The 112,062-nt window shown below is 71.5% G+C and carries 116 protein-coding genes (2 of these 116 only partly in view); 35 read left to right on the top strand and 81 right to left on the bottom strand.

Going from position 1 to position 112,062, the window contains the following annotated elements:
• The 6 genes from truB to rimP form a co-directional block, all read right to left on the bottom strand.
• On the bottom strand, positions 1-685 hold the 5' portion of the coding sequence (gene truB / locus EUA06_RS01680; protein ID WP_129473265.1) for a tRNA pseudouridine(55) synthase TruB. Its footprint begins 176 nt before the window's first position; 685 of the gene's 861 nt are visible here — the first part of the coding sequence; the start codon lies at positions 683-685; its stop codon lies off the left edge, out of view.
• Complete coding sequence (rbfA, locus tag EUA06_RS01675) at positions 685-1,200, bottom strand: 30S ribosome-binding factor RbfA (RefSeq protein WP_242497952.1); 516 nt, start codon at positions 1,198-1,200, stop codon at positions 685-687. The genes truB and rbfA overlap by 1 nt, the downstream gene beginning before the upstream one ends.
• Positions 1,201-1,344: 144 nt before the next feature.
• A complete protein-coding gene (infB, locus tag EUA06_RS01670; protein ID WP_129473263.1) occupies positions 1,345-4,113 on the bottom strand; it encodes a translation initiation factor IF-2 in 2,769 nt (922 codons plus the stop codon).
• 99 nt (positions 4,114-4,212) lie between these two features.
• Positions 4,213-4,557, bottom strand: a complete 345-nt coding sequence (locus tag EUA06_RS01665; protein ID WP_242497905.1) for a YlxR family protein — start codon at positions 4,555-4,557, stop codon at positions 4,213-4,215.
• 80 nt (positions 4,558-4,637) lie between these two features.
• Entirely contained in the window at positions 4,638-5,615 is a 978-nt protein-coding gene (gene nusA, locus EUA06_RS01660) for a transcription termination factor NusA (RefSeq protein WP_129473261.1), read from the bottom strand.
• Entirely contained in the window at positions 5,615-6,124 is a 510-nt protein-coding gene (gene rimP / locus EUA06_RS01655) for a ribosome maturation factor RimP (protein WP_129473260.1), read from the bottom strand. Before rimP ends, nusA begins: the two co-directional genes overlap by 1 nt.
• A 114-nt stretch (positions 6,125-6,238) precedes the next feature.
• On the opposite strand from rimP, the gene EUA06_RS01650 reads away from it, so the two are divergent.
• On the top strand, positions 6,239-6,742 hold the full coding sequence (locus tag EUA06_RS01650) for a hypothetical protein (RefSeq protein ID WP_129473259.1): 504 nt from the start codon (positions 6,239-6,241) through the stop codon (positions 6,740-6,742).
• Entirely contained in the window at positions 6,739-7,167 is a 429-nt protein-coding gene (locus EUA06_RS01645; protein WP_129473258.1) for a DUF4439 domain-containing protein, read from the top strand. The genes EUA06_RS01650 and EUA06_RS01645 overlap by 4 nt, the downstream gene beginning before the upstream one ends.
• Before the next feature lie 239 nt (positions 7,168-7,406).
• Here the strand turns inward: EUA06_RS01645 and EUA06_RS01640 are convergent, their stop codons facing one another.
• Positions 7,407-8,123 (bottom strand): HAD family hydrolase, encoded by a 717-nt coding sequence (locus EUA06_RS01640; RefSeq protein WP_129473257.1) that lies wholly within the window; start codon positions 8,121-8,123, stop codon positions 7,407-7,409.
• A 2-nt stretch (positions 8,124-8,125) separates the two neighbouring features.
• On the bottom strand, positions 8,126-9,901 hold the full coding sequence (locus EUA06_RS01635; protein ID WP_242497904.1) for a proline--tRNA ligase: 1,776 nt from the start codon (positions 9,899-9,901) through the stop codon (positions 8,126-8,128).
• Positions 9,902-10,024: 123 nt separating this feature from the next.
• On the opposite strand from EUA06_RS01635, the gene EUA06_RS01630 reads away from it, so the two are divergent.
• Complete coding sequence (locus EUA06_RS01630) at positions 10,025-10,990, top strand: hypothetical protein (RefSeq protein WP_129473256.1); 966 nt, start codon at positions 10,025-10,027, stop codon at positions 10,988-10,990.
• Positions 10,991-10,995: 5 nt separating this feature from the next.
• Here the strand turns inward: EUA06_RS01630 and EUA06_RS01625 are convergent, their stop codons facing one another.
• On the bottom strand, positions 10,996-13,581 hold the full coding sequence (locus tag EUA06_RS01625; RefSeq protein WP_129473255.1) for a CHAT domain-containing protein: 2,586 nt from the start codon (positions 13,579-13,581) through the stop codon (positions 10,996-10,998).
• An 81-nt stretch (positions 13,582-13,662) separates the two neighbouring features.
• Here EUA06_RS01625 and EUA06_RS01620 point away from each other — a divergent pair, with 81 nt between their 5' ends.
• Positions 13,663-14,940 carry a S8 family peptidase gene (locus EUA06_RS01620; protein WP_129473254.1) on the top strand — a complete coding sequence of 426 codons (1,278 nt, stop codon included), beginning with the start codon at positions 13,663-13,665 and terminating at the stop codon, positions 14,938-14,940.
• A gap of 16 nt (positions 14,941-14,956) precedes the next feature.
• Here EUA06_RS01620 and EUA06_RS01615 read toward each other — a convergent pair whose 3' ends face one another.
• The 6 genes from EUA06_RS01615 to EUA06_RS01590 form a co-directional block, all read right to left on the bottom strand.
• Positions 14,957-15,427, bottom strand: coding sequence for a hypothetical protein (locus EUA06_RS01615; protein ID WP_129473253.1), 471 nt, complete (start codon positions 15,425-15,427; stop codon positions 14,957-14,959).
• Positions 15,424-16,017: an RNA polymerase sigma factor gene (locus tag EUA06_RS01610; protein ID WP_207208160.1), complete on the bottom strand. Its 594-nt coding sequence runs from the start codon at positions 16,015-16,017 to the stop codon at positions 15,424-15,426. The genes EUA06_RS01615 and EUA06_RS01610 overlap by 4 nt, the downstream gene beginning before the upstream one ends.
• 90 nt (positions 16,018-16,107) lie before the next feature.
• Complete coding sequence (locus EUA06_RS01605; protein ID WP_129473251.1) at positions 16,108-16,965, bottom strand: GNAT family N-acetyltransferase; 858 nt, start codon at positions 16,963-16,965, stop codon at positions 16,108-16,110.
• A 29-nt stretch (positions 16,966-16,994) separates the two neighbouring features.
• On the bottom strand, positions 16,995-18,146 hold the full coding sequence (ispG, locus tag EUA06_RS01600; RefSeq protein WP_129473250.1) for a flavodoxin-dependent (E)-4-hydroxy-3-methylbut-2-enyl-diphosphate synthase: 1,152 nt from the start codon (positions 18,144-18,146) through the stop codon (positions 16,995-16,997).
• Between the two features lie 58 nt (positions 18,147-18,204).
• Positions 18,205-19,551: a M50 family metallopeptidase gene (locus tag EUA06_RS01595; protein WP_129473249.1), complete on the bottom strand. Its 1,347-nt coding sequence runs from the start codon at positions 19,549-19,551 to the stop codon at positions 18,205-18,207.
• Positions 19,548-20,666, bottom strand: coding sequence for a 1-deoxy-D-xylulose-5-phosphate reductoisomerase (locus tag EUA06_RS01590; RefSeq protein WP_129473248.1), 1,119 nt, complete (start codon positions 20,664-20,666; stop codon positions 19,548-19,550). The genes EUA06_RS01595 and EUA06_RS01590 overlap by 4 nt, the downstream gene beginning before the upstream one ends.
• A 17-nt stretch (positions 20,667-20,683) precedes the next feature.
• On the opposite strand from EUA06_RS01590, the gene EUA06_RS01585 reads away from it, so the two are divergent.
• Together EUA06_RS01585 and EUA06_RS01580 are read left to right on the top strand one after the other, a co-directional pair.
• Complete coding sequence (locus EUA06_RS01585; RefSeq protein ID WP_129473247.1) at positions 20,684-21,748, top strand: tetratricopeptide repeat protein; 1,065 nt, start codon at positions 20,684-20,686, stop codon at positions 21,746-21,748.
• A 20-nt stretch (positions 21,749-21,768) separates the two neighbouring features.
• Positions 21,769-23,019 carry an AAA family ATPase gene (locus EUA06_RS01580; protein WP_207208159.1) on the top strand — a complete coding sequence of 417 codons (1,251 nt, stop codon included), beginning with the start codon at positions 21,769-21,771 and terminating at the stop codon, positions 23,017-23,019.
• Positions 23,020-23,041: 22 nt separating this feature from the next.
• On the opposite strand, the gene EUA06_RS22270 is transcribed toward EUA06_RS01580, so the two are convergent.
• Together EUA06_RS22270 and EUA06_RS01570 are read right to left on the bottom strand one after the other, a co-directional pair.
• Positions 23,042-23,620, bottom strand: coding sequence for a propionyl-CoA synthetase (locus EUA06_RS22270; protein ID WP_165354216.1), 579 nt, complete (start codon positions 23,618-23,620; stop codon positions 23,042-23,044).
• Between the two features lie 4 nt (positions 23,621-23,624).
• Positions 23,625-25,064: a M1 family metallopeptidase gene (locus EUA06_RS01570; protein WP_129473246.1), complete on the bottom strand. Its 1,440-nt coding sequence runs from the start codon at positions 25,062-25,064 to the stop codon at positions 23,625-23,627.
• 175 nt (positions 25,065-25,239) lie between these two features.
• Here EUA06_RS01570 and EUA06_RS01565 point away from each other — a divergent pair, with 175 nt between their 5' ends.
• A complete protein-coding gene (locus EUA06_RS01565; protein ID WP_129473245.1) occupies positions 25,240-26,145 on the top strand; it encodes a serine protein kinase RIO in 906 nt (301 codons plus the stop codon).
• A 115-nt stretch (positions 26,146-26,260) separates the two neighbouring features.
• Positions 26,261-27,331 (top strand): LOG family protein, encoded by a 1,071-nt coding sequence (locus EUA06_RS01560; protein ID WP_129473244.1) that lies wholly within the window; start codon positions 26,261-26,263, stop codon positions 27,329-27,331.
• Between the two features lie 4 nt (positions 27,332-27,335).
• On the opposite strand, the gene EUA06_RS01555 is transcribed toward EUA06_RS01560, so the two are convergent.
• From EUA06_RS01555 to rpsB, 8 genes are all read right to left on the bottom strand, one after another.
• Positions 27,336-28,553: a glycosyltransferase family 4 protein gene (locus EUA06_RS01555; protein ID WP_129473243.1), complete on the bottom strand. Its 1,218-nt coding sequence runs from the start codon at positions 28,551-28,553 to the stop codon at positions 27,336-27,338.
• Positions 28,554-28,650: 97 nt separating this feature from the next.
• Positions 28,651-29,784 carry a dual-specificity RNA methyltransferase RlmN gene (gene rlmN / locus EUA06_RS01550; protein WP_129473242.1) on the bottom strand — a complete coding sequence of 378 codons (1,134 nt, stop codon included), beginning with the start codon at positions 29,782-29,784 and terminating at the stop codon, positions 28,651-28,653.
• 45 nt (positions 29,785-29,829) lie between these two features.
• Complete coding sequence (locus EUA06_RS01545; protein ID WP_242497903.1) at positions 29,830-30,183, bottom strand: hypothetical protein; 354 nt, start codon at positions 30,181-30,183, stop codon at positions 29,830-29,832.
• A gap of 73 nt (positions 30,184-30,256) precedes the next feature.
• Entirely contained in the window at positions 30,257-31,150 is an 894-nt protein-coding gene (locus EUA06_RS01540) for a phosphatidate cytidylyltransferase (RefSeq protein ID WP_129473241.1), read from the bottom strand.
• Positions 31,151-31,158: 8 nt separating this feature from the next.
• Entirely contained in the window at positions 31,159-31,713 is a 555-nt protein-coding gene (gene frr, locus EUA06_RS01535; RefSeq protein ID WP_207208191.1) for a ribosome recycling factor, read from the bottom strand.
• A 53-nt stretch (positions 31,714-31,766) separates the two neighbouring features.
• Entirely contained in the window at positions 31,767-32,480 is a 714-nt protein-coding gene (pyrH, locus tag EUA06_RS01530; protein ID WP_129473239.1) for a UMP kinase, read from the bottom strand.
• Between the two features lie 172 nt (positions 32,481-32,652).
• A complete protein-coding gene (tsf, locus tag EUA06_RS01525; protein WP_129473238.1) occupies positions 32,653-33,465 on the bottom strand; it encodes a translation elongation factor Ts in 813 nt (270 codons plus the stop codon).
• Between the two features lie 96 nt (positions 33,466-33,561).
• The gene (gene rpsB, locus EUA06_RS01520; protein WP_129473237.1) at positions 33,562-34,617 is read right to left on the bottom strand and encodes a 30S ribosomal protein S2; all 1,056 of its coding nucleotides are present in this window, start codon (positions 34,615-34,617) and stop codon (positions 33,562-33,564) included.
• A 438-nt stretch (positions 34,618-35,055) separates the two neighbouring features.
• On the opposite strand from rpsB, the gene EUA06_RS01515 reads away from it, so the two are divergent.
• Positions 35,056-35,634, top strand: a complete 579-nt coding sequence (locus tag EUA06_RS01515) for a peptidoglycan DD-metalloendopeptidase family protein (RefSeq protein ID WP_129473236.1) — start codon at positions 35,056-35,058, stop codon at positions 35,632-35,634.
• Positions 35,635-35,654: 20 nt separating this feature from the next.
• Here the strand turns inward: EUA06_RS01515 and EUA06_RS01510 are convergent, their stop codons facing one another.
• The 16 genes from EUA06_RS01510 to EUA06_RS01435 all read right to left on the bottom strand — a co-directional run bounded on the left by EUA06_RS01510 (position 35,655) and on the right by EUA06_RS01435 (position 47,875).
• A complete protein-coding gene (locus EUA06_RS01510) occupies positions 35,655-36,605 on the bottom strand; it encodes a tyrosine recombinase XerC (RefSeq protein WP_129473235.1) in 951 nt (316 codons plus the stop codon).
• Between the two features lie 28 nt (positions 36,606-36,633).
• Entirely contained in the window at positions 36,634-37,755 is a 1,122-nt protein-coding gene (gene dprA, locus EUA06_RS01505) for a DNA-processing protein DprA (RefSeq protein WP_165354215.1), read from the bottom strand.
• A 59-nt stretch (positions 37,756-37,814) separates the two neighbouring features.
• Positions 37,815-39,419 carry a YifB family Mg chelatase-like AAA ATPase gene (locus EUA06_RS01500; protein ID WP_129473233.1) on the bottom strand — a complete coding sequence of 535 codons (1,605 nt, stop codon included), beginning with the start codon at positions 39,417-39,419 and terminating at the stop codon, positions 37,815-37,817.
• Positions 39,419-39,820, bottom strand: a complete 402-nt coding sequence (locus EUA06_RS01495; RefSeq protein WP_129473232.1) for a YraN family protein — start codon at positions 39,818-39,820, stop codon at positions 39,419-39,421. Before EUA06_RS01495 ends, EUA06_RS01500 begins: the two co-directional genes overlap by 1 nt.
• Positions 39,821-39,974: 154 nt before the next feature.
• Complete coding sequence (locus tag EUA06_RS01490; RefSeq protein WP_056602535.1) at positions 39,975-40,283, bottom strand: DUF2469 domain-containing protein; 309 nt, start codon at positions 40,281-40,283, stop codon at positions 39,975-39,977.
• Positions 40,280-41,026: a ribonuclease HII gene (locus EUA06_RS01485; protein WP_129473231.1), complete on the bottom strand. Its 747-nt coding sequence runs from the start codon at positions 41,024-41,026 to the stop codon at positions 40,280-40,282. Before EUA06_RS01485 ends, EUA06_RS01490 begins: the two co-directional genes overlap by 4 nt.
• Positions 41,027-41,037: 11 nt before the next feature.
• Positions 41,038-41,847: a signal peptidase I gene (gene lepB / locus EUA06_RS01480; RefSeq protein ID WP_129473230.1), complete on the bottom strand. Its 810-nt coding sequence runs from the start codon at positions 41,845-41,847 to the stop codon at positions 41,038-41,040.
• Between the two features lie 30 nt (positions 41,848-41,877).
• Entirely contained in the window at positions 41,878-42,228 is a 351-nt protein-coding gene (gene rplS / locus EUA06_RS01475; protein ID WP_129473229.1) for a 50S ribosomal protein L19, read from the bottom strand.
• Between the two features lie 211 nt (positions 42,229-42,439).
• On the bottom strand, positions 42,440-43,618 hold the full coding sequence (trmD, locus tag EUA06_RS01470; RefSeq protein WP_129473228.1) for a tRNA (guanosine(37)-N1)-methyltransferase TrmD: 1,179 nt from the start codon (positions 43,616-43,618) through the stop codon (positions 42,440-42,442).
• Positions 43,615-44,193, bottom strand: a complete 579-nt coding sequence (rimM, locus tag EUA06_RS01465; RefSeq protein ID WP_242497901.1) for a ribosome maturation factor RimM — start codon at positions 44,191-44,193, stop codon at positions 43,615-43,617. Before rimM ends, trmD begins: the two co-directional genes overlap by 4 nt.
• An 83-nt stretch (positions 44,194-44,276) precedes the next feature.
• Positions 44,277-44,519, bottom strand: a complete 243-nt coding sequence (locus EUA06_RS01460; protein ID WP_129473724.1) for an RNA-binding protein — start codon at positions 44,517-44,519, stop codon at positions 44,277-44,279.
• 5 nt (positions 44,520-44,524) lie between these two features.
• The gene (gene rpsP, locus EUA06_RS01455; protein WP_129473227.1) at positions 44,525-45,076 is read right to left on the bottom strand and encodes a 30S ribosomal protein S16; all 552 of its coding nucleotides are present in this window, start codon (positions 45,074-45,076) and stop codon (positions 44,525-44,527) included.
• Positions 45,077-45,245: 169 nt separating this feature from the next.
• The gene (locus EUA06_RS01450; protein WP_129473226.1) at positions 45,246-45,905 is read right to left on the bottom strand and encodes a hypothetical protein; all 660 of its coding nucleotides are present in this window, start codon (positions 45,903-45,905) and stop codon (positions 45,246-45,248) included.
• Between the two features lie 86 nt (positions 45,906-45,991).
• Positions 45,992-46,633 carry a hypothetical protein gene (locus tag EUA06_RS01445; RefSeq protein ID WP_129473225.1) on the bottom strand — a complete coding sequence of 214 codons (642 nt, stop codon included), beginning with the start codon at positions 46,631-46,633 and terminating at the stop codon, positions 45,992-45,994.
• Complete coding sequence (locus tag EUA06_RS01440; RefSeq protein WP_129473224.1) at positions 46,623-47,114, bottom strand: RNA polymerase sigma factor; 492 nt, start codon at positions 47,112-47,114, stop codon at positions 46,623-46,625. Before EUA06_RS01440 ends, EUA06_RS01445 begins: the two co-directional genes overlap by 11 nt.
• 110 nt (positions 47,115-47,224) lie before the next feature.
• A complete protein-coding gene (locus tag EUA06_RS01435) occupies positions 47,225-47,875 on the bottom strand; it encodes a GNAT family N-acetyltransferase (RefSeq protein WP_129473223.1) in 651 nt (216 codons plus the stop codon).
• Positions 47,876-47,924: 49 nt separating this feature from the next.
• Here EUA06_RS01435 and EUA06_RS01430 point away from each other — a divergent pair, with 49 nt between their 5' ends.
• Positions 47,925-48,881: a VanW family protein gene (locus EUA06_RS01430; RefSeq protein WP_129473222.1), complete on the top strand. Its 957-nt coding sequence runs from the start codon at positions 47,925-47,927 to the stop codon at positions 48,879-48,881.
• On the opposite strand, the gene EUA06_RS01425 is transcribed toward EUA06_RS01430, so the two are convergent.
• Positions 48,841-49,920, bottom strand: a complete 1,080-nt coding sequence (locus tag EUA06_RS01425) for an amidohydrolase family protein (RefSeq protein ID WP_129473221.1) — start codon at positions 49,918-49,920, stop codon at positions 48,841-48,843. The two genes, EUA06_RS01430 and EUA06_RS01425, sit on opposite strands and share 41 nt — an antisense overlap.
• Before the next feature lie 201 nt (positions 49,921-50,121).
• Here EUA06_RS01425 and EUA06_RS01420 point away from each other — a divergent pair, with 201 nt between their 5' ends.
• Positions 50,122-50,730, top strand: coding sequence for an ABC transporter substrate-binding protein (locus tag EUA06_RS01420; protein WP_129473220.1), 609 nt, complete (start codon positions 50,122-50,124; stop codon positions 50,728-50,730).
• A 75-nt stretch (positions 50,731-50,805) separates the two neighbouring features.
• Here the strand turns inward: EUA06_RS01420 and EUA06_RS01415 are convergent, their stop codons facing one another.
• From EUA06_RS01415 to EUA06_RS01390, 6 genes are all read right to left on the bottom strand, one after another.
• On the bottom strand, positions 50,806-51,168 hold the full coding sequence (locus tag EUA06_RS01415; protein ID WP_129473219.1) for a hypothetical protein: 363 nt from the start codon (positions 51,166-51,168) through the stop codon (positions 50,806-50,808).
• 15 nt (positions 51,169-51,183) lie between these two features.
• Positions 51,184-52,413 (bottom strand): aminopeptidase, encoded by a 1,230-nt coding sequence (locus tag EUA06_RS01410; RefSeq protein ID WP_165354214.1) that lies wholly within the window; start codon positions 52,411-52,413, stop codon positions 51,184-51,186.
• A gap of 174 nt (positions 52,414-52,587) precedes the next feature.
• Positions 52,588-54,156 carry a signal recognition particle protein gene (gene ffh, locus EUA06_RS01405; protein WP_129473217.1) on the bottom strand — a complete coding sequence of 523 codons (1,569 nt, stop codon included), beginning with the start codon at positions 54,154-54,156 and terminating at the stop codon, positions 52,588-52,590.
• A gap of 70 nt (positions 54,157-54,226) precedes the next feature.
• The gene (locus tag EUA06_RS01400) at positions 54,227-56,449 is read right to left on the bottom strand and encodes a [protein-PII] uridylyltransferase (protein WP_129473216.1); all 2,223 of its coding nucleotides are present in this window, start codon (positions 56,447-56,449) and stop codon (positions 54,227-54,229) included.
• Positions 56,450-56,477: 28 nt separating this feature from the next.
• Positions 56,478-56,816: a P-II family nitrogen regulator gene (locus tag EUA06_RS01395; protein ID WP_129425866.1), complete on the bottom strand. Its 339-nt coding sequence runs from the start codon at positions 56,814-56,816 to the stop codon at positions 56,478-56,480.
• Positions 56,813-58,117 (bottom strand): ammonium transporter, encoded by a 1,305-nt coding sequence (locus EUA06_RS01390; protein ID WP_129473215.1) that lies wholly within the window; start codon positions 58,115-58,117, stop codon positions 56,813-56,815. Before EUA06_RS01390 ends, EUA06_RS01395 begins: the two co-directional genes overlap by 4 nt.
• Positions 58,118-58,357: 240 nt before the next feature.
• On the opposite strand from EUA06_RS01390, the gene EUA06_RS01385 reads away from it, so the two are divergent.
• Both EUA06_RS01385 and EUA06_RS01380 read left to right on the top strand, forming a co-directional pair.
• Positions 58,358-59,302, top strand: coding sequence for a rhamnan synthesis F family protein (locus EUA06_RS01385; protein WP_129473214.1), 945 nt, complete (start codon positions 58,358-58,360; stop codon positions 59,300-59,302).
• Entirely contained in the window at positions 59,292-62,267 is a 2,976-nt protein-coding gene (locus EUA06_RS01380) for a glycosyltransferase family protein (RefSeq protein WP_129473213.1), read from the top strand. The genes EUA06_RS01385 and EUA06_RS01380 overlap by 11 nt, the downstream gene beginning before the upstream one ends.
• Before the next feature lie 180 nt (positions 62,268-62,447).
• Here the strand turns inward: EUA06_RS01380 and ftsY are convergent, their stop codons facing one another.
• The 5 genes from ftsY to smc all read right to left on the bottom strand — a co-directional run bounded on the left by ftsY (position 62,448) and on the right by smc (position 68,866).
• On the bottom strand, positions 62,448-63,584 hold the full coding sequence (ftsY, locus tag EUA06_RS01375; RefSeq protein WP_129473212.1) for a signal recognition particle-docking protein FtsY: 1,137 nt from the start codon (positions 63,582-63,584) through the stop codon (positions 62,448-62,450).
• A 13-nt stretch (positions 63,585-63,597) separates the two neighbouring features.
• On the bottom strand, positions 63,598-64,524 hold the full coding sequence (locus EUA06_RS01370; protein WP_165354213.1) for a class I SAM-dependent methyltransferase: 927 nt from the start codon (positions 64,522-64,524) through the stop codon (positions 63,598-63,600).
• 63 nt (positions 64,525-64,587) lie between these two features.
• Positions 64,588-64,764, bottom strand: coding sequence for a hypothetical protein (locus EUA06_RS22265; RefSeq protein ID WP_165354212.1), 177 nt, complete (start codon positions 64,762-64,764; stop codon positions 64,588-64,590).
• Positions 64,765-64,865: 101 nt separating this feature from the next.
• Entirely contained in the window at positions 64,866-65,315 is a 450-nt protein-coding gene (locus EUA06_RS01365) for an acyl-CoA thioesterase (protein WP_129473210.1), read from the bottom strand.
• Entirely contained in the window at positions 65,312-68,866 is a 3,555-nt protein-coding gene (smc, locus tag EUA06_RS01360; RefSeq protein WP_129473209.1) for a chromosome segregation protein SMC, read from the bottom strand. Before smc ends, EUA06_RS01365 begins: the two co-directional genes overlap by 4 nt.
• A 124-nt stretch (positions 68,867-68,990) precedes the next feature.
• Here smc and EUA06_RS01355 point away from each other — a divergent pair, with 124 nt between their 5' ends.
• Positions 68,991-69,623: a hypothetical protein gene (locus EUA06_RS01355; RefSeq protein ID WP_129473208.1), complete on the top strand. Its 633-nt coding sequence runs from the start codon at positions 68,991-68,993 to the stop codon at positions 69,621-69,623.
• 1 nt (position 69,624) lies between these two features.
• On the opposite strand, the gene EUA06_RS01350 is transcribed toward EUA06_RS01355, so the two are convergent.
• The 14 genes from EUA06_RS01350 to EUA06_RS01285 form a co-directional block, all read right to left on the bottom strand.
• Positions 69,625-70,107 carry a GNAT family N-acetyltransferase gene (locus tag EUA06_RS01350; RefSeq protein WP_129473207.1) on the bottom strand — a complete coding sequence of 161 codons (483 nt, stop codon included), beginning with the start codon at positions 70,105-70,107 and terminating at the stop codon, positions 69,625-69,627.
• Entirely contained in the window at positions 70,100-71,194 is a 1,095-nt protein-coding gene (locus tag EUA06_RS01345) for a pyridoxal-phosphate-dependent aminotransferase family protein (RefSeq protein ID WP_129473206.1), read from the bottom strand. Before EUA06_RS01345 ends, EUA06_RS01350 begins: the two co-directional genes overlap by 8 nt.
• Positions 71,195-71,311: 117 nt before the next feature.
• Positions 71,312-71,797, bottom strand: a complete 486-nt coding sequence (locus EUA06_RS01340) for a DUF1707 SHOCT-like domain-containing protein (protein WP_129473205.1) — start codon at positions 71,795-71,797, stop codon at positions 71,312-71,314.
• A gap of 103 nt (positions 71,798-71,900) precedes the next feature.
• Positions 71,901-73,262, bottom strand: coding sequence for an FAD-binding oxidoreductase (locus EUA06_RS01335; protein WP_129473204.1), 1,362 nt, complete (start codon positions 73,260-73,262; stop codon positions 71,901-71,903).
• 31 nt (positions 73,263-73,293) lie between these two features.
• The gene (locus tag EUA06_RS01330) at positions 73,294-74,538 is read right to left on the bottom strand and encodes an MFS transporter (RefSeq protein ID WP_129473203.1); all 1,245 of its coding nucleotides are present in this window, start codon (positions 74,536-74,538) and stop codon (positions 73,294-73,296) included.
• A gap of 46 nt (positions 74,539-74,584) precedes the next feature.
• On the bottom strand, positions 74,585-74,788 hold the full coding sequence (locus EUA06_RS01325) for a hypothetical protein (protein ID WP_129473202.1): 204 nt from the start codon (positions 74,786-74,788) through the stop codon (positions 74,585-74,587).
• 87 nt (positions 74,789-74,875) lie between these two features.
• Positions 74,876-75,739 (bottom strand): bifunctional DNA-formamidopyrimidine glycosylase/DNA-(apurinic or apyrimidinic site) lyase, encoded by an 864-nt coding sequence (gene mutM / locus EUA06_RS01320; protein WP_129473201.1) that lies wholly within the window; start codon positions 75,737-75,739, stop codon positions 74,876-74,878.
• A 3-nt stretch (positions 75,740-75,742) separates the two neighbouring features.
• The gene (rnc, locus tag EUA06_RS01315; RefSeq protein ID WP_129473200.1) at positions 75,743-76,513 is read right to left on the bottom strand and encodes a ribonuclease III; all 771 of its coding nucleotides are present in this window, start codon (positions 76,511-76,513) and stop codon (positions 75,743-75,745) included.
• Positions 76,468-76,653, bottom strand: coding sequence for a 50S ribosomal protein L32 (gene rpmF, locus EUA06_RS01310; RefSeq protein WP_129473199.1), 186 nt, complete (start codon positions 76,651-76,653; stop codon positions 76,468-76,470). Before rpmF ends, rnc begins: the two co-directional genes overlap by 46 nt.
• Before the next feature lie 67 nt (positions 76,654-76,720).
• Complete coding sequence (locus EUA06_RS01305) at positions 76,721-77,287, bottom strand: YceD family protein (RefSeq protein ID WP_129473198.1); 567 nt, start codon at positions 77,285-77,287, stop codon at positions 76,721-76,723.
• 100 nt (positions 77,288-77,387) lie between these two features.
• The gene (gene coaD / locus EUA06_RS01300; protein WP_129473197.1) at positions 77,388-77,873 is read right to left on the bottom strand and encodes a pantetheine-phosphate adenylyltransferase; all 486 of its coding nucleotides are present in this window, start codon (positions 77,871-77,873) and stop codon (positions 77,388-77,390) included.
• A gap of 20 nt (positions 77,874-77,893) precedes the next feature.
• Entirely contained in the window at positions 77,894-78,463 is a 570-nt protein-coding gene (gene rsmD, locus EUA06_RS01295) for a 16S rRNA (guanine(966)-N(2))-methyltransferase RsmD (protein ID WP_129473196.1), read from the bottom strand.
• Between the two features lie 24 nt (positions 78,464-78,487).
• Positions 78,488-80,695, bottom strand: a complete 2,208-nt coding sequence (locus EUA06_RS01290) for an ATP-dependent DNA helicase RecG (RefSeq protein ID WP_129473195.1) — start codon at positions 80,693-80,695, stop codon at positions 78,488-78,490.
• A gap of 22 nt (positions 80,696-80,717) precedes the next feature.
• The gene (locus EUA06_RS01285; RefSeq protein ID WP_129473194.1) at positions 80,718-82,385 is read right to left on the bottom strand and encodes a DAK2 domain-containing protein; all 1,668 of its coding nucleotides are present in this window, start codon (positions 82,383-82,385) and stop codon (positions 80,718-80,720) included.
• A gap of 207 nt (positions 82,386-82,592) precedes the next feature.
• Here EUA06_RS01285 and rpmB point away from each other — a divergent pair, with 207 nt between their 5' ends.
• Entirely contained in the window at positions 82,593-82,778 is a 186-nt protein-coding gene (rpmB, locus tag EUA06_RS01280) for a 50S ribosomal protein L28 (RefSeq protein WP_129473193.1), read from the top strand.
• A gap of 72 nt (positions 82,779-82,850) precedes the next feature.
• On the opposite strand, the gene EUA06_RS01275 is transcribed toward rpmB, so the two are convergent.
• On the bottom strand, positions 82,851-83,837 hold the full coding sequence (locus EUA06_RS01275) for a thiamine-phosphate kinase (protein WP_207208157.1): 987 nt from the start codon (positions 83,835-83,837) through the stop codon (positions 82,851-82,853).
• A 117-nt stretch (positions 83,838-83,954) separates the two neighbouring features.
• On the opposite strand from EUA06_RS01275, the gene EUA06_RS01270 reads away from it, so the two are divergent.
• Both EUA06_RS01270 and EUA06_RS01265 read left to right on the top strand, forming a co-directional pair.
• The gene (locus EUA06_RS01270) at positions 83,955-84,191 is read left to right on the top strand and encodes an Lrp/AsnC family transcriptional regulator (RefSeq protein WP_129473722.1); all 237 of its coding nucleotides are present in this window, start codon (positions 83,955-83,957) and stop codon (positions 84,189-84,191) included.
• 17 nt (positions 84,192-84,208) lie between these two features.
• A complete protein-coding gene (locus EUA06_RS01265) occupies positions 84,209-84,724 on the top strand; it encodes a DUF3515 domain-containing protein (RefSeq protein WP_165354211.1) in 516 nt (171 codons plus the stop codon).
• Positions 84,725-84,726: 2 nt separating this feature from the next.
• Here the strand turns inward: EUA06_RS01265 and EUA06_RS01260 are convergent, their stop codons facing one another.
• Complete coding sequence (locus EUA06_RS01260; protein WP_129473191.1) at positions 84,727-85,857, bottom strand: D-alanine--D-alanine ligase family protein; 1,131 nt, start codon at positions 85,855-85,857, stop codon at positions 84,727-84,729.
• Positions 85,858-85,889: 32 nt separating this feature from the next.
• Here EUA06_RS01260 and EUA06_RS01255 point away from each other — a divergent pair, with 32 nt between their 5' ends.
• Positions 85,890-86,972, top strand: coding sequence for a trans-sulfuration enzyme family protein (locus EUA06_RS01255; RefSeq protein WP_129473190.1), 1,083 nt, complete (start codon positions 85,890-85,892; stop codon positions 86,970-86,972).
• Positions 86,973-86,991: 19 nt separating this feature from the next.
• Here EUA06_RS01255 and EUA06_RS01250 read toward each other — a convergent pair whose 3' ends face one another.
• Together EUA06_RS01250 and EUA06_RS01245 are read right to left on the bottom strand one after the other, a co-directional pair.
• Complete coding sequence (locus EUA06_RS01250) at positions 86,992-88,005, bottom strand: NAD(P)H-dependent glycerol-3-phosphate dehydrogenase (RefSeq protein ID WP_129473189.1); 1,014 nt, start codon at positions 88,003-88,005, stop codon at positions 86,992-86,994.
• Positions 88,002-88,793, bottom strand: a complete 792-nt coding sequence (locus EUA06_RS01245; RefSeq protein WP_129473188.1) for a lysophospholipid acyltransferase family protein — start codon at positions 88,791-88,793, stop codon at positions 88,002-88,004. Before EUA06_RS01245 ends, EUA06_RS01250 begins: the two co-directional genes overlap by 4 nt.
• A 105-nt stretch (positions 88,794-88,898) precedes the next feature.
• Between EUA06_RS01245 and cofC the strand changes: the two genes are divergently transcribed.
• Positions 88,899-89,585: a 2-phospho-L-lactate guanylyltransferase gene (gene cofC, locus EUA06_RS01240; protein WP_129473187.1), complete on the top strand. Its 687-nt coding sequence runs from the start codon at positions 88,899-88,901 to the stop codon at positions 89,583-89,585.
• Between the two features lie 22 nt (positions 89,586-89,607).
• Here the strand turns inward: cofC and EUA06_RS01235 are convergent, their stop codons facing one another.
• The 3 genes from EUA06_RS01235 to leuC form a co-directional block, all read right to left on the bottom strand.
• Positions 89,608-90,297, bottom strand: a complete 690-nt coding sequence (locus EUA06_RS01235; protein WP_129473186.1) for an HU family DNA-binding protein — start codon at positions 90,295-90,297, stop codon at positions 89,608-89,610.
• A 114-nt stretch (positions 90,298-90,411) separates the two neighbouring features.
• Complete coding sequence (gene leuD / locus EUA06_RS01230; protein ID WP_129473185.1) at positions 90,412-91,011, bottom strand: 3-isopropylmalate dehydratase small subunit; 600 nt, start codon at positions 91,009-91,011, stop codon at positions 90,412-90,414.
• A gap of 3 nt (positions 91,012-91,014) precedes the next feature.
• The gene (leuC, locus tag EUA06_RS01225; RefSeq protein WP_129473184.1) at positions 91,015-92,421 is read right to left on the bottom strand and encodes a 3-isopropylmalate dehydratase large subunit; all 1,407 of its coding nucleotides are present in this window, start codon (positions 92,419-92,421) and stop codon (positions 91,015-91,017) included.
• 80 nt (positions 92,422-92,501) lie between these two features.
• Here leuC and EUA06_RS01220 point away from each other — a divergent pair, with 80 nt between their 5' ends.
• Both EUA06_RS01220 and EUA06_RS01215 read left to right on the top strand, forming a co-directional pair.
• Positions 92,502-93,224: an IclR family transcriptional regulator gene (locus EUA06_RS01220; RefSeq protein ID WP_129473183.1), complete on the top strand. Its 723-nt coding sequence runs from the start codon at positions 92,502-92,504 to the stop codon at positions 93,222-93,224.
• Positions 93,225-93,289: 65 nt separating this feature from the next.
• Complete coding sequence (locus EUA06_RS01215; protein ID WP_129473182.1) at positions 93,290-93,709, top strand: hypothetical protein; 420 nt, start codon at positions 93,290-93,292, stop codon at positions 93,707-93,709.
• A gap of 12 nt (positions 93,710-93,721) precedes the next feature.
• Here EUA06_RS01215 and EUA06_RS01210 read toward each other — a convergent pair whose 3' ends face one another.
• Both EUA06_RS01210 and EUA06_RS01205 read right to left on the bottom strand, forming a co-directional pair.
• The gene (locus EUA06_RS01210; RefSeq protein WP_129473181.1) at positions 93,722-94,204 is read right to left on the bottom strand and encodes a methylated-DNA--[protein]-cysteine S-methyltransferase; all 483 of its coding nucleotides are present in this window, start codon (positions 94,202-94,204) and stop codon (positions 93,722-93,724) included.
• Positions 94,192-95,727: an AlkA N-terminal domain-containing protein gene (locus EUA06_RS01205; protein ID WP_129473180.1), complete on the bottom strand. Its 1,536-nt coding sequence runs from the start codon at positions 95,725-95,727 to the stop codon at positions 94,192-94,194. Before EUA06_RS01205 ends, EUA06_RS01210 begins: the two co-directional genes overlap by 13 nt.
• 124 nt (positions 95,728-95,851) lie before the next feature.
• On the opposite strand from EUA06_RS01205, the gene EUA06_RS01200 reads away from it, so the two are divergent.
• The 3 genes from EUA06_RS01200 to EUA06_RS01190 are packed head-to-tail and all read left to right on the top strand — an operon-like array spanning position 95,852 to position 98,468.
• Positions 95,852-96,376 carry a PadR family transcriptional regulator gene (locus EUA06_RS01200; protein ID WP_129473179.1) on the top strand — a complete coding sequence of 175 codons (525 nt, stop codon included), beginning with the start codon at positions 95,852-95,854 and terminating at the stop codon, positions 96,374-96,376.
• Positions 96,373-97,056 carry an ABC transporter ATP-binding protein gene (locus EUA06_RS01195; RefSeq protein WP_129473178.1) on the top strand — a complete coding sequence of 228 codons (684 nt, stop codon included), beginning with the start codon at positions 96,373-96,375 and terminating at the stop codon, positions 97,054-97,056. The genes EUA06_RS01200 and EUA06_RS01195 overlap by 4 nt, the downstream gene beginning before the upstream one ends.
• Positions 97,053-98,468 carry an FtsX-like permease family protein gene (locus EUA06_RS01190; RefSeq protein WP_129473177.1) on the top strand — a complete coding sequence of 472 codons (1,416 nt, stop codon included), beginning with the start codon at positions 97,053-97,055 and terminating at the stop codon, positions 98,466-98,468. The genes EUA06_RS01195 and EUA06_RS01190 overlap by 4 nt, the downstream gene beginning before the upstream one ends.
• Positions 98,469-98,492: 24 nt before the next feature.
• On the opposite strand, the gene EUA06_RS01185 is transcribed toward EUA06_RS01190, so the two are convergent.
• Entirely contained in the window at positions 98,493-99,173 is a 681-nt protein-coding gene (locus EUA06_RS01185; RefSeq protein ID WP_242497900.1) for a response regulator, read from the bottom strand.
• Positions 99,170-100,804 (bottom strand): sensor histidine kinase, encoded by a 1,635-nt coding sequence (locus EUA06_RS01180; RefSeq protein ID WP_129473176.1) that lies wholly within the window; start codon positions 100,802-100,804, stop codon positions 99,170-99,172. The genes EUA06_RS01185 and EUA06_RS01180 overlap by 4 nt, the downstream gene beginning before the upstream one ends.
• A 153-nt stretch (positions 100,805-100,957) precedes the next feature.
• On the opposite strand from EUA06_RS01180, the gene EUA06_RS01175 reads away from it, so the two are divergent.
• The 10 genes from EUA06_RS01175 to EUA06_RS01130 all read left to right on the top strand — a co-directional run bounded on the left by EUA06_RS01175 (position 100,958) and on the right by EUA06_RS01130 (position 108,504).
• Entirely contained in the window at positions 100,958-101,935 is a 978-nt protein-coding gene (locus EUA06_RS01175) for a Bug family tripartite tricarboxylate transporter substrate binding protein (protein WP_207208156.1), read from the top strand.
• A complete protein-coding gene (locus EUA06_RS01170) occupies positions 101,932-102,465 on the top strand; it encodes a tripartite tricarboxylate transporter TctB family protein (RefSeq protein ID WP_129473174.1) in 534 nt (177 codons plus the stop codon). Before EUA06_RS01175 ends, EUA06_RS01170 begins: the two co-directional genes overlap by 4 nt.
• Complete coding sequence (locus EUA06_RS01165; protein WP_129473173.1) at positions 102,465-104,018, top strand: tripartite tricarboxylate transporter permease; 1,554 nt, start codon at positions 102,465-102,467, stop codon at positions 104,016-104,018. The genes EUA06_RS01170 and EUA06_RS01165 overlap by 1 nt, the downstream gene beginning before the upstream one ends.
• Entirely contained in the window at positions 104,015-104,410 is a 396-nt protein-coding gene (locus EUA06_RS01160; protein WP_129473172.1) for a universal stress protein, read from the top strand. Before EUA06_RS01165 ends, EUA06_RS01160 begins: the two co-directional genes overlap by 4 nt.
• 290 nt (positions 104,411-104,700) lie before the next feature.
• Positions 104,701-105,219, top strand: coding sequence for a helix-turn-helix domain-containing protein (locus EUA06_RS01155; protein WP_242497899.1), 519 nt, complete (start codon positions 104,701-104,703; stop codon positions 105,217-105,219).
• Between the two features lies 1 nt (position 105,220).
• Complete coding sequence (locus tag EUA06_RS01150; protein ID WP_129473171.1) at positions 105,221-105,799, top strand: DUF6036 family nucleotidyltransferase; 579 nt, start codon at positions 105,221-105,223, stop codon at positions 105,797-105,799.
• 179 nt (positions 105,800-105,978) lie between these two features.
• Entirely contained in the window at positions 105,979-106,422 is a 444-nt protein-coding gene (locus tag EUA06_RS01145) for a hypothetical protein (RefSeq protein WP_129473170.1), read from the top strand.
• A gap of 96 nt (positions 106,423-106,518) precedes the next feature.
• Complete coding sequence (locus EUA06_RS01140; protein ID WP_129473169.1) at positions 106,519-107,205, top strand: UPF0158 family protein; 687 nt, start codon at positions 106,519-106,521, stop codon at positions 107,203-107,205.
• A 136-nt stretch (positions 107,206-107,341) separates the two neighbouring features.
• On the top strand, positions 107,342-107,830 hold the full coding sequence (locus tag EUA06_RS01135) for a SigE family RNA polymerase sigma factor (RefSeq protein ID WP_129473168.1): 489 nt from the start codon (positions 107,342-107,344) through the stop codon (positions 107,828-107,830).
• Positions 107,827-108,504 (top strand): hypothetical protein, encoded by a 678-nt coding sequence (locus tag EUA06_RS01130; protein WP_129473167.1) that lies wholly within the window; start codon positions 107,827-107,829, stop codon positions 108,502-108,504. The genes EUA06_RS01135 and EUA06_RS01130 overlap by 4 nt, the downstream gene beginning before the upstream one ends.
• A gap of 67 nt (positions 108,505-108,571) precedes the next feature.
• Here EUA06_RS01130 and EUA06_RS01125 read toward each other — a convergent pair whose 3' ends face one another.
• On the bottom strand, positions 108,572-109,069 hold the full coding sequence (locus EUA06_RS01125; RefSeq protein WP_129473166.1) for a SigE family RNA polymerase sigma factor: 498 nt from the start codon (positions 109,067-109,069) through the stop codon (positions 108,572-108,574).
• Complete coding sequence (locus EUA06_RS01120) at positions 109,066-109,650, bottom strand: hypothetical protein (RefSeq protein WP_129473165.1); 585 nt, start codon at positions 109,648-109,650, stop codon at positions 109,066-109,068. The genes EUA06_RS01125 and EUA06_RS01120 overlap by 4 nt, the downstream gene beginning before the upstream one ends.
• Positions 109,651-109,884: 234 nt before the next feature.
• Between EUA06_RS01120 and EUA06_RS01115 the strand changes: the two genes are divergently transcribed.
• Positions 109,885-110,703: an HAD family hydrolase gene (locus tag EUA06_RS01115; protein ID WP_207208155.1), complete on the top strand. Its 819-nt coding sequence runs from the start codon at positions 109,885-109,887 to the stop codon at positions 110,701-110,703.
• 228 nt (positions 110,704-110,931) lie between these two features.
• Here EUA06_RS01115 and EUA06_RS01110 read toward each other — a convergent pair whose 3' ends face one another.
• Positions 110,932-112,062, bottom strand: the 3' portion of a protein-coding gene (locus EUA06_RS01110; protein ID WP_129473164.1) for an ABC transporter permease. It continues 1,650 nt past the right edge of the window; 1,131 of the gene's 2,781 nt are visible here — the last part of the coding sequence; its start codon lies beyond the right edge, outside the window; the stop codon is at positions 110,932-110,934.

The following is a 112,062-nucleotide window of genomic DNA, read 5'->3' as shown; positions in this document are numbered from 1 at the left end:
AGGTCGACCGCGCGGCGTCGGCGATCGGCAGCACGGCGAAGTGGTCCGCGAGCTCGTCGAGCGTGCGGGCGACGGAGAGGTCGAAGGGGCCGACGGCCGTGCGCCGCAGTGCCGTGAGGTGCCCGCCCACGCCGAGTGCCGCCCCGAGGTCGCGGGCGATCGCCCGGATGTAGGTGCCCGACGAGCAGCGCACCGAGATCCGCACCTCCGGAAGGGCGACGTCGTGCACCACCAGGTCGTGGATCGTGACCGGACGGGCCTTCAGCTCCACCTGCTCGCCGGCGCGCACGCGGGCATACGCGCGCTGTCCGTCCACCTTGATGGCAGACACGGCGGTCGGCACCTGCTCGATGTCGCCGACGAACCGTGCCAGCTCGGTGCGTACGTCGTCCTCGCGGACGCCGCTCGTGTCGTGGGTCGAGACGACCTCACCCTCGGCGTCGTCGGTGGTCGTGACCACCCCGAGCCGGATCGTGGCGTCGTAGGACTTCTCGGTGAGCATGAGGTGGCCGAGCAGCCGGGTGGCGCGGTCCACGCCGAGCACCAGCACGCCGGTGGCCATCGGGTCCAGCGTGCCGGCGTGGCCGACCTTGCGGGTGCCGGCGAGCCGGCGTACCCGGGCCACGACGTCGTGCGAGGTCATGCCCGGGGACTTGTCGACGACGACCAGACCGGCGTCGACCATCAGGCGCGGTCGTCCTCGTCGGGCTCGTCGTCCAGCCCGTCCCCGAAGGACAGATCGGAGCCGTCGTCGAGGGCGTCCTCGTCGTCGTCCTCGATCACGCGCGGCTTCTTGTAGGGGTCGGCCTCGCCGGCGTAGGCCTCCACGCGGCGCGCGGCGACCTCCTCGTCCTGCCTGCGGGCGCGCTCGAGCACCTCGTCGAGGGCGCGGGCGTTCTCGGGGAGCGCGTCGGGGATGAAGGTCAGCGACGGCACGATGCGCATGCCGAGCTGCTTGGCGACCTCGGAGCGGATGACGCCCTTGGCCGACTCGAGCGCCGCGGCCGTGCTGGCGAGCTCGTCCTCGGTGCCGAGCACCGTGTAGAAGATCGACGCCTGCTGCGAGTCGCCCGTGACGCGTACGTCGGTCACGGTGACGAACCCGAGCCGCGGGTCCTTGATCCGGCGCTCGAGCATCTCGGCGACGATCACCTGGATGCGGTCGGCGATCTTGCGGACGCGGGGGTTTGCCATGGTCATCACTCTCTCAGAAGCGTCTTCAGCGATCCCCGGCTGACCGGGGATCGCTGAAGTTGTCAGGCTTTGCACGGGCCGACCTGTTCAGTGATCCCCGGCTGACCGGGGATCACCGAACACGAGCGGAGTCCGTTCGGGGGTGGTGCGTCAGGCGCGCGCGATCTCGCGCATCTCGAAGGACTCGACGATGTCGCCGATCTCGATGTTCTGGTAGTTCTTGAGCACCAGACCGCACTCGAAGCCCTCGCGGACCTCGGAGGCGTCGTCCTTCTCGCGGCGGAGCGAGGCCAGGTCGAGGTTGTCCGCCACCACGGCGCCGTCGCGCAGGATGCGCACCTTGGCGTTGCGGCGGATGAGACCCGACGTGACCATGCAGCCCGCGATGTTGCCGGCCTTGGACGAACGGAAGATCTCGCGGATCTCCGCCTGGCCGAGGGTCGACTCCTCGTAGATCGGCTTGAGCATGCCCTTGAGCGCCGCCTCGATCTCCTCGATCGCCTGGTAGATGACCGAGTAGTAGCGGATCTCGACACCTTCCTTGTCGGCCATCTGGCTCGCCTTGCCCTGCGGGCGGACGTTGAAGCCGATGATGATGGCGTCGGAGGCGGCGGCGAGGTCGACGTTGGTCTCGGTGATCGCACCGACACCGCGGTCGATGACGCGCAGCGACACCTCGTCACCGACGTCGATCTGCGACAGCGCGTCCTCGAGGGCCTCGACCGAACCGGACACGTCGCCCTTGAGGATGAGGTTGAGCTCCTGGCTCTCGCCCTTCTCCATGGAGGCCATGAAGTCCTCGAGGCTGCGACGGACGCGACGCTTGGCCTGCATGGCCGCACGCTCGCGCGCCTCGCGCTTCTCGGCGATCTGGCGGGCCATGCGGTCGTCCTCGACCACGATGAAGTTCTGGCCCGCACCCGGGACGGCGCTCAGGCCGAGCACCATCGCGGGACGCGACGGGTCTGCCTGGGTGATCTCGTTGCCGTGCTCGTCGAGCATCGCGCGGACACGACCGTGGGCCGGACCGGCGACGATCGAGTCGCCGACGCGGAGGGTTCCGCGCTGGACCAGCACCGTGGCGACCGGACCGCGACCGCGGTCGAGGTGCGCCTCGACCACGAGGCCCTGGGCGTCCTGCGTGGGGTTGGCCCGCAGGTCGAGCGACGCGTCGGCAGTCAGGACGACGGCCTCGAGCAGCTTGTCGAGGTTGAGCCCCGACTTGGCCGAGACGTCGACGAACATCGCGTCGCCGCCGTACTCCTCGGGGATCAGGCCGTACTCGGTCAGCTGGCCGCGCACCTTGGTGGAGTCGGCCTCCGGCTTGTCGATCTTGTTGACCGCGACCACGATCGGTACGCCGGCGGCCTTGGCGTGGTTGAGCGCCTCGACCGTCTGCGGCATGACACCGTCGTCGGCCGCCACCACGAGGATGGCGATGTCGGTGGCCTGGGCACCACGGGCACGCATGGCGGTGAACGCCTCGTGACCGGGGGTGTCGATGAGGGTGATGCGACGGTCGTTGCCGTCGACCTCGGTGTGGACCTGGTAGGCACCGATGTGCTGGGTGATGCCACCGGCCTCCTTGTCGACCACGTTGGCGTCACGCAGCGCGTCGAGGAGCTTGGTCTTTCCGTGGTCGACGTGACCCATGACGGTGACGACCGGGGGACGGATGACCAGGTCGGACTCGTCGCCCTCGTCGGCGCCGAACTCGAGGTCGAACGTCTCGAGCAGCTCACGGTCCTCGTCCTCGGGCGAGACGATCACGACGACGTAGTTGAGCTCCTCGGCGAGCAGCTCGAACGTCTCGTCACCGACCGACTGGGTCGAGGTCACCATCTCGCCGAGCGAGAACAGCATCTGCACGAGGGCAGCGGCGTCGACGTTGATGCGCTCGGCGAAGTCGGTCAGCGAGGCGCCACGCGGGAGACGTACGGTCTCGCCGTTGCCCTTGCGGACCCGCACGCCACCGATCGTCGGGGCCTCCATGGCCTCGAACTCCATGCGACGCGCACGCTTCGACTTCCGTCCACGACGTGACGGACCACCGGCGCGACCGAACGCACCCTGGGTCTGGCCGCGCTGGCCGGGACGACCACCGCCGGGACGACCGCCGCCCGAGGGGCCGAAGCCACCGGGACGACCGGGCGCACCACCGGGCGCGCCGCCGGGAGCACCGGCGCGACCCGGAGCACCGCGACCGGGGGCACCCGGACGACCGGGGCCGCCGGGACCGCCACCGGGGCCACCGCGAGCGGGACGGCCACCGGGACCGTTGCCGAAGGCGGCCGGGGACTTGGGCATCATCGCCGGGTTGGGGCGCGGCATTCCGGGACGTGCGTCGCCGCCGGCGGGCGGGCGCGGCGGACGGTTGTCGTCGCTGCTCGGCGTGCGCGGGGCGGGACGCGAGCCCATGCCCTGGCTGGGTGCGAACGGGTTGTTGCCCGGACGCGGGGCGCCGGGGCGACCGACCGGGCGGGGAGCCGGGGACGGCGCCTTCGCCGCGGGTGCGGCAGGAGCCTCGGGCTCGGCCGGCGGAGCCTCGGGCTCGGCGACGGGTGCCTGGGGACCGGGCTTGGGGCCGGGCTTGGTGGCAGGAGCGGACTCCTCGACCACGGTGGCCTCGGCGGGGGCCTCGGGCTCTGCGGCGGCAGGCTTCGGGCCGGGGCGCGGGCCGGGCTTCTTGGCGGCGGGCTTGTCAGCCGGCGCCTCGGCCGCGTTGTCGGCGGCGGGAGCGGAGGCCGCAGCGGCCTTCAGCTCGTCGCCGTACTGCTTCTTGAAGCGCATCTCGACGGGGGGCTCGACGGTCGACGATGCCGACTTGACGAACTCACCCATCTCCTTGAGCTTCTCGAGAACGAACTTGCTCTCGACTCCGAACTCCTTGGCGAGTTCGTGGACTCGGGTCTTGGCCACGGTGCGTTACTTCTCCTTGTGATCCGTGACCCCACAAGGAGAGGGGAAACGGAACAGCTAGTGGGTGAACAGACTCATTGCGAGTTACTCATCGAGTGCTCATGAGCTGCGTGCTCCAGTTTCTGGTCGGTGCTGAGGTGGTGTGGACGGGGCGAGCGCGGTGTTGAGGTGGTCGGCCAGCAATGTGTCGGCGAGCGGGACGCCCGAGCGGAGTGCCCGGGGAAATGCTCGGCGACGCACCGCGAGCTCCCAGCACTCGGTCGTGGGGTGCAGGTGCGCCCCGCGGCCGGGTGCCCGGTGGTCCGGATCGGGCACCAGGGCTGGTCGGCCCTCGGCGTCCGAGCCTGCGACCACCCGCAGCAGCTCGCTCGCAGCGGCCTTGGCCCGGCAACCCACGCAGGTCCGGACAGGTCCGGGCGCAGGGGTGTCAGACGTGGTGGCCACTGACATCCACTCTACTGCGTGGGGCCACTGCTTTACGAACTGGGAGGCGCGCCCCACGTCACACCCGCCCCACCGGTCACTCAGTCGTCGGCAGGGGCCTCGTCGGAGCGGATGTCGATGCGCCATCCGGTGAGCCGCGCGGCGAGCCGGGCGTTCTGGCCCTCCTTGCCGATCGCGAGGGAGAGCTGGAAGTCGGGTACGACGACGCGCGCCGAGCGGGTCGCGAGGTCGACGATCTCCACCGAGGTCACCCGCGCCGGCGACAGCGCGTGGGCGACGAGCTCGGCCGGGTCCTCGGCCCAGTCGACGATGTCGATCTTCTCGCCGTGCAGCTCGCTCATCACGTTGCGCACGCGCTGGCCCATCGGACCGATGCAGGCACCCTTGGCGTTGACGCCGGGGACCTGGGACCAGACCGCGATCTTGGTGCGGTGGCCGGCCTCGCGGGCGATGCCGGCGATCTCGACGGTGCCGTCGGCGATCTCGGGCACCTCGAGCGCGAAGAGCTTCTTGACCAGCGTCGGGTGCGACCGCGAGAGGGTGATCTGCGGACCACGCATGCCCTTGCGCACCGAGGTGACCAGGCACTTGATCCGCTCGCCGTGGACGTACTTCTCCCCCGGCACCCGCTCGCTGATCGGCAGGATGGCCTCGAGCTTGCCGAGGTCGACCATCACGTCGTCGGGGTTGCGACCCTGCTGGATGACGCCCGAGATGATGTCGCCCTCCTTGCCGGAGAACTCCCCGAAGCGGATCTCGTCCTCGGCGTCGCGCAGCCGCTGCAGCATGACCTGCTTGGCGGTGGTGGCGGCGATGCGACCGAAGCCGGCTGGGGTGTCGTCGTACTCCGGGCCGGCGTTGCCCTCCTCGTCGACCTCGCGCGCCCAGACGGTCACGTGCCCGCTCTGGCGGTCGAGCTCGACACGCGCGGGGTGCTGGGACTCGGTGGCGCGCTGGTAGGCGGTGAGGAGGGCCTGCTCGATGGCCTCGGCGAGGACCTCGAACGAGATCTCCTTCTCGCGCTCCAGCATCCGCAGGATGCTCAGGTCGATGTCCATCAGTCGTCCTCGCTCGTGTCGCTCGTGTCGCTCGTGCCGCTCTTGCGGTTGAACTCGATCTGCACCAACGCCTTGGCGACGTCGGCGTACGCCACCTCGCGACGATCACCGTCGACGTCGAGCGTCGCGGCGGTCTCGTCGGAGCCGATGATCCGGCCGGTGACCTCACCGCCGTCGGCGAGCGTGGCCTTGACCAGGCGGTCCTGGTTGCGGCGCCAGTGGCGCGGCAGGGTGAGCGGGCGGTCCACGCCCCGCGAGGTGACCTCGAGGGTGTAGGGCATCTCGCCCATCACGTCGGAGTCGTCGAGCACCCGGGAGACCTCACGGGTCGCGTCGGCGACGTCGTCGAGGGTCACTCCCCCGTCCTTGTCGACGGCGACGCGCAGAACGCGGCGCTTGCCGGCCGGGGTGACCTCGACGGCCTCGACGTCGAGGCCCATCTCCTTCAAGGGGTCGACCAGCTCCGCTTCGATGCGGTCCCGGGTGGCGTCCTGGCGGGCGGTGCTCATGGGGCTGCGACCTCCTGTGAAGTTGTTGAGGGGCCACGATAGCGGCCGGGCGGCAGGGCCGGTCATCGGCCGCCGACTGGTCCGGTCCGGTGGGCGGTCACCTAAGGTCGGGGGGTGCCCGGACGCCCGCTCTCACGTCGTACGACGCTGGGCTCGGCGCTCGCCGCACCGCTGGCCCTCGCGGCCTGCGACATCGACCCGCCGCCGCGCACCGACGGCACCTCGACCCCCACGCCCGAGCCGCCCGAGGACTCCGAGCTCGTTGCGACCGTGGTGGCCGCGCTGGTGAGTGCGCAGGGCGTGCTGGCGGCGGCCACGGCCGCCGCGCCCGACCTCGCCGTCCGGCTCGACCCGATCGCCGCTGCGCACGCCGCGCACCTCGACGTACTGGTCGGCGCGGTGCCGGAGTCCGAGGTCCCGACCGCCACTCCCCCGTCGCTCGCGACGCGGCCCCCCGCGGTGCTGGCCGCCGTCGGGCGCTCCGAGCAGCGGCTGCTCCGCACGGTGCGCGCGGGCTGCCTCGAGGCCGGCAGCGGCGACCTGGCCCGCGTGCTCGCCAGCGTGGCGGCCTCCACCTCGCAGCACGCAGCCACCCTGACGACCCGGTCGACTCCATGAGTGTCCTCGACGCCCTGCAGGTCACCCTGGGTGACGAGCACGCGGCGCTCTACACCTACGGCGTGCTCGGGGCACGCACGTCACAGGCGGCGACGCCCGCCCTCTACGACGCCCTGTCCGCGGGCTATCGGCGCCACCGCGCACGCCGCGACCGGCTGCGTGTGCTGGTCGAGGAGGCCGGCGGGGTGCCGGTGGCTGCGGCGGCGGCGTACGAGCTCGACGGCCCGCTCCTGCGCTCGCCCCAGGTGCAGGCGGCCGCGGTCGCGACCGAGGGGTCCAGCGTCGAGGTGCTCCTCGCCCTCGTCGCCCAGTCGGTCGGGCCCGTGCGCGACTGGGCGCTCACCGAGGCGACCTGGTCGGCCACCTGGCAGCTCGAGCTCGGCGGCGGCCCGCAGACCTGGCCGGGAGCGCCCGAGCTCGCCTGAGCGCTACCCGGGGACACAGAAACGGCCCGCGGCCTCAGCCCTTGGGAAAGTCCCGAGATCTCTCCCAAAGGCCGAGGACGCGGACCGCTTGATGGGGTTGGTCAGCATCACCCTGTGCGAGCTCCTCCTGTGGGGGTGGTGGAGCCGCATGCACAATCATGCATTCGATCGCCCCGCAGGGAAAGCGCATCAGACTTGCATGTTCGTGCAACGCACAAAGTTGCAGGACGACGACGAGGTCAGTCCCGTGCCCAGCCCCGCACGATCGCCGGGATCTCCAGCAGCGAGGTCACGCTCGCATCGGGCTCGCCCTCGGTGTGTCCGACCTGCGTCGCCGGGATCGTGCTCAGCGGGACGTGGATGGCCTTCAGCCCGGCGTTGTGGGCGCCCCAGACGTCGTCGAAGAGCCGGTCCCCCACATAGACACACGCGCCCGGGTCCGTGACGCCCACGGCCTGCATCGCGGCCTCGAAGGCGCGGCGCGACGGCTTGGTCCACGGGATCTCGCTGGAGTAGACGTCGCCGTCCACCAGGTCGTAGACGCCGTCGCGCTCGAAGAAGCCGACGTGCCACTCGCGCGGCCAGATGGTGTTGGAGAGGACGCCGACCTTGACGCCCATGGACCGGAGCTCCTCCCACGTCGGGCGGACCTCGGGGTCGGTGAGCGTGTGCGGCTCCCAGAAGTCGTAGTAGGCCTGCAGCAGGTCGGGGTCGTGGTCGAGTCCGGCCTCGACGAAGAGGTCGGCGATCGTCGAGCTCTGCTGGTGGTCGCGGCTGCGTCCCCAGACGACGTCGCCCGCGCGGTGCAGCTTCTCGGCGTGCGCGTGGTGGTCGTCGTCGGGCGACGGCGTGGTGCGTACGGCCTGGGCGAGCGCCACGGACTCGGCGTGGAAGTCCACGTCGTGCCACCGCGTGAGCGTGCCGCCCCAGTCGAAGATGACAGCCTCGATGGCCACGGTCAGCCCCGGACGACCCCGGTGATGTGGGCGGCCGCGGCGTCGACCGCGACCTCCTCGCGCACGTCGGTCTTCCGGTCGCGGACCTCGATGGTGCCGTCCGCGAGGCCGCGGCCGACCGTGACGATCGTCGGTACGCCGATGAGCTCGGCGTCCTTGAACTTCACGCCCGGGCTCACCTTGCCGCGGCGGTCGTCGTAGATCACCTCGATGCCCTGGGCGGCGAGGTCGGCGACGAGCGACTCGGCGAACTCGAAGATCGCGTCGTCCTTGCCGGCCGCGACGACGTGCACGTCGGCGGGGGCGACGTTGCGCGGCCAGCAGAGGCCGCTGTCGTCGAGGGTGCCCTCGGCGATGGCGGCGACCGCACGCGACGGGCCGATCCCGTAGGAGCCCATCGTGACGGTCACCAGCTTGCCGTTCTCGTCGAGCACCTGGAGCCCGAGCGCCTCGGCGTACGAGCGACCGAGCTGGAAGATGTGGCCCATCTCGATGCCGCGAGCGGACTCGAGCGTGCCGTCGTCGCAGTTGGGGCACGTGTCGCCGTCACGGACGTCGGCGGCCTCGATGGTGCCGTCGGGCGTGAAGTCGCGCCCGACGACCATGTCGATGACGTGGGACCCGGGGACGTTGGCGCCGGTGACCCAGCGGGTGCCCTCGACGATGCGGGGGTCGACGAGGAAGCGGATACCGGACTTCGACTCCTCGCCCAGCGCCTCCGGACCGATGTAGCCCTTGACCAGGGCCGGGTGCTTGGCGAGCTCGGCCTCGTCCATCGCCTCGACCTCGATGGGCTCGAGCTGGCCCTCGAGGCGCTTCTGGTCGACCTCCCGGTCGCCGGGCACGCCGATGGCGAGCGGCTCGCGGGTGCCGTCGGGGTGCTTGAGCACGACGAGCACGTTCTTGAGCGTGTCGCCGGCCGCCCAGGGGCGGTCGTCGCGCGGAAAGGTCGCGTTGAGGTGGTCGACCAGGGTGTCGATGGTCGGGGTGTCGGGCGTGTCCTCGGCATGCGCGGCGGGCGCGTCGTCGTGCGCGATCGCCTCGGGCGCGCGGACGGTGACGGCCTCGACGTTGGCGGCGTAGTCGCAGTGGGTGCAGCGGACGTAGGTGTCCTCGCCGACCTCGGCCTTGGCGAGGAACTCCTCGCTGGCCGAACCGCCCATCGCGCCCGACGTCGCCTTGACGATGACGTAGTCGAAGCCGAGCCGGTCGAAGATCCGGATGTACGCGTCGCGGTGCAGCTGGTAGGACCGCGCGAGGCCGGCGTCGTCGATGTCGAAGGAGTAGGAGTCCTTCATCACGAACTCACGGCCGCGCAGCAGCCCGGCGCGCGGACGCGCCTCGTCGCGGTACTTGTTCTGGATCTGGTAGATCGAGAGCGGCAGGTCCTTGTAGGACGAGTACAGGTCCTTCACCACGAGGGTGAACATCTCCTCGTGGGTGGGGCCGAGGAGGTAGTCGCCGCCCTTGCGGTCCTGGAGCCGGAAGATGTTGGGGCCGTAGTCGGTCCACCGGTTCGTCGCGTCGTAGGGCTCCTTGGGCAGCAGCGCGGGGAACGACAGCTCCTGGGCGCCCATGTCGTCCATCTCCTCGCGGATGATGGCCTCGATCCTGCGCAGCACCCGCAGGCCGAGCGGCAGCCAGGTGTAGATGCCCGGCGCGGCGCGGCGGATGTAGCCGGCGCGGACCAGCAAGCGGTGGCTCGGGACCTCGGCGTCGTTGGGGTCGTCGCGCAGGGTGCGCACGAACAGGGACGACATGCGGAGGATGCGGGCCATGGGCGCAAGGATAGGTGCGGGCGCTCCGCCGCCGCGAACGGGTTGATCGCTGCCCGGGAGCAACCTCGCGACGACGTACGGCGTCTCCCTCACGGAAGCAACCCACCACCTCGGGAGAGAGCCATGCGCCGATCGACCACCACCGTCCTCGTGACGGCCCTCGCAGCAGCCGCCGCGCTGACCGTGCCGGCCCAGGCGGCCGCACCGGCCGTCGAGCTCCAGCCCGACCGGCTGTCCCGCGGCGCCGACGTCGCCGTCCCGCACATCGAGGACGGCGACTTCGTCGACGGCGACCGTCGCGTCGAGCTCCCGGGGACCGTGGCGAGGGTCGTCGGTGAGGTCGACGGCGGATGGCTGGTCGCCACGAACAACGTCGACCGCAAGCGCAATCGGCGGCTCGTACGCGTCGAGGCGGACGGAGCCGTCGTCGACGTGCTCCGGGACATCGACGTCTCGACGGTCATCCTCTCGGCCGACGGCAGCACGCTGGCCTGGCAGCAGTCCGTCAGCGGCGGCCGCAAGACGATCACCTACGCCTACGACGTCGCCGACGCGGCCGTGACCGGCAAGAAGGGGCCTGGCCCCTACGTGAGCCTGCTCGACGTCGCGGCCGACCGGGTGGTCCTCGGCGCCGGGAAGCGGGTGCTCCAGTGGAAGCCGTCCACCGGGAAGCAGCGGACCGTGGTCCGCAAGCTGGCCGGTTCGGCCAGCATCGAGCACGACCTGCTCAGCGTCTACACCAAGGACCCGTACGACGGCGGCTGCACGAAGCTGGTGAGGCTGAGCAAGCCGCGGGTGAAGGTGTGGAAGTCCTGCCGCGACAGGATCGCCGCCTTCTCCCCCGACGGCACGGAGCTGCTGACGTTCCACATCCTCACCGACGGCCTGGGCCCCAGCGCGATCCACCTGCGCGAGGTCGACGGGACGACGCTCGCGACGTGGACGACCGGCTGGTTCAGCGGGTGGGAGTGGGAGTCAACCGGCACGGTGCTGCTCGAGGTGAATGGCAAGCGGAAGTCCGCCACCGTCCGCTGTGTGCTGGCCGAGTGCGAGAACGCCTCCGACCCGGTGGACGTCCAGGCGCCCTAGGTGCCCTAGGTGCCGAGCACGGTGAACGAGGCCGCCGTGGCCGCCAGCACCGGGTCACCGGACGCCACCTGACGGGCAGCGAGGAGTGCGTCGCCGAGCCCGCCGCCCGCGCGCAGGGCGGCATGCAGCGCGACCATGACCTCGACGGTCGCCGCGTCGTCGACCTCGGCGAGGCTCGACACCACGCCCGCCGTGCCCATCGACAGCAGGGCCGCGGCCAGGCCGAGCAGCTCCTGGTCGCCGACGGGCGCCATCACGCCCGACTCGCAGGCCGACAGCACGACGCGGTGCGGAGGACGTGCCAGGTGCTGGAGGTCGTGCACGAGCAACGGTCCGTCCGCGAGCGCGAGCGACGAGAAGAGCGGGCTGTCCTCACGGAAGTGGCCGTGGGCGGCGACGTGGGCGAGCGCGGCACCGTCGAGCGCGGCCAGGGAGGCGGACACGGTCGCCCGGTCGCCGTCGAGCACCTCTGCACCGGCGTCCTGCGCGGCCACCGCGGGGACCTCGGCCCCACCGCTGCCGAGCCCCGGTCCGACGAGCAGCACCCGTCGGTCGGTCACCGCCGCGGCCGACCGGGACCGCAGCCACAGCCGCGCGGACGGCGTACTGGTGAAGGGGCGGTCGGCCAGCGCAGGCAGCAGTCCCCACGGCACGCCCTGGAGGGCCGAGGTGCCCGAGACGACGACTCGTGACTCCCCCACGCCGTCGAGGGCGGCCCCGAGCAGTGCGCGCTGCAGGCGCGTGCCGGCGACGTCGAGCTGCGTACGTCGTCCGCGCGCCGCCTGGCGCAGCGAGAACATCGCGAAGTCGACCGCCGCTGTCGCCGGCAATGCCTCTCCGACGTGGAGGTGGCGGACACGTCCGCGCCCGGCCACGAGGGCGTGCAGCGAGCCGTCGACCTCGGTCAGCTCGACCAGCACCGTGTCGTCCATGCGCAGGGCGTCGAGGAGCTCCGCGACGTCCAGCCCTGAAGCGGTCTCACCCGTGCCGCGCGCGTGCAGCAGCCGCCGGCGCACCGACTGCTCGAGGCGGGTGGCGCGCGCCTGCAGCTGGTCGGGTCGCTCCTCCTGCGTGCGTGCCGCGGCCAGCGCGTTCCGCTGGGCGCGCAGGGCGGCCAGGTCGGCGACGATCTCCGGGGCGTGCGCCGTGGTGGACGACGGCACCACGAGTGCGTTGGCGCGCCACCGCTCGGACCACTGGAGCAGGCGACGGCTGTTCCCCGACGTCAGTGCGGTGCGGGTGCCGAGCTCGGCGAGTGCCGCTCCGTGGCCCGACATCACCGCGCGGAGCTCCTGGCTGCCGAGGGTCGCCTGGTGCTCGTCGAGTGCGCGGAGGCCACGGTCGCACGCCCGCAGCACCCCGCCGGCGTCCCCAGCGGCGTCGCGGCGCTGCGCCAGCGCGAGCCAGCCCAGCGCGCGGACCGCGTGGGTGCGAGCATGGCGGCTGGCCGACGCCTCCTCGAGCCACTCGTCGGCCAGGGCGGCGGCGCGGGCCGAGCGCACGTCCCTCGCCAGCCGCGCCCCCAGCAGGAGCGCCTGGGCGAGCTGCGGCATCGACGCCTCGCGCATCCGGTGGACCAGCCGCTCAGCACGGCGCAGCAGCGGCCCGGCGGGCTGACCCTGCTCGGCCCGCGCGGCGATCGCGAAGAGGTCGGCCTCCAGGCTGGGGGCGTGACGCGACTGGGCGCGCATCAGGGCCGAGCCCTCGTCGGCCGCCGAGGCGGCCCGGGTCCAGTCCTGGGCCGCCAAGGCCGACTCCGCCACCGAGACCAGGAGGTCGGCGCGCTCGCGGGCCAGCAAGGGCCGGGCGGCCAGGGCCTGCTCGACGACGGCGAGGGCGTCGTCGGCCAGGCCGCCCGCCAGGTAGGCCGTGGCCTGGTCCAGGACCAGGTCGACGTCGGTGATGCCCAGGCCGTCGAACTGCGCACCCGCGTCGGCGTACGCCTCGAGCGCCTGCGGCAGATCGCCGCGGAGGTAGGACACCCAACCCGTGTTGTGCCGTGCGGTGGCGACCTCCACGGGTTGGCCCCCGCGGACCGACAGCTCCCCGAACAGTGCGAACGCCTCGGCCGCTGAGTCGAGCGAGCCGAGCTTGGCGTCGGTGAGCCCTTGGAGGTTGAGGGCGCGCGCCTCCCACACGTCGTCACCGGCGCCCGCGAACAGACGGCGCGCCTCGCGCAGGTCGGCGGCGCTCTCCTCGAACCGGGACAGCAGCTGCCCGGTGATCTTGGCGCGTCGATACAGCACCCTGCCCAGGGGCACCCCGTCGAGAGCAGCCGCAGCGCGACCGAGCGCGCGCAGTCCCTCCGGGACACGTCCGGCCATCGCCAGCGTGCTGCCCAGCGTCGCCAGCACGTCCAACCACCGCTCCGGGTCGTCCGACCGACGCGCGAGCCGCAGCGCGGTACTCAGCTCCGCCAGCGCCCGATCGGCGTGCCCGAGGTCGCGCAGCACGATGCCGACCACCTGGTGCCCGATCGAGGCGAGGTAGGGGTCGGGGTCGGGCACGAGCTCGGCCTCGGCCGTCGTGCGCGCCGCAGCGGGATCGGTGAACAGCGTGCGGAGCACCTCGTCCGCCTCGGCCCGGTCCACGGCACCATCCTTGCGGATCGGGCTCGACCCTTGTGCGGATTCCGCACCGTGGAGCCATTGCCGGGACTAGCGTCGTGTCCCATGGGCGACTGGATGATCGGCGACGACCGACGACGACGCAGCACTGACCAGCTGAGGAACCTCAAGAAGGCCAACGACGGGCAGGTCAGGTGGGACACCGAGGCGCCGGCCGACTTCACGTTCCTCTACCACCCCGACCACCTGCTCGTCGGTGCCGAGGACGTCGACGACCTCGAGGCCGCATTCGCCCGCCTGGACAAGGGCGTCCTCTCCGAGCCGCCGCGGCGCGACGACGTACGCATCCTCGGTGGCGACCTGGTGCGCTACGTGCTGCCAGAGCGCCCCGGGGGTGAGTCCGTGCCCGACGTGGTTGCACTGCTCGAGCAGAGCGGCCTGCGCCCCGGTGCGGCGTCGCCCGACCACTGGGTCCACGTCTCCCCCGGTGGCGGTGGCGGTGGGACGACGTGTCCGGCCGTCGAGCCGCAGGAGACCGGTCTGACCGAGCCCTGGCCGCCGGTCGCCCCGCAGGAGAAGGGGTGCGAGGTCAGCGTCGTCGTGGTCGACACCGGGTGGAACCCGCCGTCCGGCACCGACGGGCGTACGCCGTGGCTGGAGGGCGTGACGGGAGACGACGAGGACAACGGGCCCGAGCTGCGGCCCTACGCCGGGCACGGCACGTTCATCGCGGGCGTCGTGCGGTGCATGGCTCCGATGACGCAGGTGCACGTCGAGGGCTTCGCCCTCGGCGGCGTCGGCGGCGGCGGCATCCTGGAGTCCGAGATCGTCCAGCAGCTGGAAGAGGCGATGAAGCACGAGCCGCAGGTCATCAACCTGTCGGCCGGCTGCCGGACCCACCTGGACCGCCCGTCGATCGCCTTCCGGAAGTTCCACCGTCGGCACCTCGAGGACGCCGACTGCGTGCTCGTCGCGGCCGCAGGCAACGACTCGTGGGCGGCGCCGTTCTGGCCAGCTGCCTTCCCCTGGGCTGTCGGCGTGGGCTCGCTCGACCGCGACGGTCGCGTGTCGGAGTTCTCCAACTTCGGCGTCTCGGCGGACGTCTACACGCTGGGTCGCAACATCGTGAACGCCTTCCCCGACGGCACGTTCGTGTGCCATGAGACGCCCGACAAGGGCGACGTACGGGTGTTCTCGACCGGCCTGGCCCGCTGGAGCGGTACGTCGTTCGCGGCGCCCATCGTGGCGGGACTGATCGCGCGCCAGATCTCCGTCTCCGGATCGACGGCCAAGGAGGCCCGCGACGCCGTGATGGCGCTGGCGGTCCACGACTCCGACCCGATGATCGGACCCCACCTGGAGCTGCACCCGTCCTTCGAGTGACCCTCAGCGGCCGCCCTCAGACGTCGAGCCAGCGACTCCGGGCCACCCGGCCGTCGATGGTGACGGCGAACCGCACCGACCCGGTGGCGTCGGCCTGCAGTGCGAAGAAGCCGACCTCGTCGACCCCGGTAGTCCACGACGGCCCCTCGCTGGTCTCCAGCGCGATCTCGACGGATCCCATGTCGCCCGAGTGGTCGAGCAGCTGGCCCTTGACCTGGTCGCCGTCGATCTCGGCCTCGAGCGACCAGCCCGCCGCCGCATTGAAGTAGAGCACCCTGGCGGTGCTGAGGCCCCGGACCTGCGCGGCCGGCTCGTGGGCGGAGTCGCTGACCAGGGTCAGCAGCTCCCACTCCTCGTCGAGGTCGGCGGCGGCCACGATCGCGATCATCGCGGCGGTCAGCCCGGGTGGCGGAGGGTCGTAGGTCACCCACATGTCGCGGAGCTCCTCGAGGAGAGCAACGTCCTGCTCAGCGTCCTTGTCGGTCATCGCCCGCCTCCTTTCGTCAGTGCGTCTCGGACCTTCGCCAGGCAGCGGGCCCGCGTGGGTCCGATGCTCCCGACAGGCATGTCGAGGTCCCGGCTCAGGGAGTGGTAGTCGGGTCGGTCCAGGAAGGCCACGACCCGCAGCAGCTTGCGGCACCTTTCGTCGACGGACGCCACGGCTCCCCACAGCCGTGCCGCCTCGTCGCCTCGCATCGCGAGCGCCTCGGCCGACTCCTCGTCAGGAAGCACGGCGTGCAGCGTCTCGTCCTGCACCGGGGCCGCACGTCGCGCGGTCCTGGCATGGGCGGCAGCGCCGCGCCTGGCTGACGTGATCAGCCAGGACGCGACCGCCTGAGGGTCCTCGATGGTCTGGTGGAGGCGCACGAACCCGAGCCACGTCGCCTGAACGACGTCTTCAGCCGCTTCGCGGTCGTGTCCGTATGCCCTCACCACGTGCCAGAGCACCGGTGTCATCGCGGCGACCAGCTCGTCCACGGCGGTGGGGTCCCCCGACCTCCACGCGATGAACGCCCCGCTGGCCCTGTCCCACGGTGACTGATCGAGCTGCCCCTCAGCTCTCCGGTTCTCCGACATGGTGACCATTGTCCCCATGTCAGCACAGGTGCACGGCACCGCCGTGCTGATACATGTCCGGCAAAACTTTCTCGCCCGCCCCGCGGAGGGTCAGAACATCATGGTGGCGAAGGTCGCGGTCTGCTCGAACCCGACCCGCGCGTACGTCGCTCGCGCCGGCTCGTTCCACTCGTTGACGTAGAGCGAGACGACGGGCGCCATGCGGGTCCCGAGGACGTGGGACACGACCGACGCCATCCCCGCCACCGCGAGCCCCTCGCCCCGCCGGTCGGGTCGCACCCAGACGCCCTGCACCTGGGCGGCGTACGGCGTGGCGCAGGCGACCTCGGCCTTGAACACGACGCCCGCCTCGTCGAAGCTCGCCATCGACCAGCCGCGCCCGATCAGCTGCCGGATCCGGGCCCGGTAGAGGTCGCCGCCGCCCGCGTCGTTCTCCGGCGATACGCCGACCTCCTCGGTGTACATCGCGACGCAGGCCGGGTAGAGCACCTCGAGGTCGGCGGGTGTCGTGACGCGCACGCACGGGTCTCCCGGCATCTCCGGGAGCCGGTCCATCTGGAGGTGCGGCTGACGGGCGCGGACCTCGCGGGGCTTGGCCCACCGGGGCTCGACGAGGTCCCACAGCGCCGCCACGACGTCGCTCGGACCGACGATGGTGCCGACACTGTTGCGGCGCCGCAGCGCTGCGTCGGCGAAGGCCCCGACGTCTGCAGGCGTGCACTGGACGGGGACGAGGTTCGCGCCCAGGTGGCACCCGGCGACGAGCTCGTCGTCCTCGAACCGACCCCACACCTGGCCGCCGAGCCACCGCTCGTCGAGGTTGGTGAGCCGCGCGCGGTAGTCGGCGAAGACGTTGACCACCGGGTCCTGCTCCGCGAGCGCCACGAAGCTGTCCCGGTCGCCCGGGCCCAGCACGCGCACGTGTCCTAGCTCGCGGGTCCTCAGCACGCTCGGAGCCTACCCACGGGGTCGAGCTCTCAGCTGACGCTGACCGAAGCCTCCGCGCCGTCGACCGGTTCCATCCCCTCGGCGAGGCGCATGGCCTCCTCGATGAGGGTCTCCACGATCTGCGACTCCGGCACGGTCTTGATGACCTCGCCCTTGACGAAGATCTGGCCCTTGCCGTTGCCGGAGGCGACGCCGAGGTCGGCCTCGCGGGCCTCGCCGGGGCCGTTGACGACGCAGCCCATGACCGCGACGCGGAGCGGCACCTCCATGCCCTCGAGACCGGCGGTGACCTCCTCGGCGAGCTTGTAGACGTCGACCTGGGCACGGCCACAGCTCGGGCACGAGACGATCTCGAGGCGACGCGGCTTGAGGTTGAGCGACTCCAGGATCTGGAGACCGACCTTGACCTCCTCGACAGGCGGCGCGGAGAGCGAGACGCGGATGGTGTCGCCGATGCCCTGGCTGAGCAGGTGGCCGAAGGCGACGGAGGACTTGATGGTGCCCTGGAAGGCGGGGCCGGCCTCGGTCACGCCGAGGTGCAGCGGCCAGTCGCCGGCCTCGGCGAGCAGCTCGTAGGCCCGCACCATGACGACGGGGTCGTTGTGCTTGACCGAGATCTTGAAGTCGTGGAAGTCGTGCTCCTCGAAGAGGCTCGCCTCCCACACCGCCGACTCGACGAGCGCCTCGGGTGTCGCCTTGCCGTACTTGTCCATGATCCGCTTGTCGAGCGACCCGGCGTTGACGCCGATCCGGATCGACGTGCCGCGGTCCTTGGCGGCCCTCGCGATCTCCTTGACCTGGTCGTCGAACTTGCGGATGTTGCCCGGGTTGACCCGGACGGCCGCACAGCCGGCGTCGATGGCCGCGAAGACGTACTTCGGCTGGAAGTGGATGTCGGCGATGACCGGGATCTGCGACTTCTGCGCGATGGCGGGCAGCGCGTCGGCGTCGTCCTGGCTCGGGCACGCGACCCGCACGATGTCGCACCCGGTCGCGGTGAGCTCGGCGATCTGCTGGAGCGTGGCGTTGATGTCGGAGGTGAGCGTCGTGGTCATCGACTGCACGGAGATCGGCGAGTCGCTGCCGACCCCCACGGAGCCGACCTTGATCTGACGGGTCTTGCGACGCGGCGACAGGACGGGGGGCGGGAGCGCGGGCATGCCCAGGCCGACGGAAGTCATGCCGCCAGTCTAGGAGGCCGGACCCCGCGCGCCCGAGTCGGCGACGACGGCCGGGGCGTCAGCTCAGGTGCAGCGGCACGACGAGGTCGGCGACGATCAGGACCACGCCCATCACGAGCATCGCGAGCCCGACGACGTACGCCACTGGCAACAGCTTGGCGACGTCGACGTGACCGGGGTCGGGACGGCCGCGGAGGCGGGCCAGCCCGCGCTTGGCGCCCTCGTAGAGGGCACCGGCGATGTGGCCGCCGTCGAGCGGCAGGAGGGGCACGAAGTTGAACATGCCGATGAAGAAGTTGAAGCTCGCGATGAGGAACAGCAGCGTGACGAGCTTCTCGGTCACCGGGAAGTCCTCGCTCGCCGCGGCCTCGCCGGCGAAGCGGCCACCACCGACGATGGAGACCGGGCTCTCGGGGTCGCGCTCCTGCAGGCCGACGATCGCGCGGCCCACCTCGTAGACCTTGACCGGGAGCTGGCCGAGGGCCTTCGCCGTCTCGACCGTCATCGTCTCCATCTGGATGGCGGTGTAGATCGGCCCGCCGGTCGCGAGGCGGACCTCCGGCTGCACGCCGAGGAAGCCGACCTCGGTCAGCGCGTCGTCCTCGATCGAGGTCTGTCGCAGCGTGACGGTGGTGTTGGTGTCGAGCGTGAGCAGCTCGCCGTCACGGCGCACCTCGATGACGGCGTCACCGTCGGCGTTGGCGCGGATCTGCGACTGGAAGCTGTCCCAGTCCTCGAAGGGCGTGCCGTTGAAGCTGACGATCACGTCGCCGGGCCGGATGCCGGCCTCCGCGGCCGGGGTCGCCGGGTCGCTGGAGGTGCAGTCGCGGCCCGCCTCCTCGACCGGGATCACGCAGGCGGGGACCGAGGCGACGGTCGGCTCGATCACCTGGTCGCGCGGGTTGCCGTAGGTCCAGAAGAGCAGCACGAACAGCGAGAACGCGATGGCGATGTTGACCATCGGCCCGCCCGCCATCACGATCACCTTCTTCCACCACGCGAGGCGGTAGAAGAGCCGGTCGGTGTCGTGCTGCTTGACGTACTCCCACTCCGCGGCCCGCGCGTCGGAGATCAGCTGGGTGAACATGCCGGTGTTGGAGCGGCGCACCTTGTGCACCGCCTCCCCGTCCTCGTCGTAGGTCGTCTCCTCGACGAGGTCCTGCGCACCCGGGGGGAGCATCCCGACGATCTTGACGTAGCCACCGAGCGGGATCGCCTTGACGCCGTACTCGGTGTCGCCGATCTGCTTGCTCCACACGGTGGGCCCGAAGCCTATGAACCACTGCGGCACCTTGCAGCCGAACTTCTTGGCCGGGATGAGGTGGCCGAACTCGTGGAGCCCGATCGAGACCAGGATCGCCACGACGAACGAGACGACACCCAGGGTGTAGAGCAGGGCGGTCATGCAGGCGTGTCCTTCTGTGCTTGCTTCGGCGCGATCAGGGCTGATGCCTCCGCGCGCGCCCAGGCATCGGCGGCGAGGACGTCGTCCACGGTGAGGTGCTCCCCCGATGGTACGTCGTGGGCGGCGAGCACGTCGGCAACCGTCGAGATGATGTCGACGAAGCGGATGCGGCCGGTGCGGAACGCCTCGACGCACGCCTCGTTGGCGGCGTTGTAGACAGCGGGCGCGGTGCCTCCCAGCTCGCCGGCGGTGCGGGCGAGCGACACGGCGGGGAACGCCTCGTCGTCGAGCGGGAAGAACTCCCACGTGCTGGGCGTGCTCCAGTCGAAGGCGGGGGCGGCGTCGGGAACCCGGTCGGGCCACGCGAGGCCGAGCGCGATCGGGATCATCATCGTCGGCGGGCTGGCCTGCAGGATCGTCGAGCCGTCGACGAACTCGACCATCGAGTGGACGTCGCTGGTGGGGTGCACGACGACGTCGATCCGGTCGAACGGGATGCCGAAGAGCAGGTGCGCCTCGATGACCTCGAGGCCCTTGTTGACCAGCGTGGCGGAGTTGATCGTGATGACCGGCCCCATCGACCACGTCGGGTGCTGGAGCGCCTCGTCGAGGGTGACGTCGGCGAGGTCGTCGCGGGTGCGCCCACGGAACGGACCGCCCGACGCGGTCAGCACGAGACGGCGTACGTCACCGGGCGAGCCGGCGCGCAGGCACTGGGCGAGCGCCGAGTGCTCGGAGTCGACCGGCACGATCTGGCCGGGCTTGGCGCGTTCGGTGACCAGGGATCCGCCCATGATGAGCGACTCCTTGTTGGCCAGCGCCAGCGTCGTACCGGCGTCGAGGGCGGCCAGCGTGGGACGCAGCCCGACGGCGCCGGTGATGCCGTTGAGCACGACGTCGCACTCGCGGCCGGCAGCCTCGGTCGAGGCCTCCTCCCCCAGCCCGGAGAAGGCGGGGGCGAACTCGGCGACCTGCGCCTCGAACAGCTCGGGGTTCGACCCGCCGGCGGTGAGGCCGACCACGCGGAACCGGTCGGGGTTGGCGCGGACGAGGTCGAGCGCCTGCGTGCCGATGGAGCCGGTCGAGCCGAGGATCACGATGTCGCGGGCGGTCACCGGCCCAGTTTGTCAGGATGGGCGACGTGGACGGGGACTGGCGCGCGATCGCGCACGCGGAGCAGCTGCTCGACCTGCGGAGGTACGCCGAGGCGGAGCAGCGCTTCCGCGACGTCGTGGCGACGCAGCCCGAGTCCATCGACGGGCTGCTCGGACTGGCCCGCGCCCTGCACGCGCAGGACCGCGACGACGAGGCGGAGGCGGCCGCCCGGAGTGCGGTGGCGCTCGACCCGGAGCGCGGGGGCAGCTACCACGTCCTGGTCGACATCCTCTGCGCCGGCGACGACCCGGCCCCGGCGGTCCGGGCCGCGGAGCGCGCGCTCGCTCTCGAGCCCCACGACTACCTGTCGCACTACCAGCTCGCGCGGGCCCGACTGATCGGTCGCCGGCCGGAGGTCTACCGCGCGTACGGGTCGGCCCTCAAGGCAGTGGAGCTCGCACCGCACAGCGCATCGACCCACAACCTCGTCGGCGTCTGCCTGGACCGCCTCGGCGACGCACCGGCGGCGGAGCAGGCATTCCGCAACGCGCTCGCCATCGACCCGCACCACACCCTCGCGCAGACCAACCTCGCGGCGTCCGACCTCGAGAGCGGCAAGCTCGGCCGTGCCGCCCGCCGGTTGCGATCAGCGGTCGGCGCGGACCCGCAGGAGAAGCGCACCCGTGACCACCTCGACCTCGTCCTCGTGGTCCTCGGCCGGCGGGTGATGTGGTCGTTGCTCGTAGTGGCGATCGTCATGGGTGCCCTGCTCGTCAACGAGGCACCCTGGTGGTCGCGTGCCCTGGCCGGGACGGCGTACGCCGCGGTGCTGGCCCTCGTCGTGCGCGGCGTGGTCCGCGAGCTGCCGCGCGGGGTCGGTCGCTGGGGACGCGGCCTGTTCGGGCGCGTGGATTGGCGAGCGAAGTACCTCATCGGCCTGCTCGCGCTGCTGTCCGCCGCGGTGCTGCTGATGGCGTACGCCCCCTACGAGGTGGCGGCGGGTGCCGGGATCGTGCTGGTCGCGATCCTCCGCACGCTCGGACTGATCTGCATCGTCGGCTGGATCGTGATGGCCGGCGTGAACCTCGTCCGCGGGAAGTGACGTCCGCCTAGGGTGTCCGCGTGGACGAGCGCCTGATCGACAGCCTGGCCGCCGCCGTGCGAGCCGCTCCCGACGACCTCCCCCTGCGGCTGCACCTCGCGGGCCTCCTCGTCGATGCCGGCCGCGGCCCGGAGGCGGTGGCGCACGTCGCGACCGTGCTCGCGAGCGATCCCGGGTCCGCCGAGGCGCTGGCGCTGATGGGCCGGGCGATGGGGTCCGCCCCCGACGCCCCGGCTGCCGACGCCCCGGCTGCCGACGCCCAGCCGGACGACGCCGCATCGTCGGGCGACCCGTCGGAAGCACCCACGACCTTCGACTGGCACGCCGCGGAGTCCGAGCTCGGTGACTCGGTCGGCCCGATGTTCGTCGACGGGTCGACCGAGGAGCCCGGCCCGGCGGCGTACGACGTCGAGAGCGCCGGCGTGCGCCTCGCCGACGTGGGCGGCCTGGCCGATGTCAAGAAGCGTCTCGACGCGAGCTTCCTGGCTCCCCTGCGCAACCCCGAGCTCCGGGCGCTCTACGGCAAGTCGCTGCGCGGCGGCCTGCTCCTCTACGGCCCCCCGGGCTGCGGCAAGACCTTCCTCGCCAAGGCGGTGGCGGGCGAGCTCGGCGCCGCCTTCCTCCACGTCTCGCTCGCCGACGTGCTCGACATGTACATCGGCCAGAGCGAGCGCAACGTCAAGGAGCTGTTCGAGGTCGCCCGCAGCTCCGCGCCGTGCGTGCTCTTCCTCGACGAGCTCGACGCGATCGGGCAGAAGCGGTCCCTCACCCGCAACAGCGGCATGCGCACCACCGTCAACCAGCTGCTCACCGAGCTCGACGGCGTCGGGTCGGACAACGAGGGCGTGTTCGTCCTCGCCGCCACCAACCACCCGTGGGACGTCGACCCCGCGCTGCGCCGGCCGGGTCGCCTGGACCGCACGCTGCTCGTCCTGCCGCCCGACCTCGACGCCCGCGAGGCGATCCTGCGCACGCACCTGCGCGAGCGCCCCGTCGAGCGCATCGACACCCGCAGGCTCGCCAAGGCGACCGACGGGTTCAGCGGCGCCGACCTCGCGCACCTCTGCGAGTCGGCGTCGGAGAACGCGCTGATGGACTCCGTCGGCTCCGGGACGGTGCGGATGATCGGCATGCGCGACTTCGACCGGGCGCTGGCCGAGATCAGGCCGTCGATCGGGCCGTGGCTGGAGACCGCGCGCAACGTCGCGCTCTACGCGAACGCCTCCGGGGAGTACGACGACCTCGCAAAGTGGCTGCGCAAGCAGCGCTGACCGACGCCGACCCGCGGTCGGCTCACGCCGTGCCGAACGACCAGAACCTCACGCCACCGACCTCGACGAGCGTGGCCCCGGCCGGCGCGGCGGCCCGGTGGTCGTCCGACGCGCCGACCGCCTGGAGCACAGTGAGGACGTCGTCGCCGTGGGTGGCCATGACCCCGTCGCCCGGCACGTCGGCGCAGCCCGCAGGGTCGGTGCGCCCGGCCCGCATCGCGACGTCCCAGGGGACCTCGTCGGCGTCGACCCCGAAGCCGGAGACGTCGACGCGCACCTTGCCCGCCGCGCCTGCCGTGTTGTCGTACGCCGCCACCGCACCGACCCGGGCCACCGCGAGCGGGACCACCACGCGGTTCTCCGGCGACAGCTCGGCGACGACCACGCGGTCTCCGAGCCCGACGCCGAAGGCGCGCAGCACCCCGGCGCACGCGGCGACCTCGGTGAGGAGCCTCGCGAAGCTGCGCTCCTCGCCCTCGACGGTGAGCGCGACGTCGTCGGCCCGACCGCGCACGACGTGGATGTCGAGCGCCTCGTAGCAGACGTTGAGCGTGCCGGAGTCGCCGTCAGCAGGCGGCCGGAACCAGTTCACCGGTGGCACGACTTCAGGCGAGCCCGTTGTCGGCGGTGGCGGCCGGCTTCGACGCAGTGCGCAGCCAGGCCGCGAAGAAGCCGGTGAGGTCCTCGCCGCTGATCCGGGTCGCGAGCGCCTCGAACTCCTCGGTCGCGCCGTTGCCACCGTCCTGCTCGCGGAGCCACGAGCGGAGGATCCGCCAGAAGTCCCGGTTGCCGACCCGGTTGCGCAACGCCTGCAGCGTCATCGCGCCGCGGCCGTAGATCGCGTCGTCGAAGACCTTCGCGGCGCCGGGGTCGGCGACGACGACCTGCCAGAAGTCCGACCCTGCCTCGACGTTGTCGTAGTAGTCGTCCAGGATCTGCGCGCCGGAGCGGCCGCCGTGCTGCTCGGACCAGCGCCACTCCATGAAGGTCGCGAAGCCCTCGTTGAGCCAGATGTCGCGCCACTGCTGGACGGCCACGTCGTCGCCGAACCACTGGTGGGCGATCTCGTGGACCACGAGGCTGGTGTAGCTGGAGCCGACCGCGGGATAGGTCGGGCGGGTCTGGTTCTCCAGCGCGAAGCCGACGCCGAGCGAGGTGGTCAGGCCGCCCACGACCGAGAACGGGTAGTCGCCCAGGTCCTTCTCGAGGCCCGCCACGACCTTCGGGGTCTTCCTCATCAGCCGCATGCTGGCCGCCTCGTCGGCAGCACTGAGCCCCTGGGAGACGGCGACGAGCCACGGCAGCCCCTGGTGGACGCCCTGGGCGATGGTGAAGTCGCCGGCCGCGAAGAAGGCGAGGTAGGGCACCATCGGCTCGTCGGCGCGCCAGTGCCAGGTGGTCGACTTCCTGCCGACCCTGCGGCCCTTCAGCTCGCCGTTGGAGATCACCTCGCGGCCGTTGGGCACGCGGATCTTCACGTCGACGATCGCCTTGTCCTGCGGGTGGTCGTTGCTCGGGAACCACCACGGCGCCATGTGCGGCTCGTTCATGGTGACGACCTCGCGGCGGGACGCCAGCCAGTTCATCTCGCCCGCGTAGGAGTGCGTCGCCGGGCGGTCGACGTACGACACCACCACCGCGTGGTCGGTGCCGGCGATCAGCGGCTCGGCGGGGGTGATCCGCAGCTCGTGCCCGTCGTCGGTCTTCTCGAAGCCGGCGGCAGCGCCGTCGACGGTCACCTTCGAGACGTCGAGCAGGAAGTCGAGGGAGAAGCTCCGCAGGTCGCTCGTCGCGGTGAGCTCGACGCGGGTCCGCCCGGCGAGCCGTCCCTTGCCGAACGCATAGCTGTTGCGGATCTCGTACGACGTCACGTCGATCCCGCCGTTGCCGTCGAGCGGCCAGTAGGGATCGCCGATCCCCGCGGCACCGTCGACGGGTGCGGCGAGGGGGCCTTCGGCCGTCGCCGTCGCGCTGGTGAGACCGACGGCCATGACCGCGCAGGTCGCAGCCGCCAGCAGGGGGCGGGACAGGGGTCGTGTGGTCACCGCCCGAACCTAGCCGACGCCTAATTCGGGTGCGCAGGACTCCGCCGGTGCGCCACACTGGTGTCGAACTCCGGGCGTCGATCCGCGCTGCCCGTGACCGAAAGGAGCCGTGACATGTCCATCACTGTCCCCGGCCTGTCCGCCGACCACCTTTCGCACACACGGAGCACCCACGTTGTCGCACTTCACGCACCCGCAGTTCCCGGAGGACTTCCTCCGTCCTGACGACCGTTCGCCCCTCGAGGGCATCGACGAGTCGTTCGTCTTCGACTTCGACACCTACGCCGACGAGCTCGGCCCGGGTCAACGCTGGTCCCGCTGGGAGGACCTGGAGGCCCTGATGCGGGGCCCCGAGCCACGCCCCGACTGGGTGGTGGTGTCCAGCGGCGCCGTCGACACCGAGCTCGGCGTCCTCAAGACCGGCAAGGAGGCGGACGTCTTCCTCGTCGAGCGCGAGGACCCGCACACCCCCGGGAGCGCCGTCATCATGGCGGCCAAGCGCTACCGGGACACCGACCACCGCACCTTCCACCGCGCCGCGGCCTACACCGAGGGCCGCTCGATGAAGCGCTCGCGCGACGAGCGTGCCCTCACGCGGAAGTCCACCTGGGGCAAGCAGGTCGCCGCCGGCGAGTGGGCGATCTCGGAGTGGAACGCGCTCCGTCGCTGCTGGGAGCTCGGCCTGCCCGTCCCCTACCCGGTCCAGATCGACGAGACCGAGCTGATGATGGAGTGGATCACCGTCACCGTCGACGGGGAGGTCGACACCGCCCCGCGCGTCGCGCAGGTGCGGCCAGACCCGGCCGTAGTCGAGGGCTACTACGAGCAGCTCCGCGACGCCCTCGGCACGATGGTGCAGGCGGGGATCGTGCACGGCGACCTGTCGCCCTACAACACCCTCGCCGCAGGCGACCGGCTCGTCATCATCGACCTGCCGCAGGTGGTGGACCTCGTCGGCAACCCGCGCGGCATGGACTTCCTGCTGCGCGACTGCGCCAACATGTGCGCCTGGTTCCGCTCGCGCGGGCTCCAGGTCGACGAGCACGAGCTGTTCGGGGAGCTGATGGCGCACGCGTTCTGAGCCGGGCAGCGGCGACCGAGGCACGAGGTCGGCGTGTGGGCCCGGCCAGATCGAGTGGTCCCGCGACTGAGGCACGAAGCCGCGCGTGGACCGTACCGAGATCTAGGTTGGGGGCGTGAAGCACAGCCGCGGACGCGTCCTCGACGTCACCACCCTCGCCGACCTCGACCGCCGCCTCGCCGCCGGGAGCCGCTCGCTCACCGGCTGGCGGGTCGTCGGCCTCGACCTCACCGAGCGCGGTCCGGTGCTGCTCGAACGGTCGCTGGCTCAGTCGCTCTTCCTCGGCTGCGAGTTCGCCGACGGGGACGACGACGCCGTACGCCGCGCGGGCGGCATCGTGCTGCACGACATCCCCGGCATCCCGGTCGACCCCTACCGCACCACGCTCTACACGCCGCGCGAGCTCTTCGACACCCCTCGCTACGAGGACTCCCTCGACGCGCGTGCGTACGCCTGGTCGCGCAGCCCGGCGACCCCCGACGACACGCTCGCGCGGGCGCTGCACGACCACCAGGTCGACGCGGCGATGGCCGGCTGGGTCCGCGACCGCGACATCGTCGGCGTGATGGGCGGGCACGCGGTCGAGCGCGGGACCCCGACCTACGCCGAGGCGGCGCGGCTGGGTCACGAGCTCGGCGCGCACCACACGGTCGCCACCGGCGGCGGGCCAGGAGCGATGGAGGCCGCCAACCTCGGCGCCTTCGTGCCGGGCGACCTGGCGGGTGCGCTCGCGACGGTCGCCCGGGTGCCGTCCTTCCGGCCGAGCATCGGCGCCTGGGCCGACGCCGCGTTCGAGGCGGTCGACGCCACCCCGGACGGCCGGGAGTCGCTGGGCATCCCGACCTGGCACTACGGCCACGAGCCGCCCAACCCGTTCGCGACGTCCATCGCGAAGTACTTCAGCAACGCGCCGCGCGAGGCGCTGCTGCTGGAGATCTGCAACGCCGGGATCGTCTTCCTGTCCGGTGCCGGCGGCACCGTGCAGGAGGTCTTCCAGGACGCCTGCGAGAACTACTACGCCGACGAGTCGTCGGTCGCCCCGATGGTGCTCGTCGGTCGCGCGCACTGGACCGAGGAGCTGCCGGTCTGGCCGCTGCTGCAGGCACTGGCCCGCGGGCGGGCCATGGAGGAGCACGTGCACCTCGTCGACAGCGTCGAGGAGGCCGTCGCCGTCGTGGCGGGGTGAGGCGTCAGCCGGCACGCCGAGGACGTACGACGGGTGCGCTGACGTCGCGGTAGTGGTCGACGAGCAGCTCGTTGACGGCCTGCCAGGTCCGCCCGCGGACGCTCTGCCGGGCAGCGACCGCCATCCGGCGCCGAAGCACCGGGTGGGTGACGAGCCGCTCGACGTGCCGGACCAGCTCGCCGGCGTCGCCGGGCTCGTAGAGGTGCCCGGCGACGGTGTCGTCGACGACGTCGATCGGCCCGCCTGACCGCGGCGCCACGACCGGCACGCCGCTGGCCAGCGCCTCCTGCGCGGACTGGCAGTAGGTCTCGTGGCGGCCGGTGTGCACGAAGACGTCGAGGGTGGCGTACGCCCGGGCGAGCTCGTCGCCGTGCAGCACACCGAGGAAGGCGGCCTCCGGGAGCAGCGCCTTCAGGCGGCCCTCCTCCGGCCCACCGCCGACCAGCACCAGCCGGACGCCGGGGAGCCGGTCGACGTGGGCGAGCAGCTCGAGCTCCTTCTCGGGCGCGAGACGGCCGACGTACCCGACGAGGAGCTCGCCGCGGGGGGCGAGCTCGCGGTGCAGCGCCTCGTCCCGGCGCCCGGGGTGGAACAGGTCCTGGTCCACTCCCCTCGGCCAGCGCGAGACATTGCCGATGCCGAGCCGGGCGAGCTGGTCGATGCTCGCCGTCGACGGCGCGAGGGTCCGGTCGACCCCGAGGTGGATCCGGCGGGTGAGCGACTCCATGGCGCGGGCACCGCCCGGGACCGCATAACGCTCGGCGAAGCCGACGAGGTCGGTCTGGTAGATCGCGACCGTCGGGATCCTCAGCGAGCGGGCCGCGCGGCCGGCCTGGATGCCGAGGGTGGCGGGCGAGGCGATGTGCACGACGTCGGGGGCGAACCGCTCCATCGTGGCGCGCAGCCGGCGGCGGGTCTCGAGGCCGATCCGGAACTCGGAGTAGAACGGCAGGCTCGCACCGCGCGCGAGGGTGACCGGGAAGCCGGCGTACGTCGACGGGCCGGTGGGGGCGACCAGCTCGGCGTCGTGCCCCTCCGCGGCGAGGTGCTCGAGCACCCGGCGCACGGAGTTGGTGACGCCGTTGACCTGGGGCAGGAACGACTCGGTGACGACCAGGACGCGGAGCGGGCGCAAGGCGTCGGGCCGAGCGGTGGCGGACGGGAGGGTGATGACGGTTGCCGGTGCGGTGCGGCTGCGACGCCGCCTCTCGAGCAGGTCCATGCCACGGACGCTAGGAAGCGATCCGCAACGGACCCCCCGCGTCAGGAAGACGACACGTGAACAGGCCCCGACGCCTGGAGCGGACCTACTCCTTGGCCTACTCCTTGGCGGCGAGCTGGCCGCAGGCGCCGTCGATCTCGCGGCCGCGGGTGTCGCGGACCGTGGTCGGGATGCCCTTGGCCTCGAGGCGCCGGACGAACTCGCGCTCGTCGGCCGGGTCGGACGCCGTCCACTTCGAGCCCTCGACCGGGTTCAGCGGGATCAGGTTCACGTGCACCCAGCCCCAGTCGCCGTACGAGCTCAGCACGTCGCCGAGCAGGTCGGCGCGGTGCGCCTGGTCGTTGATGCCGCGCATCATGGCGTACTCGATCGACACGCGCCGCTTGGTCACGCGGGCGTAGTTCCAGGCGGCCTCGACGGTCTCGGCGACCGAGAAGCGGGTGTTGATCGGGACCAGCTCGTTGCGCAGCTCGTCGTCGGGGGCGTGGAGGCTCAGCGCGAGCGTGACCGGGATGCCCTCCTCGGTCAGCTGGTTGATCCGTGGCACGAGACCCACGGTCGAGACGGTGATGCCGCGCGCGCTCATGCCCAGACCGGACGGCGACGGGTCGACGAGGCGGCGTACGGCCCCGATGACGGCCTTGTAGTTGGCCAACGGCTCGCCCATGCCCATGAAGACGACGTTGGACACGCGTCCCGGCCCGCCGGGCACCTCGCCGCGCGCCATCGACCGGGCGCCCGCGACGACCTGCTCGACGATCTCGGCGGTCGACATGTTGCGCTGGAGCCCGCCCATGCCGGTCGCGCAGAACGGGCAGGCCATGCCGCAGCCGGCCTGGCTGGAGACGCAGACCGTGGCACGGTCGGGGTAACGCATCAGGACGGACTCGACGAGCGCGCCGTCGAAGAGCTTCCACAGCGTCTTGCGGGTGGTGCCCTTGTCGGCCTCGAGCGTGCGCAGCGGCGTCATCAGGTCGGGCAGCAGGGCTGCGACCAGGTCGTCGCGCTGGCCGGCCGGGAGGTCGGTCATCTCCGCCGGGTCGTCGACGAGCCGGCCGAAGTAGTGGGTCGAGAGCTGCTTGGCCCGGAAGCCCGGCAGCCCCATCTCCTCGAGCAGCGCCTTGCGGCCGGCCTCGTCGAGGTCGGCGAGGTGGCGCGGCGGCTTCTTGCGCCCGCGCGGCTCGTCGAAGACGAGGGGCAGGGTCTTGATGGGCTCAACGGTCTCGGACATCTGACCGATCATCCCACCGCGACGGGCACCAGGGCGATTCAGCGCTCAGGCATCGACCATGAAGTAGAGCACCAGCGAGGTCACGCCCAGCACGACCAGCGCGGTCACGACCATGCCGACGAACATGAACTGCGCGAACCGGCGCGTCTTGCGCTTGACCAGCAGGAAGATCGGCAGCGCGAGGGCGAGGAGAACGAAGGGGAACAGCTGCTCGGCCGTGTCATAGCTGAACAGCAGCCGCAGGAACCCGACGAAGGCGCCCGGGAGGGCGGTGACGAAGAGCATGCCGGCGAAGAAGCCGGTGATCCCCGCGAAGGTGGGGTGGCTGGCGTGCCACCACGCGAACCGGGTGCGCTCGTGCGGCGGCGCCTTTGCTGCATCCACCTCGTGCGTCTCCACGCCTCCAGCCTAGGACGTCGCTCGCGTACGACGGTGCTGGGCACGCGGTGCGCGGGAATTCCGCCCGGGGGCCTCAGAAGACGAGGTAGTAGAGCACCAGCCAGATCGGGGCGATCGTGGCGAGGAGCGAGTCGAGCCGGTCCATCAGGCCACCGTGGCCGGGGATGACCTGGCTCATGTCCTTGATGCCGAGGTCGCGCTTGATGACCGACTCGCACAGGTCGCCGAGCGTCGCCATCACGGCGGTGATGACGCCGAGGAGCACCCCGACCCACCAGTCACCGCCGAGGAACGACGTGACCAGCCACACGCCGACCGCGATGGTGGCGAGCATCGAGCCGGCGAAGCCCTCCCAGGACTTCTTCGGCGAGATGATCGGGGCCATCGGGTGCTTGCCGAACAGGACGCCGGCGACATAGCCGCCGGTGTCGGACGCCACGGTGATGGCGATGAACGTGATCACGCCGCGCACGCCGGGGTCGTCGAGGTCGAGGCCGAAGGCCGGGGTGGTGCCACCCTCGCCGAGCAGCAGCGCCACGAAGGAGGCGAGGAACGGGACGTAGACGAGCGTGAAGACCGATGCCGTGGCGTTCTTGACGTAGCCCTCGACGCCGCGGCGCAGCAGCCACAGCATGATCACGAGGGCCGTGACGGCGGTGGCGGTGACGAGCGCCGGCGCGCCCCAGACGTAGGCGACGACGACCATCACGACGCCACCGAGCATGAGCGGCTGCTCGGGGATGTCGATGTCCTTGGCGGACAGGCCCTGGTGCAGCTCCCACACCGCGACCGCGACGGCGACGGCGACGATCCCCATGAACGCCGTCTTCCAGAAGAAGAGCGACAGCAAGATGGCGCCCACGAGCACGACCGCCGAGATCACGGCGGCACGCAGGTCGCGGCCCGCGCGCCCGTGGTCCTTCTTGATCGCCTCGGACGGCTCGATGGGCGGCTCGGAAGTCGTCATGTGCGGGCTCAGACCTCGAGCAGCTCGGCTTCCTTGTGCTTGAGCAGGTCGTCGATCTTGTCGGTGTGGGTCTTGGTCATCGCGTCGAGGCGCTTCTCGGCACCGGTGACGTCGTCCTTGCCGACCTCGCCGTCCTTCTCGAGCTTCTCCAGGCCCTGCTTGGCCGTGCGGCGGATGTTGCGCACCGAGACCCGGCCGTCCTCGGCCTTGCCCCGCGCGAGCTTGATGTACTCCTTGCGCCGCTCCTCGGTGAGCTCGGGGAACACGCAGCGGAGCACCTTGCCGTCGTTGGACGGGTTCACGCCGAGGTCGGAGTCGCGGATCGCCCGCTCGACCGCCGGCATCGCACCCTGGTCGAAGACCTGGATCAGGATCGTGCGCGCGTCCTGCGAGGTGAAGCTCGCGAGCTGCTGCAGCGGGGTCTGGGTGCCGTAGTAGTCGGCGGTGATCTTGGCGAACATCGCCGGGTTCGCACGACCGGCGCGGATCGCGGCGAACTCCTCGCGGGTGGCCTCGACGGACTTGCCCATCTTGGCGTCGGCATCGTTCATGACGTCGTTGATCACAGCGGCTCTCTCTCCTCGTACGTCTGGGTGCTGGTGCGGCGCGGCCTGCGTCAGGCCGAGGTCACCAGCGTGCCGATCTTCTCACCCCGCACCGCGCGCCCGATCGTGCCCGGCGTGGAGAGGTTGAAGAAGACCATGTCCATCTTGTTGTCGCGGGCCATCGCGATCCCCGTCGCGTCGGCGACCTTGAGGTTGCGCGCGAGGTACTCGTCGTAGGTGAGCGTGTCGAACTTCTCGGCGTCGGGGTTCGTCTTCGGGTCGGAGTCGTAGACCCCGTCGACGCCCTGCTTGCCCATCAGGATCACCTCGCAGCGGGTCTCGAGGGCGCGCTGCGCGGCGACGGTGTCGGTGGAGAAGAACGGCATGCCGGCGCCGGCGCCGAAGATCACGACGCGGCCCTTCTCCATGTGGCGGATCGCGCGGCGCGGGATGTAGGGCTCGGCGACCTGGCCCATCGTGATCGCGGTCTGCACGCGCGTCTCGACGCCGTGCTTCTCGATCAGGTCCTGCAGGGCCAGGCAGTTCATCACCGTGCCGAGCATGCCCATGTAGTCGGCGCGGGCCCGCTCCATCCCGCGCTGCTGGAGCTCGGCGCCGCGGAAGAAGTTGCCGCCGCCGACGACGATCGCGATCTGGACGCCGGACTTGGCGACCTCCGCGACCTCGCTGGCCAGTGCGTTGATGACGTCGAGGTCGAGGCCGACCTCACCACCCCCGAACACTTCACCGGAGAGCTTGAGGAGGACTCGCTTGTACGCCGTCACATCGTTCCCTTCACACACGCCACGTGGTCCCCAGAAACCTACCGGCCAGTGGGGTCAGTGGTCGAACCCGCTCCACCCGGAGGCATGCCGGCGCGCAGCAGGGACCGGAAATCGACGAGGGGCCGTACGCCCTCGGCGTACGACCCCTCGTCGGTGATCGGGTGGTGCTGCGTCAGGCGCCGACCTCGAAGCGGGCGAAGCGCTTGACGGTGGTGCCGGCGGCGTCGAGGACGGCCTTGACGGACTTCTTCGACTCGGTGACCGACTCCTGCTCGAGCAGGACGATCTCCTTGTAGAAGCCACCGAGGCGACCCTCGACGATCTTGGCGATCGCCTGCTCGGGCTTGCCCTCCTCGCGGGTCTTCTGCTCGGCGATGGAGCGCTCGGACTCGACGACGTCGGCCGGGACCTCGTCGCGGGTGAGGTACTGCGCCTTCATCGCGGCGATCTGCATCGCGGCGGCGCGGGCAGCGGCCTCGTCACCCTCGAACTCCACGAGCACGCCGACGGCGGGCGGGAGGTCGGCGGCACGCTTGTGCATGTAGGTGACCGTGGTGCCCTCGAAGTAGGCGACCTCGCCCAGCTCGATCTTCTCGCCGATGGTGATGGCCAGGTCCTGGACGACCTCGCCGACGGTCTTGCCGTCCAGCTCGGCGGCCTTGAGGGCCTCGGTGTCGGTCGCCTTGACCTCGTTGGCCTTGTCGGCGATCTGCTGCGCCTTGGCGATGAAGTCCTCGTTCTTGGCGACGAAGTCGGTCTCGCTCTTGAGCTCGACCAGCGCGTTGCCGGAGGTGGCGACCAGACCGGCGACGGCCTCACGCTCGGCGCCGCGGGCGGCAGCCTTCGCGGCACCCTTCACGCGGAGCAGCTCGACGGCCTTGTCGAAGTCGCCGTCGGCCTCGGTGAGCGCCTTCTTGCAGTCCATCATCCCGGCCTGGGTCAGCTCGCGGAGCTTCTTGACGTCGGCGGCGGTGAAGTCAGCCATGGGTCCTTCTTCCTCGAAATCCAGATCAGTTCAGGGGGTCGTGCGGGGACGAGCGAAGGCCGGCCACGGGGTCTCCCCCGCGGCCGGCGTCCGTCATCAGTCCTTCTCGGTTGCAGCCTTCTCGGCCGGCTCGGCCTCGGCGGCAGCCTCGGTCTCGGCGGGAGCCTCGGCGGCAGCCTCGGTCTCGGCGGGAGCCTCGGTCGCAGCCTCGGTCTCGGCGGGGGCCTCGGTCGCAGCCTCGGTCTCGGCGGGAGCCTCGGTCGCAGCGTCGGCGGCGGCCTCGGCCTGCGGGGCCTCGGCAGCGGCGCCGGTCGCCTCGGAGGCGGGGGCCTCGGTGGCGGCGTCGCCACCGGTCGCGGCGACAGCGGTGTTCTCGGCGTCACCCTGCAGGAGCTCGCGCTCCCACTCGGCCAAGGGCTCCTCGGCGCCGACGGACTCGGCACCGTCGGTGGCCTTGGCGCCCGAGCGGGCCACGAGGCCCTCGGCGACGGCGTCGGCGACCACGCGGGTCAGCAGGCCGACCGCACGGATGGCGTCGTCGTTGCCCGGGATCGGGAAGTCGACGAGGTCGGGGTCGCAGTTGGAGTCCAGGATGCCGATGATCGGGATCCGGAGCTTGCGGGCCTCCTCGACAGCGAGGTGCTCCTTGTTGGTGTCGACGATCCACACCGCGGAGGGGACCTTCGTCATCTCGCGGATGCCGCCGAGCGTCTTCTCGAGCTTGGTGTGCTCCCGCCGCATCTGCAGGAGCTCCTTCTTCGTGCGACCCGAACCGGCCACCGTGTCGAAGTCGACGTCGTCGAGCTCCTTGAGGCGGTTGATCCGCTGGTGCACGGTCTGGAAGTTGGTGAGCATGCCGCCGAGCCAGCGCTGGTTGACGTAGGGCATCCCGACGCGCGTCGCCTGCTCGGCGATGGCCTCCTGGGCCTGCTTCTTGGTGCCGACGAACATCACGACACCGCCCTTGGCGACGGTCTCCTTGACGAAGGCGTAGGAGCGGTCGATGTAGGCGAGCGACTGCTGCAGGTCGATGATGTAGATGCCGTTGCGCTCGGTCATGATGAAGCGCTTCATCTTCGGGTTCCAGCGACGGGTCTGGTGACCGAAGTGGACGCCGCTCTCGAGCAGCTGGCGCATGGTGACGACTGCCATGGGTTCTCCTGTGATGACGGAGGCGCTCACCGAACGGTGCCCGGCCTTGAAGCAGGCCGGACCGGGAGCGTGACTCCTGTGTGGTTTTCAGTTGCTGCACGCGGCGGGTGCCGGGTGCCCTGACGCTCACACGCCGGTCCGACCCGCACCCACTCCGATGGACCTGGAGCTGGCGCGGAACTGAGGGCCGACGTCCACGGGTGGCTCGGAACCAGGGATGCATTCCGACGCGGGCTGCGAACGTGCGAAGTCAGTCCATGAGGACTGCTTCGGACATCGTAGGCCAGCGCCCCGCCCAGGGCGAATCGCTGCGCACGCTCAGGACGCGCGTGGCCGGAGGGTCCAGGAACCGTCCACAACCGATCCGTACGAGGGCTTCTCCACAGGCGTCACGAGCGTACGTCGCCCGCGCGGCACACCCGGGCCGACCATCGGCAGGTGCGGATCCTCGTGAGCGTCCTGGTTGCCCTCCTCCTCGGTGCGGCCTCCCCCGCTGCTGCGGTCGGCGAGGAGCCCGTCGGCGTGTGGCCGCTGGCCCCCGAGCCGGACGTCGTACGCCCCTTCGAGCCGCCACCCTCCCCCTACGCGGCCGGGCACCGCGGCGTGGACCTGGCGGGGGCTCCCGGCCAGGCAGTGCTGGCCTCCCTGCCCGGGACCGTCGGCTTCGCCGGGTCGATCGGCGGCAAGCCGGTGGTGACCGTGGTGCACGGCGGGCAGCGGACGACGTACGAGCCGGTCGTGGCCTCGGTGGCCGCCGGCGACGTCGTCGCCGCCGGTCAGGTGCTGGGCCGGCTCACGGTCACCGACGGCCACTGCTTCCCGGCGGCCTGCCTCCACTGGGGGCTCATCAAGGGCACCGGGGACGGCCAGGTCTACCTCGACCCGCTGTCGCTGGTGGGCGGTGGACCCGTGCGGCTGCTGCCGCTGTGGCGGGAGGAGCCGGCGCTCCTCGGCGGCGGAGGCGACTGGACTCCCCCGCTCGAGCGCTGGAGGCGGCCGCTCGACTGGTTGGTCTGATCACGTCTCGATACGAGCCGCTAGGCGCGGGGGTGGGCCTGCTGGTAGGCCCGGCGCAGCCGGTCGGTCGTCACGTGGGTGTAGAGCTGCGTCGTGGCGAGCGAGGCGTGGCCGAGGAGCTCCTGGACCGAGCGCAGGTCGGCGCCGCCCTCGAGCAGGTGGGTGGCCGCGGTGTGCCGGAGGCCGTGGGGTCCGATGTCGGGTGCGCCCGGGACGTCGGCGATCCGCTTGTGGACCAGCTCGCGCACGGCCCGCTGGTCGATCCGTCGGCCCCGGACGCCGAGGAAGAGCGCAGCGCCCGAGCCTTCGATCCGCAGCGCCGGTCGACCTGCCCTCAGCCAGCGGTCGACCGCCCGCCCGGCGGGGGTGCCGTAGGGCACCGAGCGCTCCTTGCGTCCCTTGCCGAACACCCGGACGACCCGGCGCTCGTCGTCGACGTCGTCGATGTCGAGGCCGACCAGCTCGCCCACCCGGATGCCGGTGGCGTAGAGCAGCTCGAGCATCGCCACGTCGCGGATCCCGACAGGGGTGTCGTCGTCGGCCAGGTCGGCGGCGGACCGGATCAGCGCCTCGGCCTCGTCGGCCCGCAGCACCGGCGGCAGGGTCTTGTGCTTCTTCGGCGAGCCCAGCGCCGCTCCCGGGTCGGTCGGCACCCGCCCGGTGCGGTGCAGCCACGCCGTGAACACCCGAGCCGCGGTGGCGCGCCGCGCGATCGTCGTCCGGCTCCGGCCGGAGGTCTGCAGCCTGGCCAGCCAGCTCCGGAGCGTACGGAGGTCGAGGTCGGCGAGGTCGTCGATGGCGAGACGGCCGCAGTGGTCGAGCAGGCTCGAGATGTCGCCGAGGTAGGCCCGGACCGTGTGCGGGGCGAGGTCGCGCTCCGACACGAGGTGGCGCTCGTAGTCGCCGAGCAGCCGCGCGAAGGCCTCGGGCAGACCGGGGACCGCCGCCTGGGTCCCGTCCGTCGCGCTCATGCTCGAAGACTAGGCGCGCGAGCGTCCCTCATCCGTCAGGCACGAGCCGCCATCCTCCCTCCTCGAGCCGGACGAAGTCCTTGGCCTGCAGCCGCCGCAGCGCGCCGACCGTGTCGCGGACGTGGAGCGAGGAGCTGCGCGCGATGGAGTCCACCTCAGCGGGGGTGCTGACGGGCACGAACTCCAGCACCTGCTGCTCGACACGCGTGAGTGCGTCGCGTGGCCGCTCCTCTCCGCGTGGCTCCTCGACGAGGTGGTCGCCTGCGCGGCCGATGAGCTCGAGCACTTCCGCTCCGTGGGTGACGACCGTGCCTCGACCCTGTCGGAGCCAGTTGTTGACGCCCTGCGAGGTGTAGCTGGTGACCGGCCCGGGCACGCACATCACGTGCCGGCTGAGCTTCTCCGCCCACCCGGCCGTGTTGAGTGCACCGCTGCGCAGCGCCGCCTCGACCAGGACGGTGCCGCGAGTCAGCGCGGCGATCAGGCGGTTGCGCGCCAGGAACCGCAGCCGGGTCGGTGCGGAGCCCGGCGGCTGCTCGGATGCGACGGCGAACTCGGCCGCGAGGTGCTGCAGCAGGAGCCGGTGCTGGGCGGGATAGACCCGGTCCACCCCGCAGGCCAGGACGGCCGCTGTCGCCCCACCGGCCAGCAGGCTCGCGTCGTGGGCGACGTAGTCGATGCCGAGGGCACCGCCGGACACCACCGGCACGCCCGCGACGGCCAGGTGGTCGCAGATGGCCCGGGTCATCTCGACGCCGTAGACGGATGCGGCGCGCGAGCCGACGACGGCGACCGAGGTGTCGAGCTCTGTCAGCGGCATCGGCCCTTTCACCCAGAGCCCCGGAGGTGTGCCGCCGAAGCGCTCGTCCCCCATCGCGTCGTCGAGCTGGTCCAGCGCGGTGGGCCATTCGGGGTCGCCGGGGACGAGGAAGCGGATGCCACACCGCTCGGCCTGGTCGAGCTGCCGCTCGGGGTCGACCTCGGCCACGCGCTCGTGGAGCTGGCTGCCGGGCTTCGGCACGCGGGACTGCTCCAGCGCCCGCAGGGCACCGAGCTGGCCGATGAGGGCCGAGGTCGTGCCGTCGCCTGGCTCGACGGCGCAGCTCAACGTCACCCGGGCCAGCCGCTCGGCCTCAGGAACCGCACTCATCACGAGTTCCTCGCGGCGTTGTCCGGAGGAGCACGGCGGAGGAGAAGAACGCGGGGTGTTCATGACGCCGCCACTGCGGCCAGGCGGGCCGGCAGGCTGCGAGCGGCGTCGTCGGACCGGAGCGTCAGCGCGATCGACGCCTCCTCGGCCCCGGGCCGCTCGACCCCGGCACAGTCGGCGACGGTCCAGGCAAGGCGCTGGACCCGGGTCAGTCCGCGGCGGGTCAGCGTGCCGGCAGTCAGCTCCGCGTCGATCAGCCGCTGTCCCTCGGGTTCCAGCGGCCAGCGTTCGGCGAGGACCGGCCCCGGGCAGGAGGAGTTGAGCAGCCAGGCACGGTCGCGGTAGCGGTGGGCCTGTCGTTGGCGCGCCTCGGTGACGCGTGCCCGGACCTCGGCCGAGGACTCCGGCTGGGGACCCCACCCGCTCGACGGGCGCCGGCCCTGGGGTCGTACTTCCATCCAGATGTCGACGCGGTCGAGGATCGGGCCGGACAGCTTGCGGCGGTAGTGGGCCCGCTGGACCTCCGTGCAGTCGCACGACCCACCGGTGGAGCCGTGGAAGTTGCCGCACGGACAGGGGTTGGCCGCGAGCACGACGAGGGAGCGGGCCGGGTAGGTGGCGGAGTCCTCGCCCCGGGCGATGGTCACCTCGCCCGACTCGAGCGGTTGCCGCATCGCCTCGATCACGTCGGAGCGGAAGTGGGGGAACTCGTCGAGGAAGAGCACGCCGTGATGGGCCAGGCTCACCTGGCCCGGGCGCACCTTCCCCGTACCGCCGCCGAGCACGCTCGCGGCGCTCGCGGAGTGGTGCGGCGCGAACCACGGTGGACGCCGCAGGAGCCCTGAACCATCGGGAAGGACGCCGGTGACGGAGTGCAGCGCGGTGACCTCGAGCGACTGCTCGATCGTGAGGTCGGGGAGGATCGACGGGATCCGCTCGGCGATCGACGTCTTCCCGGTGCCACGCGGCCCGACGAGCATCAGCGGGTGTGCGCCGGCGGCGGCCACCTCCACGGCGTAGCGGACGTCCTCGAGCCCGTCGAGGTCGGCCAGGTCGACGTCATCCAGCCGCCCCTCGCCGCTCCAGGTGCCCAGGGACGTGGCTGACGCGGCGACCACCGGAGGTGCCTCGGGCACCTCGGCCCCGCGCAGCACCGCGGACACCTGCGCCAGCGAGCGGACCCCGAACACCGTCATCGCGGGGACGAGCGCGGCCTCGGCCGCCTGCGGCTCCGGGACGAACACCCGCGTGATGCCGTGGGCGGCCGCGGCGATCACCATCGGCAGCACACCCGGCACCGGGCGGAGCGCCCCGGAGACGGACAGCTCGCCGATGAAGGCCCAGCCGTCGAGCAGGTCGGGCGTGAGCTCCTTCTGCTGCTTGTCGGCGGCCAGCACTGCGATCGCGATGGCCAGGTCGTAGTGGGTGCCGGTCTTGGGGAGATCGGCAGGAGCGAGCAGGATCGTCACCCGCTTGGTGGCCGGCCAGCGGCCACAGTCGTTGTTGATCGCCATCCGCACCCTGTCGCGCGCCTCGGACAGGCTCTTGTCCACCCGTCCGACGAGCGTCGTGGTCACCAGCCCGGGCGAGATGTCGACCTGGACGTCGATCACGTGCCCGACGGCCCCGCGCAGGGCGAGGGAGCGTGCCGTCGCGAATGCCATCAGCCGACCCCCTCGACGTGCTCGACCTCGACCGGGCGCCCCGGGGGCGCCAGGACGCCCACCAGGTCGACCCTGATGTCGTCGGGATGGCAGTCGTGGCAGCGCAGCCAGCGGGCGCCCAACCGCCGCAACCGGTCTGCCTTGCGCTGGTCGACCGCCTCGAGCGGATCGCCGTAGTCCGTCGACGTGCGGGTCTTCACCTCGCAGATGACCAGGACGTTGCCGTCGCGGAGGACCAGGTCGATCTCGCCGGCGTCGCACCGCCAGTTGCGGTCGACGAGCTCCATGCCACGGCTCACGAGGTGGCGGGCGGCGATCGTCTCGCCGCGCTCGCCGAGGAGTCGGTTGTGCTCCGCGAGCGGGTCGCGCGTGAAGGGTGAAGCGGCAGCGGGTCGAGCCATCGTGGGTGCCTTCCGGTCGGTGCGGGAGGCACCAGCAGACCGTGGCGCACCGACGCCGGACCGCTGCCCGGCGCGCACCCTGTGGAAGACGGCCGGATCGGACCGCCTGTGGACGGTTGGTGGCGCAGGGAGTCCGACAGCGGAGTGAACCCCGTCAGTCCTTGGGCGGGTCGATCTCCCGGGGCGCGAGCTCCTCGACGTTGACGTCCTTGAAGGTCAGCACCTTGACGTTCTTGGCGAAGCGGGCCGGGCGGTACATGTCCCAGACCCAGGCGTCGGTCATCGAGACCTCGAAGAAGACGTCACCGCTCTCCGAGCGCGCCTTCACGTCGACCTGGTTGCACAGGTAGAAGCGGCGGTCGGTCTCGACGACGTACTTGAAGATGCCGACGACGTCGCGGTACTCCCGATAGAGGGTGAGCTCCATCTCGGTCTCGTACTTCTCGAGATCCTCCGCGCTCATGCGCCCTCCTCCGTCGACTCGTCCCCGGCCCCATCGCTGACCCTAGTGGCCGCGTCCTCGGCCAACGGCTCGAGCCCCGCGGCGCGTCGCACGTTGACGAAGCGCATCCGGTGCTCGGGGCACGGGCCGTGCTCGGCGAGCGCCGCGTCGTGGTCGGAGGTGCAGTAGCCCTTGTGGACCCGGAAGCCGTAGTGCGGCCACGTCCCGTCCATCTCGACCATCAGCCGGTCGCGCGTCACCTTCGCGAGGACGGACGCCGCAGCGATGCACGCAGCCACGCGGTCGCCCTTCCACACCGCCAGCCCGGGGACGCCGAGGCCGTCGACGGGGAACCCGTCCGTGAGGACGTACGACGGACGCGTCCCGAGGCGGGCCACCGCCCGTCGCAGCGCCTCGAGGTTGGCGACGTGCATCCCGAGCCGGTCGCACTCGTCCGAGTCGATCACCACCACCGACCACGCGAGCGCGCGCCGGACGACCTGGGCGTATACGCGCTCGCGGGCAGCCTCGGTCAGCAGCTTGCTGTCGGCCAGGCCCGGCACGATCCCCGCCTTGCCGGCCGGGAGCACGACGGCGCCCGCCACGAGCGGTCCGGCGCAGGCGCCCCGGCCGGCCTCGTCCACCCCGGCGATCGGGTCGAGGCCCGCGCGGCGCAGGGCTCGCTCGTAGCCGTAGAGCCCGGCGTCACGGCGTACGGTCACGCTCCCCTGCGCGGGAACGGGAAGCGGCGAGGGGGCCGTCATCGTCGGTCCGCTCACGAGGACGGGTCCGGCACGTCCTCGAACGTGGCCGGACGCGTGTTCCAGCGGAAGCGGTCGGCGGGCCAGAGCAGCACGAAGACCTTGCCGACGACCAGGTCGACCGGCACGAACTCGTCGCCCGGCACGCACTCGGTCTCGTCGGGGCGGCACATCTTCTGCGAGGAGTCGGCGGAGCGGGAGCGGTTGTCGCCCATCACGAAGATGTGGCCCTCGGGGATCGGCCCGACCGTCCACTTCTCGTCGCACTTGCCGCCGGTCGGCATCGGGCCGTTGCACTTGGCATCGATGCGCTTGACGTACGCCGACTCGTTGAGCGGCTTCCCGTTGACGATGAGGCGTCCCCTGTCGTCGCAGCACTCGATGGTGTCGCCGGCGACGCCGATGACGCGCTTCACGAGGTGGCCGCCGGTCGGGTAGAGCCCGATCTTGGCCATCACCTGCGCGACCGGGTTGCTCGGTCCGGCGCTCTCGTTGGGGGGCAGCCAGCCGCCCGGGTCCTTGAAGACGACGACGTCGCCGCGCTCGGGCTCGTCGTCGCCCCAGTAGGAGACCTTCTGGATCAGGATCCGGTCGTTGAGGATCAGTCCCGGCTCCATCGACTCCGACGGGATGTAGAACGCCTGGACGAAGAAGGTCTTGATGACGATCGCCAGGACGAGCGCGACCCCGAGGAGCAGGATCGTCTCCTGCCACAGCGGCAGCTGCTTGCGCTTCTGGCGCGGGCCCGCCTCGTCCTCCGAACGCAACGACCGCGGTCCCTCGTCCGTGGAGATGGACGAGGAACCGCGGTCGTCAGAAGTCACGCGCAGAGACTAACCAGTCCCTGGTCGGGATCACGCCTCGCGGCGCTCCTTGATCTTGGCAGCCTTGCCGCGCAGGTTGCGCAGGTAGTAGAGCTTCGCGCGTCGGACGTCACCGCGGGTCACGACCTCGATCGTCTCGAAGATCGGGGAGTTGATCGGGAACGTGCGCTCGACACCGACGCCGAAGGAGACCTTGCGGACGGTGAAGGTGCGGCCGATGCCGGAGCCGTGGATGCGGATCACGACGCCCTGGAACACCTGGACACGCGAGCGGCTGCCCTCGATGACCTTGACGTGGACCTTGACGGTGTCGCCGGCGCGGAAGGCCGGGACGTCGTCGCGCTTGAGGGAGTTGCCGAGATCGGCGATGACGTTGGTCATGAATGCTCCTCGCGAGTGCCACAGGTCAGCTCGCGGAATCGGTGGTGATGGGGTGTTCGGGGCTGGTGCTCGGTGCGGCCGTGCCGGTGCGCCCCCTGTGGCAGGTGCGGTGCGGCGGACCCCGGGGCGGTGCACCACGCGGTGGGCGTGGGTGCGTCCGGGCGACCCTGGCCTCGAGCGGACCAGTGCAGAAGTCTGCCAGAGGCAGGGGTCAGCGTGAAATCCGCCGATCCGCCCTCTTCGTCATGACCACCGCGCCCGGCGGTGCCTTCCGGTCCGGGCGCAGCCGGAAGCCCGCCTTCTTGTACATCCGCTGGTTGTCGGCCGAGCCCTGCCCGGTGAAGAGGACGTAGGTCTCGACCTCCTCAGGCGCGAGCTCCTGGACCAGCTCGAGCAGGGCCCGGCCGAGGCCGCGGCCCTGCAGGTCGGGGGCGACCATGACCCGGCCGATGTCCCACTCGCCGTGGGAGTCGACCTTGCCGCGCACGGCGCCGACCAGCCGGCCGGAGGACGGCTCGCGGACGACGCGCACCACCCACCCGTCCAGCCCACGGCGTACGTCGTCGAGAGACTCGCGCAGCGCCGGGATCTCCACGCCCGGGTTGGCCTCCAGCTCCTGGAGCCAGCACGCCCGCTGGAGGGTGAAGAGCTCGCCGGCGTCGGCGGGCACGGCAGGGCGTACGTCGAGGTCGGCGAGGCCGCCGATCGCGCCGGTCGCCGGGAGGAGGTCGGGCCGCCGCTCCGCCGTGCGCCGCTGGGCCTGCTCGTGCCGCCAGCGCGCGATCCTGGCGTGGTCGCCGGAGAGCAGGACGTCGGGGACGTCGCGGCCCTCCCACGACGCGGGCTTGGTGTAGACGGGGTACTCGAGGAGGCCGTCGGCGTGCGACTCCTCGACGAGCGACTCGGCGTTGCCCATGAACCCGGGCAGCAGGCGTACGACCGCCTCGGTGATCGCCAGGGCGGCGACCTCGCCACCGTTGAGGACGTAGTCGCCGAGGCTGATCTCCCGGACGGTGCCGATCGTCGCGGCGTGCTCGACGACCCGCTGGTCGATGCCCTCGTAGCGACCGCAGGCGAAGACGAGGTGCTCGTGGCCGCTGAGCTCGTGGGCGAGGGCCTGGGTGAACGGCTCGCCGCTGGGCGTCGTGAAGACGATCGTCGCGCCCTGCGCCACCTCGTCGAGCGCCCGACCCCACGGCTCGGGCTTCATGACCATCCCGGCGCCACCGCCGTAGGGCGTGTCGTCGACGGTGTGGTGGCGGTCGGTCGTCCACCGCCGGAGGTCGTGGACGGCGAGGTCGAGCAGGCCCTTGTCGCGCGCCTTGCCGGGGAGGCTGAGCTCCAGCGGAGCGAGGTAGTCGGGGAAGATCGTGACGACGTCGATCCTCACGGGTCGCCGCCGTCGTCCTCGTCCGGGAAGGGCGTCACGAGGCCCGGCCGGTCGGCGACGACCAGCCGGCCGGCGGCGAGGTCGACCTCGGGGACGAGGGCCGACACGAACGGCACGAGGGCGTCGCGGCCGTCGGCGGTGCGGACGGTCAGCAGGTCCTGGGCCGAGCCGTGGACGACGGCCTTCACCTCGCCGAGCAGCGTGCCGTCGAGGTCCACGACCGCCAGACCGACGAGCTGGTGGTCGTAGTACTCCTCGGGGTCGTCGGGGACCTCGTCGTGGCCGATCGTCGCGTGGAGGACCGTGCCGCGCACGGCCTCGGCGGCGTTGCGGTCCTCGAGCTCCTCGAAGGTGACGAGCAACGTGCTCTGGTGCCAGCGGGCGCGGGCGACGGTGAGCGAGGTGGGGCGCCGGTCGGCGCCCGCCGGGGCCTCGGCACGGAACGTCGTGCCCGGGGCGAAGCGCCGCTCCGGCTCGTCGGTGCGTACGTCGAGGGTGACCTCGCCGCGGATGCCGTGGGGCTTGCCGATCCGGCCGACCACGACCTCGATGCCAGCCGGTTCACCTGTGCTCACGGGGCGAGGCTATCGGCCCCGAAATGCAGCGACGGGCGCCACCCCGGTGGGGTGGCGCCCGTCGATCAGGCTGTGCTGAAGGATCAGCGGCGGCGATCGGTGTCCACGAAGTCCACCCGCGCACCACCACGGCCGGCGAGGGCCGAGACGACGGTGCGGAAGGCGGTCGCGGTGCGGCCGTTGCGGCCGATCACCTTGCCGAGGTCGTCGGGGTGCACCCGGACCTCGAGGATCGAGCCGCGACGCATCTGCTTGTCGCGGACCACGACGTCGTCGGGGTGGTCGACGATGCCACGCACCAGGTGCTCGAGAGCCTCGGCCAGCACGTCGCTCACGCCTCGCTCTTGCCGGCGTCCTCGGCGGTCACGGTCTCCTCGGCCTCAGCAGCGTCGGCAGCACCCTCGGGGGTCTCGGACGCGGGAACCTCGGCCGGAGCCTCGGTCGCGGCCGGGGCCTCGGCGGGGGCAGCCTCGGCGGCCGGCTCCTCGGTCTTCTTCTCGGCCTTCTTCTTGGCGGTCGTCGCGGCGCCCTTGGGCTCGGCGGCGGCCTCCTTGAGGGCCTCGTTGAAGATGTCGAGCTTGGAGCGCTTGGGCTCCTTGACCTTCAGGGTGCCCTCGGTGCCGGGGAGACCCTTGAAGGTCTGCCAGTCACCGGTGACCTTGAGGATGGCCTCGACGGCCTCGGACGGCTGCGCGCCGACGCCGAGCCAGTACTGCGCCCGGTCGGAGGTCACCTCGATGAACGAGGGCTCCTCCTTGGGGTGGTACTTGCCGATCTCCTCGAGCACCTTGCCGTCGCGCTTCTTGCGCGAGTCGACGACGACGATGCGGTACTGCGGCACCCGGATCTTGCCCAGGCGCTTCAAACGAATCTTGACGGCCACGTTTGTGGTGTCTCCTCAGGAATTGTCGTGGGTGAGCGACCCTCGCCAGGTGGGGTACCGGGTCTGGTTGCTCGATGGGCGCTGCACGATCGGATGAGAGGGTCCGGGCGCGCAGGACACGAGGACGGATTCTGCCAGACGTACGCCGTGGGCGACCAATCGCCCGGCGTCACGTCCCCGTCGCGGCCCGGCACACGAAGTCGAAGAAGTCCTGCTCGGGCAGCACGACGTCCAGCGGCGCGTCCTCGTAGCGCGTGGGTACGCCGTCCCGGAAGACCTGGCCCGTGAACGTCCCAGCCTCCCCGGGAGGCTCGACGAGAGTGCCCACCGCACGGAAGATCGAGGGCCTGCCCAGGGTGCGGATGTCCCAGATCGTTCCGGTCGTGACGATGGTGAAGGTGCTGTCGTCGCCGGGCACCGCGTACGTCTCGGCGAAGCGGGTGCGGGACTCGATGGTGCCGGTGGCGGGACCGCCGGGCGACGTGCTCAGCTGGTCGACGTCGTCCGTGCGGAAGGTCCGGTAGTAGCCGAGGTAGTCCTGGTCGTAGTAGCGCGTGGTGTAGCGGTCCGAGACGTACCTCCCGTGCAGCGGCACGTGGCACGGGAGGTCCAGGGGCGCCCACCCGGTGTCGATGTGACGATCACCCGTGCAGACCGGACCGGTCGGCCTCTCCCGGCACGTGAAGGCGAAGGACGAGTCCAGGGTCGTGGGCACCAGCAGCGACTCGTCGACCTCACCCGGAGGATCTCCGACCGCCGGTGCCGCGAGCAGGACAGCTGCGGCGCTCAGCGCGGTCCCCGCAGCAGCAAGTCGATGAAGGATGGACATGGCGTCTCCTCGGTGGGTGGGCGGCCGGGTCGGCCCTCACCACTAGACAGTCCCCGCTCCCTGTCCTGGTTGACACCAGCGAGCGATCAGTCGGCTCGCTGCCAGGTGCCCAGCCACACGGCACGGGTCATCGGGCCGCCCCGCGCGCCCATCCGGGTGATCTCGAGCCGCGAGTCCTCGATGCGCCACGTGAGTGTCAGATCGGAGCAAGCGGCGCACGTGAGGGACTCGACCACCAGCCGCCCTGCCTCGTCGTAGGTCACCTTTCCGATGTCACCGGTCTGCGCCACGGCGCCGCCGAAGTCGCCGGTCAGGGTGAAGCGGCCACCCTCCAGCCGAAGCTCCAGGGGAAGGCGCCCGTCGTCCCCGATGTCCCTCACGATGCGAGCACTCGGGACCCCGAGGTCCTGCGCCTGCTCGAGGGTGACCACCTTGCGCCAGGTGGAGTCCGGGATCGGGCCCGTCCCCGGGTCCTGCGTGACCGTCGGGAGAGGCGCCGAGGAGTCGGCGGGGGGCAGCGGCTCCGGGGCGGACCGTCCGGCACCGCCACCGACCAGGGTGAACCCCAGGACGACCGTGGCCGCCGCCGCTCCGACGCCGCCCACCGTCATCGCCGTGATCCGGCGCCGATGGCGCCGTCGCACGGCGACCAGCCGGGCCTCACCCGCGGGGACTACGACCGAGGCGTTGCGCCCGAGCCCCGCGCGCAGGCGCTCGTCAACGGACATCCTCGCCCACCTCCTCACCGAGCGACACGGCCAGCCGGTGGCGGGCGCGGTGCAGGTGCTGCTTGACCGTCGACTCCGACACCTCGAGCACCTCGGCTATCTCCCGCACAGGCAGGTCGTCCCAGTAGAAGAGCACCACGGCGGCGCGCTGCATCGGCGCCAGCTCCGCAACGGCTGACGCGACGTCCGGGTCGGGCAGGTGCTCGATCGGAGCGTGGTGCGCGAGCTGCTCCTTGCCCGGTCGGGCCGCGCGCCGCTGGATCTCACGCACGGCGACCCGGATCGCGACCCGCCGCGCCCACGCCTCGGGGCGGTCGTACGCCGAGACCGTCCTCCAGTGCCGCAGCATCCGGTAGAGCGCCTCCTGGGCGATGTCCTCGGCCAGGGTCTGGTCGTGGACCATCAGGTAGACCGTGCGGGTGAGGCGCGGGAAGCAGGCGCGGAAGTACCAGTCGTACTCCCGACCCTCCGGCGTTCCCATGCGTCCTCCGATCGCGCCACCGACTCCCTCACCCAGACACAGTCCCGGCGAACGTCCTCGGTTGACACGGCGCCTGAGATCTTCCTCGGGCCGGGTGGCCCGGGCAAGGCTCAGGCGAGCCCGATGAACGCGCGAACGGCACTCGCTCCCGTCACCTCGAGAGGGACCTCGCCGCGGACGAGCGTCTCGGGCGTGAGCACCAGCCCCTGGTTGAGCGCGAGCTCGCCCTCGCGCCGCTTGATCCGGTTGACCACCGTCGGTCGGTAGCCGACCTTGCGGGAGACGCCGAGCGAGGCGGGGTTGTCGAGGAACGCCGCGGAGGTGATCTCCTCGAAGCCGAGGTGGTCGAAGAGGAGCTCGCAGAACGCCTGCCTCATCGCCGTGCCGAGGCCGCGGCCCTGGAACTCGCGGCCGAGCCACGAGCCGGTCTCCCCGGTCCGGGTCACCGGGAAGTGCTTCGCGGCGACGCCCTGGCAGCCGATCACCTGCCCGTCGAGCAGCACCGCGAGGTCGAGGCAGAAGTCCTCTGGCGAGAACGTCGAGCGCTTGCCCCAGTGGTACGCCGCGGTGTTGCGGCCGAGCTCGCCGACCGGCGCCGTCGACCAGGGGAAGTAGAACGGCATCTCGTCAGGGTCGTGGATGCCGCGCTCGGCGACGTCGCACACCTCGAGGAGGAGCTCGTCGGTCAGGCCGCGCAGCTCCAGCGGGCCGGCGACGACGTGCAGGCCGAAGGGCGGGTACAGGTCGACGAGGGAGCTCATGCGTCCATCCTCAGTGGCCGCCACGACGCCCCACAAATCGGTTTCCGCGATGACGCAACGAATCGCCCGGCCGGCACGTCTCCTCGGTGTGACCACCACCCATCGGGCAGGCGAGCTGGAGCCCCTTGCGCTGCCGGCCCGCCTCACCGCTCCCCCGCGCCTGACCCAGCGGCACCCGTGGCTGCTGCCCGCGGCGATGGCGGTGCACCGCGCCCGACGGCGTACGCAGTGGGTGCGGGACGGCTGGTCCGGTCGCGTCGCGTGGGCACGGCGACGCGACGAGCGCGACCTCCCGGTGCGGCTCCAGCAGCACGGCTCGCTCCTGCTCCGCGAGCTCGACGCGGACCAGATGCACCTCCAGCACAGCAAGGTGACCAACCTCCGGCTGGCCGCCTCGCGCCTCGACGGCATCGTGATCGCGCCGGGCGAGACCTTCTCCTTCAACCGGGTGGTGGGCAACTGCACCCGGCGCAAGGGGTACGTCGACGGCATGAAGCTGTCGAACGGCTCGGCGGACGCCGGTGTCGGCGGCGGGATCTGCCAGCTGGCCAACCTCGTGCACTGGATGGTCCTCCACTCGCCGCTGACGGTGGTCGAGCGCTCGGAGCACTCGTTCGACCCGTTCCCGGACAAGGGCCGGGTGCTGCCGTGGGGTGTGGGCTGCTCGATCGTCTACAACTACGTCGACCTGGTCGTGCGCAACGACACCGAGCACCCGTTCCAGCTGCGCGCCTGGGTGGGCGAGCGCTACCTGCACGGCCAGCTGCGCACCGACGTGCGCCCCGCGCGGTCCTGGAAGGTCGAGGCGCGCCACGAGCAGTTCCTGCGCCGCGACGGGAAGGTCTACCGGCGCAACCAGATCTGGCGCCGCGTCATCGACCGGCGCACCGGCGAGCAGGTCGGCGAGGAGCTGGTGAAGTCCAACTGCGCGCTGGTGGTCTACGAGCCCGGGCCCGACGTCGAGGTCATCGACCTCGACCCACCACCGACCCGCGCAGCACGATGACCGTCGGCGCTCGCAGCACGGAGAGGTCCTCGACAGGGTTGCGGTCGTAGACGACGAAGTCCGCGGACGCGCCCTCGTCGAGCCCGTCGACGCCCAGCCACTCCCTGGCCCGCCAGCTCGCCGCGCCGAGCGCGTCGTGGGCGGGCATCCCGATCCGCACGAGTGCCTCGATCTCGCCGGCGATGTTGCCGTGGCGGCTGATGCCGCCGCCGTCGGAGCCGGCGTAGATCGGCACCCCGGCGTCGTACGCCGCCATGATCGTGGCCGGCATCCGGGCGTAGAGGTCGGCCATCGTCGCGGCGTAGTCGGGGAACCGCTCCCGTCCCGCGGCCGCGTGCTCGGGGAACTTGTCGAGCTGCATCACCGTGGGCACGAGCCGCGTGCCGTGGGCGACCATCGCGTCGACGAGGTCCTCGGTGAGGCCGGTGCCGTGCTCGATGCAGTCGATCCCGGCCTCGATCAGGCCGGGCAGCACGCCGTGGCCGAAGCAGTGGGCGGTCACCTTCGCGCCCTCGGCGTGGGCGGCCGCGATCGCGTCGGCGAAGGCCTCCGCGGGGAAGGACGGCGCGAGGTCGCCCTCCTCGCGCGAGATCCAGTCGCCGACGAGCTTGATCCAGCCGTCGCCGTTGCGCGCCTCCTGGGCGGCGTACGTCGCCAGGTCGGCGGGCTCCACCTCGTGGGCGTAGCCGCGGATGTAGCGCTTGGTGGCGGCGATGTGACGCCCGCACCGGACCAGGCGCGGCAGGTCGTCGCGGTCGTGGATCCAGCGGGTGTCGGCGGCGGACCCGGCGTCGCGGATCAGCAGCGCTCCCCCGTCGCGGTCGTCGATGGCCTGCTGCTCGGTCGCCTCGCGGTCGACGGCGCCGTCGTCGTCGAGCCCGAGGTGGCAGTGGGCGTCGACCAGGCCGGGGACGATCCAGCCCTCGGCGACGGTGTCCGCACCGGCCTGGGGCTCGTAGGTGATCCGGCCGTCGACGACGTAGAGGTCGCGGTTTTCACCCTCAGGGAGGACCGGTCCGCGAAATCGCTGGGCAGTCATGGCTCAGACCCTAGGGCGCCCCTCCGTGGGGGTGTGGGTGACCCGGTCCAGACCACTTACCTTCACACCGATGCCCGGGGCCCGAACGCCCTGACCTGGGGAGGGTTCGGCACCGGACTCCACGGCTACAGCCGTGGGGCCGACGGGCATCGACTTGGGAGGTAAGACATGAAGATCAGCACATCTCGCAGCACGAGTCGCATGTCCACGGCGCTCTCCACCGGCGTCCTCGCCCTCGTGATGGCCCTCGGCCTCACCTCCGTCGGCATCGGGGCCGCCTCCGCGTCGACCCCGGACCGCGCGTCCGCACGCTCGGTGGTCGGCAAGTCCGACGCCGGCAAGATCACCAGCACCGTCGTCGGCAAGGCGTCGAACGGCGGCAAGGTCACCGGAAGCTTCACCCCGACCCGCTTCGTCCAGCGCGACGGCGTGCTCTACGCCAAGGGCTTCCTCGAGGGCAAGATCACCAACCCCGACGGGTCCAGGACGAAGTTCTCCGGCATCAAGAAGATGCCCGTGAAGAAGATCAACGGCCAGTCCACCACCGACGCCCGCACCGCGAACCGCGCGGCCGCGTGCGACATCCTCAACCTGGTGCTCGGCCCGCTGGACCTCAACGTCCTGGGCCTGCAGGTCAGCCTGCAGCGCGTGGTGCTCGACATCGTCGCCGTCGCCGGTGCCGGTCAGCTCCTCGGCAACCTGCTCTGCGCCGTCGCCGGTCTGCTCGACGGTGGACCGCTCGCCGGTCTGCTCGGCCAGCTCAGCAACCTGCTCAACCAGATCCTGGGCCTGCTGAACCTGGGCGTCTGACACGTCCGACCGTCAGTGGCGCCGCCCTCGGGGGCGGCGCCACTGTCGTGTCCGGGCCCACGTGTCCGGGTCAGGTCAGACGCGGTCGAGCAGCCAGCTCGGGCTGAGCACCTGGGCGGGCGAGACGTTGGCCGCCAGCATCCGGTCCGCGGTCACCACCGTCACCACCGCCCCCGTGGCTGCCGCCCGCTGGGCCTGTGCGCGGATCTCGGCGTCGCCGTCGCGGGGGGCGTGCACCGTCGTGACGTGCCCGTCGCGCCCCGCGCGTACGCCGCCCTTGGCCTGCCCCTCGAGCACCAGCACGATCTCGTCGTACGCCGTGTCGGCGACGAGCAGCCGCTCGTGGAGGCGGCGCGCGGCGCCGGCACGGTCCTTCCACCACCCGTCGGGGACGGAGCCGACGACGTTGGCGCCGTCGACGACCAGGACCGTGCTCACCGGGCCCAGTCTGCCTCAGTCCGTGAGCACGAACTCGTTGCCTCGGGTCACCGCGACCACCGAGCCGTCGGCGTGGATCCCGTCGATCTGCACCTCGGGGCTGCCGATCACGATGTCGACATGGGTGTCGGACTGGTTGAGGCCCTCACCGATCCGCTGCTCGGGCGTGAGGTCGAGCGATCCGTCCATGCCGACGGTGTAGCCCATCCCCCAGGCGACGTGGGAGCCGACGTTCTCGTCGAAGAGCATGTCCTTGTAGACGAGGTTGGTGCGGGCGACGGCCGAGTCGGCGTCGACGATCGCCACCTCGCCGAGGTGCCGGGAGCGTGGGATCAGGTCGAACTGGGCCTGCACCGCCTCCTCGCCGCGTTCGGCCCTGGCACCGGTGATCGTGCCGTCGCTGATCTCGATCTCGAGGCCCTCGACGAGCGCGCCCATCGTGCTGAGGAAGAACGGGGCGGACGTGCGCACGAAGCCCTCGGCACGGCGCCAGTCCGGGGAGACGAAGACCTCCTCGGTGGGCATGTTGGGGACGAACTCGACGCCTGCGTCGTTCTCCACCGAGCCGCCGACCCACCGCGAGCGGTCGGACAGCCCGAGGGTGAGGTCGGTCCCGGGGCCGCGGTAGCGGATCTTGTCGAAGCCGTGGGCGTTGAGGATCGCCGCTCGCGCCTTGAGCTTCTCCACGTGCGAGCGCCAGGCGGCGATCGGGTCGGCCTGGTCGAGGCGCATCGCGACGGCGACCGCGTCCCACAGCTGGGCGACGTCGGCGACGCCGACGCTGTCGGCCCAGCCCTTGGTCGGGGCGCCGACGACCGTCCAGGCGACCTTGTTGGTGGTCACGATCGGCGCGACCTGCTGGATCACGTCGATCGGCACGGACTTCGCGAGCCGGTCCGGGTCGAGGCCCTCCATGAGCGTCGGGTGCGGGTTGCCGGAGAGGCTGATGAGGGCCGGACGACTGTCGGCCCAGCCGCGGACCTGGGCGAGCGTGTGCTCCGCGGTCTTCCCGAGCATCTCCTCGGGGGCGTGCTCGACGGCCGCCTTCTGCAGGAAGGGGTCGTCGTAGTTCACGATCACCCGCGACGCCCCGACGCGGTAGGCCTCGGCGGCGACGGCCCGCGCGGCGTCCGCCTGCTCGGGCACCGCGCTGATGACGACCTCCTGCCCGGGCTGGACGTTGACGCCCACCCGCACCACGAGGGCGGCGTACTTCTCCAGCAGCAGGTCGTACGGCTCGCTCAACAGGTCTCCCTCATCGACGTGGTTGCACACTCAACCAGCAAGGAGTTCCTGACGGGCGGGTTGATACCAGATATTTCGACGCGCTCGTACGGCTTCGTGCCTCAGCCGCGTCGCTTGCTCAATCTGGCCGCCCCCACGCCCGTCACTCGCTGCGCTCGTGACCGACTGGGCGTCTCACTTCAGGAACTTCGAGAAGTCCTTCGGCAGGTTGAGCTGCTCGGCGGCCTTCTCGTAGTCGACCTCGGCGCCGTCGGGATTGCCGAAGGGGTTGCCGGCCTTCTCCGCCGCGGCGGCCTTCTGCGCCGCGGCCTGCTGGGCGGCCTTGGCGGGGTTGCCCGAGCCACGCTTGCCCTTGCCCTTCTTGGCCTGCTGCTTGGCACCGGCCCGCTTGCCTCCGGCTGCCGGGAGGCCCGGCATCCCGGGCATGCCCGGCATCCCGCCGCCCTTGGCCATCGACTCCATCATCTTGCGCGCCTCGAAGAAGCGGTCGACGAGCTGGTTGACGTCGGAGACCTGGCGGCCGGAGCCCTTGGCGATGCGGGCGCGGCGCGAGCCGTCGATGATCTTCGGGTTGTCCCGCTCGGCCGGCGTCATCGACTGGATGATCGCCTGGATGCGGTCGATCTCGCGCTCGTCGAAGTTCTCGAGCTGGTCGCGGAACTGACCCATGCCGGGGAGCATCCCCATGATCTTGGTCATCGAGCCGAGCTTGCGGAGCTGCATCATCTGCTGGAGGAAGTCCTCCAGCGTGAAGCCGCCCTTCGTGGCCAGCTTCTCGGCGGTCTTCATCGACTGCTCGGAGTCGAACGCCTTCTCGGCCTGCTCGATCAGGGTGAGCATGTCGCCCATGTCGAGGATGCGCGAGGCCATCCGGTCGGGGTGGAACAGGTCGAAGTCGGTCATCTTCTCGCCGCTGGAGGCGAACATGACCGGCTTGCCGGTGATCGAGCGGATCGACAGGGCCGCACCACCGCGGGCGTCGCCGTCGAGCTTGGTGAGCACCACGCCGTCGTAGCCGACGCCGTCGAGGAAGGCCTGCGCGGTGACGACCGCGTCCTGGCCGATCATCGCGTCGACGACGAAGAGCACCTCGTCGGGCTGCACGGCGTCGCGGATGTCCGCGGCCTGCTGCATGAGGGTCTCGTCGACACCGAGGCGACCGGCGGTGTCGATGATGACGACGTCGTAGAGCTTGCGCTTCGCCTCCTCGATCGAGGCGCGGGCGACGTCGACGGGGTTGCCGGTGCCATTGCCCGGCTCGGGGGCGAATACGGGCACGCCGACGCGCTCACCGTTGACCTGGAGCTGCTGGACCGCGTTGGGGCGCTGGAGGTCGGCCGCGACGAGGACCGGGGTCTTGTCCTGCTCCTTGAGCCAGTGCGCGAGCTTGGCGGCCAGGGTCGTCTTGCCGGCGCCCTGGAGGCCGGCGAGCATGATGACGGTCGGGCCGGTCTTCGCATAGCGCAGCCGGCGGGTCTCGCCGCCCAGGATCGTCACGAGCTCCTCGTGGACGATCTTGATGATCTGCTGCGCCGGGTTGAGCGCCCCGCTGACCTCCTCGGAGCGGGCCCGCTCCTTCACCGCGCCGACGAACTCCTTGACGACGGGGAGCGCGACGTCGGCCTCGAGCAGCGCGATGCGGATCTCGCGCGCGGTGGCGTCGATGTCGGCCTCGGAGAGCCGGCCCTTGCCCCGCAGGTTCTTGAAGGTGTCGGCAAGGCGGTCGGAGAGTGTGGCGAACACGGTGTGGGTCAGTCCCTCGCATCGGTGGGTGTTACGACGGCCAAGACTAACGGCCGGACCTGCGTCTCACTCAGCCGCCGAGCGCGGTGCGTACGGCGTGGGCTGCCGCCGCGGCGCGCTCCTCCGTCGGCCGGACGCCGCCGTCCTCCTGGACGTAGAACACGTCGACCGCCTGCGGGCCGAGCGTCGAGACGTGCGCCGAGGCCACGGTCAGGCCCAGCCCGGCGAGCGTGGTGAGCACGCGGTGCACCACGCCCGGGCGGTCGGAGGTCCGGATCTCCAGCACGAGCGAGGCGCGGGAGGCGTCGGCGCGCACCTCGACGATCGGCGGGAGCTCGCCCTCCGGTCGCTCCGGCAGGTCGGGCAGCCGCTGGCTGCCCTCGACGACCCGGCGGATCCGGTCACGGACCTTCGTCGCGTCGAGGTAGGCGTCGGGCACCTCCCACGCGCTGACGCCCCACTCCCCCTCGGCGTCGACCTGTGCCCACGCCCGCGCCGCGTGGACGGGCACCCGCAGGGCCGCGAGCCCGCCGGCGACGTCGGCGAGCAGCCCGACCCGGTCGGCGGCGACGACCGTGACCGTCGCGCCGACCGCGTGGGGCTCGACCGAGACCGAGACCGCGCCCGGGTCACGTCGTACGACGTCGGGCACGGGGACCACCTCCACCGGGGGGACCGGGCTCGCCTCCGCGCCGAGGACGGTGTCGGCCCGCAGCACCAGCCGGTCGACGAGCGAGGCGCGCCACGTCGTCCAGGCCTGCGGCGAGGTCGCGCGGGCATCGGCCTCGGTGAGCGCACGGAGCAGGTCGAGGCTGGCGGCGTCGGGCACGTGGGTGAGCAGCTCGGTGGTCGTCGCCGGGTCGTCGGGGTCGCGCGTGGTGGCGAGGTCGGCGAGCAGCAGGTGCCAGCGGACGAGGGAGGCCACGACCTCGGCGTCGAGGTCGGTGAAGCCCATCCGCGAGACGATCTTCCGCGCCACCGGCTCGCCGGCGACGGAGTGGTCGTGCAGTGAGCCCTTGCCGATGTCGTGCAGCAGCGCGGCCACGAGGAGCAGGTCGGGGCGCCGGACCGTGCGGATGAGCGAGCCCGCCTCGGCGCAGGTCTCGACGACGTGGCGGTCGACGGTGAAGCGATGGATCGCCGAGGCGTGCGGCAGCAGGCGGATGTTCTCCCACTCGGGCAGGAACGTCGCGATCCCCTCGATCTCGTCGAGGGTCTCCCAGACGGGCAGCAGTCCGGGACCGCTCGCGAGCAGGCGCACGAGGGCGTCTCGGGCGCCGGCGGGCCACGGCACCGGCAGCGGGGCGCCCTCGCGGACGAGGCGGGCGGCGGTGGTCGGCGCGAGCACTGCGTCGCGGGACGCGGCCTCCGCGGCGGCCCGCAGGAGCAGGGTCGGGTCGTCGCCCGGCTTGGTCCCCGCGTCGAGCACGACCTCGCCCCGGGAGAGCGCGATGCCGGGCGCGATGCGCTCGAGGGCCGGCGTACGGCGTCCCTTCTCGCCGCGTGCCGACGTGGTCACCGCGTCCGTACGCCGCCACGCCAGGCGCGACAGGTGCGTGATCCGGCGACCGAGGGAGCGCACGTGGCGCTGGGCGGCCTCGGCGTCGGGGAGGTCGAGGCGCTCGGCCAGCGGGACCCACATCTCGGGCGCGATCCGGTCGCTCGGCCGGCCGGCGAGGTCCTGCACCTCGTCGCGGACGTCGAGCAGCATCAGCCGCGCGGCCTCGAGGGCCGGGGTGGAGGCGTCGACGAGCCAGCTCGCCTCGATCGCCTTGAGCACCCCCGCGTCGCGCAGGCCGCCCTCGGCCTCCTTCACGTCGGGCACCGAGGCGTGCGCGAGCTCGCCGGTGACGTCGTGGCGCTTGCGGGTCAGTGCCTTGAGCTCGGGCAGCCGCGTGCGCGCCTGCCGCCGCCAGTCGGCGAGCATCGTGGTGCGCAGCCGGAGCGTGAGGCCCGGGTCGCCCGCGAGGTGGCGTACGTCGAGGAGCCCCAGCGCGACCCGCAGGTCGGCCGCGGCGTCCACGACCTCGCCCATCGAGCGCACCGAGTGGTCGAGCCGGCGCCCGGAGTCCCACAGGGGGTACCAGAGGGCACTACCGAGCTCGCCGAGGTCGACGTCGTCCTCGTGGACGAGCACCACGTCGAGGTCGGAGTGGGGTGCGAGCTCGCCGCGCCCGTAGCCGCCGACCGCGACCAGGGCCACCCCGGCGACGGGCCCTGCGGAGGCGGCGTACGCCTCGCGGCAGAGCTCGTCGGCCGAGGTGGCCCTGGTCTGGCGCTGTGCTGCGGTCATGCCGGCGGCCCCGAGAGGGTCGTTGCCATCAGAGCGCGGACGCGTCCTGCTCGCCGGTCCGGACCCGAACGACGGTGTCGACCGGGCTGACCCAGACCTTGCCGTCACCGATGCGACCCGTCTGGGCGGTCTTGACGATGATCCCGACGACGTCCTCGGAGTCGGCGTCGTCGACCACGATCTCGATGCGGATCTTCGGCACCAGCGCGATGTCGTACTCCGCACCGCGGTAGACCTCGGTGTGGCCCTTCTGGCGGCCGTAGCCGCTCACCTCGGAGACCGTCATGCCGGCGACACCGAAGGTCTCGAGCGCCTCGCGGACGTCCTCCCACTTGTGCGGCTTGATGACCGCGGTCACGAGCTTCATGCCTGTGCTCCTTCGCTGACGGACTTGGTGGTGGACGGGGCGGCCGTGGCGGCAGCCAGGACGCTGCCACCGGCACCGCTGGTGCCACTGTGCAGGTCGTAGGCCGACTCGCCGTGGGCGGCGAGGTCGATGCCGTTGACCTCGTCCTCCTCGTCGAGGCGCAGGCCCATCGTGTACTTGATGGCGAGCGCGATGATGGCGGTGATGATGCCGGAGTAGAGGACCGCGACGACCACGCCGAGGGCCTGGTCGCCCAGCGGGCCGAAGCCACCGCCGTAGATCAGGCCGTCGATGCCGCCGGCACCCTCCGCGGTGGAGAACACGCCGATGAGCACGGTGCCGATGATGCCACCGACGAGGTGCACGCCGACCACGTCGAGCGAGTCGTCGTAGCCGAGCTTGTACTTCAGGCCGACCGCCCAGGCGCAGACCGCACCGGCGATCGCACCGATGGCCACGGCGCCGGAGAGGTTCACCGCGCCGGTCGCCGGGGTGATCGCCACGAGGCCCGCGACGATGCCGGAGGCGGCGCCGAGCGAGGTCGCCTTCTTGTGGATCAGGCGCTCGACGGCGAGCCAGCCGAGGATGGCGGCCATGGTCGCCAGCGTGGTGGTGGCGAAGGTGCGGCCGGTCTCGGACATGAAGCGGGCGTCGAAGGCCGCGCCCTCCTCGCCGGCGAAGACGATCGAGCCGACGTTGAAGCCGTACCAACCCATCCAGAGCAGACCGGCACCGAGCATGGTGAGCGTGAGGTTGTGCGGGCGCATCTGCTCGCGGGGCCAGCCGATGCGCTTGCCGAGGAGCACGACGAGGACGAGCGCCGCGATTCCGGCGTTGATGTGCACGGCGGTGCCGCCGGCGTAGTCCTGCGCGCCGATGCGGCCGCAGATGAGCGAGTCCTCGGTGCAGCTGAAGACCATGTGCGCCATCGGGAAGTAGACGAACAGCGCCCAGAGCGGGACGAAGACCACCCAGGCGGAGAACTTCAGCCGGTCGGCGACCGCACCGCTGATCAGCGCTGCGGTGATGATCGCGAAGGTCATCTGGAACATGACGCCGATGTAGGCGTCGGTGGTGACGCCGTCGAGCCAGAGCAGCTCGAAGGGGTTGGCGAAGAGCGTGCCGTCGCCGCCGAAGCCCATCGACCAGCCGACGGCGACGTAGAGGATGCCGACGATGGCAGCCGCGACGTAGGACATCATCATCATGTTGAGCACGGACTTCGACCGGGACATGCCGCCGTAGAACAGGGCCAGGGCGGGCACCGTCATCATCAGGACGAAGGCGGTCGCGATCAGCATGAACGCGTAGTAGCCGTCCACAGAACCTCCAGGGTTCGAGCTTGGTTGACAAGGTGGGGGTGCGGGGCGCCGGAGGCATGACGACGGTGGCATGACGGGGCCCGCTCGATGACCCGAAGCCTGCGACGGGGACGTTTCACCGGCGCGCGACGGATGTTGCGGGCAGGCAACGGATTCCGGCGTTGTGTTACGGCCACGTGAACTGCGCTCGGCAGCGTGCCTCCTTGTTAGTGTTCCGTCGTGTCCAGACTGGCCGTGATGGCGCACTTCGACGTGGCCGGGGAGCTGCGTCCGCACGTGCGCGGGCAGGTCGAGGCGCTGGCCGCCTCGGTCGACACGCTCCTGGTCTGCACGACGGCGACGCTGCAGGACTCGGCCCGCGCCTGGTTGTCCGAGCGCGCGGTCCTCGTCGAGCGCGCCAACTACGGCTACGACTTCTTCAGCTACAAGGTCGGCCTCGACGCCGCTGGGGACCTGACGGCGTACGACGAGGTGGTGGTCTGCAACGACACCTACGTCTTCGCGCTCGACTCCTACGACCCGGTGTTCGAGGAGATGGCCACGCGGCCGTGCGACTTCTGGGGGCTCACCGGCGCCGAGCGCGTGGCGCCCCACATCCAGTCCTTCTTCATCGCCTTCCGCCCGTGGGTGGTCGGCTCGCGCGCCTTCACGACCTTCTGGGAGGAGATGGAGCCGATCTCCAAGCGCCGCCAGGTCATCCGGCGCTACGAGGTCGGCATGTCGCGCCGGCTCTACGAGGCGGGCTTCACGTCCGACACCTACTTCGTCGAGACGCCCGAGGACCAGCGGATCGCCCGCGAGCGGATGCGCTGGTGGGCCGCGCACCGCTCCCACTTCCCGCGCACGCGCGCCGAGGTGCGCGAGTGGCGCGAGCGCGCCAACGAGCCCTGGAACCCTGCCCGCAGCCTGGCCGACCGCGTGCTCGACAACGCGCGCCTGCCCTACGTCAAGATCGACACCCTCCGCTACGACCCCTACAACCTCGACGCCAAGCGCCTGCTCGAGCTGTGCGAGCGGCGCTTCCCGCAGCGCTTCGACGGCGTCCGCGAGTTCCTCGACGAGACCGCCCAGTACTACCCGCTGCGCGACACCGAGCGCCTGCTCCCCACACCGCTCGCCCTCGAGCCGCTCTTCCCCCGCGTGAGGTACTCCGATGCGCGGTGAGCGTCGCCGGCCGAGCCAGGTGCGGCTCGACGACGCCGAGACCGTCCTGGTCGAGTCCGGGCTGATCGACGCCGGCTACGTCGGTGCGCAGCTCGGCACGACGTTCGACTCGGTGCAGGAGGCGGCGCGCGCGGCCGTGGCGGCCGGCGACGTCTCGCCGCACCCGCTCTTCGAGGCGCAGTGGATCGGGCGCCGACGGTCGTGGCAGCGCCTCGGCCAGCACCCCGTCCTCTGGTACGTCTCGGAGCGGCGCCGTCGCAACAGGATCGCGCCCCACCCGCTCGTCGACCCGCGGATCATCTTCGCGACCCATCCCGAGGCCCGCCACCACCCCTACGGCGCGCTGTCCTACTGGCTGTCGGTGTCCGCCCCCGGCACCGTGCTGCCGACGCGGATCCTGCCCAGGAAGGTCTCCTGGGGGACCTACCGCGCGGCGGCGATCGACGCGGCCGCCGCGTGGCGGCGCGAGGTCGTGCTGGACCGGCCCCCGCTCGTCGGCCCGACCCCGGCGCTCCCGGCCACTCTTGGCACCTCCCCCGCCGTGACCGTCGTGATGGCGACGCAGGACGCCGGCCCGCTGGTGCGGGAGACGGTCGCGTCGCTGCAGGCACAGACCTTCACCGACTGGCACCTCGTGGCGGTCGACCGCGGCTCGCTCGACGACACCGCCGCCGTGCTCCAGGGCATCGCCGCCTTCGACGACCGCATCACCGTGGTGCGCGAGTCCCGCTGCTCCCACGCCCGCGCCCTCAACGTCGCGCTCGAGCACGGCACCGCCGAGCACGTCGCCTTCCTCCCGCTCGGTCGCCACTGGCTGCCCGACATGCTGGGCTCGCTGGTCGCCCACGCCCACCGCTCCGACGCCGCGGCGGTGCTCGCCGGGGCCGGCGCCGTGGCACGCGACCGGGCCGAGCTGCTCGGCGGTCGACCGGTCGACCTCGCGACCGCCCTGCTGCGCCGGGCCGCCATCAAGGACGTCGGCGGCTTCGACGAGGGGCTCGGCGGGTCGGTCGAGCGCGACATGGTGCTGCGGCTCTCGCGCGACCACGACCCGCTGCCCGTCGACGTACCCGTCCTCAAGCGGCCGGACCCCGGCCCGCCCGACCTCGGCGACGACTGGGACTCCGTCGTCCTCGAGCGTCAGCTCGTCGACTGGACCACCTCCGCGCGCGAGACGTCCGACACCCTGGTCACCCACGTGATGCCGGTGGGACCCGAGCCACGCCGCACCGTCGAGTGGCTGAGCTCGGTGCCCCGGGAGGGCGTCGAGCTCATCCTGGTCGGCGTACGACTCCGCCGGGCGCACCACGTGCTCGCGGCCTCCGTCGCCGCGATCATCTCCGGCGCGCGGTTCGTCTCGGTGCCGACGCCGGTGTCGATGTCTGCGGCCACCAACATCGGCATCTCGCAGGCGACGGGCAGCACCCTCGTGCTGGTGCGCCCCGAGGCGATGCCGCCGCGCCAGCCGATCGCGGCCCGCCTCGCCGAGGTCGTGCGCGAGCCCGGCGTGGCGGTCGCGCAGCCGCTGGTCGTGGACCTCGACGGCGTGGTCCTCAGCGCCGGCGCCCGCTTCACCGCGGTCAACCCCCACCCCGAGCTCTTCCTCGCGGGGCTGCCGACGAGCGACGCCGTACGCATCGGGCGCAGCGCCGTCGCCGCCCCCGCCGCTCCCCTGGTCGCGCTGCGCACGGAGGACGCCGTCGCGCTGCGCGGGCTCGACGCCCGCTTCCGGTCGGCGCTGGCCGAGACCGACCTCGGCCTGCGCGCGCGGCAGGCCGGGCTGGGCGGGTCGGTCGTCGTGCCCGAGGCCGTGATCACCTCGCGCACCCCCTACGCCACGCCCGACGAGCTCATCGGCGCGATGTCGTCGCTGACCCGGAGCCCCGCCGCACCGGGGCCGGACGAGGCGCCCGAGCTGCTGCGCCGCGCCGGTCTCGAGGTCACCGACGAGCGCAGCCGTCGCCTCACGGCGGACCCGGAGGACCCGGACGCCGCGTCGGCGCTGGTGCCCGAGCTGGTGCTGCGGCCGATCGAGGGGATCCATGAGTCGCCGCCCCGTCTCCGGTGGGCCATCGACATCGCCGCACCTGCCGCGCAGCGCGGCGACCGGTGGGGCGACACCTACTTCGCCCGCTCGCTCGCGGACGCGCTCGAGACCCGCGGCCAGCACGTCGCCATCGACCGGCGCGACGCTCGCGAGCGCGACTCACGCGACCACGACGACGTGCTCCTCGTGCTGCGCGGGCTCGATCGCGTGGCACCGCGGCCGGGCCTGCTCAACGTCGAGTGGATCATCAGCCACCCCGACATGATCTCGCCGGAGGAGGTCGCCGGCTTCGACCACGTGTACGCCGCCAGCACGAGCTGGGCGGAGCGGATGACCCGCGAGTGGGGCACCACCATCGAGCCGCTGCTCCAGTGCACCGACACGCGGTGGTTCCACCCCGACCGGGCCGAGCCCGACACCGGGCCGGCGCTGCTGTTCGTCGGCAACTCCCGCGGTGTCTACCGCTACGCGGTCCGCAGCGCGCTCGCCATCGGCGCCGACCTCACCCTCCACGGCAACGACTGGACCGAGTTCGTCGAGCGCGAGCAGATCGCCTCCGGCGGCGTCGACAACCGCGAGGTCGGCGTGCTCTACGCCTCGGCCGGGATCGTCCTCAACGACCACCACCTCGACATGCGCCGCGACAGCTTCGCCTCCAACCGCCTCTTCGACGCCGCCGCCTGCGGTGCGCGCATCCTCAGCGACCGGATCGACGGGCTGGAGATCTTCGGCGGCCTCGTGCTCCCCTTCGACAACGAGCACGAGCTCGCCCGCCTGGTCCAGCCGCCCTATGAGGCGTTCCCCGACGACGCCGCGCGCCGCGTCATCGCCGAGCAGGTGATGGCCGAGCACAGCTTCGACAAGCGGGCCGAGACCCTCGTCGACGACGCCGTACGCCGCATCCTCGCCCGCTCCTGAGCCGCGCCGAGCTGACGCTTGTGCACGCCAGCGGGGTGCCGAGCTGACGCTTGTGCACACCAGCGGGGTGCCGAGCTGACGCTTGTGCACGCTCGCCTGCGTACACAAGCGTCAGGTCGGCGGGTCCGCCGTGCGCACAAGCGTCAGCTCGGCGGGTCCTTCAGGTGCAGAAGCGACAGGTCAGCCGAGGAGGGCGTCGACGAAGGCGGCCGCGTCGAAGGGGGCCATGTCGTCGGGGCCCTCGCCGAGACCGACGAGCTTGACCGGTACGCCGAGCTCGCGCTGCACCTGCACGACGATCCCGCCCTTGGCGGACCCGTCGAGCTTGGTGAGGACGATGCCGGTGACGTCGACGATCTCGCTGAAGACGCGGGCCTGGATGAGGCCGTTCTGGCCGGTGGTGGCGTCGAGGACGAGGAGCACCTCGGTCACCGGGGCCTGCTTCTCCACGACGCGCTTGATCTTGCCGAGCTCGTCCATCAGGCCGGCCTTGTTCTGCAGGCGGCCGGCGGTGTCGATGAGGACCGTGTCGATGCCGTCCTCCGTGCCGCGCTTGACCGCCTCGAACGCCACGCTCGCGGGGTCGCCGCCCTCGGGCCCGCGGACGACCTCGACACCGACGCGCTCGCCCCACGTGGCCAGCTGGTCGACAGCGGCGGCCCGGAAGGTGTCGGCCGCGCCGAGCGTGACCGACAGGTCCTCGGCGACGAGGATCCGGGCGATCTTGCCGACCGTGGTGGTCTTGCCGGCCCCGTTGACGCCGACCACGAGCACCACGCCGGGCTTGCCGTCGGTGCCGGTGACCTGCACGCGGCGGTCCATGTCGGTGCCGACGAGCTCGATGAGCTCCTCACGGAGCACTGCCCGCGCGTCGGGCGCCTGCCCTCCCTCGACCCGCAGCCGGGTGCGCAGCTTCTCGACGAGGGCCTGGGTCGGCGCCACGCCGACGTCGGCGGTGATGAGGGTGTCCTCGATCGCCTCCCAGGTGTCCTCGTCGAGCTTCTCGCGGCTCAGCAGTGCGAGCAGGCCCTGGCCGAGACCGCCCTGGGAGCGCGAGAGCCGCTGGCGCAGCCGCACCAGCCGCGACGCCGTACCCTCCGGCTTCTCGACCGTCGTGGCAGCCGGAGCGGTCTCGACGGCCGGCTCCGGTGGCGCCTCGACAGCGGTGTCCGCGTCGGTGGGCGGCGGGGCGATGACGTCCGTGCCGCCCGCAGCAGGCAGGTCCCCCTTGCGGCGGCGGCCGGAGGTCAGCAGCCCCGCGAGCGTGAGGACGCCGACGACGGCGATGCCGATGATCAGATAGAGCCAGTCACCCATGTGGGCAATCCCATCACAGGTGCGCGGCGCGCCGGAGGCGGGTGACCACCTCGGCGCTGCGGCGCGGCCCCACGGCCCCCAGCCGCGCCAGCAGCGCGTCGCGCTGGGCGGCCAGCCGGTCGCCGCGGGCGCGTGCCCGCTCGACCTTCGCGCGCGTCACCGCGAGGTCGGCCAGCACGGCGTCGAAGGCAGCCGTGAGGCCCGATGCGGGGCCGCCCGCGAGCATCGGGGCGGCCACCTCCTTGCCGGGACGGGCGACCCAGACCATCTCGTGGGGCATCAGGTGGAACCACTCGACGGCGGCCTCGCCGACCAGCGCCGGCGGGGTGACCCGCACGGACGACAGGCCGGCCGCGGAGAGGCGCACGTCGAAGTCGTCGCCGTACCACCGCACGTGGTCGACCTGGCCGAACCTGCGCAACCGCTCCTCGGGCGGCGCCGCCGGGTCCTCCTCTGTCAGTACGCCCATCCGGATCGGCACCTGTAGGAGCGCGATGCCCCGCGGGCTCAACACCCGCGCGATCTCGTGCATCGCAGCGGCGTCGTCGGCGACGTGCTCGAGCACGTGGTAGCAGACGAGCAGGTCGACCGAGGCGTCCCGCAGCGGCAGCCGCGTCAGGCACGCGAGGGCATCGACCTCGCGACCGTCGTAGCCGAAGTCGAGCCCGATGCGGCGACGCGCGCCGAGCTGGTCGATGAGCGCCGTGGACTGCCGCGACGGACCGATCTCCACCACGGTGTCGAGGTCGCGCAGCTCCGGGGCCAGGACGCCGAGCAGCAGCGAGAGGAACCGGTGGCGCTCCAGGCTGCCGCAGCGGGGACACTTCACGTGCGGGCGGCCGTCCGGGCCACGCCGGAACTCCCGTGACACGGTGGTGCCACAGGCTGCGCAGTAGGCCCTCGAGACGTCCTTCGAGACAAGCTGGCGTGACTCGGTCACGCTTGGCACGCTAGTGCGTCGCGGGCCTTCGCGGGAGTGCCACGCCGTGCGGACGCCGAGGCGTCAGACGCGCGACTCGGAGTCCTCGAGCGTCGGGAGGGCGTCGACACCCTTGCGCATCGCGTCGCCGAGCTGCGGCACCATGGGGATGTCCTCACCGCGGTGCGGGTAGGCGACGTAGACCGCCACGGCTCCGGCGACGAGCACGCCGAGGGTCATCATGAGGACGATCGCGAGCATGGAGTGAACCTCTCCGGGGGGGGTCGTGCTGACCCGTCCACCGTCGCACAGCAACGGTCCCCCGGCTGCATCGAGGGACGTCCTCGGCGCGTCGGGGTGAGCTAGTCGACAGGACGCTGCAGTCGTACGACGGCCGCGCGGACGACGTCGGGGATCGGGGTGACCGGACGGGCGCCCGCGCCGTGGGTGTTGTCGACGTAGACGTGGACGAACCGCCCCTCGGCCGCTGCCTCCTCCGAGGGCCCCTGGAACAGGCCGATCCGGTAGACGATCGAGCTCGTGCCGACCTTGTCGACGACGAGGCCCATCTCGATCGGCTCGGGGAAGCCGATCTCGCGGAAGTAGCGGCACCCCGTCTCGGCGACGACGCCGATCTCCGGCAGCGCCCGCACGTCGACGCCGGTCGCCTCGTAGAGGTAGGCATTGACCGCGGTGTCGAACAGCTCGTAGTAGGTCGCGTTGTTGAGGTGGCCGTAGGCGTCGTCGTCGCGCCAGCGAGTGGTGGCGGTGCGCCAGGCGACGTAGTCGTCCCGGGTGGGGCGATCGCTCATGCCGACTCGGCGTCCCGCAACCGCTGGCTGATCACGGCCGAGACGCCGTCGCCGCGCATGGTGACGCCGTAGAGCGCGTCGCCGACCTCCATCGTGCGCTTCTGGTGGGTGATCACCAGGAGCTGGGAGTTCTCGCGGAGCTCCTCGTAGATCTGGAGCAGGCGGCCGAGGTTGGTGTCGTCGAGCGCCGCCTCGACCTCGTCGAGGATGTAGAACGGCGACGGACGTGCCTTGAAGAGCGACACCAGGAAGGCGACGGCCACCAGCGAGCGCTCACCACCGGACAGCAGCGAGAGCCGCTTGACCTTCTTGCCCGCCGGGCGCGCCTCGACCTCGATGCCCGTGTTGAGCATGTCGTCGGGGTTGGTCAGGACGAGCCGGCCCTCGCCACCGGGGAACAGCCGGGTGAAGGTCTGGTCGAAGGCCTTCTCGACGTCGGCGTAGGCCTCGGTGAAGACCTGCTCGACGCGGGCGTCGACCTCGCGGACGATGTCGAGGAGGTCCTTGCGGGTGCGGCGCAGGTCCTCGAGCTGCTCGGTGAGGAACTTGTGCCGCTCCTCCATCGCCGAGAACTCCTCCAGCGCGAGCGGGTTGACCCGCCCGAGCATCGACAGGGCGCGCTCGGCGGTGCGGAGCCGCTTGACCTGTTCCTCGCGGACGTACGCCGTCGGCTCGGGCACGTCCTCGCCGTCGGGCACCTCGCCGCTGAACGGGACGAGGGTCTCCGGACCGTAGTCGCCGACGAGGCCGTCGGGGTCGAGGCCGAGCTCCTCGAGCGCACGCTCCTCGAGCTGTTCGATGCGCATCTTCTGCTGCGTGCGGGCCATCTCGTCGCGGTGCACCGAGCTGACCAGCTCGTCGTGCTCGCGGCCGAGGTCGCGCAGCGAGGTGCGCACGGCCATCAGCTGCTGCTCGCTCCCCTGCCGCGACTCCTCGACCGCCGCGCGCTCGTCGGCGGCCAGCATCACGGAGCGCTCGAGCTCGTGGAGGACGACCCGGACGGCGACCGACACGGCCTGGGCGGCGCGGCCCTCGCGGATCAGCCGCTCGCGGCGCTCGGCGGCCCGGGCCCGCGACTCGCGCTCGGCCTGGGCTGCGCGGAGCAGGGAGTCGGCGCGGCCGTGGAGCGCGCGAGCACGCTCCTCGGCGGTGCGCAGCGCGAGGCGGGCGTCCATCTCGTGCTGGCGTGCCTCGCGGGCCTGCTCGGCGAGCTTCTCGCGCTCGGAGGTGTCGGGTTCCTCGTCGGTGACGTCCTCGGCAGCCGCGAGGCGGGCCTGGAGCTCGGCCAGGCCGGCGAGGTCGGCCTCGCGGGCCTCGCGGGCGGTGGTGATCGCCCGCTCGAGCCGGTCGGCCTCGCCCTTCGCGGCGCGGGCCTGGGAGCCGTACTGACCGAGCTCCTCGGCGACCGCGGCCAGCGTGGCGTCGGACTCGTGGAGCTTTGCAAGGGCGACGTCGACGCGCTTGAGGGCGTCGTGGCGGGCCGCCTCGAGCCGGGAGATCTCGAAGCCGAGCCGCTCGGTCGTGGCGGTGGCCTCGGCGAGCCGGGTGGTGGCCTCGTCGACCGCCGCCTGGATCTCGATGAGGCTGGGCTGGCTGCTGGAGCCACCCGCCGCGAAGTGCGAGCCGAGCAGGTCGCCCTCGCGCGTCACCGCGACGACGTCGGGCAGGTCGGCGACCAGGCGACGGGCGGCGGGCAGGTCGTCGACGACCGCGACCTGGTGCAGCAGCCGCGCCAGCGCAGGGCGTACGTCGTCGGGCGCGGACACCACGTCGACGGCGTACGTCACCCCGTCGGGCAGTTGCGGCCAGTCGCGCTCGGCGGCCGGTGCGCCGCCGAGCAGCAGGCCCGCGCGACCGAGGTCGTCGTCCTTGAGGTGGGTGATCGCCCGGACCGCGGCTGCTGCGTCGGCGACCACCACGGCGTCGGCGGCCGAGCCGAGCGCGGCGGCGACCGCGGTCTCGTAGCCGTGGTCGACGTCGAGCAGCGCTGCGACGGAGCCGAGGAGCCCGTCGACCGTGTCGGTCGCGGCGAGCAGGGCGCCGGCGCCGTCCTTGCGGTTGAGGCCGATCTCGAGGGCGTCGCGGCGGGCGACCAGACCGGCCCGCTCGCGGTCGGACCGCTGGGCCTCGTCGCGAGCCTGGGCGAGCTCTTCCTCGACCTCGTCGAGGGCGCCCACCGCCTCCTCGTGCTCCGAGTCCAGGCCCTCCTCACCGGCGTCGAGGCCGGCGACCCTGGTCTCGAGCGCGGTGAAGTCGCGCTGGGCGCGCTCGGCGCGGGTGGCCGCCTCCTCGCGGGCGTCGGTGAGGCGCTGGATCTCGGCGTCGGCCGCCTCGGAGCGTGAGGTCAGCGCGTTGACCTGGCCGGTGAGCCGGGCGAGGCCCTCTCGACGGTCGGCGGCCGCACGCTGGAGGCCGGCGATGCGCTTCTCCTCCTGGGCCGCGGCCTCCTCGGCGGCACGCTTGGCGACGACGGCAGCATCGAGCGAGGTGCGCTGCTGCTCGACCTGGGCCGCAATCTCGGCCTCCTGCTCGCGCACGCGCGTCGCCTGCGCCTCGAGCTCGTCGGGGTCGCGGCCCGAGTCGACCGAGTCGCCGTCGGCCGCACCTGCGGCGTTGCGGATCCGCTCGTCGGCCAGGGACGCGGTGCCGCGCAGGCGCTCCTTGAGCCCCGACAGCGCGAACCAGGTCTCCTGCGCCGCCGCGAGCCGGGGCAGGTCGTCGCGCAGCGCGGCCTCGAGCCTGGCCTCCTGCTCGCGGCCGGCGGTGACGGCGGCCTCGACCTCCTGGCGGCGCTCCAGCAGGACGGTCTCGTCGGCGAGCTCCGACGCGAGGGCGGTGCGGGCGGTGACGAGGTCGTCGGCGAGCAGCCGGGCGCGGGCGTCGCGCACGTCGGCCTGCACGGTCTGGGCCTGGCGGGCCACCTCGGCCTGCCGCCCGAGCGGCTTGAGCTGGCGGCGGATCTCGGAGAGCAGGTCAGCGAGTCGGGTCAGGTTGCCGTCGGTGGCGTCGAGCTTGCGGAGCGCCTTCTCCTTGCGCTTGCGGTGCTTGAGGACGCCCGCGGCCTCCTCGATGAAGCCGCGGCGGTCCTCCGGCGTCGCGTGCAGGATCGAGTCGAGCTGGCCCTGCCCGACGATCACGTGCATCTCGCGGCCGATGCCGGAGTCGCTCAGGAGCTCCTGGACGTCGAGCAGCCGGCAGCTGCTGCCGTTGATCGCGTACTCCGAACCGCCGTTGCGGAACATCGTGCGACTGATCGTGACCTCGGCGTAGTCGATCGGGAGCGCGCCGTCGGAGTTGTCGATGGTCAGCTGCACCTCGGCGCGACCGAGCGGCGGACGGCCGGACGTGCCGGCGAAGATGACGTCCTCCATCTTGCCGCCGCGCAGGCTCTTCGCGCCCTGCTCGCCCATCACCCAGGCGAGCGCGTCGACGACGTTGGACTTGCCCGACCCGTTGGGGCCGACGATGCAGGTGATGCCCGGCTCGAGCTGCAGGGTCGTCGATGACGCGAAGGACTTGAACCCCTTGAGGGTCAGGCTCTTCAGGTACAACGCGGGCTCCTCGCCGGTCAGGAATGATCACTGAAAACTGGGGAAGCTCAGCGGCGCCCACCCTACGACACCGACGCCGGGGGGAGGCGTTGCGCGTGGGCGTGCCACGCCGCCATGCTGGAGCATGCGCCGGACCCTCTCGTCGACCATCTCGATGCTGGTAGCTCTCGGAGCCCTCCTCGCCCCATCGCCCGGGGCGGCGGCCGCGACCGCGCCGGTGACGCGGGATCACCTGCTCACGCTGTCCGACTACGAAGCGGTCTACCCGGACATGCGCGACCCGCTGCGCATCGTGATGCGCTCACCTGTCTTCGCACCGCGCGGCTGCGAGGACCGGGGCCAGGCCGTGCGCGGCACCAGCCGGGTCTTCGGAAGCGTCTCCCCCGGCGTCCGCCGGCGCTCGGTGTCGCTGATCGACCAGACCCTGGTCCGTTTCCGCACCGTGGCCGATGCTCGCGCCCTGGTCCAGCGCTACCGGCACTTCAGCAAGCGCTGCGTCGGCAACATCGCCACCGACGACGGCGAGGGCGGCGACGTCACTCTGAAGAATCGCGCCTGGCTGCCGCCGCGCGTGGGTGACGAGTCCGCGGGGATGCTGATCTGCTGGTTGCAGGACGGCCTCGCCGACTGGCGACGCGTGCTCGTCGTACGCGTCGGACGGACCGTGTCGGTGCTCGACGTCAGCTACACCGACATCCGTCCACCGCGGTCGCAGGTCCTCGAGCTCGGCGAGGTCGCAGTCGCCCGACTGGGCTGACCTAGAGCTCGAGCCGCATCTGCTGCGCCGTGACGGTGTAGCCCGACGTCTCGTAGAGCCGGATCGCGGTGGGGTTGTCGCCGAAGACGTTGAGGGTCATCGACGTGGCCCCGAGGTCGCGCGCGGCGTCGTGCAGGGCCTCCAGCAGCGTCCGCCCGAGCCCCTGGCCCCGGCGGTCACCGTCCAGGCGGATGTCGTAGATCCAGGCCGACGTCCCGGACGCCCGCTGGCGCAGCTCGAACCAGCCGATGCCCGCCGGCTCGTCACCCACGACCGCGGTGAACAGGTGCATGCCGGGGCTCGCCAGGCCGTCGGGGAGCAAGGACGCGAACTCGCCCGCGGACTGCGCGAGGGCGGCGTCCGGGTCGAGGTCGCGCGAGACGGCGATCTCGGCGGCGTAGCCGCGTTCGGAGGACTCGCGCCAGACGACGTGCTCCTCCTGCGACATCGCTCGCAGGACCAGCCCGGAGGTGCGGTCAGTCACGGCCGAGCACGTCCTGCAGCGCCGCGAGCACCATGAGGACCGCGTCGGGACGCGCGTTGCGTCCCATCAGACCGATCCGCCAGACCGTCGAGGCGTACGCCCCGGCGCCGGCGCCGATCTCGATGCCGTACCGCTCCAGCAGCTCGCGCCGCACGGCCGCCGAGTCGACGCCCTCGGGCACCTTGACCGTGGTCAGCTCGGGGAGCCGGCTGCCCTCGGCGGCGAAGAGCTCGAGGCCCATGGCCTCGAGGCCCTCCTGCAGCGCGTCGCCAGCGGCTTGGTGGCGCGCCCACACGGCATCGAGGCCCTCGTCCAGGATCCGGGTGAGCCCGGCGTGGAGGCTGGCGACCATAGCGGTGGGCGCGGTGTGGTGGTAGGTCCGCTGACCGCCCTTGCTGGCAGCCTCGCCGACGTAGCCGCCGAGCATGCCGAGGTCGAGGTACCACGACTGCGGCTTCTCGACGCGGCGCTCGAAGGCACGGTCGTTGATCGTGAACGGCGCGAGGCCGGGCGCGACGCCGAGGCACTTCTGGGTGCCGGCGTAGCCCACGTCGACGCCCCAGTCGTCGGCGCGCAGCTCGATGCCGGCGATGGAGGTGACCGCGTCGGTGACCAGGAGGGCGTCCCCCTTGCCCGCCCCGAGCGCGGCGATGTCGGACCGGACTCCGGTCGAGGTCTCCGCGTGGACCGCCGCGATGATCGCCGGCGCGTCGTGGGCGGCGAGGACGCGCTCGACATCGACCGGCTGACCCCACTCGTGCTCGACCGCGACGACCTCGGCGCCGCAGCGGGCAGCGACGTCGGTCATCCGCTGGCCGAAGAGCCCGTTGACCGCCACGACCACGACGTCGCCGGGGTGCACGGTGTTGACGAACGCCGCCTCCATGCCGGCCGAGCCCGTCGCACTGAGCGGGAGGGTGCGCGAGTTGTCGGTGCCCCAGACCGTGCGGAGCATGTCGCAGGTCTCGTCCATGATCCGGAGGAACTCCGGGTCGAGGTGGCCGAGCAACGGCTCGGCCAGGGCGCGGGTCGCCTCCGGGTAGGGGTTGGAGGGACCGGGACCGAAGAGGTGGCGCTCGCGGATCATGCGACCGAACCTAGCCAACTGCTGATCAGTGTCGAGCCGCCCCGTGACGTCATACGGATGGGGCAACCGTCTGTCCCGTCCGTATGACGTCCCGCAACTCGCCGGTGGCGGGGACGCTCAGCTGCGCGGGTAGAGGCGCCGGTAGACCAGGTAGAGGATGGGCCCGATGACGACGACCGGGAGCAGCCCCGTGGGCCCCTGCGAGGAGAGCCCCGTGAGGAGGGACGGTGCCATGAAGAAGCACACGATCCAGAACACCATCCGCGGGTTCACGCCGCTCCTGGCCGGCGCGGCCGGCGGGGCGTAACCGAAGGAAGCCGGCAGCACGGGCGGAGCGGCTGCCATCGGGACGGTCAGACCCCGCAACGCCGCGTCGAGGTCGCCATGGGTCCGCGCGGCCAGTGCCTGCGTGGTGCGCTCGTCGAGCTCGGTGGACGTGATCCGCCCCTCGCTGAACGCGGATGCCAGACGCCTGCAGACCTCGTCGCGGTCGGAGTCGGAGGCGAAGAGCGAGTCCTGGGCGGCCTCTGCCTCGTTCTGCGATCGCAGCCAGTGGCGGTAGGCCTCGTCGCCCGCGCCGGGCTCGCCATGCGGCATGGTCATGGGCCCAAGGCTAAGCCCGGTCCCCGCCCCTGCGTGGGGACTTCGCCGACTCAGTGCCGCGGTCGGCGAAGACTGCCAGAGCCATCCACGGGGTCCACGCGCGTCACAGCACCGCCCCCGGGTTGAGGATGCCCGCCGGGTCGAGGGCGTCCTTGATCCGCCGGGACAGGGCCATCACGTCCTCGCCGAGCTGGTCGGGAAGCGCGGCCTTCTTGGTCCGACCGACGCCGTGCTCCCCGGTGATCGTGCCGCCGAGCCGGATGGCCGCCTGCAGGATGTCGTCGAAGGCGAGCCGGGCCCGCCGCTCGGAGTCGGCGTCGCCGGGCACGTACACGATGATCGGGTGGGTGTTGCCGTCGCCGGCGTGGGCGACGGTCGGGATCTCGACGTCGTGCACGCGGGCGATCTCCTCCACCGCTGCGAGCAGGTCGGGCAGCAGGGGCACGGCGGCACCGACGTCCTCCAGCAGCAGGGCGCCCCGCGCCTCGACCGCCGGAAAGGCGAGCCGTCGGGCCTCGACGAACATCTCCCCCTCCGCCGGGTCGTCGGTCACCACGACCTCGGTCGCGCCGGCCGCCTCGCACGCCGCCTCGACGACGGCGATCTCCGCCGTCCGCGCGTCGCCCGGGGCGTCGGACTGCACGACCAGGAGGGCGCCCGCGGTGCGGTCGAGGCCGCGCGGGGCGAAGTCCTCGACCGCGTTGATCGTGGCCCGGTCCATCAGCTCCATCATCGAGGGCCGCAGCGTGCGGCGTACGGCCACGACGGCCTCGGCGGCAGCCACCACGGACTCGAAGGACGCCACGAGCGTCGCCGGCGGCAGCGGCTGCGGCACCAGCCGCAGGATCGCACGGGTGACGATGCCGAGCGTCCCCTCGGACCCCACGAACAGCTTGACCAGCGAGAGCCCGGCGACGTCCTTGATGCGCTTGCCACCGAGGGTGATGAGGGTGCCGTCGGCGAGCACGACGTCGAGGCCGAGCACGTAGTCGGTGGTCACGCCGTACTTCACGCAGCACAGCCCGCCGGCGTTGGTGGCGACGTTGCCGCCGATCGAGCAGATCTCGAACGACGACGGGTCGGGCGGGTACCAGAGGCCGTGCACCTTCGAGGCCGCCTTCACCTCGGCGTTGAAGGCGCCGGGCTCGACGACGGCCACCTGGCAGTCGGTGTCGATCTCGATCGCCCGCATCCGCTCGAGGCTCAGCACGATCCCGCCGTCGACGGCGCTCGCCCCGCCCGAGAGGCCCGACCCGGCACCGCGCGGCACCACCGGGACGTCGTACGCCGCTGCCCACCGCACCGCGGCCTGCACCTGGCTCGCGTCCTCGGCCCGCACGACCGCGACGGGTGTCCCGGCACCGGTGTCACGGGACCAGTCGTAGCGGTAGTTCTCCAGGGTGGCCGGGTCGGTCGCGACCACTCCGGCCGGCAGGGCGTCGACGAGCTCGGCGAGGGAGTCCATCCGCCCATCGAACCATCCGGCGCCCGACGGGTCAGGTGGTCTCCGCGGTCGTCTCGTCGGCGTGGGCGATCTGCTCGAGCGACCGCCACACCAGCGCCAGCGTCACGCCGGCGCCGACGAAGGCGAACCACCACGGAGCCGTGAGCCCCCCGATGCCGGCGATCAGGCCGCCGAGGAGCGAGCCGACGAGCATGCCGCCCATCACGCAGATCATGTAGACCGAGCCGACACGACCCTGGAGCTCCGTGGGCACCGCGCGCTGCCGGACGGTCCACGAGAGCGTGCCCCACACGAAGGCGTACGCGCCGAAGAAGAACATGAGCGGGTACGCCGCCCAGGGCGAGGTGGTCAGCGCCATGGCGAGGTGGAAGAGCACCTCGCACAGCAGCACCGTGCGCATGAGGGTGGCGAGCGGCACCCGCTTCTCGAGCCAGCCGTAGGAGAACGTCGCGAGCAGGCCGCCGAGGGCGGACGCGGTGGTCAGCAGGCCGAAACCCGCCTCGTTGATGCCGACCCGCTCCAGTGCCCAGAGGACGAGGACGGCCCAGGGCGCGGCCCAGGTGACGTTGAAGACCACGATGATGATCGCCAGCGTGCGCACGGGCGGGTTGCCCATCAGCCACCTGACGCCGTCGGCGATGTCCTGCCGGACGTGGGTGTCGACGTGCTCGCGCACCGCGCCCGGCGCCGTGCCGATCCTGGACACCAGCAGGACGCCGACGACGATGCAGACCACCGTCACCGAGAACGGGTAGACCATCCCGACGGAGAACAGCAGCGCGCCGACGGCCGGCCCGACCAGCTGGTTGCCGGTGAGCATCCCGGCCATCAGGCGGGAGTTCGCGATGCCGAGGTCGCTCTTGTCGACCAGCATCGGGGTCAGCGTCCCGGCGGTGGCGTCGACGAAGACCTCGGCGGTGCCCAGCAGGAGCATCGCTCCGAGGACGATGCCGATGTTCACGTGACCGGTGGCGATCACTGCGCACAGCATCGCGAGGACCAGCCCGCGGGCGAGGTTGGCGGCCATGATCACGCGGCGGCGGTCGAGACGGTCGGCCAGCGCTCCGGCGATGAGGCCGAAGACCAGCCACGGCGCCTGCAACGCGATCATGGCCGAGGAGACGAGGACCGGGTTGCGGGTCTGCGAGGCGATGAGGAGCGGGCCGGCAGCGATGAGCACGCCGTCACCGAGGTTGGTCACCCACGAGGACCCGACGAGCCAACGGAACCCATGGCCGAGGCGCGCCGGGAAGACGGTCTCGACGAGTCGGGTCACGAGCACCGGAGCCTAGGCGAGCGCGAGGTCCGCGCGCAGGTGGATATCAGGCGGGCTGCAGGTCCTCGGCCACGCGAGCGGCCTCGCGGGCGTCCCGGTCGGCCGCCGCGAGCCGGTCGTTGTCGGCCTGCAGCCGCAGCACCAGCGCCTCCAGGTCCTCGACCCGACGCCGCAACCGCCGGTTCTCGACGGTGAGGACGGCGGTGGTGCGCACGTCGCTGTTCACATGACCCAACAGCGCCTTGGCCATGGGGAGCCTCTCGCAGACAGTGAAGACGATCAGCCGACGATCCGGCCGTCTCCAAGAGTCCCACCGTGCTGCCGCTGGGTCAACGCCTCAGCCTGCTCGCCTCCGCGGCGGCCGCTGGCAGCGCGGGCAGAAGAACGACGAGCGGTTCATGAAGGCGACCCGGCGGATCGGGGTGCCGCATCGCCGGCACGGGTGGCCCTCCTGGCCGTAGGCGTCGAGCGAGCGGTCGAAGTAGCCGGACTCGCCGTTGACGTTGACGTACAACGCGTCGAAGGACGTGCCGCCCTGGGCGAGCGCCTCGCCCATCACCGCTCGGACGTGGCCGAGCAGCCCGCGCAGCACCGGGCCGGTGAGCCGGTCGCCCGGTCGCTCGCCGTGCAGCCTGGAGCGCCACAGCGCCTCGTCGGCGTAGATGTTGCCGACGCCGGAGATGAGGCCCTGGTCGAGCAGCAGCCGCTTGATCGCGGACGTACGCCGCCGGGCGCGGCGCACGAACTCGGCGTCGTCGAACTCCGGGTCGATCGGGTCGCGGGCGATGTGGACGATCTCGGCCGGCAGCTCGGCGCCACCGGCGGACACGGCGAGGCCGCCGAACATCCGCTGGTCGACGAAGCGCATCTCGAGGGGTCGCCCGTCCGGCGTGCGCAGCACGAAGCGGACGCGCAGGTGCCGCTCGTCGAGCGCGCCGGGCTCGTGGAGCAGCATCTGGCCGCTCATCCCGAGGTGGCCCAGAAGTGCGTCCCCGTTGTCCAGCGCGAGCCAGAAGTACTTGCCGCGTCGGCGGACTGCCTCGACGCGGCGCCCGACCAGCGCGGCGGCGAAGCCGGACGGGCCGCTCAGGTGGCGGCGTACGGGCCGGGGGTGGAGCACCTCGACGGACTCGAGGGTGCTGCCGACGACGTGGCGCTCGAGGCCGGCGCGGACGACCTCGACCTCGGGGAGCTCGGGCACGGCTCAGTCGGCGGCGGAGGCGGGTGCGTCCGGGACCGGGTGGGAGGCCCGGATCTCGCTGTACGCCGTCTCGGCGGCGCCCTGCTCGGCCTCCTTCTTGGAGCGGCCGTTGCCGTTGCCGAGGACGAGCTCGCCGACGCGGACCCGCGCGACGAAGGTCTTCATGTGGTCGGGGCCGTCGTCCTCGATGAGGTACTCGGGAACACCCAGTCCCAGGTTGGCGGAGAGCTCCTGGAGGGAGGTCTTCCAGTCGAGGCCGGCGCCCATGGACGCGGCGGCCTCCATCACCGGGTCGAAGAGGCGGTGGATCACCTTGGCGGCCTCGTCCATCCCACCGCTGAGGTGGATCGCGCCGATCACCGCCTCGACGGTGTCGGAGAGGATCGAGGCCTTGTCGCGACCGCCGGTGGTCTCCTCACCGCGGCCGAGCTTGATGTGCTGACCGAGCTCGATCTCGCGGGCGACGTCGGCCAGCGCGCGGGCGTTGACCACGGCGGCGCGCAGCTTGGCCAGCCGCCCCTCGGAGTAGTCCGGGTGGGCGAGGTAGAGCGTCTCGGTCACCACGATCCCGAGCACCGAGTCGCCGAGGAACTCGAGGCGCTCGTTGGTCGGGATCTGCCCGTTCTCGTAGGCGAACGAGCGGTGCGTCAGAGCACGCTGCAGCAGCTCGGGATCCAGGACCGGATCACCGAGCGCTGCGCGGAGCTCGTCTGTGCTCAGCGGACGCGTCAGAGAACGGGGCGAAGGGCGCCCTTGGCGCCGTACTGGCCGCACTGGCCGCACGCGCGGTGCGGGAGGTGCTTGGCACCGCAGGCGGGGTTGGCACACGTCGCGAGGGACGGCGCGACGGCCTTCCACTGCGAACGGCGGTGACGCGTGTTGCTGCGCGACATCTTCCGCTTCGGAACAGCCATGGTGGTCTCCTGTGAATCAGTTGGCGTGCATCGTCCGGGGTGCCCCGGGCGAGTGGTCAGTCTGGTGTCAGTCCTGCTGGTCCTGCGTGAGCTCCTGGAGCCCTGCCCAGCGCGGGTCGATCGGCGCGTCGTGCGCGTGGTCCGGATCGTCGGCGAGCCGTGCACCACACTCGGTGCACAACCCCGGGCAATCGTCCATGCACAGCGGCTGGAACGGCAGTGCGAGCACCACCGCGTCCCGCAGCAGGGGCTCGAGGTCGAGCAGGTCGTCCTCGAGCCGGCTGGTCTCGTCGTCGAGGTCGCTGTCGTCGTGCTCAGCGGCCTTGTCGTGCTGGTCGGGGTAGACGTAGAGCTCCTGCAGGTCCACGAAGATCTCGTCCTCGATGGCCTGCAGGCACCGTACGCACTCCCCCTCGAGCGTGGCCGTGGCCGTGCCCGTGAGCAGCACGCCCTCCATGACCGCCTCGAGGCGCAGGTCGAGCTCGACCGGCGCACCCTCGGGGACACTGAGGACTTCGATACCAAGTTGTGCCGGCGCCGGAACCGTGAGCTCGACTTCACGCTGGGACCCCGGGCGGCGGCCGAGCTCGCGGGTGTCAAGCACGAGCGGCGCCCTCGGGTCCAGGCTGGTCAAGACGAACTCCTGTTTCTGGACACAGACACAACCGGAGAATCGTATCCGTCGGCGTGTGACGGGGCAAAACGGGTGCGTCCAGCCCTGGTCGCGATCGTGGTCAGGACCGACGCTCGGCCAGGCGCTGCACGAGCTGGTCGTGCACCGAGTCCGGGACCAGACCGCGTACGTCGCCACCGAGCGCCGCGACCTCCTTGATCAGGCTGGAGGAGACGAACGCGTTGCCGACGGCACCGGGGAGGAAGACGGTCTCGACGTCGGTGAGGTGCGAGTTCATCTGCGCCATCGGCAGCTCGTACTCGTAGTCCCCGGAGCCCCGCAGCCCCTTGACGATCGCGACCGCCTCGATCTCGCGGCAGAAGTCGACGATGAGGCCCTCGAACCCCGACACCCGCACGTGGGGGATCGCGGCGGTGGCCTCCTCGAGCATCGCGATCCGCTCGTCAGGCGTGAAGAGCCGGCTCTTGGACATGTTGGTGCCGATGGCGACGACGACCTCGTCGAAGAGCCTCGCGGCCCGGGAGACGATGTCGAGGTGGCCGTTGGTCACCGGGTCGAAGGACCCGGGGCAGACAGCGCGGCGCACGGCTCTCCTTCAGGTCTCCATCAAGCGGCGGGGGTGGCGTGACCGTACCAAAGCGTGGTCTCGCCGTAGCGCTTCGTGCGCTCCTCGACGATGCCGTCGGGCCAGGTCAGCAGGGTGCGCTTGGTCGCCCGTTCGACGACGACGAGGGCGCCCGGCACGAGCCAGCCGTGCGCGACGAGCGCGACGAGGTCGGCGTCGACGTCCTCGTCCGGCGTCGGATAGGGCGGGTCGGAGAACACGAGGTCGTAGGGCGCGGCGGGCGGGGACTGCAGGACGGTCGCCACCGAGGCCGAGATGACGCGGGCGCGCGAGAAGCCGAGCGCGGCGGCGTTGCGGGTGATCAGCGCGGCCGTACGCCGGTCCTGCTCGACGAGCGTGACCACACCTGCCCCGCGGGAGCGGGCCTCGAGGCCGACCGCGCCCGACCCGGCGTAGAGGTCGAGGAAGCGGAGGCCGTCGAGCGAGCCGGTGCGCGCCTCGATCGCCGAGAAGAGGGCTTCGCGCACCCGGTCGCTGGTGGGTCGGGTCGACTGGCCGCGCGGCGTCTCCAGACGCCGCCCGCCCGCCGTTCCCCCGATGATGCGAGTCATTCCCCGTGGTCAGCCCTTCTCCATTCAGCCCTTGTCCAGGTAGGCCGAGGCTGCTGAACGTTCGACCTCGGCCACCGCAGCGGCGAGGTCGGGCGCCCGGGTGAGCCCGGGGTCACCGGAGAGTAACGCCTCCGCGGCCTCCCGGGCACGGATGATGGTCTTCTCGTCGCGGAGCACACGAAGTGTGACGAGTCCTGAACGGAAACCTGACTGACTGGCCCCGAGGACGTCGCCCTCGCGGCGCTGCTCGAGGTCGACCCGGCTCAGCTCGAAGCCGTCGGTCGTCGCGGCCACGGCGTCGAGGCGGTCGCGGGCCGGCGAACCCAGCTCGGCGTGGGACACCAGCAGGCAGAGGCCGGGAAGTCCGCCTCGACCGACGCGGCCGCGCAGCTGGTGGAGCTGCGAGACGCCGAAGCGGTCGGCGTCGAGCAGCACCATCATCGTCGCGTTGTGGACGTCCACGCCCACCTCGATGACGGTGGTCGCGACCAGTACGTCGATCTCGCCCGCGGCGAACGACCGCATCGTCGCGTCCTTGGCGTCGGCGGTCAGCCGGCCGTGCAGCACCGCGGTCCGCAACCCGGCGAGCGGCCCGGCGGCCAGCTCGGCGTGGACGTCCTCGACCGCCGCGAGCGCCCGCTTGGGCGGCACCTCGTTGCCCTCGTCGTCGAGGTCGAGCTGGTCGGTCTCGCCGTCCTCCTGGGCGTCGCCCGAGATCCGCGGGCACACGACGTAGACCTGGTGGCCCTTCTCGACCTCCTCGCGCACGCGTTGCCAGGCGCGGTCGATCCACGAGGGCTGGTCGGCGAGGGGGACGACGTTGGTCTGGATCGGGGCTCGGCCGGCGGGCAGCTCGGCCAGCACGGAGGTCTCGAGGTCGCCGAACACCGTCATCGCGACCGTGCGCGGGATGGGGGTCGCGGTCATCACGAGCACGTGCGGCGGGGTGCCGGCCTTGTCGGTCAGCGCGGCACGCTGCTCGACACCGAAGCGGTGCTGCTCGTCGACCACGACCAGGCCCAGGTCGGCCATCTGCACCTTGTCCTCCAGCAGGGCGTGGGTGCCGACGATGACCCCGGCCTCGCCGGTGACGATCTTCAGCATCGCCTCCTGCCGGGCGGCCTTGCCCATCGAGCCGGTGAGGAGCACGACGCTCGTCGCGTCGGCGGCGCCGCCGAGCATCCCGCCCTGCGCGAGGTCGCCGAGCATCGCGGAGATCGAGCGGTGGTGCTGCTGGGCCAGGACCTCCGTGGGCGCCAGGAGGGCGGCCTGTCCCCCGCTGTCGACGACCTGGAGCATCGCGCGCAGCGCCACGAGGGTCTTGCCGGAGCCGACCTCACCCTGGAGCAGCCGGTTCATCGGGTGGTCGCGGGCGAGCTCCTCGGCCACGAGCTCCCCGATCTCGCGCTGGCCGGCCGTGAGCTCGAAGGGCAGGCGCGCGTCGAACGCCGCGAGGATCCCGTCGGGCCTGCCGACGCGGGCGCGCGCGCCCTGCTCGCGGTGGGCCGCACGCCGCCGCGCGAGCACCAGCTGGAGGACCAGCGCCTCCTCGAAACGGAAGCGCTTCTGGGCGGCCCCGAGCTGGCTCCACTCGTCGGGGGCATGCATCCAGCGGAGCGCCTGCATGACGTCGAGCAGCTCGAACTGGGTGCGGAGCTCAGGGGTGAAGACGTCGGGCACGTCGGCGACCAGGTCGAGCGCCGCCGTGATGACCTTCTGCAGGTCCCACGAGTAGAGCTTGGCCGTCAGCGGGTAGACGGGCATCAGCCTGCTCATCGTCGCGGCCTCGGCGCCGTCCAGCGCGAACCCGTGGGGCTGCTCGAGCTGCCAGCTGCCGCGGAACTGCTTGGCCTTGCCGGTGAAGACCGCACGGTTGCCGGGGCGGAACTCGGCCTCGTGCTTGTCGACGAGGCTCTGGTAGGGGCTGAACAGGGTGACGGAGAAGTCGGGGCCGTCGGTCCTCAGCCGCACCGACGTACGGAACTGGCGGCGGTTGCCGCTGAAGAAGGACGCGCTCTCGCACGACCTGACCTCGCCGATGATCGTCAGCTGCTCGCCGACGACGGGCGTGGGGACCTCGGACAGCTCGGTCGCGGCGATGTAGCGACGCGGGAAGTGGCGCAGCAGGTCGCCGACCGTGCGCAGGCCGAGGCCCTCCTCGGCGAGCTTGCGCTTCTTGTGGTGGGAGCCGAAGACCGCCCCGATCGGGCTGTCCGGCGTGATCGCGGGCACCGTTGGTCTCCTCTCGCTCCGCTCACTCGACGCTGACGAGCAGCGGGTAGCGCGGTTGGCCGCCGTCGTGGACGGCGACGTCGACGGTGGGGTGCGTGTCCTCGACGTGGGCAGCGAGCCGCTCGGCGAGCTCGACGCCGCCCTCGCCGGACACGATGGTGACCAGCTCGCCGCCACCCGCGAGCAGCCGCTCGACGACGTCGGTGGCGACCGCGTCGAGATCGCTGCCGACGACGGCGAAGTCGCCGGCGATGACGCCGAGGGCGTCCCCGGGCTCGCAGGGCCCGGCCATCGTGATCGCCTGCCGCGCGGCCACCGTCACGGCGCCGTGGCGGGCGTGCCGCGCGGTGGCGGTCATCTCGCGCACGTCGGCGTCGAAGCTGCGACCGGGCTCGTGCACCGAGATGGCCGCGAGCCCCTGCACCTGCGCCTGCGTCGGGATCACCTCGACGGAGACCGCGTGCTCGGCCTCAGCCGTGCGGGCGGCGATCTCGGCGGCCCGCACGGTGTCGGCGTCGTTGGGGAGCACGACCACCTCGGCCGCGCCACATCCCGTGATGGCCTCGAGGAGCTGGCCGGTGGAGGGCCGCTGCCCCGGACCGCCAGGCACGACGACGGCGCCCGCGGACTCGAACAGCTCGGTGAGCCCGGGACCGGCCGCCACCGCGACGACCTTGCGCCCGGTGCGGGTCGAGAGCTTCTGGCGGTGCTCGGCGACCTGCTCGGCGAAGTGGGTGACCCGGATCCGGTAGGGGCGCCCGGCGGTGATGCCTGCCTCGATCGCCGCGCCGACGTCGTCCACGTGCACGTGCACGTTCCAGAGGCCGTCGCCGCCGACGACCACGAGGCTGTCGCCCAGCGCGGCGAGCTCCTCGCGCAGCACGCCGATCGCGGCGTCCTCCAGCTCGGGGGCGACGTCGAGGAGGTACATCACCTCGTAGCCCGGACCGTCCTCGGTGAGGTCGTCGCCGGGGACCGCTGCCGAGGACGGGGTGGAGACGCGGATGTGGTGGGTGCCGATCGGAGCGGTGTAGGGCATCGGCCGACGGCCGGTCGCCGTGGTCTCCACCGCGTCGAGGACGACCGTCAGCCCGCGACCGCCGGCGTCGACGACTCCGGCCTGGGCGAGCACGTCGAGCTGCTCAGGGGTCTTCGACAGCGCGGCGCGCGCGGCCGCCGCTGCGGCGGTGAACACGTCGCGGGCTCGTGCGTGGCCGCCCTCAGCACTCGCCAGCGCCGCGTCGGAGGCGGCCCGGGCGACGGTGAGGATCGTGCCCTCCACCGGCGTACCGACCGCGGCGTAGCTGGCGTCGGTGGCCGACGACATCGCGGCGGCGATGGTCCGTGCACGGGGCTGCTCGCCGTCGGCACCGGCGAGGTGGGTGACGTAGGCCCGGAGCATCTGGCTGAGGATCACGCCGGAGTTGCCACGGGCGCCCATCAGGGCGGCACGGGCCAGGAGCGCCATCCCCTCTTCCAGCCCGAGGTCGGGGTCGGCGGCGCGGGCCGCGCGCAGCTCGTCGCGGGCGGCGGAGACGGTGAGGAACATGTTGGTGCCGGTGTCACCGTCGGGCACGGGGTAGACGTTGAGGGCGTCGATCTCCTCGCGCGCCTCCGACAGGGCGTCGGTCGCGATGTCGACGAACCGGGCGACCGCGTCCAGGGTGATCCCGTGGGTGACTGGCTCCATCGAGTCGGTGTGCTCTCCGTCGAGTCGGGCAGTGGTGGGGTGGTCGTGGTGGGCTGTGGTGCGCGCCACAGGTTAGTGCGTACGTCCGACCGTGCTGCGATTTCATCCCCGCGCCGGTCCTCGGCTACTCTTCTGCGGTTGCCTGTTGCACGCCCTCTCGGCTGCGACCGGCCCTTCACATCAACCTCGAACGGATCGGAGTGCACGGTGGCTGCCGTCTGCGACATCTGCGCCAAGAAGCCGGGCTTCGGAAACAACCGTCCCTGGTCGCGCAAGATCACGAAGCGTCGCTTCAACCCCAACATCCAGCGCGTCCGGGCGACCGTCAACGGCACGCCCAAGCGCCTCAACGTCTGCACCGGCTGCCTCAAGGCCGGCAAGGTCACCCGCTGACCTGACCCAGACATTCGTCGAAGCCCCCGCCACTGATGTGGCGGGGGCTTCGTCGTCTCGTGAGCCGACGGCTCAGAAGTGCGTCCAGCCCGTCGGGCCGTCGTACGCCAGCCCGTCGACCGTGACCCCCGAGCCCTCGAGCACCTCGCCGACGACCTGCCACCCGGTCGGCACCGACGCGACGTCGGGGAAGGTGGCCAGGAGGGCGTGGTCGTCCCCGCCACCGAGGATGAACTGCATCGGGTCCGCACCGAGCGCCGCACCGACCGCCGTGAGCGGCTCGGGGATCTCGAAGGCGCCACGGCGTACGTCGATCGCGACACCGCTCGCCTCCGCGAGGTGGCGGGCCTCGGCGAGGAGGCCGTCGGAGACGTCGATGAGCGAGGTCGCACCGGCCTCGGCCGCCTGCCGGCCGGCGGCGTAGGGCGGCTCCGGGCGGCGGTAGGCCTCGACGAGCGCCCGCGGCGAGCGGAAGCCGCGGCCGAGCACGGCCAGTCCCCCGGCCGCCCAGCCCTGGCGGCCCACGAGTGCGAGGACGTCTCCGGCCTCGGCGCCCGAGCGCAGGACCGGCGACTGGGTGCACTGGCCGATCACGGTCACCGCGATCACGATCTCGTCGGCGCGCGTGATGTCACCACCGACCACGGTCGCGCCCACGCTCTTGCACTCCTCCGCGAAGCCGCGGGCGAAGTCGAGCGCCCACTCCACCGGCAGGTCGGCGGGGGCGGCGAGGCCGATCGTCAGGTGGCGGGCCGTGCCACCCATGGCGTTGATGTCGGAGAGGTTCTGCGCGGCCGCGCGGTGCCCCACGTCGGAGGCACTCGCCCAGTCGCGCCGGAAGTGGCGACCCTCGACCATCAGGTCGGTCGAGACCACGACGTGGCCGTGCTTGATGCGCAGCACGGCGGCGTCGTCGCCCGGCCCCACCAGGACGTGCTCGTCACCGTCCACCGAGCCCTCGAAGATCTTCACGAGCTCCGCGATCAGGCCGAACTCGCCCGCCTCGCCCAGGGTTCCGTCCAGGGTCACGCCGGAGGTCGATCGGGGGTCGTCAGCCATGGGCCCATCCCACCAGACCCGGCCCGTGAGGACAGTCACCCCGCCCCTGTCGGCCCGCCCGCGTGGCGCGGTAGGTTGGGCCGGTCACACCCGATGAACGAGACCGAGGAGTCCACGATGGTCGTCCAGGCCTACATCCTGATCCAGACCGACGTCGGCAAGGCCGCAGACGTGGCCAAGGCCATCGCGCAGGTCAGCGGCGTCACCCTTGCTGAGGACGTCACCGGTCCCTATGACGTGATCGTCCGCGCGGAGGCGAAGAACGTCGACGAGCTGGGCAAGCTCGTGGTGTCGAAGGTCCAGAACCTCGACGGCATCACCCGCACGCTGACCTGCCCCGTCGTCCACATCTGAGCCACCTGACGACACACGTGCACCGACGCCGACGCCTCGGCCCCCTGTGGGGTCGGGGCGTCGTCGCGTCCGCGGCACTCGTCCTCCTCGCGGGGGTGCTCGCCGGCTGCTCCCCCGGCGAGGTCCGGGTCGACGACCACGACCTCTCCGACGCCGACCGTGCGACCTGCGAGGCGCTGGTCGACGACCTCCCCGACACCCTCGGCGGCGAGCTGCGGCGCTCGGTCGACGCCGACGGTGGGCCGGGCGCGGCGTGGGGCGATCCGGCGTACGTCCTCACGTGCGGTGTGCCCGCGCCCGCCGACTACGAGCCGACGGCCGAGTGCAGTGACGTCAAGGGCGTCGGGTGGTACGTCACCGACGACCAGCTCAGCGACCTGCGCGTCGACGTCACGCCGATCGCGCTCTCCCGGACGCCCTACGTCGAGCTGCTGGTGCCCTCCCGCTATCGCACCGACGGAGTCGACCGGGCCCTGGCGGAGCTGGCGCCGGTGCTCGAGGAGCACCTGGCCACGGGCCTCGACTGCCTCTGACGTCAGCGCAGGCCGGTGTCGCGGCGCAGCGCGAGCTGGACGAGCCGGTCGACCAGCTCGGGATAGGTGAGGCCGGAGGCGGCCCAGAGCTGGGGGTACATCGACGTCGGCGTGAAGCCCGGCATCGTGTTGAGCTCGTTGATCACGAGAGAGCCGTCGGGCATCACGAAGAAGTCGACGCGGGCCAGGCCCTCGCACGACAGCGCCTCGAACGCCCGCACCGCCATCGCCCGCAGCGACTGCTCGGTCTCCGCGTCGATGTCGGCGGGGATGTCGATCTCGGTGTGCTGGTCGGCGAGGTACTTGGCCTCGAAGTCGTAGAACTCGTGGTCGCCGCCGGTGCGCACCTCGCCGGGCCGCGACGTCTCGGGCGGACCCTCGACCGTGCCGAGCACGCCGCACTCGACCTCGCGCGCGCCTTCCATCGACTGCTCGACGAGCACCTTCGGGTCGTGGCGGAAGGCCTCCTCGAGCGCGTCCTCGACCTCACCCGCGTCGTGCACCTTGCTGATGCCCATGCTCGACCCGGCACGCGCCGGCTTGGAGAAGGACGGGAAGCCGAGGTCCTCGATGCGGGTGCGTACGCCGACCGGGTCCTGCTCCCACTCCGTGCGCGTGACCGTGATGCCGGGCGTCACCGGCAGTCCCGCCGCCTGCAGCACGACCTTCATGTAGGCCTTGTCCATCCCGATCGCGGAGGCCAGGACGCCCGAGCCGACGTAGCGCACGCCCGCCATCTCGAGCATCCCCTGCAGGGTGCCGTCCTCGCCCCACGGACCGTGAAGCAGCGGGAAGACCACGTCGACCTCACCGATGACGGACGGCACGCTCGTCGCGTCGGTCACCACGAGCTCGGTCCCCGCCGCCGCCCCCATCAGCGCGACCGTCGAACCGGCCGCGTCGACCTCGGGCAGGTCGTTGCCGCGGATGGCAAGCCGCGTCGGCTCGTCGGCCTCCAGCACCCACCGGCCGTCGGTCGCGATCCCCACCGGCACGACGTCGTACGCGTCCCGGTCGATTGCCGCGAGCACGCTGCCCGCGGTGACGCAGGAGATGCCGTGCTCGGAGGAACGGCCGCCGAAGACGACGGCAACGCGGGGCTTGCGGGTCTCGTGCGGGGTGGTCTGGTTCATCAGCTCGACCCTATCCACCTACGCTGGCGGGCATGGCTGCAGACTCTCCCGGCTCGTCCCTCAGGCTCGGCACGCTGGCGGTCACCGCGGGCCGCCCCGACCGCATCCCGGACGCGCCGCTGAACACCCCGATCACGATGGCGGCGACCTATGTCGCCGGCGGCGAGGTGGAGTACGGCCGCTACGGCAACCCGACCTGGACCGCGCTCGAGGACGCCCTCGGAGCGCTGGAGGGCGGGCGCTGCCTGACCTTCGCCTCCGGCCTGGCCGCGGTGGCGACGGTGCTCGACCTCGTCGGCACCGACGGCACGGTCGTCGTGCCGAGGCACGGCTACACCGGCACGATCATGCAGCTCGCCGACCTCGAGGCGCGCGGCCGGCTGAAGGCCCACCTCGTCGACATCACCGACACCGACGCCGTCGTCGCGGCCTGCGCCGACGCCTCGCTGGTGTGGATCGAGTCACCGACCAATCCGGCCCTCGAGATCGCCGACATCCCCACGATCACCGCCGCCGCGCACGAGGCCGGTGCCTACGTCGTCGTCGACAACACCTTCGCCACTCCCCTGCTCCAGCGCCCGCTCGAGGACGGCGTCGACCTCGTCGTGCACTCCGCGACGAAGTACCTCGCCGGCCACTCCGACGTGCAGATGGGCGCGATCGTCACTCGCGACGACGAGCTCTGGGCCGTGCTCAAGGGGCGACGCGACCTCGTCGGCGCGATCCCCGGCCCGTTCGAGGCGTGGCTGACGCTGCGCGGTCTCCGCACGCTGCACCTGCGGGTCGAGCGCGCGCAGGCCAACGCCCAGGAGCTCGTACGCCGTCTCGGCGAGCACGCCGCGCTCTCCGAGGTGCGCTACCCCGGGTTCGGTGCCATCGTCAGCATCGTGCTCGCCCAGGGCGAGATGGCCGCCGACCTGCTGAGCCGCAAGACGCGCCTGTGGGTGCACGCCACCTCGCTCGGCGGCGTCGAGTCGACCCTCGAGCGGCGCCGCCGCTGGAAGGCCGAGGCCGCGACGATCCCCGAGGGCCTGGTGCGGTTGTCGGTCGGGATCGAGGACGTCGACGACCTCTGGGAGGACCTGCGCGCAGCGCTGGACGGCTGCGTCGGCTGAGCCCCACGGGACGGTGGCCTCAGTCCGTCTCGGCCTTGGTGTCGCGGGCGATGAAGGAGTTCATCATGTCGAGCGCGGTCATCCTGCCGTCGACGACGGCATCGACGGCCGCGGCGATGGGGGCGTCGATGCCGGTGCGCTCGGCGAGGGCGAGCAGGGACTTGCAGGACTTCGCGCCCTCGGCGACCTGACGGGTCGAGGCGTAGATCTCCTCGGTCGTCATGCCCTGTCCGAGCCGCTCGCCGAAGGTGCGGTTGCGCGACAGCGGCGAGGAGCAGGTGGCGACGAGGTCGCCGAGACCGGCGAGGCCCATCAGGGTCAGGGGGTTGGCGCCCTGCGCGGTCGCGAGGCGCGCGGTCTCGGCGAGCCCGCGGGTGATCACGGACGCGGTCGTGTTGTCGCCGAAGCCGAGGCCGACCGCCATGCCGACCGCGAGGCCGACGACGTTCTTGTAGGCCCCGCCGATCTCGCAGCCGAGCACGTCGACCGAGGTGTAGGGCCGGAACGACGGGCCGTGCGTGATGGCCTGGAGCTCCTTGGCGCGGTCCTCGTCGAGGCACGCGACGACCGACGCGGCCGGCTCGCGGCGGGCGATCTCGCGGGCGAGGTTGGGTCCGCTGATCACGGCGATGCGTTGCGCCGAGGCGTCGGTGACCTCCTGGATCACCTCGCTCATCCGCATCAGGGTGCCGAGCTCGACGCCCTTCATCAGCGAGACCATCGTGGCCTTCTCGGGGATGATCGGCGCCCACGCGGTGAGGTTCTCGCGCAGGCTCTGCGACGGCACCGTGAGCACGACGACGTCGGCGTCGGCCGCGACCTGCTCGGGGTCGGTGGAGGCGCTGATCGACGGCGGCAGCTCGATGCCGGGCAGGTAGTCGGTGTTCTCCCGGCGCTCGTTGATCGCCTCGACCACGTCGTCGCGTCGCGCCCACAGGGTCACGTCGTTGCCGGCGTCGGCCAGCACCAGGGAGAAGGCGGTGCCCCACGACCCCGCGCTGAACACGGCGACCTTCTTCTTCGTCTCGCTCATCGACCTGGCCTCTTCCTCGTGATCCTGGAGCTCCTGCGGGGGTCCTCGACGGGATTCCCGATCTCTCGTACGCCGGTGGCGCGCGGGTCGTACCTCACGGCGGGCGCGGTCGAGCCTCGCAGGTCGGCGACGATCGCGGTGATGGCGGCCATGATGCGGTCCGTCGCCTCGGCGGTCGACTCCGGGCTCGTCGGCAGCGCGGCCAGGTCGTCGAGTCGCACCGGGTCGCCGGCCTTCATGACGATGTTCTTGCGGGGCAGGAGGTGCGGCCTCTTCGTGTAGGGCGGCAGGACCTCCTGCGCCCCCCACTGCCCGACCGGGATCACCGGACAGCCGGTGGCGAGGGCGATCCGGGCGGCGCCGGTCTTGCCCTTCATCGGCCAGAGATCGGGGTCGCGGGTCAGCGTGCCCTCGGGATAGATCACGATGCACTCCCCTTCACCGATCGCGCGGACGGCCGCGTCGTAGGCACCGACGGCGTTGCGGCTGAGCCGCTCGACAGGGATCTGGCCGGCCGACGTGAGCAGGCCGCCGAGGGCCTTGTTGGCGAAGAGGCCGGACTTCGCGAGGTAGCGAGGCACCCGACCGTGGTCGTACACGAAGTGTGCGGACAGCAGTGGATCGACGTGTGAGATGTGGTTGATCGCAACGATGCAGCCGCCGGTGGCGGGGATCTTCTCGCCGTCGATCCAGGTGCGCGAGGTCGCGGCGAGCAGGGTCGGCTTGAGGATCGACGCGGCGACGGTGATCGCCCAGCCGCGGTCCTGCTCGAGCTTCCTGACGCGCACCCGTCACCTCTCCCTCGCCCTGCCGGTTGCGTGTGCAGGCTACTCGGTCGGGTGGGTCATGGACTGCCAGCGGCGCGCTGGTTCGGGGTGGGAGGATCGGCGGTGATGCCAGCACCTCCCGACCGACCCGAGACCCCCGTCACGACCCGACTGACCTGCGTGGTCGTCGTACCCGTGAAACCGCCTGCGCTCGGCAAGTCGCGGCTCGTCCGCCTCACCGACGAGCAGCGCCGCGAGCTCGCCGAGGCGTTCGCGCTCGACACCGTCGCGGCAGCCCGGGCGGCCGCCGGCGTCGAGGCCGTCCTGGTGGTCACCGACGACTTCCGGCTTGCCGGCGCACTTCGGGGCGAGGACGTCGAGGTGATGCCCGACGGGGTCAGCGAGGACCTCAACGAGACGCTCGTGCAGGCCGCCGCCGAGGTCGTACGCCGGTGGCCGGGCGCCGTCCCCGTCGCACTGTGCGCAGACCTGCCGGGTCTCCTGCCCGACGAGCTCGCTGCCGTCCTGGCCGAGGCCGCCTCCGAGGTGGCGGCGGGACGTGCCGCCTTCGTGCGCGACCGCGCCGGGATCGGCACGACGTTGTACGCCGCTCCTGCCGGCACGTTCGCGCCGTCGTTCGGGTTCGACTCCGCTGCCGCACACGTTCGCGGCGGTGCCACCGAGATCGGGTCGACGGCCGCGAGCGTGCGTGCGGACGTCGACGACCTCGCCGACCTCGGCGCGGCCCTCGCGGCCGGCGTCGGTCCGCACACCACCAGGGCAAGCGGAAGGCGGGCCACCCCAGAGGGGTGACCCGCCTTCATTGCTTGGTGCGTCAGGACTTCTTGGCGGTCTTCTTCGCCGTCGCCTTCTTGGCCGGAGCCTTCTTGGCAGGGGCCTTCTTGGCCGGTGCCTTCGTGGCCGTCGTCTTGGCCGCGGTCTTCTTCGCGGGGGCCGACTTCTTCGCAGCGGCCGTCGACGTCGTCGCGGTCTTCTTGGCCGGAGCCGACTTCTTGGCGGCGGTCTTGGCCGGAGCCTTCTTCGCGGGGGCCTTCTTGGCCGGAGCCGCCTTCTTCGCCGGGGCCTTCTTGGCAGGTGCTGCCTTCTTGGCCGGAGCCGACGCCTTCGTTGCCGTCTTCTTGGCCGGAGCCGCCTTCTTGGTGGCGGTGCCGGTCACGGCGGCAGCAGCCGCACGGACACTGGCCGGGGGCCTCGGCATCGTGGCGGCGGTCAGCTTCGGCAGCTTCTTCGCGCCCGAGATGACGTCCTTGAGCTCCTTGCCGGCGGAGAACTTCGGCACGGACTTCTTCTTGGACTTGATCCGCTCGCCCGTCTGAGGGTTGCGGACCCACCGTGCGTTGCGCACGGCCTTCTCGAACGAGCCGAAGCCGGTGATCGCGACCTTCTCGCCCTTGGCGACCTCACGCGTGATGGTGTCGAGCACCGACTCGAGTGCGTGCTGTGCCTGCTTGCGGTTGCCCTCGTAACGCGCGGCGAGCGCGTCGATGAGTTCTGTCTTGTTCACTAGCTTCCCTTCCAATGAACCCGGATGCCGAGCTCGTGCTCGACCTACTGCTCGCACGCTAGGCACATGGAGGGGTGAGGACAATCACCATCGGCCCTATTCGTGGGCCTTTTTTCAAGCGGTGACTGGCTTCCAGGCCGGTCGGGATGCTTCGAAGGCCGTGATCCGGTCGTCGTGGCCGAGGGTGATGCCGATGTCGTCGAGCCCCTCGAGGAGCCGCCAGCGTGTGTAGTCGTCGATGTCGAAGGAGTCCTCGACGGCGTCCTCACCGGCGCCTGCGCGGATCGTCCGGCTCTCCAGGTCGACGGTGATCACTCCACCCGGGTGGTCCTCGAGCCAGTCCCACAGGCTCTGCACGACCTTCTCGTCGACCTGGGCCGCGAGCAGCCCGGCCTTGCCGGAGTTGCCACGGAAGATGTCGGCGAAGCGCGAGGAGATGACGACCTTGAAGCCGTAGTTCTGCAGTGCCCACACCGCGTGCTCACGCGAGCTGCCCGTGCCGAAGTCCGGCCCCGCGACCAACACCGAGCCGTCGGCGTACGTCGGGTCGTTGAGGACGAAGTCGGGATCGCCGCGCCAGGCCGCGAAGAGGCCGTCCTCGAAGCCGGTGCGGGTCACGCGCTTGAGGTAGACGGCCGGGATGATCTGGTCGGTGTCGACGTTGCTGCGCTTCAGCGGCACGCCGACACCGGTGTGGGTGGTGAACGCATCCATGTCTCAGACCTCCTGCAGGTCAGCGGGGCTGGAGAGGGTGCCGCGCACCGCTGTCGCGGCGGCGACGGGGACGGACACGAGGTGCGTACGACCGCCCTTGCCCTGCCGACCCTCGAAGTTGCGGTTGGACGTCGACGCGCTGCGCTCCCCCGGTGCGAGCTGGTCGGGGTTCATGCCGAGGCACATCGAGCAGCCGGCGCCGCGCCACTCGGCGCCTGCGGCGAGGAAGATCTGGTCGAGGCCCTCGGCCTCCGCCTGGAGTCGTACGCGCACCGATCCGGGCACGACGAGCAGGCGGGTGTCGGCAGCGACGGTGCGGCCCTCGAGGATCGAGGCGGCAAGGCGCAGGTCCTCGATGCGGCCGTTGGTGCAGGAGCCGACGAAGACGGTGTCGACCTTGACCTCGCGCAGCGGAGTGCCGGCCGTCAGGCCCATGTAGTGCAGGGCCTTCTCGGTCGCGACCTTGTCGTTGGGCTCGTCGAAGTCGTCGGGGCCGGGGATGTTAGCACCGAGCGGCGCGCCCTGGCCGGGGTTGGTGCCCCACGTGACGAACGGCGTCATCGTCGAGGCGTCGAGCACGATCTCCTGGTCGAAGGTCGCGTCGTCGTCGGTGCGCAGGGTCTTCCAGTGGGCGACGGCCGCGTCCCAGTCGGCGCCCTTCGGGGCCTCGGGCTTGTCGGCGAGGTAGTCGAAGGTCGTCTGGTCGGGCGCGATCAGGCCGGCCTTGGCTCCCCACTCGATCGACATGTTGCAGACCGTCATCCGGGCCTCCATCGAGAGCTCCTCGATGGCCTGTCCGCGGTACTCCACGATGTAGCCCTGACCGCCGCCGGTGCCGGTGTGTGTGATCAGGGTGAGGACCAGGTCCTTGGCGGTGACGCCGTCGGGGAGGGTGCCGTTGACGGTGACCGCCATCGTCTTCGGCCGGGACTGCATCAGGGTCTGGGTGGCGAGCACGTGCTCGACCTCGGAGGTGCCGATGCCGAAGGCGATCGCTCCGAACGCACCGTGGGTGGAGGTGTGCGAGTCGCCGCACACGATCGTCATGCCGGGCTGCGTCAGGCCGAGCTGCGGGCCGACGACGTGGACGATGCCCTGCTCGACGTCGCCCAGCGGGTGCAGGCGGACACCGAAGTCCGCGCAGTTCTTGCGCAGCGTCTCGACCTGCGTGCGCGAGACGGGATCGGCGATCGGCTTGTCCCAGTCGATCGTCGGGACGTTGTGGTCCTCGGTGGCGAGGGTCAGGTCCGAACGACGGACCGTGCGGTTGGCGAGGCGGAGGCCGTCGAAGGCCTGCGGCGAGGTCACCTCGTGGAGGAGGTGGAGGTCGATGAAGAGAAGGTCGGGCTCTCCCGGTGCGCTCCGGACGACGTGCTCGTCCCAGACCTTCTCGGACAGGGTCTTGCCCATCTCTGCTTCTCCTTCTGCTGCGATGCGGTGCGCCGACGCTACATCTTGCATCCCACTCTCTGAGATGACAATATCGGCATATGGACAACGGATCTGGCGTCGGCGTGCTCGACAAGGCCGCCCTCGTGCTCGCCGCTCTCGAGGCCGGACCGGCCACCCTGGCCGGCCTCGTCGCCGGCACGGGGCTGGCCCGACCGACCGCCCACCGCCTCGCGGTGGCGCTCGAGCACCACCGGCTGGTGGCCCGCGACATGCAGGGACGCTTCGTCCTCGGCCCCCGGCTCTCCGAGCTGTCCGCGGCGGCCGGGGAGGACCGCCTGCTGGCCTCGGCCGGTCCGGTGCTGGCGCGGCTGCGCGACATCACCGGCGAGTCCGCCCAGCTGTGGCGCCGCCAGGGCGAGCACCGCGTCTGCGTCGCCGCCGCCGAGCGTCCGTCCGGCCTGCGCGACACCATCCCCGTCGGGTCCCAGCTGACGATGAACGCCGGCTCCGCCGCGCAGATCCTGCTCGCCTGGGAGGACCCGGAGCGGATGCACCGCGGCCTCCAGAACGCCGCCTTCTCCGCCACCGCCCTCTCCGGCATCCGCCGCCGCGGCTGGTCGCAGTCGGTCGGCGAGCGCGAGCAGGGTGTCGCCTCGGTGTCCGCCCCCGTCCGGTCCCCCGGCGGCAAGGTCATCGCCGCCGTGTCGGTCTCCGGCCCCCTCGAGCGGCTCTCCCGCCAGCCCGGCCGGATGCACGCGCCCGCCGTGCTCGCGGCCGCCGACCGGCTGTCCGAGTCCCTGCGGCGGGCTGCGGCGGAGTAGCCCCGCCGTCGGACGTGAGTACGCCGACGCTGTGCCGACACGGTCGGAGTCGGCAGAGTGGGGGCATGGGACACCAGGTCATCGCCATCCTCGTCCAGCTCGTCGTCCGGCTCGTCGTGATGGGCGCCGCACTCGCCGCCTACTACGCCGCTCTTCCCTTCCTCTTCCCCGATGACGGCGACGCCAACATCGGGGCCGGCCTCATCGCCTTCGGCGTCGTCGTCGTGATCAGCTTCGGATGGGCCTACGTCGACGGGCGCCGACGGGGTGCGTCGCCGACCGTCGTGACGTGGGCGTTCGTGGCCGCGGCCTTCGGGCTGCTGTGGCTCCTCGGCCTGGCCCTCGTCGAGGCCGACGACAGCCTCGGCCTGGGCGAACGCCTCCTGCTCGACTCCCCGATGGTCGTCTTCACGGCCGGGTTGGTCTTCCTGCCGGCCGGGGTGGGAGCCGCTCTCGGCGGCACCGCGCACCGACCCGTCGGCTGATCCGACGTCCGCTCAGAACAGCGCGTCCTGCTCCAGCTCGAGCAGCTGCTGCTTGCGCTCCAGCCCACCGGCGTACCCGGTGAGGGTTCCGTTGGCCCCGATGACCCGGTGGCACGGCACGACAATCGGGATCGGGTTGCGGCCGTTGGCCAGGCCGACGGCTCGCGAGGCCGCGTTCGTCATCCCGAGGCGGCCGGCGACCTCGCCGTAGGACGCGGTCTCGCCGTATGCGATCTTCTCCAGCTGCTCCCACACGCGCTTCTGGAACTCCGTGCCGACGGGCGCGAGGGGCAGGTCGAAGTCGGTGAGCTCGCGACCAAAGTACGCCGTCAGCTGGCGCACCGTCTCGGCGAGCACCGGCTCGTCGTCGGAGCGGGCGCCGAGCGGCCGTCCGTCGGCCGACTGCTTGAACGGCGAGAACTCGATCGCCACGATCGAGCCGTCCCGCTCGACGATGCGCAGGTCGCCGATGGGCGAGGGCATCACGGTCCACATGTCAGTTCTCCTTGTTCACCGGGGTTCACCGGGCGCGCGAGGGCAGGGGTGTCGGGCATCAGGGTGTTCCACAGATGCATCAGGGCGTAGGACCGCCACGGCCGCCAGCGCTCCGGGTCGGAGTCCACCGACCCGCCGAGATCGGCGAGCACCCGCTTGATCGCGAGGTCGGTCGGCAGGAAGACGTCGGGGTGGCCGAGCGCACGCATCGCGACGTAGTCGGCGGTCCACGGCCCGATGCCGGGAAGTGCCAGGAGCGCACGGCGTACGTCGCCACGGTCGGGTCCGCGGTCGAGCACCACGCTCCCGTCGGCGAGGGCCGTCGCCAGCGCGACCAGCGCCCGGCCACGAGCGCGCGGCATCGGCAGCGACGCGGGATCGACGCCGGCGAGGGCGGCCGCGTCGGGGAACAGGTGGGTCAGCCCCGCCACCGGCGAGTCGACCGCGCGGCCGTGCGAGGCGACGATCCGCCCGGCGACCGTGCGGGCCCCGGCGACGCTGACCTGCTGCCCGATCACCGTGCGCACGGCCGTCTCCGCGCCGTCGACCTGCCCCGGCACGCGCAGACCGGGAGTGGCCCGCACCAGGTCACCGATCAGCGGATCGGCGCCGAGCTGCGCGTCGACGGCGGTCGGGTCGCAGTCGGCGTCGAGGAGGCGGCGTACGCGCTCGCTCGCGGCCGCCGTGTCGCGCAGGTCGTGCAGCCAGAACTCGGCCACGACGAAGCCGGTGCCGCCGCCGGCGGGCAGGTCGGCGAGGTGGAGCCGGACGGTGCCGGGACCGTGAGGCAGGTCGAGCGTCCGGGCGTACGTGCCGGGCTCGGCCACCTCGACACCGGGGACCACGTGGAAGGCGAGGAAGTCGAGGAGGCGTCGGCCGGCGAACGGCGTGCGCACGGCGAGCCGCATCGTGACCGCACCGGACGGCCTGGCGGTCGCGACGGCCCGCGACCGCCCCCGCCCGCGCAGCTGCGAGGGCGAGGCGTCGTAGACCTCCCGGACGGTCTCGTTGAACTGACGGACGCTGGCGAACCCGGCCGCGAACGCGACGTCGGTGAGCGGCAGGTCGGTGGTCTCGATGAGCACCCGCGCGGTCTGCGCGCGACGCGCGCGGGCCAGCGCGAGCGGTGCCGCGCCGAGCTCCTGGCTGAGCAGCCGACCGAGGTGGCGTGGGGTGTAGCCGACGCGCTCGGCCAGGCCGCCGACACCTTCGCGGTCGACCAGTCCGTCGGCGATCAGTCGCATCGCGCGGCCGGCGACGTCCGCGGCGACGTCCCACTCCGGGCTGCCGGGGGTGGCGTCGGGCAGGCACCGCTTGCAGGCCCGGTAGCCGGCAGACTGGGCACTCGCCGCGGTCGGATGGAAGCTGACGTTGGCCGAGGCGGGCGTGCGGGCCGGGCAGGACGGTCGGCAGTAGATCCCGGTCGTGCGGACCGCGGTGTAGAACACGCCGTCGAACCGGCGGTCCCGGCTCTTCACGGCGCGGTAGCAGGCCTCCGTGTCGAGGTGCCCGGTCGGTGTCATGCCCCGAGTCTGCCGCCTCGGCCGACGTCGTACCAGCGGAAAACGGACACCGCGAGGCCCATCACCTCGTCGACGGTGCACTCACTATTCACCCTGTGTATTCATTGTGTGTATAGTCGCCGCCATGTCCGTCTCCCACGCCCTCCTCGGGGTTCTCGCCGAAGGTCCGGCCCACGGCTACGACCTCAAGCGCATCCACGACGAGCGGTTCCCGGGCGCCAAGCCACTGGCCTACGGCCAGGTCTACGCGGCCCTGGCCAAGCTGGAGAGGGACGGACTGGTGGAGGTCGCCGAGACGCTCCAGGACGGGGGTCCGGAGCGCACGACGTACGCCATCACCCCGCTCGGCCGTGACGAGCTGGACGCCTGGCTCGCCACGGCCGAGCACGCGGGCCCTTACCCGGCCGGCGAGCTCGTGCGCAAGACCGTCACCGCGCTGCGACTCGGCGGCGACACGGCCGGCTTCCTGGCGCGCCAGCGGGCGGTCCACCTCGCCGCGATGAAGCACCAGCTCCAGCTGCAGGACTCCACCACCGACACGGCCGCGCGGATCGTCATCGACCACACGGTCTCCCACCTCGACGCAGAGCTGGGGTGGCTGGAATCCGCCGCCGCCCGCGTCGCCGAAGCCGGAAAGGCACCCGCATGAACCACCTGCTCGAGCTGCGCGGCCTGCACAAGTCGTTCGCTCGCACCGAGGCACTCCGGGGCGTCTCCCTCGACGTGCAGCCGGGCGAGGTCGTGGCCGTCACCGGCCCGTCGGGCAGCGGGAAGTCGACCCTGCTCCACTGCGCCGCCGGCGTGCTGGTGCCGGAGGCGGGGTCGGTGACGTTCGCCGGGCAGCGGCTCGACGAGCTCGACGAGGCCACCCGCACGCGGCTGCGACGCCGCGAGATCGGGCTGGTGCTCCAGTTCGGACAGCTCGTGCCCGACCTGACGGCCGTCCAGAACGTCGCCCTTCCGCTGCTGCTCGACGGCACCGACCGGCGTACGGCGCGGACGGCCGCGCTGGCGTGGCTGGAGCGCCTCGGGGTGGCGGAGGTCGCCGACCAGGTGCCGGCCGAGCTCTCCGGCGGCGAGTCGCAGCGCGTCGCCGTCGCCCGGGCGCTGGTCACGGGTCCTCGCCTCGTGTGCGCCGACGAGCCGACCGGCGCGCTCGACACCGTCGCCGGGGAGGTCGTCCTCACCGAGCTGCTCGCCGCGGTCCGCGACGCCGACGCGTCGTTGCTCGTGGTGACCCACGACAACCGGGTGGCGGCCCGCGCCGACCGCGAGGTCGTGCTGAGGGACGGATCGCTCGCGGCCGGGCAGCCGGTGACGGCGTCGTGACCGCCCTCGCACTGGCGCTCGGCTCCTACCGCAGCGGAGGCCGGGCCCGGGCGCTCGCCATCGCGGCCTGCACGGCCGTCGTGACGGGGCTGCTCCTCGTCGCCCTGTCGGTCGTCGGCTACACCGCGCTCGACGGCGTCGAGGAGACCATGGCGGACGGGAGCACCGTCTTCATCGGCTACGGCGGCGACGTCGCCAACCTGCTCTGGGACCGGGGCGTGCGGCCCGGCTACTTCTTCGCCCTGCTCCTCGTCTGCCTGGTCCCGCTCACCCTGCTCCAGCAGGTCGTGCGGCTCGGGACCGCGGCCCGCGAGCGCCGGCTCGCGGCCCTGCGCCTTGCCGGTGCCACGCCCCGGCAGGTCCGCGCGATCGGCGCGTGGGAGGTCGGTCTCCCGGCACTGGCCGGAGGCCTCCTCGGCCTGCCCGTCCACCTGTTCCTGCGCGCGTTCTTCGGCGCCGACGCAACACTGTCGTGGGTCGGGGACCGGGACGTGGCGCGGGAGCTCCGCATGGTCCCGGCCGCCTCACCGGCGTGGTGGCAGGTGCTGCTCGTCGTTCTCGCGGTCGGCCTGCTCGGCGTCCTGACCGGCGCCCTGGCCTCGCGCAAGGTGGTCGTCTCGCCGCTCGGTGTGTCGCGCGGGACACGACGTACGCCGCCGCGCGGGTGGCTCCCGGGCCTGCTCCTGGCAGGTGGGCTCTTCCTGGCCGGTCCGGTCTACCTGCCCTTCTTCGAGACGTGGTGGGCCCAGTTCGGGCTGATGATCGGCATCACCCTGCTGGTGCTGGGCGTGCTGACCTCAGCGCCCTGGGTCGCCTACCGAGCCGGTCGCTCGCTCGCCGGTCGTACGTCCTCGCCCGCGCTGCTGCTGGCGTCGCGCTGGCTGGTGATGGACGCCCGCGCCGCGGGTCGTGCCGCGGCGGCGATCGGCGTGATCGCCCTGGTCTCGGGCGGCGCCTCCAGCCTGATGGCCGACCTGCTGGCGAACGCGCGCAGCAACGGCCGCGGCGTCGAGGCGATGTACTCGGTGCCGATGGCGCTCACCTACGCCGTCCTGCTCGTGGCCCTCGTGGTGGCGACGTTCGCGCTCGTCGTCCACGGCGTGGAGTCCCTGACCGACCGGCGCAGGTCGCTCGCCTCGCTCGCGGCGGAAGGGGTGCCCCTGGCGGTGCTGGAGCGCGCCGTGCGATGGGAGGTCGCACTGGCCGCGGTGCCGACCTCCGTGCTCGCGCTGGTCGGCGCAGGTGCCGTCGGAGCTGTGACGATGCTCGGGGATCCGGTGGCCCTCCTCCTGGACCTCGCCCTGCGGGCCGCCACGCTGGGGCTGATCTGGCTCGCCCTCCTCGCCTCCACCCGGCTGGTGCGTCCGTGGCTCGAGCGCGCCGTGGACCCGGCCAACCTGCGGACGACCTGACCCGCCGACTGACCGCCGACAGGGCTAGCTGGACCGGTAGCGCCGCTCCGGACGGCCCGCGCCGCCGTACTGCAGGCGCACGACCGCCGACCCGCGAGCGACGAAGTGCTCGAGGTAGCGCCGTGCGGAGACCCGCGAGATGCCGACCGCCTCGGCGCACTCGGCCGCGGAGAGCTCGCCCGACCCGGCCAGTGCGGCCTCGACTGCCTCGGCGGTCTCCGGGCTCAGGCCCTTGGGCAGGGCGGCCGCCGCTGCTGGGGCGGCGGCACCGAAGACGGCGTCGATGTCGTCCTGGCCCGGCGCGGCGGAACCCGACAGCGCGAGGTGCGCGGTGCGGAACGACTCGAGCCGCACGCGCAGGTCGTCGTAGTCGAAGGGCTTCACGAGGTAGTGCACCGCTCCCCCGGATGCAGCCGCTCGCACCGTGTCGGCCTCGCGGGCTGCCGTCACCACCAGCACGCCGACGTCGTCGCCGCCGGCCCGCAGGCGGCGCAGCACGTCGATGCCCGTCATGTCGGGCAGGTGCACGTCCAGCAGCACCAGGTCGGGCCGCAGCCGGGCGACGTTTTCGAGGGCGGCCTGTCCGCTGCTGGCCACCCCGACGACGCGGAAGCCGGGCGTGCGCTCGACGAACTGCGTGTGGATGCGCGCGACCATGAAGTCGTCGTCGACGACCAGGACCGAGACCTCTGCTCCGCCGTTCACCCGACCTCCGCTCCCGACGCCTGTCGCGGCACCGCTCCGGGCAGATCGGCCTCGAAGACCGCACCGGCACCGTCGTCGCCGGCCCGGACCCGGACCGCGCCGCCCCGACGTTCGCAGACGACCTGGACGAGCGCGAGCCCGACACCCCTGCCGCCGACCGTCGACTCCTTCGAGCTCCAGCCGCGGCGGAAGATCTCCCCCACGAGGTCGGGCGGCACGCCCGGACCGGTGTCGGCGACGGCCACGCGCACGACCGCGTCGTCGAGGTGGAGTCCGATCTCGACCGAGCGGCCGCCGACCGACACCGACGCGTCCACGGCGTTGTCGACGAGGTTGCCGAGCACGGTGCTGACGTCGGTCGACAGCTCCGGGTCGAGCCGGGGCAGGTCGCTGCCGTCGCCGACCGTGAGGTCGACGCCTCGCTCGGCAGCGAGGCTGGTCTTGGCGATGAGGAGTGCCGCGACGGCCGGGTCCTCGACGTGGGCGAGCACGGCGTCGGAGATCTCCGCGCGGCGCCGGCTCAGCGTCCCGACGAGGCGGGACACCTCGTCGTACTCCTCCAGCTGCACCAGGCCGGAGATCGTGTGGAGCTGGTTGTGGAACTCGTGCGTCTGCGCGCGCAGCGTGTTGGTGATCGACTCGCGAGCGCTGAGCTCGCTCTGGAGCGCGAGCAGCTCGGTGCGGTCGCGCAGGGTGGTCACGCTCGCGACGCGGCGGCCGCGCTCGATCACCGGGTTGCGGTTCACGACCAGCACCCGGTCGCCCAGCACGACGACGTGGTCGCGGATCTCGGCGTCGTCGGCGAGCAGGTCGCGGACCGCGGGATCGAGGTCGAGGTCGTCGACCCGGCGGCCCTCGATGTCGCCGTCGAGCCCGATGAGCTCCTGCGCGCTGTCGCTCATCATCGTGACGGTGCCGTCGTCCGCGACGGCGAAGACGCCTTCGCGGATCGAGTGCAGCAGCGCCTCGCGCTGGTCGGCGAGCGCCGCGATGGCTGCGGGCTCCAAGCCGCGCGTACGTCGCCGGATCAGGCGCGAGAGCAGGAACGAGCCGGCCATCCCGAGGCCGAGCCCGAGGCCGGCGAAGGTGAGCAGGTCGGGCAGCACGCTGCGGGCGCGCTCGCCCCACGTGGGGTACTCCTCGGCGACCATCGCGATCCCGACCAGCTCGAGCTGCCGGTTGATGATCGGCACCTGCGCAGCGATCGACGGCGTACCGAAGTCGTCGACGTCACCGGTCCAGGGGCGAAGCCGTTGGACGGTGCTGCCGCCGAGGTCGATGCGGCGGTCGCGCCCGCCGAAGTCGCTGCTCACCATCACCACCCCGTCCGGGTCGGTGAGGTAGACCCCGCTGGCCTGCACCTCGAAGCGCACCCGCTGGGTGACGGAGGTGAGGGTCGCCCGGTTCGTCTCGACCTCGTCGGTGCGGAACGAGAGGCGCACGATCTTGGTGTTGGCGAGGGTCTCCGCGGCCGCACGCAGCCGGGCGCCCCGGGTGTCACGGAAGTCGGCGTCGCTCTGCTGGACCGACACCACGCTGGCGACCGCCACCACGACGAGCAGGACGACGACCTGCAGCACGAGGAACTGGCCGGCGAGCGTCGCCGGTCGCAGCCGCAGGCGTGACCACAAGTTCCAGAACCTCCATTGCTTGCGCAAGCGTGACGAGCACCACACGCAGTCTCCACCATCGTCGGGAGCGGTCCCCCGACCGCTCCGACCGGCGAACAGAAACGGAGACCCATGATGCGTCCCCTCACCCGACACGGGACGAGGCGCACGGGCATGCGGGCAGTCGCGACCCTCGCGGCGCTGAGCAGCGCTCTGCTCCTCGCCACCGGCTGCGGCGTGACCCGCGGTGCCCAGAGCAACGACATGACGATGCTGATCCCCAACAGCCCCGGCGGCGGCTACGACCAGACCGGCCGCGCCGCGATCGCCGTGATGGAGAACGACGACATCACCGGCGGCAGCTTCGAGGTCACCAACGTGATCGGCGCCGGCGGCTCGGTCGCCATGACCCGGCTGATGAACGCCGAGGGCGACGAGCGCACGATGATGACCGCCGGCCTCGGCGTCGTCGGCTCGCTCTACTCCTTCGGCGCCCCCTACAAGCTCGACGACGCCACGCCGCTCGCGCAGCTCATCGAGGACCAGGAGGGCGTGCTGGTCCCGGCCGACTCGCCGTACCAGTCCATCGAGGACCTGGTGACGGCTTGGCAGGACGACCCGTCGTCCATCGTCGTCGGCGGCGGATCCTCGCCCGGTGGTCCCGACCACCTCTTCCCGATGCAGCTCGCCACCGCGGTCGGCATCGACGCCCGCGACGTGCGCTACGTCGTGTACGACGGCGGCGGCCCGCTGACCAGCGCCCTGCTCGGCAGCAAGATCGACGTCGGCTTCTCCGGCGTCGGCGAGTTCACCGGTCAGCTGGAGTCCGGGGAGCTGCGCCTGCTCGCGGTGTCCGGCGAGGAGCGGCTCAAGGGCGAGGGCATCAGCGACGCCCCGACCCTCACCGAGTCGGGCATCGACCTGGTCTTCACCAACTGGCGCGGCGTCTTCGCGCCCCCCGGCATCAGCGACGAGCGCCGCGACGAGCTCATCGCGATGCTCGAGGAGATGCACGAGACCCCCGAGTGGCAACAAGCACTCGAGGACAACGGCTGGATCGACGAGTTCAAGACCGGCGACGACTTCACGACGTTCCTGCAGGAGCAGGACGAGCGCGTCGCCACCACCCTCGAGGAGCTGGACCTGCTGTGAGCACATCACTGGAAACCCCTGACGCGCCCGCGTCCGCGGAGCACACGCCCCCGGACCGCGACCTTGCCCAGCTCGGCCTCGCCGCCCTGCTGGTGGTGATCGGCGCCTACACCTTCTACGAGGCCACGACCCTCCGGATCGGCTTCGGCGACCCGGTCGGCCCGCGCGTGTTCCCCTACGTCATCGGCGCGATCACCGTGCTGCTCGGGCTGCTGCTCGTGCTGGCGACCTTCCGGGGCGACGTCCCCCAGGCCGAGGGCGGCGAGGACATCGACCTGCGCCAGCCGGCCGACTGGGTCACCGTCCTCAAGCTGGTCGGCGTCCTGCTCTTCACCGTGCTGACCATCTCGTTCGTCGGCTGGGCACTCAGCGGCGCCGTCCTCTTCGTCGGCTCGGCCTGGGCCCTCGGCAGCCGCACGCTCGTGCGTGACGTCATCGTCGGCCTCGTGCTGTCGGTGAGCAGCTGGTACTTCTTCCACGAGGTGCTGGGCGTCATCCTCCCCGCCGGGATCCTGGACGGGGTGCTCTGATGGACAGCCTCAACCTGTTGATGGACGGCTTCGGCTCGATCCTCACGCCGCAGAACCTGCTCTTCGCCGCGATCGGCGTGCTCCTCGGCACCTTCGTCGGCGTCCTGCCCGGCATCGGCCCGGCCATGGCGGTCGCGCTGCTGCTGCCCGTCACCTACGGCCTGGACCCGATCCCGGCGTTCATCATGTTCGCCGGCATCTACTACGGCGGGATGTACGGCGGCTCGACCACCGCGATCCTGCTCAACACACCGGGCGAGTCGGCGTCGGTGATGACGGCGCTCGAGGGCAACCTGATGGCCAAGGTCGGACGGGCATCACAGGCGCTGGCCACCGCAGCCATCGGGTCCTTCATCGCCGGCACGATCGGCACGATGCTGGTCGTCTTCTTCGCCCCGGCGCTCGCATCGGTGGCGGTCGAGCTCGGCGCCCCGTCCTACTTCGCCCTCATGGTGCTCGCGATGGTCAGCGTGACGAGCGTGCTGGGCGGTTCACCGCTGCGCGGCTTCATCGCGCTGTTCCTGGGCCTCACCATCGGCCTGGTCGGCCTGGACCTCAACACCGGCCAGACGCGGCTCAGCTTCGACCAGCCGCTCCTGGCGGGACGCATCGACATCGTCGTCGTGGCGGTCGCGATCTTCGCCCTCGGCGAGGCGTTCTGGGTGGCTGCCCACCTACGGCGCAGCCCGGTGCGGGTCATCCCGGTCGGCCAGCCCTGGCTGAGCGGCACGGACCTGAAGCGGTCGTGGGGCCCGTGGCTCCGCGGTACGGCGTTCGGCTTCCCGTTCGGCGCCCTCCCGGCCGGCGGCGCGGAGATCCCGACGTTCCTCTCCTACGTCACCGAGAAGAAGCTGGCCGTCCGACGTGGCAACGACGAGTTCGGCCGCGGCGCCATCGAGGGAGTCGCCGGACCGGAGGCGGCCAACAACGCCTCGGCGGCCGGGACGTTCGTGCCGCTGCTCGCCCTCGGCCTGCCGGTCACCGCGACCTCGGCCGTGATGCTCGCGGCCCTGCAGGGCTACGGCATCGAGCCCGGCCCGAGCCTGATGACCGACCAGCCCGACCTCGTGTGGGCGCTGCTCGCCAGCCTGCTGCTCGGCAACCTGCTGCTCCTGGTGCTCAACCTGCCGCTCGCGCCGGTGTGGGCCAAGCTGCTGCGCATCCCCCGGCCGCAGCTCTACGCCGGGATCCTGTTCTTCGCCACGCTCGGCGCCTACGCCACCAACCTGCAGGCCTTCGACCTGTTCCTGCTGCTGGTGCTCGGCCTGCTCGGGCTGATGATGCGACGCTTCGCGATCCCGGTGCTGCCGCTGATCCTCGGCGTGATCCTCGGTCCGCTGATGGAGCTCAAGCTGCGCGAGGCGATGGCGATCTCGGGAGGTGAGGTGTCCGCGCTCTGGAGCGAGCCGCTGGCCGTGGTGATCTACGTGATCGTCGCCCTGGCGATCATCGCGCCGCTCGTCCTGCGTACGGTCCGCCCCGCCCCCGCAGCAGTGGCCGTGGACGAAGGCATCGCGGTCGACAGGTCCGACGAAGAGGAGAAGGTGCGATGACGACCATCGTGGTGGGCTGGACGCCCGACGAGTTCGGCGAGGCCGCGCTGGCGCGTGGGCTCGAGGAGGCGAAGCTCCGTGCGGGCCGGGTCGTGGTGGTCAACGCCACCCGCGGCGACGCGCTCGTGGACCAGAGGTACGCCGACGACGAGCAGATCGCCGCGCTGGCGACCGAGCTCGGCGGTGCCGGCGTCGAGGTCGACGTACGCCGCTCGATGGGCGCCGACGTCGGCGACCAGGTGCTCGCGGTGGCCGCCGACGTGTCGGCCGACCTGGTCGTCATCGGCCTGCGACGGCGTACGCCCGTCGGCAAGCTGCTGATGGGCAGCGTGGCACAGCGCGTCCTGCTCGGAGCGGAGTGCGCGGTGCTGGCGGTGAAGCCGGCGGGCTGACGCGCCCCTGGTGCAGAGAACGTCGAAGGGCCCGGTCCAGATGGACCGGGCCCTTCGTCGTGCGTTGGTACCCCCGACCGGATTTGAACCGGCGTTACCGCCGTGAGAGGGCGACCGAAGGGTCACCGGACGACGTTGGAGATCAGTGAAAGTGCAGGTCAGAGCGACAATGGACGATTGGGCGTCGTTGGTCATCTCCGGCTGTTTCTGGACCTCGTGTTGCCCCAGTGTTGCCCGAGAACCCCAACCGCGACCCGCTCGCCTATAGCATTCTTTGCTATACTGCGTTCATGACGAGTAGGAGTGACGTGCTGCGCGAGGTGATGCTCGAGACGAGCACCACACAGTCCGGCCTGTCCCGGCTCAGCGGTGTGCGGCAACCGAGCATCAGCGGCTTCCTCTCCGGCAAGGTCGACCTCAGCGACGACCAGCTCGACCGTCTTCTGTCCTGCATGGGTTTTCGCCTTGAGGTCGTACGACGCCCCGTCGTCCCCCAAGTGACCCGGTCCGAACGCCGCTCCTGGCAACTGCACCGGCGACTCTCCACGCTCCTGAATCACCTGAGCCTCGAGGAGTGGCGGCCGACGATCGAGCGCAACCTCGACCGCCTCGGCGACAACGTGACCGGCCAGCCGCACGAACGAAATCTCGACCATTGGCGCCAGCTCGTCGAGCGCAGCGACCTCCCCGGACTGCACCGCGTCCTCACGGGTCTCGACCGAGACTCGATCGAGATGCGCGAGGTCTCCCCTATGTCCGGGCTGCTCCCCGACGAGCAGCGCCGCGAAGTCCTGCAACTGGTCGGCTGAGATGCGACGAGACCAACTGGAGCACGCCATCCGCACGGCCTGCCAGATCATCCACCAGTCCGAGGTCATCGTTGTCGGCTCGCAGGCCATCCTCGGCACGTACGACGAGTCACAACTGCCCGCGGCCGCAACGATGTCTATCGAGGTCGACATCCTGCCTATGGCCGAGACCAACGATGAGACCGCGCGACTGGCCGACCTGATCGAAGGTGTGGCCGGCGAACTCTCGCCATTCGAGGAACTGCACGGCTTCAGCATCGATGGCGTCGACCTGGAAACGGCAGTCCTCCCCGACGGCTGGCGCAACCGACTGGTCAAGGTGCAGAACACCAACACCGCGGCGGCAGGCGGCGAGCCACGCTTCACCGGCTGGTGCCTCGACAAGGAGGACCTCTGTGTCGCAAAGCTGGTTGCTCTACGCGAGAAGGACCGCAACTTCGTCATCGCGTTGCTCAAGGCAAATCTCGTCGACGCCGACCTCATCGCATCGCGCCTGCGGACGATTCCAAGTGAACACGTCGCCGCACGAGAGGCCGCGCTCACCTGGCTCAGAGCGTCACGGAACGCTTCAGGCTGCTGAACTAACGTCGGCAATCGCGGGGTGTCCTCGTACCGACAACCAAGTGCACCGCGCTGACTGACTTCCCAGGGCCGGTGGTCCGTAGCGGGATCGCCGACAGGGCCGTCGAAGGTGCGCCTTGTCGCCGCCTGTCGGCGTGCGTCTGACTTACCGGATCTGCCGATGTGCGAGTCTGGAACATGCCGTCGTTTCGTGACGTCAGCGAGGTCGCTGCGTATCTTGGCGGCCGGGATCTTCCGTTCACCTGGTACGTGATGGGGCCAGAGGACCGCGCTATCAAGTTCGAAGTTGCCCCGCGGGACATGGCGGCGGCGGCCGACTACTTCGCCCAACATCCAGTGGCACTATCTGACGGCACGCCGGTCACGGTTTTCGTGGAGCCTCGACGAGGTGAGTCCTGGACTACCCAGCCCCCACAGGGCGTCGCCGGACGCGACGATCAGTTCCAGTTTGAGCGACTCGTGGGACTCGACGTAGACGAGGCAGCCACCCAGGCGAGTTCAGCCGGATGGTTCGTGCGAGCGCATGAGCCGGAGGCTATGGCGACTGCCGACTTCAACCCGGGTCGGTTGAATCTCAGCTATGGCGACGATCGCGTGGTGGAGACCGTGCACGTGGGCTGAACGTCCGGATCTGCCGCGAGTAGTGCGCGAAACGGCAGCGATGGGAAGAATGCCGACATGTCCTAGCGAGAGCGGCTACGAGAGTTTCGCGCCGCCGTGTTCGCAGCGGATGAACAGGCGCTGGTGTCGCTCCTCCGCGCTGGTCCCTGGCCAGGTCACGCGCTCCAGCTGATCGGTGATGGGCTGCAGGCGGCTCTGGTTCAGAACATCGGTGGAGCGCGCGAACTGGCTCAGCGGTGCGTGACCGAATTGCGCGAGAGGGACTGGGAGGGCGACGAGGATTTGGTTGGTGCATTGACGGCGCGACTCGGTGCTGGGCCGTCCCCGTTGCTAAGGAGCTTGCCGGTCGATCTCGACGAACTCGTCGATGTGCTCGAGGGAGACCCGGTCGCGGGCGGTGGCCGCATCGATCTCCACACCGGCGAGGTGTGGCCCGAGCGATCTTTTGAGTACGGGATCGAGAGCGAGGATGAGGAAGATCTCGACGACGGCGAGCGCTGGCTGTGGGTCGTGAGCGAAGGCTCACGCGCCGGGTACCGCGACATGGAGCGGTTCGTCGCCGGGGTCGCCGAACCAGACCTTGCCGACCGGATGGCGCGGACGTTGGAGGGTCGGGGCGCGTTCCGCCGTTTCAGAGACGAGCTGACACGCTGGCTCGACCTTCAAGATCGCTGGTATCTGTACTCCGCGGAACGGCGGCGAGGACGCGCCCGAGCCTGGCTCGCCACTGAAGGCTTCACCCCCGCGTTGCCGGCCGCCGTGGGTGCTCAAAAGTCGACCTGATCGCGGCAGATCCAGACGTCTCGCGCCATACGGAACCTGGCGCTGATGATGGTTTGGATTGTTGATGCTGGTTGCAACCTGGATGGCCCCCGTGGGGCTATAGGTGGCTAGAGGGTCTACCAACGGCAGGAGGCGCATGAGCAACTCAGAGAGTTTCGATGCGTTCTACGCCGCGCGGGCCCCGAGACTGGTGCGCAACATCTACCTGCGCACAGGCGACGCCACACGTGCGGAGGACTCCGTGCAGGAAGCATTCGTACGGGCCTGGCGCAGGTGGGATCGGTTGGAGAACGACGATCCGGTGGGGTGGGTGACCACGGTGGCGTGGAGGCTAGCCATTCGGGATTGGCGGCGCACCCTGCGAGAAGCCGCAGCGCGGCTGGGACTAGAGGCGAGGTCACGCGAGCACATCCGCCCCCCGGATGAGTTGCTGCACCTGCACCAGGCGTTGGCCAAGTTGACCCCAGCGCAACGCGATGTCCTGGTCCTTCACTACTTCGAGGACATGCCTGTGCGGGACGTCTCGAAGCTGCTTGGTATGCCCGAAGGGACGGTCAAGTCCCACCTCTCTCGGGGCCGCGATGCGCTGCGTGAAGCGCTTGCTCTAGGAGGAGCAACTACATGAACGACCTTGACCTGCTAGAGAGTGCCCGCGACACGCGTTGGGAGCACGACCTGCCCACACCGCACGATGTCCGCGCACGGGGCAACCGGCGCACGAAGCTCCGCCGTGTCTCGGGCGCTGCCGCCGCCTTGGTGTCCATCGCCATCGTCTATGCCGTGGTTGGACCTATGAACAATCGCAATCCCGATCAGGTAGCCGCCGACGTCCCGTTCAACGCAGAGAACCTCAACGGAGCAGAGTTCGACCTTCCGCCCGGCTGGGAGGTTCTCAACCGGCCATCTGTGAGCCAGGTATGCGTCGGCGATGCCACCGAACCCGACACCAGTTGCCCCGTCCTCATGGCCGTCGCGAATGACCCGCAGACGGCGCTGGAGAACGGACTGGACGTCGTAGCCGACCTAATGAGTACCTGCCAGCCCGACGATCCGCAGTTCGTCGAGGTTGCGCACGACACGCCGGGCACCAGCACGTATTCGGGTCGATGCACAGCCAATAGCCCCGTTATGACGGCTTGGTCCTACGACAACCGCACCCTGTACGTCCTCGCCACCGAAGTGCGCTGGCGGTCCGACGGTGCGGACATCTTCGACACCATCACCGTGCCTAGTTACTGGCCGCAGGCCCCGGCCGCGACCGAGTCCGCGACCCCTGGTCCGTCCACGGTCAACGAGTAGTCAGTGCTAGTCCCAAGGCCCCCACGGCCTCCCACATCGCGGCAGATCCGGACGTTGCGGGGTGGCCTCAGTCGTGCCGCTCCTGCACGAGCAACGCCTCAAGCGCCGACAGTCCTCGGCTGCTGTGGCTCTTGACCGTGCCGTCGCTGATGCCCAGTTCGGATGCCGTTTCTCGCACCGATAGGCCGAGCCAGTGTCGGAGCACGACCACTTTGCGCTGCTGCTCTGGGAGGGCTTGTAGCGCATCGAAGAGGGCAGAACGCTCCTCGATGGAAGGCGCGGCATCGGCGGCGTGCTCGGGCAGGACTTCGGTCGGCCACTCGCGCCGCCAACTTCTTCGCAAGTCGTCGATGTTCGTGCGGACCAAGATCTGTCGGCAGTATGCCTCCTCGCCGCCTTCGTGGTGGATGCGAGGCCAAGCGACGTACAACTTGGCGAGGGCTGTTTGCAGCAGGTCTTCTGCATGGTGCCGGTCGCCAGTAAGGGCGTACGCGATCCGGCGCAGGTGGGGCAACCGACCAACTACGAAATCGGTGAACTGGGCGTCGCGCTCGTCGCGATTCACGGGGCTCCGAAATCGGTGATCACATCGGCGGCAAACTCCTCGAAGTCTGCATACCGCTGCCCTGGTGCCTCGACATTGAGTGCGACAGTCTCCTGCGCGAGCCAGTCAATCGTCACCCATCGCTCTGTGTCTGAGCGTTCCTGGACGACCTGTATCGCCCACCGCGCGGTCCATCCCGCTTCGCCGATTGACTCGATGCTGCGGTCTACTCGCCATCCGGGTCGAACAATGAACGCGTCGCCACTCTCGGGCAACGTCACTGGCACTCCGTCCGGCATCCTCTCCAGTTCCTGCGGCGACGCGGTGCGGAAGCGAGAAGGTCTCGCTACATCCGACGAGGCTGGCGGCGACGCTCCCGGCCCCTCGCCCGCGACCACGGAGTCGCCCGACGAGTAGAGCGCTGGCAGCGCCGCCCATGTCATTGTGGCAGCAACCAACGTGGCTGCCGCAGCAATCGTTGTGAACGTCCTACGGTGGCGTAGCGCCCGGTGACCTCGCGCCACGTAGCGCTCGACGGCAATGGGCTCCTCAATGGCAAACGAGCGATCGAGTTCGTGCCCCCAGTCGATTTCGGTCTTCATGACGTTCCTCCACTCACCAGTGTCCCTCGAAACGGGGACACTTAGAAACACGGGTGAACGGACCGAACGGTTGTCTTACCTCACCTACCCCTACCCCTGTGCAGCAGGACGCCCGAGGTTGGGAAAAACGCCGTCCGCACGTCCGCACATCCGCGTATCGGCAGATGAGCTCACGCGCAACGCGGCAGATCTGGACGTTATCCGGGGCGTCCGCGCGGGTGAAAGGATCGGGCAATGCTCCGCGCCGTCCTCTTTGACCTCGATGACACGCTGGTCGACCAGGCATCGGCAACCGCTGGCGCTGTCGTTGGCTGGGCCGAAGAACATGGCATCACCGATCCCGATGTGGCTACGCGGTGGACGCAGGTGTCGGAGACTCAGTACGCGCGGTACGCCCGGCGTGAGGTGACCTTTGTCCAGATGCGCCGAGAGCGGGTGCGCGAGTTCCTCGCCGTCGCCCTGGATGACCGTCGTGCCGACGATGCCATTGCCGCCTTCCAACAGCGGTACGAGGCTGGTTGGGTGGTGTTCGATGACGCCGTGCCAACGCTTCGTCGGGCTCGGGAGGCGGGGCTCAAGGTTGCCGTACTGACAAACGGCGACGAGGACCAGCAGCGGTTGAAGATGGACCGACTGCGGCTGAGCGACGAGATCGACGTGTTACTCGCTTCGTCCGTCCTTCCGGCTGGCAAGCCCGACCGGCGCGCCTTCATCCACGCCGTAGCGCATCTTGGTGTCGACGCCGAGGAGGCCCTGATGGTAGGAAATCCCTCGACCAGGACGTCCTTGGCGCGCTCGCCATCGGCCTTTCCGCCGTGCTGCTTGATCGCGACGATGCCTATGTCACGGCCGGGTGTGCGCGAGTTCAGTCGCTACACGAACTGGACTTCTCGGACTCCAAACCAACCCAAGGGGTCACCCCCTGACAACTGTTCTGAGGAGTGCTGTCATCAGCAGATCCGCGCGAGCGTGGCCGCCGTCAACGCGGCAGATCCGGGCGCTCCCGCGCCTTCGTGCAGCTGGGGCTTGACCACCGTGCTTCGGTGTAGTTAGCGGGTTCAGTAGTGGATCCAGTAGTAATCATCGCGAGCCCGTCTGAGCCGACGGTCCTCGCCCCGACCGCCTCACGTGCTCATCGCGGCACACCCAGATGTTGGTGATCGACGTCGTTCTGCGTTCCGTGACGTTGGCGGGCAGCGCCAGAAAGGTCAGGCCTGAAGGGGCCTTTCCGGTGGTCCCACAGGCAGAAGCCCGCACATGAACACCCCTCCGCGTCGATACCTATTCGGTGACGATGGCGGTCGCGGGGGCGAGCTGGGTGAGGCGGGACAGGGGTGCGGTGGCGGCGACCATGGCGGCAACGATTCCGCCTGCCGTGGCGATGGCGGCGGCGGTGAGGCTGGTGGTCAGGGGGATGGGGAGGAGCAGTGCGGCGGCGGTGACGCCGACGACGGCGCCGGCGACGGCGCCGAGGGTGGCGGTGGCGAGGGATTCGACGGCGAAGAGGCGGCGGACGTGGTTCTCGGTCCAGCCGGTTGAGCGCAGGGTGCCGATCTCGGCGGTGCGTTCGGAGATGTTGAGGTAAGTGATGTCGGCGATCGCGAACGCCCCGAGTGCGATGGTCACGGCGGCGGCGAGGTAGTCCACGCCGCGGACCTGGACGGCGATCACGTCGCCGAGGGCGGTGCCGGTGACGCCGCCTTGGAAGGCTTGTTGGACGGCGAGCAGGACCGAGAGAGCGCAGACGCCGATGAACAGCGAGGTTGCACCCAGCAGGGTGCGGCCGGGGAGGCGGCGCAGGCCGACGAGGGCGAGGGTGGTGATGCCGCGGACACCGGTGGCGGCGCGCTTGGGTCCGCGTACGTCGGGGCGGATGGCCTGGATGGGGGTGGCGTGGGAGGCGCGCCAAGCGGGAATCACCCCAGACAATGCCGCAAGAAGGGTCGCGACGGGGGTGATCAGGGCGAGGTGCCACCAAGTGACGTCCAACCCGGAGAGACCGACGACCGCCGACGCTAGGGCGGTGCCGAGGGTACCGGCGATCAGCCCGGTCAGGAGGAGTTCGGCTTGGAGCATGACGAAGATCCGACGGGCCGACCAACCCAGGCAAGCCAGTACGCCGAGCTCGGCGCGGCGGGTGCGGACCGCGGCGAGGGTGGCGTTGCCCATGAACAACACGCACACGATCAGGACGAGCCCGAACAGGGTCAAGGACTTCTTGTCGATGCTGGACAGCAGTCTGACACTGACGCCCTTGACGACCCAGCCTTCGGTCAAGGTGAGTTCGGGGCGCCCGAAGTGACCGGCCGGGAGCACGATGGTCTGCGGGGTGGGGGAGGAGCCGATGGTGATGTCCACGGTCAGCCCGGTCTCCCGCGCGATCCGCTCCGCCACCAGGCGGACGCGGGTCTG

Source organism: Nocardioides glacieisoli (assembly GCF_004137245.1).
Classification (GTDB): Bacteria; Actinomycetota; Actinomycetes; order Propionibacteriales; family Nocardioidaceae; genus Nocardioides; species Nocardioides glacieisoli.
This window is presented reverse-complemented; position numbering and strand designations above follow the sequence as displayed.

Excerpts from the sequence above, each read along its gene's own strand:
- rimP (WP_129473260.1), bottom strand. The coding sequence starts at position 6,124 with ATGAGCACCGCCCGCCAGGACGCCACCCGGGACCGCATCGAAGCGGAG.
- EUA06_RS01345 (WP_129473206.1), bottom strand. The coding sequence starts at position 71,194 with ATGATCCGCGAGCGCCACCTCTTCGGTCCCGGTCCCTCCAACCCCTAC.
- leuC (WP_129473184.1), bottom strand. The coding sequence starts at position 92,421 with ATGGGCAAGACCCTGTCCGAGAAGGTCTGGGACGAGCACGTCGTCCGG.
- tsf (WP_129473238.1), bottom strand. The coding sequence starts at position 33,465 with ATGGCTGACTTCACCGCCGCCGACGTCAAGAAGCTCCGCGAGCTGACC.
- EUA06_RS01585 (WP_129473247.1), top strand. The coding sequence starts at position 20,684 with ATGGGCGACGTGGACGGGGACTGGCGCGCGATCGCGCACGCGGAGCAG.
- EUA06_RS01645 (WP_129473258.1), top strand. The coding sequence starts at position 6,739 with ATGAGTGTCCTCGACGCCCTGCAGGTCACCCTGGGTGACGAGCACGCG.
- EUA06_RS22265 (WP_165354212.1), bottom strand. The coding sequence starts at position 64,764 with ATGCTCGCGATCGTCCTCATGATGACCCTCGGCGTGCTCGTCGCCGGA.
- EUA06_RS01540 (WP_129473241.1), bottom strand. The coding sequence starts at position 31,150 with ATGACGACTTCCGAGCCGCCCATCGAGCCGTCCGAGGCGATCAAGAAG.
- EUA06_RS01215 (WP_129473182.1), top strand. The coding sequence starts at position 93,290 with ATGGGACACCAGGTCATCGCCATCCTCGTCCAGCTCGTCGTCCGGCTC.
- nusA (WP_129473261.1), bottom strand. The coding sequence starts at position 5,615 with ATGGACATCGACCTGAGCATCCTGCGGATGCTGGAGCGCGAGAAGGAG.
- EUA06_RS01150 (WP_129473171.1), top strand. The coding sequence starts at position 105,221 with ATGCGACGAGACCAACTGGAGCACGCCATCCGCACGGCCTGCCAGATC.
- EUA06_RS01510 (WP_129473235.1), bottom strand. The coding sequence starts at position 36,605 with ATGAGCGCGACGGACGGGACCCAGGCGGCGGTCCCCGGTCTGCCCGAG.
- rplS (WP_129473229.1), bottom strand. The coding sequence starts at position 42,228 with ATGACCAACGTCATCGCCGATCTCGGCAACTCCCTCAAGCGCGACGAC.
- EUA06_RS01145 (WP_129473170.1), top strand. The coding sequence starts at position 105,979 with ATGCCGTCGTTTCGTGACGTCAGCGAGGTCGCTGCGTATCTTGGCGGC.
- EUA06_RS01165 (WP_129473173.1), top strand. The coding sequence starts at position 102,465 with ATGGACAGCCTCAACCTGTTGATGGACGGCTTCGGCTCGATCCTCACG.
- EUA06_RS01175 (WP_207208156.1), top strand. The coding sequence starts at position 100,958 with ATGCGGGCAGTCGCGACCCTCGCGGCGCTGAGCAGCGCTCTGCTCCTC.
- leuD (WP_129473185.1), bottom strand. The coding sequence starts at position 91,011 with ATGGATGCGTTCACCACCCACACCGGTGTCGGCGTGCCGCTGAAGCGC.
- EUA06_RS01160 (WP_129473172.1), top strand. The coding sequence starts at position 104,015 with ATGACGACCATCGTGGTGGGCTGGACGCCCGACGAGTTCGGCGAGGCC.
- EUA06_RS01495 (WP_129473232.1), bottom strand. The coding sequence starts at position 39,820 with ATGGCTCGACCCGCTGCCGCTTCACCCTTCACGCGCGACCCGCTCGCG.
- EUA06_RS01130 (WP_129473167.1), top strand. The coding sequence starts at position 107,827 with ATGAACGACCTTGACCTGCTAGAGAGTGCCCGCGACACGCGTTGGGAG.
- EUA06_RS01630 (WP_129473256.1), top strand. The coding sequence starts at position 10,025 with ATGCGCCGATCGACCACCACCGTCCTCGTGACGGCCCTCGCAGCAGCC.
- EUA06_RS01220 (WP_129473183.1), top strand. The coding sequence starts at position 92,502 with ATGGACAACGGATCTGGCGTCGGCGTGCTCGACAAGGCCGCCCTCGTG.
- EUA06_RS01340 (WP_129473205.1), bottom strand. The coding sequence starts at position 71,797 with ATGACCATGCCGCATGGCGAGCCCGGCGCGGGCGACGAGGCCTACCGC.
- EUA06_RS01275 (WP_207208157.1), bottom strand. The coding sequence starts at position 83,837 with ATGGCTGACGACCCCCGATCGACCTCCGGCGTGACCCTGGACGGAACC.
- EUA06_RS01610 (WP_207208160.1), bottom strand. The coding sequence starts at position 16,017 with ATGTCGGAGAACCGGAGAGCTGAGGGGCAGCTCGATCAGTCACCGTGG.
- EUA06_RS01430 (WP_129473222.1), top strand. The coding sequence starts at position 47,925 with ATGACGCAACGAATCGCCCGGCCGGCACGTCTCCTCGGTGTGACCACC.
- EUA06_RS01250 (WP_129473189.1), bottom strand. The coding sequence starts at position 88,005 with ATGAGCGAGACGAAGAAGAAGGTCGCCGTGTTCAGCGCGGGGTCGTGG.
- EUA06_RS01255 (WP_129473190.1), top strand. The coding sequence starts at position 85,890 with ATGGCTGCAGACTCTCCCGGCTCGTCCCTCAGGCTCGGCACGCTGGCG.
- EUA06_RS01285 (WP_129473194.1), bottom strand. The coding sequence starts at position 82,385 with ATGGAGCCAGTCACCCACGGGATCACCCTGGACGCGGTCGCCCGGTTC.
- rpsB (WP_129473237.1), bottom strand. The coding sequence starts at position 34,617 with ATGGCAGTCGTCACCATGCGCCAGCTGCTCGAGAGCGGCGTCCACTTC.
- EUA06_RS01395 (WP_129425866.1), bottom strand. The coding sequence starts at position 56,816 with ATGAAGCTCGTGACCGCGGTCATCAAGCCGCACAAGTGGGAGGACGTC.
- rsmD (WP_129473196.1), bottom strand. The coding sequence starts at position 78,463 with ATGACTCGCATCATCGGGGGAACGGCGGGCGGGCGGCGTCTGGAGACG.
- EUA06_RS01365 (WP_129473210.1), bottom strand. The coding sequence starts at position 65,315 with ATGAGCGATCGCCCCACCCGGGACGACTACGTCGCCTGGCGCACCGCC.
- EUA06_RS01390 (WP_129473215.1), bottom strand. The coding sequence starts at position 58,117 with ATGCTGATCGCGACCGCCTTCGTCCTGATGATGACGGTGCCCGCCCTG.
- EUA06_RS01500 (WP_129473233.1), bottom strand. The coding sequence starts at position 39,419 with ATGGCATTCGCGACGGCACGCTCCCTCGCCCTGCGCGGGGCCGTCGGG.
- EUA06_RS01435 (WP_129473223.1), bottom strand. The coding sequence starts at position 47,875 with ATGAGCTCCCTCGTCGACCTGTACCCGCCCTTCGGCCTGCACGTCGTC.
- rlmN (WP_129473242.1), bottom strand. The coding sequence starts at position 29,784 with ATGTCCGAGACCGTTGAGCCCATCAAGACCCTGCCCCTCGTCTTCGAC.
- EUA06_RS01595 (WP_129473249.1), bottom strand. The coding sequence starts at position 19,551 with ATGACCGCCCTGCTCTACACCCTGGGTGTCGTCTCGTTCGTCGTGGCG.
- EUA06_RS01445 (WP_129473225.1), bottom strand. The coding sequence starts at position 46,633 with ATGTCCGTTGACGAGCGCCTGCGCGCGGGGCTCGGGCGCAACGCCTCG.
- EUA06_RS01195 (WP_129473178.1), top strand. The coding sequence starts at position 96,373 with ATGAACCACCTGCTCGAGCTGCGCGGCCTGCACAAGTCGTTCGCTCGC.
- EUA06_RS01620 (WP_129473254.1), top strand. The coding sequence starts at position 13,663 with ATGGGCGACTGGATGATCGGCGACGACCGACGACGACGCAGCACTGAC.
- EUA06_RS01270 (WP_129473722.1), top strand. The coding sequence starts at position 83,955 with ATGGTCGTCCAGGCCTACATCCTGATCCAGACCGACGTCGGCAAGGCC.
- EUA06_RS01355 (WP_129473208.1), top strand. The coding sequence starts at position 68,991 with ATGCGCCGGACCCTCTCGTCGACCATCTCGATGCTGGTAGCTCTCGGA.
- EUA06_RS01200 (WP_129473179.1), top strand. The coding sequence starts at position 95,852 with ATGTCCGTCTCCCACGCCCTCCTCGGGGTTCTCGCCGAAGGTCCGGCC.
- ftsY (WP_129473212.1), bottom strand. The coding sequence starts at position 63,584 with ATGGGTGACTGGCTCTATCTGATCATCGGCATCGCCGTCGTCGGCGTC.
- EUA06_RS01120 (WP_129473165.1), bottom strand. The coding sequence starts at position 109,650 with ATGAAGACCGAAATCGACTGGGGGCACGAACTCGATCGCTCGTTTGCC.
- EUA06_RS01635 (WP_242497904.1), bottom strand. The coding sequence starts at position 9,901 with ATGGCCCGCATCCTCCGCATGTCGTCCCTGTTCGTGCGCACCCTGCGC.
- ispG (WP_129473250.1), bottom strand. The coding sequence starts at position 18,146 with ATGACTTCCGTCGGCCTGGGCATGCCCGCGCTCCCGCCCCCCGTCCTG.
- EUA06_RS01420 (WP_129473220.1), top strand. The coding sequence starts at position 50,122 with ATGTCCACGGCGCTCTCCACCGGCGTCCTCGCCCTCGTGATGGCCCTC.
- EUA06_RS01325 (WP_129473202.1), bottom strand. The coding sequence starts at position 74,788 with ATGGCCAAGGCGCTGTTGGGTCATGTGAACAGCGACGTGCGCACCACC.
- EUA06_RS01400 (WP_129473216.1), bottom strand. The coding sequence starts at position 56,449 with ATGACCGCAGCACAGCGCCAGACCAGGGCCACCTCGGCCGACGAGCTC.
- EUA06_RS01425 (WP_129473221.1), bottom strand. The coding sequence starts at position 49,920 with ATGACTGCCCAGCGATTTCGCGGACCGGTCCTCCCTGAGGGTGAAAAC.
- EUA06_RS01335 (WP_129473204.1), bottom strand. The coding sequence starts at position 73,262 with ATGGACTCCCTCGCCGAGCTCGTCGACGCCCTGCCGGCCGGAGTGGTC.
- EUA06_RS01490 (WP_056602535.1), bottom strand. The coding sequence starts at position 40,283 with ATGAGCGCGGAGGATCTCGAGAAGTACGAGACCGAGATGGAGCTCACC.
- EUA06_RS01205 (WP_129473180.1), bottom strand. The coding sequence starts at position 95,727 with ATGACACCGACCGGGCACCTCGACACGGAGGCCTGCTACCGCGCCGTG.
- dprA (WP_165354215.1), bottom strand. The coding sequence starts at position 37,755 with ATGAGTGCGGTTCCTGAGGCCGAGCGGCTGGCCCGGGTGACGTTGAGC.
- EUA06_RS01260 (WP_129473191.1), bottom strand. The coding sequence starts at position 85,857 with ATGAACCAGACCACCCCGCACGAGACCCGCAAGCCCCGCGTTGCCGTC.
- EUA06_RS01155 (WP_242497899.1), top strand. The coding sequence starts at position 104,701 with ATGACGAGTAGGAGTGACGTGCTGCGCGAGGTGATGCTCGAGACGAGC.
- EUA06_RS01450 (WP_129473226.1), bottom strand. The coding sequence starts at position 45,905 with ATGTCCATCCTTCATCGACTTGCTGCTGCGGGGACCGCGCTGAGCGCC.
- EUA06_RS01615 (WP_129473253.1), bottom strand. The coding sequence starts at position 15,427 with ATGACCGACAAGGACGCTGAGCAGGACGTTGCTCTCCTCGAGGAGCTC.
- EUA06_RS01210 (WP_129473181.1), bottom strand. The coding sequence starts at position 94,204 with ATGTGGACCGTGATGCCCTCGCCCATCGGCGACCTGCGCATCGTCGAG.
- EUA06_RS01380 (WP_129473213.1), top strand. The coding sequence starts at position 59,292 with ATGCGCGGTGAGCGTCGCCGGCCGAGCCAGGTGCGGCTCGACGACGCC.
- EUA06_RS01135 (WP_129473168.1), top strand. The coding sequence starts at position 107,342 with ATGAGCAACTCAGAGAGTTTCGATGCGTTCTACGCCGCGCGGGCCCCG.
- EUA06_RS01485 (WP_129473231.1), bottom strand. The coding sequence starts at position 41,026 with ATGACGGCCCCCTCGCCGCTTCCCGTTCCCGCGCAGGGGAGCGTGACC.
- rbfA (WP_242497952.1), bottom strand. The coding sequence starts at position 1,200 with ATGACCATGGCAAACCCCCGCGTCCGCAAGATCGCCGACCGCATCCAG.
- EUA06_RS01440 (WP_129473224.1), bottom strand. The coding sequence starts at position 47,114 with ATGGGAACGCCGGAGGGTCGGGAGTACGACTGGTACTTCCGCGCCTGC.
- cofC (WP_129473187.1), top strand. The coding sequence starts at position 88,899 with ATGCCAGCACCTCCCGACCGACCCGAGACCCCCGTCACGACCCGACTG.
- EUA06_RS01115 (WP_207208155.1), top strand. The coding sequence starts at position 109,885 with ATGCTCCGCGCCGTCCTCTTTGACCTCGATGACACGCTGGTCGACCAG.
- rpmF (WP_129473199.1), bottom strand. The coding sequence starts at position 76,653 with ATGGCTGTTCCGAAGCGGAAGATGTCGCGCAGCAACACGCGTCACCGC.
- EUA06_RS01555 (WP_129473243.1), bottom strand. The coding sequence starts at position 28,553 with ATGGACCTGCTCGAGAGGCGGCGTCGCAGCCGCACCGCACCGGCAACC.